Source organism: Stenotrophomonas acidaminiphila (assembly GCF_014109845.1).
GTDB classification, from domain to species: Bacteria; Pseudomonadota; Gammaproteobacteria; order Xanthomonadales; family Xanthomonadaceae; genus Stenotrophomonas; species Stenotrophomonas acidaminiphila.
In genome coordinates this window covers 1,528,325-1,642,060 of sequence record NZ_CP043567.1, presented here as the reverse complement: position 1 = coordinate 1,642,060, position 113,736 = coordinate 1,528,325, and the positions used below count along the sequence as shown (strand labels likewise).

The window sequence follows — 113,736 nt, the reverse complement described above, 5'->3', positions numbered from 1 at the left end:
TGGCGTATGACTTGGCTTGTTTCACGTCCCTTAGACGGCGAAGGCGGACCGAGGTTCCCGGCCCGCCATTCGCGTACCAGCGGCAGACTCAACTACCGCCGGGTACTGCAGGCTTACTTGGTGATCTTGGCGACGACGCCGGCGCCGACGGTGCGGCCGCCTTCGCGGATGGCGAAGCGCAGGCCTTCGTCCATCGCCACCGGGTTGATCAGCGTGACCGACATCTTCACGTTGTCGCCCGGCATCACCATCTCGACGCCCTCCGGCAGCTGCACGGCGCCGGTGATGTCGGTGGTACGGAAGTAGAACTGCGGACGGTAGCCCTTGAAGAACGGGGTGTGACGGCCACCTTCGTCCTTGGACAGCACGTACACCTCGGCTTCGAACTCGGTGTGCGGGGTGATCGAACCCGGCTTGGCCAGCACCTGGCCGCGCTCCACGTCGTCACGCTTGGTGCCGCGCAGCAGCAGGCCAGCGTTGTCGCCCGCCTGACCCTGGTCCAGCAGCTTGCGGAACATTTCCACGCCGGTCACGGTGGTCTTCTGGGTCGGACGGATACCGACGATTTCGATTTCCTCGCCCACCTTGATCACGCCGCGCTCGATACGGCCGGTCACCACGGTGCCGCGGCCCGAGATCGAGAACACGTCTTCCACCGGCATCAGGAACGGCTTGTCGACGTCACGCTCCGGGGTCGGGATCCAGCTGTCCAGCGCATCGACCAGCCTCAGGATCGCCGGCACGCCGATCTCGCTCTGGTCGCCTTCCAGCGCCAGGCGGGCCGAACCGTGCACGATCGGGGTGTCGTCGCCCGGGAAGTCGTACTTGCTCAGCAGCTCGCGCACTTCCATCTCGACCAGCTCGAGCAGCTCGGCGTCGTCCACCATGTCGGCCTTGTTCAGGAACACGACGATGTACGGCACGCCAACCTGACGCGACAGCAGGATGTGCTCGCGGGTCTGCGGCATCGGGCCGTCAGCGGCCGAGCACACCAGGATCGCGCCGTCCATCTGCGCCGCACCCGTGATCATGTTCTTCACGTAGTCGGCGTGGCCCGGGCAGTCCACGTGGGCGTAGTGGCGGGTCGCGGATTCATACTCGACGTGCGCGGTCGAGATCGTGATGCCACGCGCCTTCTCTTCCGGCGCGGCGTCGATCGAGGAGTAGTCCTTGAACTCGCCACCGAAACGCTCGGCACCGATCTTGGTCAGCGCGGCGGTCAGCGTGGTCTTGCCATGGTCGACGTGGCCGATGGTGCCGACGTTGACGTGCGGCTTGGTACGTTCGAACTTACCCTTGGACATGGCTGCTTCTTCTCGGTAACAGGTTGGTTATGGCGCTTTGAGCAAGATGGTGCTCACGAAAGGAATCGAACCTTCGACCTCCTCCTTACCAAGGAGGTGCTCTACCGACTGAGCTACGTGAGCGAGTTTTGTATTATGACATGTTTTCAATTTCGTTCAATGGAGCGGGAGACGGGAATCGAACCCGCACCATCAGCTTGGAAGGCTGAGGTTCTACCATTGAACTACTCCCGCACCGGAAAAACCGCCACAACATGAAACTGGTGGAGGGAGGTGGATTCGAACCACCGAAGGCGTAAGCCAGCAGATTTACAGTCTGCCCCCGTTGGCCGCTTGGGTATCCCTCCGCTCCACCCCTTTTTGATGACCTTGGCCTAACCGGTCAGGGGTGGGAGAGCCCGCTATTCTGGTGATGACACACGATGCTGTCAACAGAAATTTTCACATTCCGCGAAATTTCCATTGCCGGCATCGGCGCCCGCTCACTCGCCCGGCATCTTCAGCTTTTCGTCGGCGAAAATCGCCACGTGCGGCACGCCGTCGGCACCAATCCAGCCGCGGTACATGCCCTCGGTGTTGAACGGCGTCGCCGCCTTGCCGTCGGCCGACAGCACGATGGCCCCGCCGTCGCCGCCCATCGCCGGCAGGCGCTTGACGATGACCTCGTCGCCGGCCTGCGCCGGGGTCTCGCCGAGGTACTTCATGCGCGAGCAGATCTCATGGGCCGCGGCCAGGCGGATGTAGAACTCGCCCCAGCCGGTACCCGACACCGCGCAGTTGTCGCTGGCATAGGTGCCGGCGCCGATGATCGGGGAATCGCCCACCCGCCCGTAGCGCTTGTTGGTCATGCCGCCGGTGGAGGTGCCCGCGGCCAGCTTGCCCTGCGCGTCGAGCGCCACCGCGCCGACGGTACCGAAGTGCTTGGCCGTCTCCAGGTCGGCGTGCGCCTGCCCGGCCGCCTCTTCCTTCAGCGCGCGCTGCAGCTGCTGCCAGCGCTTCTCGGTGCGGAAATACGACGGATCCACCTGCTCGATCTTCTGCTCGGCGGCGAACATCTCCGCCCCCTGCCCGATCATCATCACGTGCGGGGAGTGCTCCATCACCGCCCGCGCCAGCAGGATCGGGTTCTTGATGGTATGCACGCCCGCCACCGCACCGGCGCGCAGCGTGGCGCCATCCATCAGCGAGGCATCGAGCTCGTTCTTGCCGTCATGGGTGAACACCGCGCCACGGCCTGCGTTGAAGGTCGGGTCGTTTTCCAGCACGGTAATCGCGGCGGTCACTGCGTCCATGGCCGGCTTGCCGGCCGCAAGCGCCTCGTGGCCCTTGCGCAGCGCCGCTTCCAGCGCGGCGCGCGCGGCGCGCAGCTCTTCCGGATTGAGGTCCTGGCGCTCCACGCCGGCCCCGCCATGGATCACCAGCAGGGGGGAGGCAGGCGCGGCCACCGCCGCCACGGAAGACAACGACGCCAGGCCCAGCAACACCGCGGAAGTCAGCTTCATGTTTCTTCACTCAGGAAAGGTGCCCGATTCTAGGCACGCCTTCACTGCTCTGAACAGTCGCTGTCGGCACGGATCCACCCGTCGATGCGACTGAAAAGCAGAAAGGGGCCGAAGCCCCTTCCGCGCCCACCTGTGGATGCAGCTGCCCGGATCACTCCGGCTGCAGCTCCAGTTCGCCATCCACCACGTTGGCCACGGCGGTGAACGCCGGGTTGTCGACCGTGAAACCGTCCAGGTGCAGGCGGCTGCCGGCACCGACTCCGGTCACCGGAATGGAGGTGAATTCCAGCGATTCGCCGCTGCTCAGGCGGTCGGCGGTCCGGTGCGGCATCACCAGCCACGCGTAGCCGTCGTCGAGCGAGTAGACGCGGCCGCGGCCATCGGCCTCGACGCACAGCGCGGTGTCTTCGTCCACGCCGATGCCGACGATGTCGTCCTGCCCCTTTTCCTGGGCGGCGCGGGCGACGAACACGATCAGCCGGCCCAGGCGTTCGCGCTTGGCGAAATGGGTGTCGGTGACCACGTTGGACAGATAGGGCATGGTCAGGAAGTCCTGGTCCATCGTGACCTTGCTGCCCATCGGGTCGCTCAGCGCGGCCGGCGAATTGACGCTGCCGCCGTCCAGCGCGCCGTAGCTGTAGCCTCCCAGGATCGCCAGGCCGGCGCTGGTACCGCCGATCGGCTTGCCCGCGGCGACGTGTTCGTTGAGGACCTGGTTCAGTTCGGTCCCCTTCCAGAAGCGGATGTAGCGGGACTGGTCGCCGCCGGCGATGAAGATGGCATCGGCGCCGCGCACCACCCGCAGCACGGCCGGGTCATCGGCGGCCTTGCGGCTGTCGAACACCAGGGTCTGCACCGAGGTCACCCCGCCGATGTCGTAGTACAGCTCGTTCTGCAGGTTGTCGTCGCCGGAGGCGCGCAGGATCACCACGCGGCCGTTGCCCGCGCGCTCGACCCACCACTGGAAGGCTTCCGGAACCCAGTCACCGCCCCCCATCAGCATCATCGCCGCCTGGGTCTGGCCCGGGCGCGCGGCGTCCAGGTCGCCCACTTCGTAATAGCGGTAGCCCGGATCCGACAGCCCCCTGCTCCCCGCCGCGACCGCGCCGCCCGCCACGCCAAGCGCCGCCAGCACCAGGGCCAACCGCCCGAATCGGGACACCATCCGCCTCATACCGCCCTCCAGGACATCATGTAATCGCTTCCATAGCGTAATGCCAGACTTTCCGGCAGTGGTCAAGCGTGTAAAAAAGGTGTTAGATGATCACGCCCCATTCACGTTTGCCGGGGCTCCCGGTGCTTGCGCGGGCCGGCCAGACACTTTCCGGAACACTTTCAGCAGAGACCTGATTCATGCGCAAACACGCAATGGTGTGTTCGATCCAGTTGGCCCTGCTTGGCATGGCCGCCTCCGCAACGGCCTTGGCCCAGAGCACCGACAACGATCAAACCAAGCAACTGGATACGGTGCAGGTCACCGGTTCGCGCATCCCGCGCGCACAGGTGGAAGGCCCCGCGCCGGTCACCGTGGTGACCGCCGAGCAGATCCAATCGGCCGGTTTCACCTCCGTCCCCGACGTCCTGCGCTCGCTCAGCCAGAACAGCGGCACCGTGCAGGGCCAGCAGAACACCACCGGCGCGCAGTCGACTCCCGGCGCACAGGCGGTGGACCTGCGCGGCCTGGGCCCCAACCACACCCTGGTGCTGATCAACGGCCGCCGCATCGCCGATTTCCCGCTGCCGCTCAACGGCCGGAGCAACTTCACCGACGTCGGCAACATCCCGCTGGGCATGATCGACCGCATCGAGGTCCTGACCGGCAGCGCATCGGCGGTCTATGGCTCGGACGCGATGGCCGGCGTGATCAACTTCATCCTCAAGAAGTCCACCGACGGCACCACCATCGACTACCGCTACGGCGACACCAGCCGCGGCGGTGGCGAATCGCACGACCTGACCCTGACGACCGGCTTCGAGCAGGGCAACTTCAGCGGCATCGTCGGCATGGAGCTGCTCAACAAGCGCCCGCTGTGGGGCACCCAGCGCAACGTGCAGGATTCCACCCTCGACGCCCCGACCGAACGCCGCCGCCTGCCGCGCCTGATCGCCCAGATCACCAACTGGGAAGACGACGTCAACATCGCGCCCGCCGATGGCTGCAAGGCGCTTTCGGGCCTGAACGACGGCACCACCCACCTGGCCGAGGACCGCTTCGGCGAGCCCTACTGCGGCAGTGAGCGCGCCATCGCGTACCGCACCATCCAGAACGAGCGCAAGGGCATCAACGCCTACGGCTCGTTCGAATACCGCTTCAACGACGAACTGTCCTGGTTCGCCGACATGCAGATGGGCCACCAGACGGTGCGCCTGCTGACCGGCAGCAACGGCAACGACGTCGTCAGCGACGTCATGGGCTGGGAGTTCCACGACCCGGCGTCGACCAACAACTACCGCAACAAGGTGTTCTACAACGCCGCCACCGACAGCCGCGAGATCTGGTCGCGGCAGTTCTCGCCGGAAGAGATCGGCGGTCTGCGCAACCGCATGAACACCACCACCCAGAAGACGCTGGCGGTGACCACCGGCCTCAAGGGCATCTTCGCCGACGCGTGGAACTGGGAAGCGGCCTGGAACCACTCGCAGTACAAGGCCGACGTGGAGATGCCGCGGATCAACGCCGACGCCGCCAACCGCTTCTTCCTGGGCGAGCGGCTGGGCTACACCGACAGCGGCTACGCGATCTACAACCCCGATCCGACGCGCCTGTTCACCCCGCTGACGCCGGCCGAGTTCGCCTCCATCGCGGCCATGTCCACGTTCCGCCCGGTGGCCAAGAACGACAACGTCAGCTTCACCACCGACAACACCGCGCTGTTCTCGCTGCCGGCCGGCGACGTGGGCTTTGCCGGTGCGATCGAGTACGGCCGCCAGTCCTACCGCATCAATCCCGATCCGCTGGCCCTGACCGAGGATGCCTACACCGGTCCGCGCTACGGCGACGGCAGCGGCAGCCGCAACCACTGGAGCGCCGCGGGCGAACTGCGCATACCGGTGCTGTCCACGCTGCAGGCCAGCCTGGCCGGCCGCTACGACCGCTACAGCTACGGCGGCAAGCACCCGGGCAAGTTCACCTACAGCGCGGGCCTGGAATGGCGCCCGCTGGACACGCTGCTGGTGCGCAGCTCCTATGGCACCGGCTTCCGCGCGCCGGACATGCACTACCTGTTCGCCGGCGACGACTACTACCGCACCCGCTACGCCACCGACTACTACCAGTGCCGCAGCGAGGAGCCGGGCTTCAGCGACGGTGACTGCTACGACGACGGCAGCTGGGACGTGAGCACCTTCGACGTCTACAAGGGCAACATCGAGCTGGGCGTGGAAACCAGCAAGTCGTTCTCGGCCGGCTTCGTCTGGTCGCCGCTGGACGGCCTCGACCTGGCGGTGGACTACTACCAGATCAAGGTCATGAACCAGGTCCAGGTGCAGGACCGCGAGCGCCTGCGCATCACCGAAGCCAACTGCCGCCTCGGCAAGACCGACACCGGCGTGGCCGTGGACATCAATTCGCCGACCTGCCAGGACGCGCTTGCCCGCGTGATCCGCGATGCCGATGGCGACATCAGCAGCGTGCGCTTCGCGCCGATCAACATCGCCAAGGAGGAAACCTCCGGCATCGACGTCGCCGCCAGCTACCGGCTGCAGACCCGGGCCGGCGATTTCCGCGTCAACGGCAACTACACCTGGGTGCGCGACCACACCTTCCAGCGCTACCCGGGCGATGCGTCCGAGGACATGCTGCACTACGAGACCTTCAGCCCCGCCCTGCCGCGGGCCAAGGCGAACGTGGGCGTGAACTGGGACAAGGGAGCCTGGGGCGCCAGCCTGTTCGGCAACTATCTCGGCCGCGTTCCGAACTACGACGACGACGCCTGGACCCAGGCCACCTGGCGCTTCAACGCCGGTGCGCGCTATGACATCAGCGACCATCTGCGGGTGTCGCTGTCGGTCAACAACCTGTTCGACAAGATGCCGCCGAAGGACCCGACCTGGGCCAACTACCCGTACTACGACACCGCCTGGTTCGACAGCATGGGACGCAGCTACTTCGTGCAGGTCACCTGGAAGCTGGGCGGCAAGCCGCTGTAATACGCCCTCTTCCACGCAACAACGACAAGGCCCGCATCGCGGGCCTTGTCGTTTTCTGCGCCGGGACAACCGGCCCCGTCGATGCCGCCCGGGCCCTGCCGGGTTCTCCACAGCGCATGTGCGGAAGGCAGGGAAAAGCCTGTGGAAAACCCCGGCGCGCAGCGGCGCTGCAGGGGCGGCGCGCACTCTGGCGTGTTTTTGTCCAGGGCGGCAGGCGCCGTGGCAACGCCCACCGCCGGCCGCATATGCGAAGGCCCCTCATTGCGGGGCCTTCGTGCTCCGGGCGACGTGCCGCGGGTCAGACGTTGAAGCGGAAATGCAGGACGTCGCCTTCCTTGACGATGTAGTCCTTGCCTTCCAGGCGCAGCCGGCCGGCTTCCTTGGCGCCCTGCTCGCCCTTGAGGTTGATGAAGTCGTCGTAGCCGATGGTCTCGGCACGGATGAAGCCGCGCTCGAAATCGGTATGGATCACGCCTGCGGCCTGCGGCGCGGTGGAACCGGCGCGCAGCTGCCAGGCGCGGACTTCCTTCACGCCCGCGGTGAAATAGGTCTGCAGGCCCAACAGCCTGTAGCCGGCGCGGATGACCCGGTTCAGGCCGGGCTCGTCCAGCCCCAGGTCCTTGAGGAACTCGTCGCGGTCGGCGTCGTCCAGCTGCGCCAGTTCTTCCTCGATCGCCGCGCATACCGGCACCACCTCGGCGCCTTCGGCCTCGGCGCGGGCGCGCACCGCGTCCAGGTGCGGGTTGTTCTCGAACCCGTCCTCGGCGACGTTGGCGATGTACATCAGCGGCTTGAGCGTGATCAGGAACATGTCGCGGACCAGCGCCTTCTCTTCCGCATCGAGCCCGGCCGAGCGCGCCGAGCGGCCCTGGTCGAGCACCGCGGCGAGCTTCTCGAGCACCGGCTTGCGCGCCAGCGCGTCCTTGTCGTTGGCCTTGGCCGCGCGGTTGGCGCGATCCAGCGCCTTCAGCACCGACTCCAGGTCGGCCAGCGCCAGCTCGGTATCGATGGTTTCGATGTCGGCGATCGGGTCGACCTTGTTGGCGACATGGATGACGTTGCCGTCCTCGAAGCAGCGCACGACATGGGCGATGGCGTCGGTCTCGCGGATGTGCGCCAGGAACTTGTTGCCCAGGCCCTCGCCCTTGGACGCGCCGGCGACCAGGCCGGCGATGTCCACGAACTCCATGGTGGTGGGGATCACCCGCTCCGGCTTGACGATGGCCGCCAGCGCCTCGAGCCGCGGATCCGGCACCGGCACGATGCCGGTGTTCGGCTCGATCGTGCAGAACGGGAAATTGGCCGCGGCGATGCCCGCCTTGGTCAGCGCATTGAACAGGGTCGACTTGCCGACGTTGGGCAGGCCGACGATGCCGCATTTGATACCCATGCAACAAACTCCAGGATTCGGGATTCCGGCCTGCGCTCTCCACGGACGCCGTCGTCCGCGAAAGCGCAGGCCGCAATCACGGCTTGCCCGTGTGCAGGCGTTTCATGGCCTCGTTGAAATCACCGGCGACCGCCAGCGGCAGCACGTCGATGGCATCGTCGATGGCGCGCGCGATCAGCACCTCGTCGTCCTTCGACGGACGGCCCAGCACCCACGGCACCACGCGGTCCTTGTGGCCGGGATGGCCGATGCCGATGCGCAGGCGGTGGAACCTGCCATGCCCGAGCAGGCGGATGGTGTCGCGCAGGCCATTCTGGCCGCCGTGGCCGCCATCGAACTTCAGGCGCGCCGTGCCCGGCGGCAGGTCCAGCTCGTCGTGCGCGAGCAGGGTCTGTTCCGGCTCGATCTTCCAGAACCGCTGCGCGGCGGTCACCGACTTGCCGGACAGGTTCATGAAGGTGGCGGGCTTGAGCAGCCATACCGGCTGGCCGCCGACATCGACCCTGGCGACTTCGCCGAACAGCTTGGCGTCGAGCGCCCAGCGCGCGCCCGCCCGTTCGGCCAGGGCCTCAACGAAATGAAACCCGGCATTGTGCCGGGTCCGGGCGTGTTCGGTTCCGGGATTGCCCAGACCGACGATCAAGCGCAAGCCAGTCATGCGTCCACCGTTGGCTGCGTCCGCCCGGCAGGGGCGGACGCAACCGGCCGATTACTCGGCGGCTTCCTCGGCAGCGCTCGGCGCCTTGGCGATGACCACGGCATCGTCGTGGTCCTTGCCCAGCTTCAGCGCCGGGATTTCCACGCCCGCCGGCAGCTTCAGCTGCGACAGGTAGATGATGTCGCCGGCGGTCAGGCTGGCCAGGTCGACTTCGATCGACTGCGGCAGGTCCTTCGGCAGGCAGGCGATGTGCACTTCCTTCAGTTCGTGGGTGACCAGCACGTCGGCGGTCTTGCCGGCCGGGGAGGTCTCCTCGTTGATGAAGTGCAGCGGCACGGTGGCGTTGAGGACTTCGTTCTCGTTCACGCGCTGGAAGTCCAGGTGCATGACCAGCTGCTTGTACGGGTGGCGCTGCATGTCGCGCAGCAGCACCTTGTAGATGCTGCCATCGAGGTTCAGGTCGATGATCGAGGAGTAGAACCACTCGTTCTGCTGGGCCAGCCAGATTTCGTTGTGGTTGAACTCGACCATCGCCGGCTCGCGGTCACCGCCATAGACGATGCCCGGCACCAGGCCGGCGTGACGCAGGCGGCGGCTCGCACCCTTGCCCTGCACGTCGCGACGGGCGACTTTGATTTCGTGGGACTTTGCCATTGTTGACTACTCTTGGTTGTTGCACCGCATGCGGTGCGTGATGAAGGCATCCCCGCGACCAGGGATGCCGCTGCCGGTCCCGGCACGGCGCCGGGAACCGGGATTCTTCAATCCACGTACATCGAGCTGACCGATTCGCCGAAGGCGATGCGGCGCATCGTCTCGGCCAGCATCTCGGCCACGCTGATCTGGCGGATCTTGGTGCAGACACGGGCCACGTCGGACAACGGGATGGTGTCGGTCACCACCAGCTCGTCGAGCTGGGAGTTGTTCAGGTTGTCCACCGCCGGGCCCGAGAGCACGGCGTGGGTGCAGTACGCGGCGACCTTGACCGCCCCGCGCGCCTTCAGCGCGGCGGCGGCGGCGCACAGGGTGCCGGCGGTGTCGACGATGTCGTCGACCATCACGCAGGTCTTGCCCTCGACGTCGCCGATGATGTTCATCACCGTGGCGACGTTGGCGCGCGGCCGGCGCTTGTCGATGATCGCCAGGTCGGCGTCGTCCAGGCGCTTGGCCACCGCACGGGCGCGCACCACGCCGCCCACGTCCGGGCTGACCACGATCAGGTTGTCGGTGCCGTAGGCGCGCCAGATGTCGGCCAGCAGCAGCGGCGAGGCGTACACGTTGTCCACGGGCATGTCGAAGAAGCCCTGGATCTGGTCGGCATGCAGGTCGACCGTGAGGATCTGGTCGGTATGCACGGCCGAGAACATCTTGGCGGCGACCTTGGCGGTGATCGGCACGCGCGATGAGCGCATGCGGCGATCCTGGCGGGCGTAGCCGAAGTACGGCACCACCGCGGTGACGGAGGCGGCGCTCGCGCGCTTGAGCGCGTCGATGATCACCAGCAGCTCCATCAGGTTCTCCGCGCTCGGCGCGCAGGTCGGCTGCACCACGAACACGTCCTGCTTGCGCACGTTCTCCTGGATCTCGACCTGCACTTCACCGTCGGAGAACTTGGAGACCAGGGCCTTGCCCGGCTGCACGCCCAGTTCCTTGCAGATGCTCTGCGCAAGGGGTTTGTTGGCATTGCCGGAAAAAACCAGCAGGTTCTGGGCGTCTTGCATGTGGGCTTTCTCGGGCGGCGGCGAAAGAGCGGAGCGGGGGAACATCCTGTGGCGGCAGCGTCCGGCATCCGCGGCCAGCGCTTTGCTTCCCCGCACGGGAACGTGCGGGCTGCCACGGGAAAACCCGGGCAGTGGCAGGGGCGGTAGGATTCGAACCTACGAATGCCAGGATCAAAACCTGGTGCCTTGGGCCTCTTGGCGACGCCCCTGCATCAATCCTTCACTGCTTTGTTTCCAGTGCATCGAGCAATGGCGAGCGCGCTGCGCCCGCAACCACCCATGCCCGCAGCTGGCCCGGCAATTCCGCCATGGCGTGCTCAGCGGCAGCGCGCGTGGCGAATTCGACGAAACAACCGCTTCCCGACCCCGTGAGCCGTGCCCGGCCGACGCGCGAAAGCGCCTGGAACACCGCTTCGACGGCGGGTTCCCGGCATCGCAGCACCGGCTCGAACGCATTCCCGAGGACGGTCCCGGAAGCGAAGTCCGCTATTTTCGCGGGCGCGGCATCCCGCGTCAAATCCGGTGAACGGAACAGGTCGGCGGTGGGCACGTGCACGCCCGGATCGACCAGCAGATACCAGGCCGGCGGCAGGTCCAGCGGCTGCAGCCGCTCGCCGACGCCTTCGGCCCAGGCATTGCGCCCACGCACGAACACCGGCACGTCCGCGCCCAGGCCCAGCCCCAGCGCCGCCAGCGCCTCCTCGCCCAGGCCGGTGCCCCACAGCGCGTTGAGCGCGGCCAGCACGGTCGCCGCGTCGGACGAGCCACCGCCGAAACCGCCACCGGCCGGGATGTGCTTTTCGACGCGGATATCAACACCTTGCGCGCAATTGACAGCTTTTTTTAGCGCAATCGCTGCACGAACCACCAGATCATCGGCCTCGGCAACGCCGGGAACGGAGCCTCCCTCGCGGCGGACCTGGCCGTCGCCGCGCAGGCGCAGGCCGATGCGATCGCCCCAGTCCAGCAGGCGGAACACGGTCTGCAGTTCGTGGTAGCCATCCGGCCGCCGGCCGGTGATCCGCAGGAACAGGTTCAGCTTGGCCGGCGCCGGCCAGTACGACCAGCCGGCCGCGTCCACGACAGTGTTCATTGCCCGCCCATGCTCCATTCATCGACGATCAGCCGCACCTTGGCGTCGCCGTTGACCGCCTCGATGCGACGCGGCAGGGCCGGCCGCTGGGCGTCCTGCGGGTACCAGTCCAGGTAATCGATCCGCCAGCCGTCCTGTTCCAGGACCCGCGGCAAGCCGGTGATGTCATAGCCCTGGTAGGCCGGCGCGGCCGCGTCTGCGGCGCGCCTGCCGCGTACCCAGGCGGCCAGCTGCGCCACCGGAATGTCCCAGCCGGTGGCCTGCAGCAGCAGCTCCCCGGCATCGGCGCCGCTGCGCGGACCGCCCTCCAGCCCCTCAAGCCGCACCGCCTGCCCGGCACCGCCGCTCAACTGCCAGCTCTGCCGCGTCACCGGCGCGGCCAGGCTGACCTGGTAGGCATCGCCGCGCTGCTGCCAGTCGATGCGCCCGTTGCCGCCGTTGCGCCCCTTGCTGATCGCGACCCGGCCCTGGAACGACCAAGCCGGCACGGTATCGAGCACGGCCAGCCGCGCCGTTTCGACGGCCGGCTCGGTGGTCGAATGCACCGGCGTGGACGGCGACGCCTGACGCGTCGCCAGCGACCCGCACCCCGCCAGCGCGCCGGCCAGCGACAGCGCCGCCATGTACCGCCACAGCATTGCCGTCATACGCCGAGCGCCTCGATCGCACGCTGCAGCGCGCGGTTGTCCGGTTCCAGTTTGCGCGCCTCGTCGAAGAAGCGGCGCGCCTCGTCCTTCTGGCCGAGCATCCACAGCACCTCGCCGACATGCGCGGCGATCTCCGGATCCTTGTTCAGGCTCCACGCCCGCCGCAGTTGCACCAGCGCCTCCTGGGTGCGCCCCAGCCGGTACAGGACCCAGCCATAACTGTCGACGATGGCCGCGTTGTCCGGCTCGGCCACGCGCGCGCGGTCGATCAGCTCCAGCGCCTCCTGGTAGCGTCCGGTGCGGTCGGCCAGGGTGTAGCCCAGCGCATTGAGCGCGGCCACGTTCTCCGGCTCGGCCACCAGGATCTTGCGCAGGTCGGCCTCGGCGCGCGGGATGTCGTCGCGCCGCTCCCAGGCCAGCGCGCGCGCATACAGCAGCGCGCCGTCGTCCGGATAGGCGGCCAGTCCGCGGGTAAGGATGCCGACCTCGGCATCGTTGCGCGCGTCGCGCTGCTGCAGCTCGGCCTCCAGCAGATAGGCATCGCGGCGCACGTCATCGTCCACCGAGGCATCGGCCTGGATCGCATGGACCTCCTCGGCCGCCTGCGCCTTTTCGCCCAGTTCGTGCAGTGCGTTGACCGCGCGCAGCCGCGCCTCGCTGCGCTGCGGGCCGCCGGGTACGCCGTGGTACCAGTCCACAGCTTCGCGGTAGCGCTTGAGGTATTCGGCGATCCGGCCCAGCAGCAGGCGCTGGTCCGGATCGGGCTTGCCGGCCCCGGCCGAGATGTCCTGGTACAGCGCCAGCAGCCCGGCGTCGTCCTTCTGCTTGGCCAGCAGCGAGGCGCGCATGCCCCAGGTCTGCACGTCCTGGGTGCCGACCGCGAGCATGCGCTCGGCCGCGCCGGGTTCGCCGAAGGCGTCATAGGCGAAGGCCAGCGCGTTGCGCAGCTCCTCGTCGCCCGCGGCCCTGGGTTCGATGCCCTTCAGCAGGGCCAGCGCCTCGTCCTTCCTGCCGGCCTGGTTGAGCTGCGAGGCATGCAGCAGGGCCACCCGCGGTTCATCGGGGAAGCGCCTGACCACCTCACCGACCATGCGCCGCGCCAGCTCCGGGCGCTCCATCCGCAGCGCCAGGCGACCGAACTCCTGCCAGGCCTCCAGGTCGTTGGGGATCGCGTTGGCGTCGACCAGTTCGTCCAGCACCTTCGCCGGTGCCGCCGGATCGCGGCCGCCGGTGGCCAGCGCCAGTACCGCGTAGCGCCAGGCCCGCGGCTCGCGCGAGCGCAGTACCGCCAGCAGTTCCCTGCGGGCCAGCCGGGTGTCCCCCTGGCGCAGCGCCAGCGAGGCACGGGTACCGCGCACCGCCAGCGAACCGGGGGCACGCTGCGCCCACAGCGCCAGCGCTTCGGCAGCGCCGGCCTCGTCGTCGGCGAGCATGGCGATGCGGGTGGCGCGCTCGGCCAGGCCGACATCGCCGGCGTCTTCACGCGCGGCCTGCAGGTACCAGCGCGCGGCGTCGGCCAGCTTGCCCGCCTGCAGGGAAAACTCCCCCGCCAGCACCGGCGTCAGCGACGCGGCCTGGCCGGTGTCCGCCGGCGGCGGGGCCGCCAGCAGCGGGGCCGACGACAGGAGCAGCAGCGCAACGCTGCCTATACGGATGAGCCGGGTTGGTCTGGAAATGGGCATCTGCGGCAATCGGGCCGTAAAATGGCGGCCATCAACAGCCAGCAGCTTATCGCAAGCAACTGAACAGAATGACCCTGTGGGTGCTCGGACTGAACCATCAGACCGCGCCGGTGGAACTGCGCGAACGCGCGGCCTTCGGCGGCGATGCGCTGTCGCGCGCGATGGACTCGCTGCGGCAGTCGCCGCAGCTGGCCGAAGCCGTGCTGCTGTCCACCTGCAACCGCACCGAACTGTATGCCGTGGCCGAGGACGGCCAGCACCTGTCGCGCTGGCTGGAAAACCATGCCGGCGACCTGCAGGGGTATCTGTACGAGCACCGCGACGACGCTGCGGTGCGCCACCTGTTCCGCGTCGCCACCGGGCTGGACTCGATGGTGCTGGGCGAGCCGCAGATCCTGGGCCAGGTCAAGGACGCCTGGGCGCTGGCGCGCGACAACGGCGCCATCGGCCAGCACCTGGACCGGCTGTTCCAGCAGACGTTCTCGGTGGCCAAGCGCGCCCGCACCGACACCCGTGTCGGCGCCAACCCGATCTCGGTGGCCTCGACCGCGGTGCGGCTGGCGCAGGATTCGTTCGCGCGGCTGGAAGATTCGGCCGTGCTGCTGGTCGGCGCCGGCGAGACCATCGAGCTGGCCGCCAAACACCTGGGCGAGGCCCGGGTGAAGCGGCTGCTGATCGCCAACCGCACCCTCGCCCACGCGCAGGACCTGGCCAGCCGCCACGGTGGCGTGGCGCTGCCGCTGACCGAACTGGAACGCCACCTGGCCGAGGCCGACGTGGTGTTTTCGGCCACCGCCGCGCGCGAACCGGTGATCCTGCAGCGGCAGGTCGCCGCCGCGCTGCGCGCACGCCGGCACAAGCCGATGCTGCTGTTCGACCTGGCGGTGCCGCGCGACATCGAGCCGGGCGTGGGCGAACTGGCCGACGCCTACCTGTACACGGTGGACGACATGGAGCGCGCCGTGGAGGAAAACCGGCGCAGCCGCCGCGAGGCCGCCGCCGAAGCCGAGGCCATCATCGACCTGCAGGTCTCGCGCTACATGGAGAACCTGCGCGCCACCCACCTGCAGGCGCCGCTCAAGCAGCTGCGCGCGTTCGGCGAGGCTACCCGCGCCGAACTGCTGGACAAGGCGCGGCAGCAGCTGGCCCACGGCAAGTCCGCCGACGAGGTGCTCGAACAGCTCGCCCACGGCCTGACCAACCGCCTGCTGCACCCCCCTACCGCCGCGCTGCGGCAGGCCGCGCTGGAAGGCGATGCCGACCTGACCCGCGCCGCCGAGCGCCTGTTCCCGGCCGCGCCCGGGTATCGACACCCCGTTGCGAGGACCGATGACGCCGACCCTGCGCCGTAAGCTGCTGGCCCTGGCCGAGCGCCGCGAAGAACTGGAACGCCTGCTTGCCGACCCGGACGTGGTCGCCGACAACGCACGCTTCCGCGATTTTTCCCGCGAATTCGCCCAGCTCGAGCCGGTCGCCAGCGCGCTGGCCGCCGAAACCCGCGCCCGCGAGGATCTCGCCGCCGCCGAGGCGATGCGCGCCGATCCGGAACTGCGCGAACTGGCCAACGAGGAGATCGCCGCGGCACAGGCGCGCCTGCAGGCGCTGGACGAGGAACTGGCGCTGCTACTGGTGCCCAAGGACCCGCGCGACGAGGGCAACCTGTTCCTGGAAGTGCGCGCCGGCACCGGCGGCGACGAGGCGGCGATCTTCGCCGGCGACCTGTTCCGGATGTACGCACGCTATGCCGAACGCCAGGGCTGGAAGGTCGAGATCGAATCGGACAACCCCGGCGAGCATGGCGGCTACAAGGAGGTCGTGGCGCGCGTGGTCGGCCGCGGCGCGTACTCCAGGCTGAAGTTCGAGTCGGGCACCCACCGCGTGCAGCGCGTGCCGGCCACCGAGTCGCAGGGGCGCATCCATACCTCGGCCGCCACCGTGGCGATCATTCCAGAGGCCGACGACGTCGAGGACATCGCCATCAACCCGGCCGACCTGAAGGTGGACACGTTCCGCTCTTCCGGCGCCGGCGGCCAGCACGTCAACAAGACCGAATCGGCCATCCGCATCACCCACGTGCCCACCGGGGTGGTGGTCGAGTGCCAGACCGAGCGCAGCCAGCACGCCAACCGCGACAAGGCGATGAAGCGGCTCAAGGCGCAGCTGCTCGACGCCGAACGCAGCCGCCAGGCGGCCGCGCAGGCCGAGTCGCGGCGCCTGCAGGTCGGCAGCGGCGACCGCAGCCAGCGCATCCGTACCTACAACTTCCCGCAAGGCCGGATCACCGACCACCGGGTCGAGGGCCTGACCCTGTACGACCTGCCCAACGTGATCGAAGGCGACCTGGACGCCCTGGTCGGCCGCCTGCTGCACGAGCACCAGGTGGATGAACTGGCGCGCCTGTCCGAAGGCACCTGAGGCGCGCGCGTCGCCGCCGCGGACCCGGCCCCCGGCAAATGCACGGCAACGCCCGCACAATCGGCACATCGCAAGAGGGTCCAGCCAGCGCATGAATGTCCCGTACGACGAACGCCAGCACCTGCGCACCGCGGTGCAGCGCCAGCCCGCCGACTTCATCGCCTGGGTGATGCTGGCCGACGCCGAGCTGGGCGCAGGCGACCTGGATGCCGGCGAACGGGCCGCGCAGCGGGCGCTGCAACTGCGCCGCGACCACCCTGAAGCACTGGCGCGGCTGGGACGTGCGCGCTGGATGCAGGGCCGCCACGAGGAGGCCGCCAACCTGCTGCGCCACGCCTCGCGACAGGTCCCCCAGCACCCCGGCATCGCGCTGTGGCTGGGCCATGCGCTGGAGGATGCCGGCCAGCCCGAGGCCGCCGCCGATGCCTATCGCCGTGCGCATGCGCTGCTCCCGGACGAAGCCTATGTGGCCGCGCAGCGCCTGAACTGGCAACGGCGGCTGTGCGACTGGCGCGGGCTGGAGGCGTTGTCGCAGCAGGTCCGCGGCGCGGTGGCGCAGGGCAATCCGGCGGTGGAGCCGTTCGCCTTCCTCAGCGAGGACGCCAGCGCCGCCGAGCAACTGGCCTGCGCCCGCCAGCGTGCGCAGGTGATCGCCGCCTCGACCCCGCGGCTGCCTCCGCCGACGCCGCGTCCGCAAGGGCCGCTGCGGGTCGGCTTCCTGTCCAACGGGTTCGGCGCCCATCCCACCGGGCTGCTGACGGTGGCGCTGTTCGAGCAGCTGCGCGCCCACGCCGGGCTGCAGGTGCATCTGTTCGCACTCAATGGCGACGACGGCAGCCGCATCCGCCAGCGCCTGCAGGCCGCGGCGCATGCGCTGCATGCGGTGGCGGGAATGCCGCACGCGGCCATCGCCCGGCGCATCCGCGAGGCCGGCATCGACATCCTGTTCGACCTGCGCGGCTGGGGCGGTGGCGGCACCCCTGAGGTGCTGGCGATGCGGCCGGCACCGCTGCAGGTCAACTGGCTGGCCTACCCCGGCACGTCGGGCGCGCCATGGATCGACTACGTGCTGGCCGATGCGTTCGTGTTGCCGCCGGCGCTGGAACCGGCATTCAGCGAGACCGTGCTGCGGCTGCCACGCGCGTTCCAGCCCTCGGACAACACCCGCGTGGTCGAGGCGCCACCGGCGCGCGGCGAATGCGGCCTGCCCGGGTGCGACGGAAACGGCGGCGGCGTGGTGTTCTGCTGCTTCAACAACAGCTACAAGCTCAACCCGCGCAGCGTCGCGCGCATGCTCGAGGTGCTGCGTGGCGTGCCCGGCAGCGTGCTGTGGCTGCTGTCCGGGCCGGGCCTGGCCGACGCGCGCCTGCGCGAGGTCGCGCGTTCGCAGGGCATCGATCCGTCGCGCCTGGTGTTCATGCCCAAGCTGCCGCACCCGCAGTACCTGGCGCGCTACCGGCATGCCGACCTGTTCCTCGACACCCATCCCTACAACGCCCACACCACCGCCTCGGATGCGCTGTGGGCCGGTTGCCCGGTGCTGACCACGCCCGGCCGCAGCTTCGCCGCGCGCGTGGCCGGCAGCCTCAACCACCACCTCGGGCTGGACGAAATGAACGTCGCCGACGATGCGGCCTTCATCGCCACCGCGGTCCGGCTCGGCAACGACCCGGCCGCACGGGCCGCGCTGCGGGCGCGGCTGGCCAGCGCCCGCGACACGGCGGGCGTGTTCGACATGGCCGGCTTCGCCCGCGACTTCGCCGCCCTGGTGCAGGACCTGGCAGGCCGCCAGGCGCACGCCGCCCAGCACTAGCGCAGGCGCGTGACCCGTCGCCGGTAGTCGCCCACGTTGTCGCCGTCGATGCGGCGCTGCTGGGTGCCCTTCACCTCGCCGACCTTGCGGTCCGAGCCGGTCACCGGTTTGGCCACGATCTCGGTCTCGTGCTCGAAGCCATGCGACTTGTCGGTATTGCGGTAGTACCGGTACAGCGCCCAGTACAGCGCTGCCGCGCCGGCCGGGCCCGCGGCCAGCAACCAGAGTCCACTGTCTTCGCTCATGAGGCAGCCACCAGGAATGCGATTGCGAGGGCTTCGATGACCGTGCCGGCGGTGAGCGCGGCCAGCAGCAGTTTCCACTGCTGCACCGGCACGCTGCCCATGGTCTCGCCGGTGCGGCCGTTGACCGCGATGTAGTGCAGCATGCCGCCGTTGCTGCCGGGCTGGTGGTAGGAGTACAGCCACACCGGCAGGTACATCGATACCCAGCGGGTGCCGTGGACCTCCAGCTGCTCCTGCTCCCAGCGTACGCCACGGTCGTAGCGCGATACCGAGCGATGCACCTGCGAACGGGCGATCGACAGCAGCTGGTCCTCCAGCCGCGGGCGCAGCTTCTCGACGTCGAGATCGCGCTTTTCCGAGGTGTAGCCGGCCAGGTAGGAGGCATTCCACTTCAGCGCGTTCTTGGTGTCGAACGGCAGGATGGCGTTGATGATGTTGTTGGTGTTGGCGCGGGTGTCGAGGTTGCCGCGCCCGGCCGACGACTCCAGCGGCAGGTCGTCGACGGTGAAATCCACCTGTCGCTCCACCTGGTACACGTCGGCGTCGTAGTAGGTCTGCCGGTTCTTCTCGGTGCCGCGGGTGTATTCGCGGGTCTTGATCTCGCCCCTGCCGGCCACCGCCGCGCTGGCATTGCCGTCGACGATCATGTACGGCAGGTAGACGCCGACCACGTTCTCCGGGGTGAACTGCTCCTTGAACGCCTTGAGCGCGAACAGGCGGCGCTTGTCCACGAACTGGCGGATGCGCGCGACCGCATCGTCCTTCCGTATGTGGAACGGCAGCACCGCGTCGGGCACCGCGCCGTTGGCGACCTGCTCGTTGACGCCGAACACATGCCGGCACCAGTGGCAGCGCGCGGTCATGGTGCTTTCGGTGTTGACCGTGACCTCGGCGCCGCAGCCGCTGCACTTGAAGCTCATCAGGCTGGAGGTATCGGCATCGATGTCGCGCGCGCCGGAGGCGATGACCGTGCCACGCAGCTGGTCGATGGCCTCGCCCAGCCCGAACGCCTCTTCCACCCGCGCGCCGTGCCATTCGTGGCGGCAGTACAGGCACACCAGCACGTCGCTGCCGGCCCGCGGACGGATGTCGGTGGCACCGCATTTCGGGCAGCGGTTGAGGCCGTCCTTCAGCTCGGTGGCCGAGGTGTCGAGGGCGACCGGGTCGGGCGCCTGGATCTCGTCGCGGATGGCCTCGGGCAGATCGGCGGTCTCCAGCGGGAAACTGCCGGGCGGGGGCGGGACATCGCGCGGCGAACCCGGTCCGTCCAGCACCGCCGCCGGCAAGGGCGGCGGCGGAGTGGATCCGGGCAGTGGCGGCGGGCCGTTTCGGGGATCGGACATGGAGGTCGTGCGTCCCGCCGGTTACAGGCCCAGCGCCTTGGCTTTCAGCGCGTCGTAGTCGGCCTGGGTGATCAGCCCCAGGTCCAGCATTTCCTTGGCCTTCTTCAGCCTGGCGACCGGGTCGTCCGCGGCCGCTGCCACCGGCTGCTGCATGCCGCCGACGCCGAACATGCCCGAGGCCATGCCCACGCCGACCAGGCCGGCCGCACCGCCGTTCTCGCCGGCGGACTGGATGCCCTGAGCGACACTGGCCTGCAGGTTGGAATTGCCGCGCGCGCCGGACAGCGCGTCGGCGCGCTGCACGGTCTTGAGCAGTTCGCGGGTGTTGGCGTCGTACTCGATCGAGACGATGGCGGTCTTGACGATGGCCAGGCCGCGATCGGACTTCCACTGGTAGGCCTGCTCGACCGCATCGGACAGGCTCCTGGCGAAGCCGACCGAGTCCTGCTGGATCCTGGTGATGCGGTTGCCCTTGGCCGGGTCGTTCGTGTACAGGCTGAACGCCGGGGCGAGCGAGCCGACCACTTCGTTGAACAGCTGGCTGGCGGCGGCGTTGTCCAGGTCGGTGAAATCGAACACCTGGCCGGGGCGCAGGTAACTGGCCGGCACGAAGTTCTTCACGAACAGGATCGGGTCGACGATCTTCAGCGTGTACGTGCCGCGCGTGACCGCGCCGACCTGGGTGTTGAGGAAGCCATCGTCCCAGTAGATCTCGGACTGGGTGCCGAAGCGGTTGTCCGGCAGCTCCTTCAGCGAGACGAAGAACGCCGCCTGCTGCGCACCGGGCTGGCCACCGAACTTGAAGCGCTCCCAGCTCTGCCGGATGAAGGTGCTGACCAGGCCGTCGCCGGCGAAGATCGACTGCGAGTTCGGATCGTCCGAACGCCACTCGTAGCCACCCGGCTCGGCGACGAAACCGGTGATGGCGCCGTCCTGGAACAACAGCAGGCCGTAGCCCTCGGGCACGACGATCTTCGAGCCGTTGCTGATGATGTTGGACGAGGCGCTGGTGTTGGACCCACGGCCGGCGTTGCTCCCGCGCGGCACCGCGGCGAACAGCGCCGCCGTCGCCGGCAAGCCGTCCGGCACCGTGAAGAAGTCCTTCCACTGGTCGGCAAGCACGCCGCCGATCGCACCCTTTGCTGCCTGGACAAGCCCCATCGCACCGCTCCTGATCCATTGCCGGGCACCGCGCCCGACGCTCCGGCAAAACTACATGAAAACCGCTGCCCGGGTAAAAGCCGGGCGACGGCCGGGAAGGCGCCGGGCACTGCGCCGCGGATCCGCCAACCCACCGCTGCGGCGACGGCGCCGCGCAGCGCTGGTTCCCGGCTCCCCGGCTGCGCTAGGCTCGTGCTTCCGGACAGGGAGACCGCCATGGACAAGCTCAAGCGCAAACAGTACGAGCAGTTGCTGGAGCCCATGCAACTGGAACTGACCGCGATGGCGCGCTGGGTCCAGCACTCGGGCCAGCGCCTGCTGGTGCTGTTCGAGGGCCGCGATACCGCCGGCAAGGGCGGCGCCATCCTGGACATCGCCCGCCACCTGAATCCCCGCCAGTGCCGCGTCGTCGCCCTGCCCAAGCCGACCGACCGCGAGTGCACGCAGTGGTACTTCCAGCGCCATGTCGCGCACCTGCCGGCAGCCGGCGAGATCGTGCTGATGGACCGCAGCTGGTACAACCGCGCCGGCGTGGAAAAGGTGATGGGGTTCTGCACCGACGCCCAGTACCACGCGTTCCTGGCCCAGGCGCCGGTGTTCGAGCGGCTGCTGGTGGATGACGGCATCCTGCTGTTCAAATACTGGCTGTGCGTGGACCAGGAGCAGCAGGAAAAGCGCTTCGCCGAGCGCCGCCAGAATCCGCTCAAGGGCTGGAAGCTGTCGCCGGTCGACCTCAGGTCACGCGTGGAATACAACGCTTACACCCATGCGCGCGAAGCCATGCTGGAAGCGACCCACAGCCACCATGCGCCGTGGACGCTGGTGGATTTCAACGACCAGAAGCGCGGCCGCCTGACCCTGATCCGCGACCTGCTCGACCGCCTGCCGGAAACACGCCTGGACGAGGCGCTGATCGACCTGCCGCCCTTGCCGGACGCGCCGAAGAAGGAAAAGTACGGCATGGTGAAGCCACTGCCGCCGTTCGCACCCGGCTGAGCGCCACCCCGCGCGGAGCGGCGCCCTTGCCGATGGCCGCTGGCCAATGGACCGGGGCGGGCGCCGCCGCGATCAGCCCACCTTGCCGCCGGCCGCGACGATGGCCTGCTCGATCTTGCCGGCATCGACCGGGCCGAGGAACTGGTGGGCGACCTTGCCATCGGGCCCGATCAGGTAGGTCATCGGCAGGCCGCGCGGTGTGGCGAAGTCCTTCGGCGGGTCGTACGGGTCGAGGATGACGATCGGATAGGCCACGGGGTGCTTTTCCAGGAAGGCGCGCATGTCGTCCGGCTCGATGTCCTCGTAGGCCAGGCCGACCACCTCGACGTTGTCGCGCATGGCGTGCAGTGCCGACAGTTCCGGCATTTCCTGCAGGCATGGCCCGCACCAGGTCGCCCAGAAATTGACCACCACCCATTTCCCGCGGTGGCCGGCCAGGTCGTAGTCCTCCCCGGCCACGGTCCTGGCCTGCAGCCGCGGCATGGCCGCGGTCTCCGCCACCACGCCCGGGTTGGCGCCGGCGGCAGGCGCCTCGGCCGGATTCGACTCAGGGACGGCCGCGGACGGGAGCGGGGTCCCGGCCACGGTGGCGGGCGCGCCGGCGTCGGGCGCGCTGCAGCCGGCCAGTGCCAGCACCAGCAGCGCGAAGGGAAGCAATCGGGGGGTCATCGTTCGTCTCCGGTAATGGCATAGATGTCGCCCACGCGGCGCTTGAGCAGCTCGCGCAGCGGCACGCGCAGTTCGTCCAGCGCGCGGCAGGCCGCCTGGCCCAGCGCATCCTCGCGGAACGGCAGGTATTCCTCGGCGATCGGAATGCGCAGCTGCGAGCTCTCGTACAGTTCGCGCAGGGTGATGCTGTCCAGGTCGCGCGCCAGCAGCCACTGCCCGCGTTCATCGCGCCGCAGCAGGTTGATCGCCTCCATCTGGCACAGCAGTTCCTGCAGCAGCGAATCGGTGAGCATCGGCTCCAGCGCCAGCAGTTCCTCTTCGTCCAGCCCGCGCCCCTGTTCGCGCGCCTCGCGGAAGCGCCCGAGCAGGCGCAGCAGGCCATACAGCTCGCAGCCCTGCGGCAGGCGCAGCGCAACCGGCTGGTAGCGGAACGCGGCGATCGACGACGCCAGCGAGGCGCCGAGCAGCACCGACACCCATCCCAGGTAGATCCACAGCAGCAGGATCGGCACGAAGGCCACCGTGCCGTACAGCTTCTGGTAGGACTGGAAGCTGCCCAGGTACAGGCCCATGCCCCACTTGACCAGCTCCAGCATCACCACCGCCAGCAGGGCGCCGGGAATGGCGTGGCGCCACTTCACGGCGTGGTGCGGCACCACCCGGTAGACCAGCATGACGCAGGCGAATTCGATCAGCACCGGCGCCAGGCGCAGCGCCAGGTCGGCCAGCCAGCGGCCCTCGACGGTACCGAACAGGGGCAGCGCGAACACCTTGGCCGACACCGCCAGCGAAGCGGCGGCCAGCATCGCGCCCAGGGTCAGCACGGTCCAGTACACCAGGAAACGGGTCAGCCGCGGCCGCGCCGAGGCCACCCGCCAGATGCGGTTGAAGATCTGTTCGATGCTGTTGAGGGTGATCAGCAGCGACGCCACAAGCGCGATGAAGCCGGCGGCGGTGAGCTGGCCGACGCTGGCCGAGAACTGCCGCAGGTAGCCTTCCGCCGCGCGCGCGGCCGAGGGCACGAAGTTGGAGAACACGTAGTCGCTGAGCGCCTCGCTCCAGCGGTCGAACATCGGGAACGCAGACAGCACCCCGAACACCACGATCGCCAGCGGCACCAGCGCGAACACGGTGGTGTAGGCCAGCGCGCCCGCCGCCTCGAACAGGCGGTCGTCGAGGAAACGGTGCCACAGGAAACGGGCGAAACTGGCCCGGCGCCCGCTGTCACGGACCCGTTCCATCCATAGATTGAGCGAATCCAGGGGTTCCATCCGGCAAGGGTACCCGATGCAAAGCGTGGCCCGCATCGCCGATACTGCCGCCTCCCGTGTGATGAGTGGATGGTGCGATGGCGGAAATCCTGGTGCTGTACTACAGCCGCGGCGGCTCGGTGGCGCGGTTGGCGCGGCAGATCGCCCGCGGCATCGGCGAGGTGCCGGGCATGAGCGCGCGCCTGCGCACGGTGCCACCGGTCGCCGCGGTCACCCAGACCAGCGCCCCGCCGGTGCCCGAGGATGGCGCGCCCTACGTCGAGGTCGCCGACCTGGAGCAGTGCGACGGCATCGTGCTCGGCAGCCCGACCCGCTTCGGCAACATGGCCGCCCCGGTCAAGCATTTCCTCGACGGGCTCGGCGCGCAGTGGGTCAACGGCACCCTGTCCGGCAAGCCGGCGGCGGTGTTCACCTCCACCGCGTCGATGCATGGCGGGCAGGAATCGACCCTGCTGTCGATGCAGCTGCCGCTGCTGCACCATGGCTGCCTGATCGTCGGCATCCCGTTCACCGAACCGGCGCTGAGCCACACCACCGGCGGCGGCACGCCCTATGGCGCCAGCCACGTGGCCGGCGCCCAGGACGACCCCCAGCCCAGCGACGACGAAGCGCACCTGGCGCGCGTGCTGGGCCGGCGCGTGGCCGACATCGCGCGGAGGCTGGCGCAATGAGCACGGCGACGCGACGGCACCCGACCCTGCTGCTGGCGCTGATCGCGCTGGCCGCGCTCTACACCTGGTGGTTCCTGCACGACAAGCACTGGCTGGCCACGCAGCTGGTGTTCACCGGGCCGCCGCTGCTGCTGGCCATCGCCCTGCGCCTGGGTTGGCGGCTGGCGCCGTTCTGGTCGGGCGTATGCGCGCTGGGCTGGTTCAGCCATGGCGTGATGAGCGCCTGGAGCCACCCGGAAACCGCGCCGCTGGCCTGGGTGGAGATCGCGCTGTCGCTGCTGGTGATCGTGCTGGCGAGCCTGCCGGGCCTGCGCGCGCGCTTCGGCAGGAAATCCCCGTAACCGCTGGCGCTGCCCGGCGCATGCGCGGCACAGCCCGCGCCTGCGCCGCCGCGCACCGCCGTTTATCATTGCACCAACACCGTTTGGACCCAGCGCCATGATGGAAGAGCTCCTGATCGTCACCACCGGTGGCACGATCGACAAGATCTATTTCGACGACAAGTCCGACTACCAGATCGGCGACCCGCAGATCGGCATGATCCTGCGCGAACTGGGCGTGACCTTCCGCTTCAACGTAATCCCGATCCTGCGCAAGGATTCGCTGCACATCACCGACGACGACCGCGAGCTGATCCGCGCCACGATCGCCGCGCAGCCCACCCGCCACGTACTGGTCACCCACGGCACCGACTCCATGGTGGCCACCGGCAAGGTGCTCAAGACCATCCCCGGCAAGACCATCGTGATGACCGGCGCGCTCAGCCCGGCACGCTTCCGCGGCTCGGACGCCGAGTTCAACATCGGCTGCGCGATCGGCGCGGTGCAGTCGCTGGCCGAGGGCGTCTACATCGCCATGAACGGCCGCGTGTGGAATCCGGACAAGGTGCGCAAGAACGTCGAGGCCAACCGCTTCGAGCCGCTCTGAGGTGGCCCGCGGCACCCGCGCCACCGCCGCGCTGGACAAGGCCGGGGTCGGCCACGGGCTGCATGCCTACGACTACGCCACCGAGGTGGACAGCAAGGGCATGGCCGCCGCGCAGGCGCTGGGCATCGACCCGGCGCGGGTGTTCAAGACGCTGATGGCATGGGTGGACAAGCAGCCGGTGGTCGCGGTGATCCCGTGCGACCAGCGGCTGTCGCTGAAGAAACTTGCCACCGCCTGCGACGGCAAGCATGCGCAGATGATGGAAATCGCCGAGGCCGAGCGCCGCAGCGGCTACAGGGTCGGGGGCATCAGCCCGTTCGCGCAGCAGCGCCCGGCCAGCGTGCTGTTCGCCAGCGCGGCGCGGCAGCACGCACGCATCTGGATCAACGCCGGCCAGCGCGGCCTGCTGCTGGACATCGCCCCGGCCGATGCGCTGGGCTTCCTGCAGGCGCGCTGCGCGGACCTGTGCGAGTAACCCGGCGCCGCGCGGGCGCACCCACGGCGCGGACCGCCGCATCACGGGTAGCGCATCGCGCGCGCCCATGGTGCCCCGCAAACGCAGAAGCCCCGCCGGAGCGGGGCTTCGTTGCGACCCACAGGCCAGGGGTCAGGCGTCCAGCCGCACCAGCCAGCCGTGGCGGTCCGGCAGGCGACCGTACTGGATGTCGGTCAGCTCCTTGCGCAGCGACATGGTGACCTCGCCGGCCGGCGCGTCCAGGTTGCCGACCGTGAAGCCTTCGCCCTTGAGCTGGCCGATCGGGGTGATGACCGCGGCGGTGCCGCAGGCGAACACCTCGGTGATATCGCCCGACGCCACGCCCTGCTTCCACTCGTCGATGGACACCTTGCGCTCCTCCACGGTCATGCCACGGTCGCGCGCCAGCTGCAGGATCGATTCGCGGGTGATGCCTTCCAGGATCGAGCCCGACAGCGCCGGGGTGACCAGGGTGTTGCGCTTGCCGTAGACCAGGAACACGTTCATGCCGCCCAGTTCCTCCAGGTACTTGCCCTCGACCGGGTCGAGGAACAGCACCTGCGAGCAGCCCTGCGCCTGCGCCTGCTGCTGCGGCAGCAGCGACGCGGCATAGTTGCCGCCGCACTTGGCCGCGCCGGTGCCGCCCTTGGCCGCACGTGCGTAGTCGGTGGACAGCCAGATCGCGACCGGCGCCACGCCCTTGGCGAAGTACGGGCCGGCCGGGCTGGCGATCACGTAGTAGCTGGCCTTGTGCGCGCCGCGCACGCCGAGGAACGCCTCGTCGCCGATCATGAACGGACGGAAGTACAGGCTGGCCTCGTCGGCGCCGGACACCCAGTCCTTGTCCACCGCGATCATCTGCTTCAGCGACTCGACGAAGATCTCCACCGGCAGCCCGGGCAGCGCCAGGCGCGCGGCCGAACGCTGCAGGCGGCGGCCATTGGCCTCCGGGCGGAAGGTCCACACCGAGCCGTCGGCGTGGCGGTAGGCCTTGATGCCCTCGAAGATCTCCTGGCCGTAGTGCAGCACGGCGGCGGCCGGGTCCAGCGCGATCGGGCCATACGGCATCACTGCCGCGTCATGCCAGCCGGTGTCTTTGTCCCAGCGCACGGCCACCATGTGGTCGGTGAAGTGCAGGCCGAAACCCGGCTTCTCCAGGATCTTGGCGCGCTCGGCGGCGCTGCGCGGATGGTCCGAACGGGTGACGTGGAAGCTCAGAGACTGGGACACCGGATGTTTCCTTCCAGATTGCGGGTTTTGAAGCCGGCCCGCACCCGGGCCAGCGCGTTGGACACCTTACAGCATGCCCGTTTCGAGCCGTGCCGCCTCGGACATCATGTGCTTGCCCCACGGCGGGTCGAACACCAGCTCGACGTCGGCGGCGGCCACGGTCGGGATCATTTCCAGCTTGCTGCGCACGTCGTCGACCAGGATCTCGCCCATGCCGCAGCCGGGCGCGGTCAGGGTCATGCGCACGTCCACTTCGCGCCGGCCATCGTCCAGGTGCTTGATGTCGACCTCGTAGATGAGTCCGAGATCGACGATGTTGAACGGGATTTCCGGGTCGAAGCAGGTACGCAGCTGCTCCCAGACCAGTTTTTCCACGTCCTCGTCGCCAGCGCCCTCGGGCAGCTCCAGCCCGGGCGGCGGCTCCTTGCCGATGGCGTCGCCGTCCTTGCCGGCGATGCGGAACAGGTTGCCTTCGACGAACACGGTATAGCTGCCACCCAGCGCCTGGGTGATATAGCCGTAGCTGCCGGCAGGCAGGGTCACGCTGTCGCCCTGGGGCACCATGACGGCCGGGCAATCGCGTTCGAAATGGACGGGTTCGCTGCTGCGGGAGTACATGTGGATCGATATGGGGACGCGGACGCTACCCGCAAGAAGGCCATTTTAGCCGACTGGGCGCACCGACCGCTGAAAGGCTATGCTGCTTGACCTTTTCGGGAATGCCCATGCCACCTGCCCCACGCCCGGCCAGCCGCCCCCAGCATTGGCTCTGGCCCCTGCTGTTGCTGCTGGGAAGCATCACCCTGGCCATCGCCTGGCTGATGGTCGCGCTGGCCACCGGCTCGCAGGCCGGCTGGATGGCGATCGCCGCGGCGGCGGAGGCGGCATGGATGCTGCGCCTGGGCACGCTGGCCGCTGGCAGGACCCGGATCGCCGTGGCGATGCTGGCCACGCTGCTGATCGCGCTGGCCGCCAACTGGGGCATCGCCGCGGCCTACATCGGCGGCCCGATGGGCCTGGCGCCGTGGGAATCGGCGCTGCGCCTGGGCCCGCACCTGGCCTGGACCCTGATCGGGCTGGCCAACGGCACCGCCGAGATCCTGTGGCTGCTGGCCGGGCTGGCGGTGGCGTGGTGGCTGGCGCGGTAACGCGCAGGGCGGGCGACGACGCCCGCGTTGCGCTCAGTGCCCGCCGTCCAGCGCCTTCAGTTCGCTGACCAGCGCGCTCGCCGCCTCGGCACCGTCGCCATACAGCATGCGGGTGTTGTCGGCGTAGAACAGCGCATTCTCGATGCCGGCGAAGCCGGTGCCCTTGCCGCGCTTGATGACGATGGTGTTCCTGGAATTGACCACGTCCAGGATCGGCATGCCGTAGATCGGGCTGGACGGGTCGGTCTTCGCCACCGGGTTGACCACGTCGTTGGCGCCGATCACCAGCGATACGTCGGTGGTGGCGAACTCGGGGTTGATGTCGTCCATGTCGGCGATCAGGTCATAGGGCACGCCGGCCTCGGCCAGCAGCACGTTCATGTGCCCGGGCATGCGCCCGGCGACCGGGTGGATGGCGAACTTCACCTTCACCCCGCGCTCGATCAGCCGCTGCGCCAGCTCCCAGATCTTGTGCTGGGCCTGCGCCACGGCCATGCCGTAGCCGGGCACGATCACCACGCGCTCGGCGAAGGCCATCATCGCCGCCACGTCGGCGGCCTCGATCGGTTTCTGGCTGCCGCTGATTTCCGCCGCGCCCTGCCCGCCGCCGCCGAAATGGGAGAACAGCACGCCGCTGATCGGCCGGTTCATCGCCTTGGCCATCAGCCGCGTCAGCAGGATGCCGGCCGCACCGACCATCATGCCGGCGATGATCAGCGCCTCGTTGCCCAGCACGTAGCCTTCGAACGACACCGCCAGGCCGGTGAAGGCGTTGTACAGCGAGATCACCACCGGCATGTCGGCGCCGCCGATGGGCAGGGTCATCAGTACGCCCAGCGCCAGCGCCGCCACGAAGAAAGCGATGATCGCCAGCGGCTGCAGGCTCAGCGCCGCCCACACCCCCAGCGCCACCATCGCCACGGCCACCAGCAGGTTGAACGCCTGCTGCCCGGGGAAGGTGACGCGCTTGTCCAGGCGGCCATCGAGCTTGGCCCAGGCGATGACCGAACCGGACAGCGACACCGCGCCGATGGCCGAACCGATGATCGCCAGCGCCAGCACCGTGGCCGATGGCTGCCGCGCCGCGAGTGCGGCAATGGCTTCGGCGCTCCAGTGGCTGGTGTCGCGGCCGGCGACGTCGGCGAAGCGCAGCAGTTCCACCGCACCGATGGCCGCGGCCGAGCCGCCGCCCATGCCGTTGTACAGCGCCACCATCTGCGGCATGTCGGTGATGGCGACCTTCTTTGCCGACACCCAGGCCAGGCCGGTGCCCAGCGCCAGCGCCACCAGGATCAGCGCGATGTTGTGCAGTCCCGGCAGGAAGAACGTGGCCACGGTGGCGATCAGCATGCCCGCGCCCGCCCAGTGGATGCCGCTGCGCGCGGTCCTGGGCGAGGCCATGCGCTGCAGGCCCAGCAGGAACAAGGTGGCGGCCACCAGGTAGCTCGCCTTCACCAGCAACGTCATGCTCATGCCGCTCCCTCCCGAACCGTGGTTTTCGCGATGCCGGCGTGGCGGTCGCGGCGATGGTGCTCGCGCATCTCGATCGCCGTCTTCAGCAGCCCGATCATGCCCATCCCGAACGCCACCAGGCCCAGCGACAGCTGCGACAACGCCGCCGTTTCGGCCAGCGCCGCGCCCACCAGCCCCAGCACGATCGGCAGCAGCGCCTCGGCGGTCAGCAGCCATAGCATCCAGCCGCCCTTGCGCGGGTCCTCCCAGACCCTGCGCGAGATCCGGTTCTGGGTCCGGGTCGGGTCCTGCAGCGAAGACATGCCGATGCCGACGCCGGCGTACAGCAGGGCGTTGTTGAGGGCATCGAGCAGGCCGTCCATGCCCCTGAACAGGGGCAGCGCGGCATAGCCGAACGCGACCAGCAGGGCCGGATACTGCAGGTAGCTGAGCCACTGGAACAGCTGCCGCACCTCGATCCGCCGCGCCGCTGCCGGGGCTGCCGGTGCGCTCATTTGCCCTGCCCTTCCGGCTTCCTGGAGCTCTTGAACATCTCCAGCATGCGTTCGGTGACGACGTAGCCGCCGGCCGCGTTGCCCGCGCCCAGGGCGACGGCGATGAAACCGATGGCCTTCTCCAGCGTGGTGTCGGCATGGCCCAGCACCACCATCGCCCCGATCAGGACGATGCCGTGGATGAAGTTGGAACCGGACATCAACGGCGTGTGCAGGATCACCGGCACCCGCGAGATGATCACGTGGCCGGCGATCGCCGCCAGCATGAAGATGTACAACGCCACGAACCCGTCGCTCATTGCTGCCCTCTCCGAGGCCGGAACTGCCCGTCCCGCATCATAACCACGCGATGAACGCCGGCGCGACCATTGCCGTGTCAACCGATCCGGCGGCCGCGCGTTATCGCTGTCAGGACCTGCCGGAACGCTACCCTGTGCTGGTGACAAGCCCACCCCTGACGCCCGTTGCCGCCCCCGCCTCGCTGGACGCCTTCCTGGCCGGCGTCGGGCCGCGTGCGTTCCGCTTCGCCGAGGCCGGCCTGCGCCAGCGCGACGATGCGCTGGACGCGGTGCAGGACGCGATGGAGCGGATGCTCGGTTACCGCGAGCACCCGGCCGAAGAATGGACGCCGCTGTTCTGGAGCATCCTGCGCCGGCGCATCATCGACCTGCAGCGGCGGCGCGGCTTCCGGCTGAAGTTCTGGGCACCGGCGCAGGACGGGGACGGCCCGATCGACTGGGCCGACGACAGCCCCGGCCCGGCACGGCAGCACGAGCAGCGCGAGGAGTACGCGCGGCTGGTGCAGGCGTTGCGGCGGCTGCCGGCACGCCAGCGCGAGGCGTTCAGCCTGCGCGTGCTGCAGGAACTGGACGTGGCCACCACGGCACGGATCATGGGCTGCTCGGAAGGTTCGGTGAAAACCCACCTGTCGCGTGCGCGCGACGCATTGCAGAAACAACTGGAGGTCTCGCGGTGAACCGCCTGCCCACATCCCGGAACGAAGACTTCGACCGCTCGCTGCGGCAGCTGCAACAGCATGCCGAAGGCGCGGTTTCCCCGGCCGCGCTGGCGCGCCTGCGCCAGGCCCGCCAGCAGGCCACTGCCGGCGCTGGCGCCTCGCCATGGCGCCGCCGTGGCTGGTGGCTGGCCACCGCCTGCTCGGCGGTACTGGCGGTCACCGTGGCGGTGCAGTTCAACCGCACGCCACCGGTACTGCCGCCCAGCGTGGCGGCCGACGCCGCCGCCGAACTGTCCGACGACGCCCTGCTGTTCGATGAAAGCCCCGAGCTGTACCTGTGGCTGGGTTCGGACACGGTGGCGATGGAGTGAAAGCCATGACGATCCGCCTTTCCCTGTTGTCGCTGCCGCTGCTGCTGGCCTGCACCGCGCCGGCATATGCCCAGCAGCCGCCCCTGCCCGGATGGGACCAGCTCACCCCGGCCCAGCGCGAAACCCTGATCGCGCCGATGCGCGACCGCTGGAACGCCTCGCCCGAACACCGCCAGCGGATGTACGACCATGCCCGCGGCTGGCAGCAGATGAGCCCGGAGCAGCGCATGCAGGCACGCCGCGGCATGCATCGCTTCCAGGGCATGTCGCCGCAGCAGCAGCGCGAGGCCCGCGCCCTGTTCGCGAAGATGCGCGGCATGGACAAGGCCCAGCGCGAACAGCTGCGCGAGCAGTGGCACCGGATGACGCCGGAGCAGCGCCGGCAGTGGCTGGAGGCCAATCCGGCCGATTGAAGGGGGCGGCAAGCCCCACGGCCGGCGCCCCTGCGGTTACCGGTGCGCTCCCATCCGGACAGGTTTGCGGCATGCCATGGTGCTTGACGGAGCGCGCGGACAGGGCCGAGCGCTACACGGCCCGGCACCGTGGAAATCCGCAGGGCAATGTCGGGCTTTCTTGTTCGGCCCAACCCGCGTGCCATCATTCATCTGACAGAGGCGGCAGCCGTGTCACCCCGGATACCGACTCGGCATGCAGCAGGACGCGGTTGTCCAGACAGCATTGCGGCGGCGCCTGGGGCCGCCACTCGAACACGCCCGGAACCGTGGCCGCCGCCCGCCGCGCCCGCAACACCTCACGCGTGCCGAACGGCTCTTCCAGAATCATGGGGGGCCTGCCAGCGTAATGATCCGCACATGCGGATCATCACAGTCATACAGATAGGCTCCCTGGTGCATGGCCGTCGCGACACAGGCCGCCACCCGCGCATGCCTGCCCGCATGTTTTTCCGGGCTTTCAGCCAGGTGCTGGCAGGCAACCCGTAACGGCTCGTCGGCGAAGGCAGGCCCACTACCCGGGCCGCCTGCCGCCAACCACGCGACGACAGCCCCGACATGCACCTTCACACCGGCGGGATCTCCCCCGCGGCCGGGCGCTCCGGCCACACCGTCTTCGCCAGCAGTTCGTCGTTCCAGTCGAAGGCCAGCGCGCCGTCCTTGAGGAACAGCGATACGAAGTTGAGCACGTTGCGCGCGTACATCTCGCTGGCGTGGATGGCACCCATGCTGGCCAGGTCGAGCGGACCGGCCACGGTGACCCCGCCCACGTCGAGGGTTTCGCCCGGCCGCGTCGCCTCGCAGTTGCCGCCGGTCTCGGCGGCCAGGTCGACGATCACGCTGCCCGGGCGCATGCCCGCGACCATCGCCGCGGTGACGATCTTGGGTGCCGGACGGCCGGGCACCGCGGCGGTGCAGATCACCACGTCCACGCCCTTCAGGTGCTCGGCCAGGCGCCGCTGCTGCTCGGCGCGCTCGGCGTCGGTGAGCTGGCGCGCATACCCGCCCTCGCCGGCGGCACTGACCCCCAGGTCGAGGAACCTGCCCCCCAGCGATTCGATCTGTTCGCGGGTCTCGGGGCGCACGTCGAAGCCTTCCACCTGCGCGCCCAGGCGCTTGGCGGTGGCGATCGCCTGCAGGCCGGCCACGCCGGCGCCAACCACCAGCACCTTCGACGGGCGGATGGTGCCGGCAGCGGTGGTCAGCATCGGGAAGAAGCGCGGCGCCAGCTGCGCGGCGATCAGGGTGGCCTTGTAGCCGGCCATGCCGGCCTGCGAGCTGAGTATGTCCATGGCCTGCGCGCGGGTGGTGCGCGGCAGCCGCTCCAGCGGGAAGGTCACCAGTTGCCGCGCCTGCAGCGCGGCGGCGCGGGCCGCGTCCGCCTGCGGGTGCAGCGCGCCCACCAGCACCGCACCGGGCTTGAACCGCGCGACCAGCGCCGGCGGTGGCGCCTGCACGCACAGCACCAGGTCGGCAGCGTCCACGGCATCGTCGATCTGCGCGCCGGCTTCGCGGTAGGCCTGGTCGGTGAACCCGGCCGCAAGGCCGGCACCGGCCTGCACCCGCACCCTGGCCCCGGCCGCCAGCAGCTTCTTCACCGTCTCCGGCGTGGCCGCCACGCGCCGCTCGCCCGCCGCGGCTTCCTTCAACACCCGTACCTCAACGGCCATGCCCGTCCCCGATGCGCAGTGGAATACGCCAAGGATCGTAGCAAAGCAGGTCGGTCCTCAGTGCACCGTGGACGTCTGCGGGTCGAGCCGGTCGATCACGCCCTGCATGGCGCTGTCGAACGCGCCGTCGTCGACGTGGGGGCGCAGGCGGCCGAGCCGCTCCATCACCACCAGCTCCTCCGGCGAGGCCACGCAGAAGCGGATGCCACGGCGGTTGACGAACAGCAGGCGCGAGGAAATCGGGCTGACCCAGGACAGCTTGCCGGCCTGCACCTTGCCGTCCTTGTCGATGAAATCCAGCCAGGTACCGATGTCCATGGCGCGGTAGCGGGCGGCATCGGCATGGTCGACGTTCTCCGGGCGCGCCCCGGCACCCAGGTCCAGCGCCGCCGATTCCTGCGCGGGCGGCGTCGGCAGGCTGACCTGCGGCAGCTCGGGCAGTGCCCGTTCCAGCTCCGGGCGCGCCTCGGCGATGGCCTGCAGCGTGTCGTGCAGCGCGTCGATCGCGCCGACACTGCCCTCGCCATGCAGGCCGACGCTGGCGAATACCTTGCGCAGCCCCGGCTGGATGGACTGCAGCCACGGCTTGCCGACCACGTGCCGGCGCGCCTCGGCCACTTCCTCGAGCAGCACGTCGGCCAGTGCCAGCGCTTCGCCGACCGACTCGCCGTCGTCGCCTTCGCGCAGCAGGCTCATGGTCAGGTGGTGATTCCAGGGCTGGCGCAGGAAGCCCTCGATCGCCGCCGGCAGCGGCGCGCCCTGCAGCCGCCGCTCCAGTTCGGCCAGGGCACGGCTGCGCGCCAGCTCCAGCTTCTCCTGGCCGCGCTGGGTCTCGGTCGCGCGGCGCTCGGCGATCTCGATGCGGCGCCGATGCTGGGCGAGGAACTCGCGGAACTCCTCTTCCAGGGTCAGGAAGATCGCCAGGTTCTCGTTGAACTCGGCGATCAGCCGGTCGATGATCTCCTCGACCTTGCCCATCAGCGCGCGCTCGGCCTGGCTTTCGCCGGCGTTGCCCTCGCAGGCCTCGGCCAGCGAGTTGAGCAGGCGCCGTGCCGGGTGGGTCTTCTGCACGAACATGCGCCGGTCCAGCAGCGCGACCTTGACGAAGGGCACCACCAGGCGGCCGATCAGTTCGCGCGAGCGGCCTTCCAGCTCGCGCTCGTCCAGCATCACGTCGAACAGCATGCCGACCAGGTCGATGGCGTCCTCGTCCTGCGGGTCCAGCCGCGCCTGCCCCGGATCGACGCCGAGGCGGGTGGCGCCGGAAATCACTTCGTTCTTGAGCCGTTGCGCCAGCGACTCGCTCTGGTCGCCCACCGCCGCGCGCAGGGTCGCCGTGGGCGTGGCCTGCAGCAGCGAGAGCACCGACATCATTTCGTGCTGGCTGAGCGGACGTTGCTGGCCGACCGCCACCTGCGCGGCGGCAGTGGCGTCCTCGCGCACGTGGCGGGTCTGCGCCAGCAGTTCGTGCAGCGCCTCCAGGATCATGTTCTGGCCGCTCGCCGACGGGGTGCCGTCATAGCCTGCCGGGTTGCCGGCCTGCAGTTCGCTGCGGTGCCGCGCCCAGCGCTCGGTGAAGCGGCGCGCCCAGGCCGGGGCGTGCTGCGGATCGGACAGGTCCTCGTCGTCGCCATGCGGCATGCCGGCATCGGCATCGGCCGGCCGCGCCGGGCGCGGCGCGGCGGCAGGCCGCTGCGGCGGCTGTGAGATGGCCGGCATCACCCCGGCCTGTGCCAGGCGTTCGTCGACATCGCGGTAGATGCGCCCCACCTGCACGGCGAACTCGCGTTCGCACAGCTTGATCAGCACCAGCCGCACCTCGGCGGCCAGGTCGCACACGCCGAACGCCTCGTGCACCGCCACGCCGATGTGTTCCGGACCGATCGGATTGAGGTCGATGTCGAGCCCGTCCACGCCACTGATCCAGGCCAGGCGGCGATCCAGCCGTGCCAGTACCGGCTTCCATTCGCGCAGCACCACCGCGGCGAAATTGCGTACCGCCAGGCGCGACTCCAGGTCGTGCTCGGACACCAGGCTCAGCCCGGCGTCGCCCTGCCCGGCCTGCGCCAGCGCGGCCTCGGCCGACAGCGGTGCGGCGGCCTCGAGCGCGGCCCAGGCCTGCCGCAGGTGGGCGCCGAAGCGCGCGGTGATGTCGTCGCGGCGCCGGCGCAGCTCGCGCATGCCGTCAAGGAAGACCAGCTGCGACGCGCCCGCGGTCTCGGCACGGTCGAACAGGGCGTCGTCGAATCCGGCCAGTACCCGGGCGAAGGTGGCCGACAACGGGGGCAGCGCGGCTTCGCGCGCCAGCGCCAGCAGGTCCGGGTTATGGCCGGGGCGCTCTGGAAGATGCGGCTGGGACATCATGCGCAGTGGCTCCGCACCTTCGCAGGCGCTGCTCCTGTAAGGATCGTATGGAAGAAAGCGGACAGCCCCCCGGTCTCCGCCCACGCATGGTAGGGGGAGAAGCTGAACAGGGCCAGTGATGCAGTCCGCACTTTGTACCTCGCCACCGGCAACCCGGCATGTCGCGTCATGCTAAGCGTACCGCTGTGAATTGGCGAGAAATCCGCCAGCGGGCGCCCGCGACGGAGTGCTCAGATTCGTCCTGCCCGTGGCCGGCGGGGCGTCCGCACCCCGGCGTCTATAATCCATGGCCGTCTTTCCCGCGAATGTCCCATGTCCGATTCCTGCTTCCTGCAAGCGCTGGACCAGCGCCGCTCGGTCCCGTCCCTGCAACTGGCCGAACCGGGCCCGGACGACGCCACCGTGCTGGCCATGCTGGCGGCCGCGGTGCGTGTCCCCGACCACGGCAAGCTGGTGCCGTTCCGCGTGCTCCGCCTGCGCGGCGATGCCCGCCACGCGCTGGGCGATTACCTGGCCCGGCGCAGCCGCGAACGCACCCCGGATGCCTCGCCGGCGGCGGTCGAGAAGGACCGCCAGCGCTTTTCGCACGCGCCGCTGGTGCTGACGGTGGTCGCGCGCCTGCAGGACAACCCCAAGGTGCCCGAACAGGAACAGCTGCTGACCGCCGGCTGCGTGTGCTTCGCCCTGCTGCAGGCCGCGCAGGGCTTCGGCTTCGGCGCGCAGTGGTTGACCGCGTGGATGGCCTACGACGAAGGCGTGGCCCGCCACCTGGGGCTGGCCGCGAACGAGCGCATCGTCGGCTTCATCCATGTCGGCACACCCAGGCTGCGGGCGCCGGAGCGCGCGCGGCCGGACCCGGCCAGCCTGCTGCAGGACTGGCAGCCGTGACCGGCATCCAGGCCAGGCAGCCGCTCTACCTGGTCGACGCCAGCCTGTACGTGTTCCGCGCCTGGCACTCGATGCCCGACAGCTTCCAGGACGCGCAGGGCTGGCCCACCAACGCCGTGCACGGTTTCGCCCGTTTCCTGCTGGACCTGCTGGAGCGCGAGCGCCCGGCGCACATCGCCGTGGCCTTCGACGAAGCACTGGACAGCTGCTTCCGGCACCGCCTGTACCCGGCCTACAAGGCCAACCGCGAGCCGGCGCCGGAGGCCCTGCGCCGCCAGTTCGCGCACTGCAAGGCGCTGTGCGCGGCGCTGGGGCTGGAAGTGCTGGCCGACCGCGACTACGAGGCCGACGACCTGATCGGCAGCGCGTTGCATGCCGGCCGCGACCATGCGCTGCGCGGGGTGATCGTCTCGGCGGACAAGGACCTGTCGCAACTGCTGCTCGAACACGACGAGCAGTGGGACTACGCGCGCAACCAGCGCTGGGGCGCGGGCGGGGTCAAGGCGCGCCACGGCGTGCATGCCCACCAGATCGCCGACTACCTGGCGCTGTGCGGCGACGCGGTGGACAACATCCCCGGCATCAGCGGCATCGGCGCCAAGTCGGCGGCAGTGCTGCTGGCCCACTTCGGCAGCCTCGACGCGCTGCTCGAGCGGATCGACGAGATCCCGTTCCTGCGCCTGCGAGGCGCCGCGCAGATGGCCACGCGCCTGCGCCAGCAGCGCGAACTGGCGCTGCTGTTCCGGCAGCTGACCACCATCGCCGTGGATGCGCCGCTGGCCCCGGCCACGCCCGCCTTCACCCGCGCCGCGGCCGATGCCGACATGCTCGACGGCCTGTGCGGATCGCTGCGCTTCGGCCCGCTCACCCGGCGCCGGCTGCTGGCCGCCGCCGGCCTGGAAACCGCCTCCCCTTCCACCCACGAATCCGCATGAGCCAGAACACCGCAGCCCCCCGCGTCGTCTACGAAGGCCGCTACCAGCGCATGGTGGTGCGCGGCACCTGGGAATACAGCGAACGCACCCACGCCGGCGGCCTGGCCGCGATCATCATCGCCGTCACCCCGGACGACGAGGTGCTGTTCGTCGAGCAGTTCCGGGTGCCCCTGCAGGCACGCACGATCGAAATGCCGGCCGGGCTGGTCGGCGACATCACCGCCGGCGAATCGATCGAGGCCTCGGCGATCCGCGAACTGGAGGAGGAAACCGGCTGGACCGCCGACCACGCCGAGGTGCTGATGATCGGCCCGACCTCCTCCGGCGCCAGCAGCGAGAAGATCGCCTTCGTGCGCGCCACCGGCCTGCGCCGGGTCGGCGAGGGCGGCGGCGACGACAGCGAGGACATCACCGTGCACAGCATCGCGCGCGATCGCGCCGCGGCCTGGCTGGTGGAGAAAATGGGCCAGGGCTACGAGCTCGACGCCAAGCTCTGGGCCGGGCTGTGGATGATCGAACACCACCTGGACGGCCGGCCACGATGAGCCGGCTCGACAACCCCGCCGAGCTCCTGGCCCCGCCGCTGCTGGGCCCGCAGGACCCGCCGCCGTTCACCGTGCACAACCCGTACGGCCGCTCGCCGTTCCTGCTGCTGGCCGACCACGCCGGGCAACGGGTTCCGGCCGCGCTGGGCGACCTCGGCCTGGCGCCGGCGGAACTGGACCGGCACATCGGCTGGGACATCGGCATCGCCGGCACCACCCGGGCACTGGCGCGGCAACTGGACGCCTTCGCCATCGAGCAGACCTATTCGCGGCTGGTGATCGACTGCAACCGGCCGCTGGCCTCGCCGACGCTGATGCCGGAGACCAGCGACGGCACCGCCATCCCGGGCAATGCCGGGTTGGGCCGCGCGCAACGGCAGCAGCGCATCGGCGCCATCCACGCGCCCTACCACGCGCGCATCGCCGACGAACTGGACCGGCGCCGCGATGCCGGCGTGCCGACGCTGCTGGTGATGATGCACAGCTTCACCCCGGTGATGGACGGCGCTGCCCGCCCCTGGCATGCCGGGGTGCTCTACCACCGCGACGCGCGGTTCGCGCAGGCGCTGCTGCAGGCGCTGCGCGGGGAGGGCGACCTGGTGGTCGGCGACAACCAGCCGTATTCGGTCAGCAGCACCAGCGACTACGCGGTGCCGGTGCATGGCGAAGCCCGCGGGCTGGTGCATGTGGAACTGGAGATCCGCCAGGACCTGATCGCCGATGCCGCCGGGCAACAGGCCTGGGCGGCGCGGCTGGCGCGGGTCTTCACCGCGTTGCAGCCGCGGCTGCTGCAGCTCCGGTAGCGCCGGCTGCCACCAGCGCACCGCCGGCGCCTCCAGCCTCGAGCAGGGCCTGCAGGACGTCAGCGCACTGGCACGCCGACGGCGGCGAAGGCGCGGCCCCACCCGACGCATGCGCACGCCTCGTCGTCATCGTGGCAGGCGGCAAGCACCCCGCAGCACCTGGTGGGGTCGAGCAGCCCGGTCATGCGTCGTTGGCCAGGCATCCGCGGGCCGCACGGTCTGGCGGCGCCACGCGCAGGCCCAGGGCGATGACCACGCCGAGCAGCGCGAACAACGCCGCGCCGTACTCGGCGCGCACCAGGCCGGCCAGCGCGCCCGGCGAACCGGCCGGGCCGGCACCGGCGTTGGCGACCATCACCAGCACCGCCAGGCCCAGCGCGCCACCGATCTGCTGCGCGGTCGCGGCCATGCCCGAGGCGACGCCCTGCTGCGCGGCCGGCACGCCCTGCCCGGCCACGATCCACATCGAAGTCCAGGTCATGCCCTGGCCGATGCTCAGCACCACCACCCCGGGCAGCAACGGCCAGAAGTACGCGCCATGCGGCAGCATCGCCGCCACCCAGGCGATGCCCAGGGCGCCGGCCAGCTGCCCCACGACCAGCACCGTGCGCGCGCGCCAGCGCCGCAGCGTCCACTCGGCCAGCCGGATGCCGACCGTGCACACCGCGGTGGCCGGCAGGAAGGCCAGTCCGGCCTGCAGCGGACTCCAGCCGTAGCCATCCTGGAAATACAGCGCCATGAAGTAGTACTGCACGCCATAGCTGCTCATGAAGGCGAAGGTCAGGCCCAGTGCGGCACGCAGGCCGGGCAGGCGCAGCAGCGCGAACTGCATCAGCGGATCGCGGCTGCGCCGTTCGATCCACACGAATACGACCAGCAGCAGCGCCGACAGCAGCAGGCAGCCCAGCGTGGCCGGCGCCGCCCAGCCCCATTCCGGCCCCTGCACCAGGGTGGTCACCAGCAGGCTGCCGCCCAGGGTCACGGCGATGCAGCCGGCAAGGTCGAACGAACGGCCCCGCGCACGCGGGCCATCGGCCGGCAGCCATGCGCCGGCGGCGACGGCGCATGCCGTGGCCAGCGGCACGATCACCGCCAGCACCGCCGGCCAGCCGAAAGCCTGGGTCAGTACGCCGCCGAGCAGCGTGCCCAGCGCCAGACCGACCGCGCTGGCCATGCTCCAGATCGCCAGCGCGCGGTTGCGCGCCGGGCCTTCGGCGTACAGCGTGTTGATCAGTGCCAGGGTGGCCGGGAACAGCAATGCGGCGCCGATGCCCTGCGCGGCGCGCGCGAGGATCAGCAGCGTGGCATCCGGCGCCCATGCACCCAGCAGCGAGGCCAGGGCGAACAGCAGCATGCCCAGCCGGTAGAACCGGCGGCGCCCGATCAGGTCGGCGGCACGGCCGCCCAGCAGCAGGCTGCCACCGAAAGCCACCGTATAGGCACTGACCACCCACTGCAGCTGCTGCGCGTTGATCTGCAGCGCGCGGCCCATGTCATGCAGGGCGACGAAGATGATGGTGGCATCCAGGGCGATGATCAGCTGCGCGGTGGCCAGCAGGGCCAGTGCCCGGCGTGGGTATTTCAGGGAAGGCATCGGCGATGGCACGTCGAGGGGGGAGCGCAGTCTCTTTGATGCAGCTCGATCAATAAACCCATGAATGACCATATCTGCGATGATCAAGCGCATGAATGGATCCGCGATGGACCTCAATGCCGTGCGCATGCTGGTACAGGTGGCCGAGGCGCGCAGCTTCACCGTGGCGGCCGGCCAGCTTGGCCTGAGCCAACCCGGGCTCTCGCGCGCGATCAGCCGGCTGGAGGCCGCACTGGGAGTGAAGCTGCTGCAGCGGAACACCCGCAACGTGGCGCTGACCCCGGACGGCCGCCAGTTCGTCGAACAGGTCGCCCCCCTGCTGTGCGGCCTGGAGGATGCCGAGCGGCAGCTGGCGGACCGCCCGTGCACGCCGTCGGGCACGCTGAAGATCAGCGCACCGTCGATGTTCGGGCGCAAAGTGCTGGTGCCGCTGCTGGCGCCCTTGCTGGAGCGGCATCCGCAGCTGCAGGTGGAAGCGGTGCTGAGCGACCGCCTGGTCGACCTGGTCGAGGAAGGCTTCGACGCCGCGCTGCGGACCGGCGTCATCGCCGACCAGCGCATCGTGGCCCGCCCGCTGCGGCCGCTGCGCTGGGTGACGGTGGCCAGCCCGGACTACCTCGCCCGGCACGGCAGGCCGGCCGATGTGCAGGCGCTGCGCGCGCATGCCTGCCTGGCGGTGCGCAACCTGCGCAGCGGCCGGCTGGTGGACTGGCAGTTCCTGCAGGAGGGGCAGCTGGGCGAGTTCACGCCGCCGGCGCGGATGGTGTTCGACAGCGGCGACCCGTTGGTGGAAGCGGCCATCGCCGGCATCGGCATCGTGCAGGTGATGGACTTTGCCGTGGCCGACGCCCTGGCCGAGGGTCGCCTGCAGCGCGTGCTGCAGCCATTCGAGGGCCGCAGCCGCGAACTGTCGCTGATCTACCCGCCGTCGCGCCAGCGTTCGCCCAAGCTCCAGGCACTGGCCGAGGCCCTGCTGGCCGCGCGCTGGTAGTGCCGGCCGCCGGCCGGCACCGCCGGGCCACCGCCGTGGCGGTGGCGGCCGCGATCAACCCGCGAAGCTGTCGGTGGCGCGCACCAGCGCGTCCACGTTCTCCACTTCGAACGCCGAATGCCCCGAGGCCGGGGTGATGTGCAGCTGCGCTTTCGGCCAGGCCTTGTGCAGGTCCCAGGCGTTGGCCAGCGGGCACACCACGTCATAGCGGCCATGCACGATCACCCCGGGGATGTCGGCGATGCGGTGCGCGTCGCGCAGCAGCTGGTCCTCGACCTCGAAGAAGCCGCCGTTGACGAAGTAGTGGTTCTCGATGCGGGCGAAGGCCAGCGCGAACTGCGGGTCCTCGTGGCTGTTGATGAAGTCGTCGTCCACGTGCAGGAAGCTGGTGGCGCCTTCCCATACGCTCCATGCCCTGGCCGCGGCCAGCCGGGTGGCTTCGTCATCGCTGGTCAGGCGACGGTGGAAGGCGGAGATCAGGTCGTGCCGCTCCACCGCCGGGATCGCGTTGACGTAGTGGTCCCAGGCATCGGGGAACAGGCGGCTGGCGCCTTCCTGGTAGAACCATTCCAGCTCCCAGCGGCGCAGCATGAAGATGCCGCGCAGGACCAGCTCGGTCACGCGCTGCGGATGGGCCTGCGCATAGGCCAGCGCCAGGGTCGAGCCCCAGCTGCCGCCGAACACCTGCCAGCGGTCGACCGCAAGGTGCCCGCGCAGCGTCTCGATGTCGGCCACCAGGTCCCAGGTGGTGTTGTCCACCAGGTCGGCGTGCGGCGTGGAACGGCCCGCGCCACGCTGGTCGAACAGGATGATCCGGTACTTCGCCGAGTCGTGGAACTGGCGCATCTTCGCCGTGCAGCCGCCACCGGGCCCGCCATGCAGCATCACCACCGGCTTGCCGTCGGGGTTGCCGCACTGTTCGTAGTACAGCGTGTGGCGCTCGTCGACCTTGAGCGTACCGGTGTCGTAGGGCGTGATGGCGGGATAAAGCGTGCGCATGCGCGGACTCGCTGGCTGGGAGAACACCCGATTGTAGAGCGCCGCGCCCACCGCCGGGCCGCAGCGGGCGCTGCCCGCTACGCGGCACAGACCCGGTTGCGGCCCTCGCGCTTGGCGCGGTAGAGCTGGCGGTCGGCGGCGGCCAGCAGCGTGCGCGGGGATTCCTGCCCCGGGCGGCACTCGGCCACGCCGATGCTGGCGGTGACCACCAGCCCCGGATCCACCTCGTCAATGCGCGCGCGGGCCAGTGCCAGCCGCAGCGCCTGCAGCCGCTGCAGCGCCTGCTCCAGGGTCAGGCCGCGCAGCACCGCCAGGAATTCCTCGCCGCCGTGCCGCGACACGAACTGCTCGCCGTCCAGCTGCTGGCGCAGCAGTTCGGCCACCTCGCGCAGTACCCGGTCGCCGCCGTGGTGGCCGTGGCGGTCGTTGATCTGCTTGAAATGGTCGATGTCGATCAGCGCCACGCACAGCGGTTCGCCGCGATCGCCGGCGCGTTCCAGCGCCTGGCGCAGGTGCAGCTCGGCCGCACGCCGGTTGGGCAGGCCGGTCAGCACGTCGTGCGTGGCCTGGTGTTCCAGCCGCTGCAGCAGCCGGTCGCGCTCGGCGCCGGCCAGCTCCAGCGCGCGGTTCTTGTCGCTCAGCTCCTCGGTGCGCGCCGCGATCACCCGGCTGAGCCGGTACTGGCTGCGCCGGTAGCTGGCGGTGCGCAGCCAGAACCCCAGCACCACGGCCGCCACCAATGCCAGGCCGAGCAGCACGCGCGAGGACGTGCGCTTCCAGAGCGGCGGCACGACCTCCAGCGCCATCTCCGCCGTCCCCACTTCGGACTGCCGCGCCCAGTCCAGCGGCAGCGCCATGGCCTGCACTTCCAGCCGGTACTGGCCGGGCGGCAGGTTGGTGTAGACCGCCTCGGTGCCCTTGCCCGCCTCCACCCAGGCGGCATCGAAGCCGTGCAGGCGGTAGCGGTAGCGCATCTTGTCCGGCGCGCGGAAATTGAGCGCGGTGTAGGCCACCGCCAGCCGCCGCGCGTCCGGCTCGAGCCGCAGCAGCGCCGCCGGCGCCTGCGCCACGCCATCCACCGATACCGCCTCGAACACCACCGGCGACGCCTTGCCGTCGTAACGGCCGGCGATCCGCGGGTCGATCAGGCCCAGCCCGGCCGACGTCGGGAATGCCAGCGCGCCGTTGCTGACGCGCCATCCGGCCGGCATCGAGGCACCGTTGCCCTGGCTGCCGGGCATGCCGTCGCTGCGGTCCAGCACGTGTACGGCCAGCTGCCGGCGGGTACCGGCGTCGATCTCGTCCAGTTCCGCACGGGCGATGCGGAACACACCGATGTTGCTGGGCAGCCACAGGTTCCCGGCCTGGTCGTCGATGATCCGGAACAGCTTGTCGCGCGGCAGGCCATGGCGATGGTCGTAGACCCGGAAGGTACCGTTGCGCATGCGCAGCAGGCCGCGATCACTGGCGATCCACAGGTCGCCGCCCGGGTCCCGCAGGAAGTCGAACACGTATTGCGCGGGCACGTCGCTTTCCGCGCTCCAGGTGCGCAACGCGTCGTCGGGCCCGAGCGCGGCCATGCCCCCGGTGGTGCCGATCCACAGCGTGCCGTCGGGGTCGCGGTACAGCGCCTGCACCGCCGCCGCGGGTTGCTCCCTGCTGTCCAGGCGCAACCGCAGGCGCCCATCGCGATAGTGGCTCAGGCCGTGGGTACCCCCGATCCACAGGCCGCCGTCGGGGTCGGCCAGCAGCGCCCGCACGATCGGCTCGCGCGGGCCGCCGAAGCGGATCCGCTGTTTCACCCGGCCCTGCGCATCCAGCGCGAACACCCCCTGGTCGTAGGTACCCGCCCACAGCGTGCCGTCGCGCCAGGCCAGCGCCAGCACCGAGGGGTCGCGGCCGCTTCCCTCGCCCAGCCCTATCCGCTGCATGCGCCGCTGGTGCCAGCGGTCCAGGCCTTCGGCGTGGCCGATCCACAGCGCCCGGTCCTCGCTCTGCAGCACCACCCGGACATAGTCGCTGCCCAGCCCGTCCCTGCGGCTGAAACCGACCGCGGCGACCTCGGCCACGCGGTGCAGGCCGTCGGTGCTGCCGATCCAGATCAGCCCCTCGCGGTCGGCGAGCAGGGCCGCACTGACCGGGCCGGCGATATCCAGGCGTTCGTCGCCATCGCCGGCATGGCGCAGCAGTTCGCCGCTGGACAGGCTCATCCAGATCGCGCCGATGGCATCGCGCAGGACCGCCTCGACGCGGTCGCCGGCGTGCAGATGCTCGACCGTGCCGGCGCGGTCGCGCCAGAACACGCCATTGTCGGTGGCCAGCAGCCAGCCGCCGGCACCGTCGCCGGCAATGCCGCGCACCGGATCGGTACCCGCCCAGTCCGCCCAGGGCATGGCGCGCCCGTCCTGCAGCCGATAGGCGCCGGCATCGGTGGCGACCAGCACCGCGCCGTCGCCGCCGTCGGCCAGAGCATTGACCCGCACGCCGGGCAGGCCGGCGTCGGCACCGGCGTCGTGGATGCGCCCGCGCGCATCCATCCGCAGCAGGCGGTTGGCCGAGGCGATCCACAGTTCGCCGCCGGCGCCACGCAGCAGCGCGGTGACCGGCAGGCGGCGGGCGCCGGCCTCGCCCAGGCGTTGCCAGCGCCCGCGGTAATGGCGGAACACGCCATCGGCCGCGGTACCGAACAGGACGCCGCCGTCGGGCTCGGCGAGGATGCTGAACACCCCCGACAGTTCCGCGCCGGGGGTGTTCTGGCGGTCGAAAACGGTGAAATGGCGGCCATTGAAACGGACCACGCCTTCCCAGGTCCCGGCCCAGATGAAGCCATCGCGGTCCTGCGCCAGCGCATGCACCAGGTTGTGCGGCAGGCCGTCGTCCATGGTCCAGCCGCTGACCATGTAGTGGCGGCCATCCGCGGCGCGCGCCGCTGGCAGCCAGGCCAGGCAGGCCAGCACCAGCACCACGCATCCATACCAGGACGCCAGCCATGCGCTGCACGCGCCTGCATCCCTGTGCCGGACGATCTGGATGCTACGGACCAACAGAACCGTCTCCCCTCGCGGTTTGGCGCGGCCGGCCACCCTGGCCGGCCGCGCCGCTCAAATCTACCACCGCAAAGTTACGGACATCCGCCGGCAGGCCGCGGCGGATGCGCCGTTCAGCTCGCCGCCTCGTCCGGCCGCACCCGGAACCAGGCCGCGTACAGCGCCGGCAGGAACACCAGGGTCAGCACCGTGCCGACGATCAGCCCGCCCATGATCGAGATCGCCATCGAGCCGTAGAACGCGCTGCGCGAGAGCGGGATCATCGCCAGCACCGCGGCCAGCGCGGTCAGCACGATCGGGCGGAAGCGGCGCACGGTGGCGTCGATGATCGCGTGCCAGCGGTCGTGCCCGGCATCGATGTCCTGCTGGATCTGGTCCACCAGGATCACCGAGTTGCGCATGATCATGCCCGCCAGCGCGATGGTGCCCAGCAGCGCCACGAAGCCGAACGGCACCCGGAAGATCAGCAGGAACAGGGTCGCGCCGATGATGCCCAGCGGCGCGGTGACCAGCACCATCGCCGCGCGCGAGAAGCTGCGCAGCTGCAGCATCAGCAGGGTCACCACCACGACCAGGAACAGCGGCATGCCGGCCTTGATCGAGTTCTGGCCGCGCGCCGAATCCTCCACCGTGCCGCCGACTTCCAGCAGGTAGCCGTCCGGCAAGGCGGCGCGGATGCCGTCCAGCGCCGGCAGGATCTGCCCGGTGACCTCCGGCGGCAGCAGGCCGTCGGCGATATCGGCACGCACGGTGACGGTGGGCAGGCGGTTGCGGTGCCAGATGATGCCATCCTCGAACACGTACTCGAGCCGGGCCACCTGCGACAGCGGCACCGCGGTGCCGCTGGGCGTGGGGATGGCCAGGCTGGCGAGCATGTCGAGCCGCGCGCGCTCGTCGTCCGGGCCGCGCAGCAGCATGCCGATCTGGCGGTTGCCCTCGCGGTAGGTGCTCACCTGCATGCCCGACAGCGAACTGCTCAGGAAGTGCGCGATCTGCGCGCTGCTCACGCCCAGCGCGCGAGCGCGCTCCTGGTCCACCACCAGCCGTACCACCTTGCTCGGTTCGGACCAGTTGAGGTTGACGTTGGCCACGTGCGGGTTCTGCCGCACCTTGTCGGCGACCTGGCGGGCGATGGCCTGCACCCGGTCGATGTGCTCGCCGGACACGCGGAACTGCACCGGGTAGCCCACCGGCGGCCCGTTCTCCAGCCGGGTCACGCGCAGCTGCACGTCGGTGAACCGCGGCACCACCTCCTTCAGCAGCCAGTCGCGCACCGCCTCGCGGGCGTGGATGTCCTGCGCGAGCACCACGAACTGGGCGAAATTGGTCGCCGGCAGCTGCTGGTCCAGCGGCAGGTAGAAGCGCGGCGAGCCGCTGCCCACGTAACCGACGTAGTTGGCGATGTCCTGGCGCTGCTTCAGCAGCGCCTCCAGCTTGTGCGCCTGCGCCTGGGTGGCGGCCAGCGACGCGCCTTCGGCCAGCTCGATGTCCACCATCAGCTCCGGCCGGGTCGAGTCCGGGAAGAACTGCTGCGGCACGAAGCGGAACATCGCCAGCGAAAACACGAACAGGCCGATGGTGGCGAAGATCACCAGCCAGCGGCGTCGCAGGCAGGCATCGAGGAAACGCCGGAAGCGCTGGTAGAACGCGCTCTTGTACGGGTCGTGGTCGTGTTCCAGCTGCCTGGGCCGGACCAGGTTGGCGAGCGCCGGATTGCGGTCGGCCCAGCGCAGGCGCAGCGCATGCCAGCGTGCGGCCAGGCTGCCCGGCCGCGGCGGCTGCGGGTTGTGCAGGTCCGGCAGCATCTTGTCGCCCAGGTACGGGATGAACAGCACCGCGGCGATCCACGACACCACCAGGGCAATGGTCACCACCTGGAACAGCGAGCGGGTGTACTCGCCGGTGCTGGAGGCGGCGGTGGCGATGGGCAGGAAGCCGGCGGCGGTGATCAGCGTGCCGGTCAGCATCGGGAACGCGGTCGACTCCCAGGCGAAGCTCGCCGCGCGCAGGCGGTCGTAGCCCTGCTCCATCTTGGTGGCCATCATCTCCACCGCGATGATCGCGTCGTCCACCAGCAGTCCCAGCGCCAATACCAGCGCGCCCAGCGAGATCTTGTGCAGGCCGATGTCGAACTGGTGCATGACGAAGAAGGTCATCGCCAGCACCAGCGGGATCGATACCGCCACCACCAGCCCGGTGCGCCAGCCCAGCGAGAAGAAGCTCACCAGCAGCACGATCACCACCGCCTCGGTCAGCACCTTGACGAACTCGCCGACCGAATCCTTCACCGCATGCGGCTGGTCGGAGACCTTGCGCAGCTGCATGCCCGCCGGCAGCGTCTTCTGCAGCCGCGCGAACTCGTCGTCCAGCGCCTTGCCGAGCTTGAGGATGTCGCCGCCGTTCTTCATCGCCACCGCGATGCCGATGGCGTCCTCGCCCATGAAACGCATCTTCGGCGACGCCGGGTCGGCGAAGCCGCGCCTGACCTGGGCGATGTCGCCCAGGCGCACGCTACGGTCGCCGGCGCGGATCGGGAACGCGGCGATCTCCTCGACCGAATTGAACTGCCCGGTCACCCGCATCTGCACGCGGTCGCTGCCGGTCTCGAACCAGCTGGCGGGGGTGACCGCGTTCTGGTCGGCCAGCGCCTGCTGCACCTGCTGCAGCGACACCCCCAGCGTGGCCAGCTTGGTGTTGGACAGCTCGATCCACACCTTTTCGTCCTGCAGGCCGAGCAGGTCGACCTTGCCGACGTCGGCCACGCGCTGCAGCTCCAGCTGGATGCGGTCGGCGTAGTCGCGCATCAGCGCGTAGTCGAAGCCCTTGCCGGTCAACGCGTAGATGTTGCCGAAGGTGTCGCCGAATTCGTCGTTGAAGAACGGCCCGACCACCTCGGCCGGCAGCTGCGAACGGATGTCGCCGACCTTCTTGCGCACCTGGTAGAACAGCTCGGGCACGTCCTTGGAGCGCATCGAGTCGCGCGCCATGAAGATCACCTGCGATTCCCCCGGCCGCGAGTACGACTGGATGAACTCGAACTGCCCGGTGTTCATCAGCGCCTTCTCGATCGGCTCGGTCACCTGCCGCGAGACCTGCTCGGCGGTGGCCCCGGGCCATGCCGCCTGCACCACCATCGCCTTGAACGTGAACGGCGGATCCTCGGACTGGCCGAGGTGCTTGTAGGACCACGTGCCGATGACCGCCAGCGCGATCATCATGAACAGCACCAGCGCGCGGTTGCCCAGTGCCCACTCGGAAAGATTGAAGCGGCGCACGCCTCAGTCCTCCTTCCGGGCCGCAGCGGGTGCGGCCAGGACCGGCTTGTTGGCCCGGTCCACCGCCGTCACCGGCTGGCCCTCGCGCAGCAGGTGGCCACCGGCGGCCACCACCCAGTCGCCGGCGGCCAGCCCGGACAGCACCGGCACGCGCTCGGCGCCGTAGGCGCCAAGCGTCACCTGGCGCAGGTGCAGCGTGCCCTTGGCCGGATCCACCACCCATACCCCGGCCTGCTGCCGGGTCCGGCCCGGCTGCACCGCCGCCAGCGGCACGCTCAGCGCGCCGCCCTTGCCGTGGGCCACGTAGACGCGTGCGCTCTGCCCCAGCTCCACCGCATCCAGCGCTTCGGCCGCCAGGCTCACGCGCGTGGCATAGGTGCGCGCCTGGGCGTCGGCGGCCGGCGCGATCTCGCGGATCGTGCCCGGCCAGCGCTTGCCGGGCCGGTTCCACAACTCCACTTCCACCGCCTGGCCCACCGCGAATTCGCGGATGCCGCTCTCCGGCAGGGCGATGGCGACCTCGCGGGCGCCGTCGGCGGCCAGCGTGTAGATGGCCTGGCCGGCGGCGACCACCTGCCCGGCCTCGGCCTGGCGGCTGGCGATCACCCCGTCCGCCGGCGCGCGCAACTGCGCGTAGGCGGCCTGGTTGCGGGCCACGTCCAGGTTGGACCGGGCCGCGTCGGCCTGGCCCTGCGCCACCTTCAGCGCGGCGGTCTGCGCATCCAGCGCGGAGCGGCTGACCAGTTGCTGGGCGGCCAGTGCGGTGTAGCGCCGGTGTTCGTCGCGGGCGCGCACCAGGTCGGCCTCGGCGGCGGCGTACTGCGCCTGCGCCGCACGCGCCTGCAGCGCGTAATCGGCCACGTCCAGCTCGGCCAGCAACTGGCCCTTGCGCACCCGCTCGCCGGCATTGACCTCGCGCCGCAGCAGGTTGCCGCCCACCCGGAACGACAACACCGTTTCCTCGCGCGCCCGTATTTCGCCGGGGTATGCGGTGATGGCCTGGCCACTGTCCTGGGGGTGTACGACCAGAACCGGTACGGCATGTGCGGGAGCAGGCTCGGACTTGCCGCAGGCGGCCAACAGGGCCACCAGCAGGGAACCGCCAATCCATGGGGCAATGTTCATGGGTAAGGATCGCTGGGAGATGAAAGGGGGAGGGATGGCGGTTCACCGCCATTACTGAACGAGGCGGTATAGTATAAATATCGAACCAGCTGGTCTAGTATTGTCAGATGTCTTCGCATCATCCTTCCCACCCCACCGGCAAGCCGACCCCGCGCGGCGCCGGTCCCGGCCGCCCCAAGGACCTGGGCAAGCGTGCCGCGATCCTGGAAACGGCCAAGGAAATGTTCATCGAACAGGGTTTCAACGGCGTGAGCATGGACGGCATCGCCGCCGGCGCCGGCGTTTCCAAACTCACCGTCTACAGCCATTTCGGCGACAAGGAGACCCTGTTTTTCGAGGCGATCCAGGCCAAGTGCGTGGAGATGATGCCCGACGACCTGTTCGTGACCGACAGCGAAGGCCCGCTGCGCGAGCAGCTGCGCGGGATCGGCCATGCGTTCTTCGCGCTGATCAGCAGCGACGAGGCCATCGCCACCCAGCGCATGATGATGACCCCGGAAACCGACGACCGGATCCGCGAGATGTTCTGGCAGGCCGGGCCCAAGCGCACCGAAAGCGCATTGGCCGAGTTCCTGGAGGCCCGCGCGGCCCGCGGCGAACTGGCGATCGACGACCCGCGCCTGGCCGCGCGCCAGTTCTTCTGCCTGATCAAGGGGGAACTGCACGCGCATATGATGTGCGGGCTGTGCGCGGCCCCGGAGCAGCCCGACGCCGAGGCCCACATCGCCACCACGGTCGACTTCTTCATCCGCGCCTATGCGCCCCGCCCCTAACCTGAACGAACCGGAGGTCGTGGTGACTTCCGGCACTGCGGGCCTGCCGCGGGCACGGCGATGCTTGCCCCGCACTGCCCGCGCCAACCGGTAAAATGGCCGGCCCACTGCGCCGGATTGACGAGACACCATGACGATCGATTACTCCCACGCCCGCGAAATGATGGTCGAACAGCAGGTACGTCCCTGGGACGTGCTGGACCTGCGCGTGCTGGACGTCCTGGCGCGGTTGCCGCGCGAAGCCTTCGTGGCCGAGTCGCACAAGGCGCTGGCCTATGCCGACATCGAACTGCCGCTGGGCCATGGCCAGAAGATGATGAAGCCGGTGCTCGAAGGCCGCATGCTGCAGGCGCTGGACCTGCAGCCGGGCGACGAAGTGCTGGAGATCGGCACCGGCAGCGGCTTCATCAGCGCCTGCCTGGGCGAACTGGCCCGTGAAGTGCTGAGCCTGGAAATCCAGCCGGAGCTGGCCGCGCGCGCACGCGACAACCTGGATGCCGCCAAGCTCGGCTCCAACGTGCGCATCGAGGTCGCCGACGCGCTGCACTGGCAGACCCAGCGCCACTTCGACGCCATCTGCATCACCGGCGCGGTGGATACCGTGCCGGCGCACATCCTGAAGTGGCTGCGCCCCGGTGGCCGCCTGTTCGTCATCCAGGGCCGCTCGCCGGTGATGGAAGCGGCGCTGATCAAGGCCGACGGCAGCGTGCAGTCCCTGTTCGAAACCGATATCGACTATCTGCTGGGTGCCGCGCCGGCCCCGCAGTTCCAACTCTGATCCGCTACATCCAAGGAAGCCGCAATGATCCGCCGATCCCTCGCCCTTGCGCTGGCTGTCGCCCTCTCGCCGCTGGCGGCCAATGCCGCCGACCTGATGCAGGTCTATGAAATGGCCCGCAACGGCGACCCGCAGCTGGCCTCCGCAGAGTCCAACCGGCTGTACACCAAGGAAGGCCAGGTGCAGGCCCGCGCGGCGCTGCTGCCGTCGCTGGGCGGCTCGGCGTCGCTGAACCGCACCCGCTCCTCGCAGGACGGCGTCAGTGGCTCGAGCACCACCACCTCGCGCAAGTACGGCATCTCCGGTGAGCAGACCCTGTTCAACTGGACCCAGTTCGCCAACCTGCGGACCCAGCGCGAAATCAGCAAGGCAGCCGACTTCGACCTGGAATCGGCGAACGACGACCTGATCGTGCGCACCGCCACCACCTACTTCAACGTGCTGGTGGCGATCGAATCGCTCAGCGCCGCGCAGACCAACGAAGCGGCCGCCAAGAAGCAGTTCGACTACGCCGACAAGCGCCTGGAAGTCGGCCTGGCACCGATCACCGACGTGCACGAAGCCCGCGCCCAGTACGACCAGGCGCGCGCCAACACCATCCTCGCCCGCAACACCCTGGCCGATGCCTACCAGGCGCTGAGCGAACTGACCGGGCAGCCGGTGCAGGGCCTGCGCAGCCTGCCGGAGGACTTCCGTCCGGAACTGCCGGCCAACCGCGGCGACGTCGACAAGCTGGTGGCCGATGCGATCACCCAGAACCCGGCGCTGAAGGCGCAGGAACTGAAGGTCAACGCCGCCGAATCCGGTGTCTCGGCCGCCCGCGGCGGCCACTACCCGACCCTGTCGCTGGGCGGCAGCTGGGGCAAGAGCGCCAATTGGGGCGACAGCGTCGGCGGCTCCTCGTTCGGCCCGGACGCGACCACCAACTCGATCGGCCTGACCCTGAACGTGCCGATCTTCTCCGGTGGCGCCACCCAGTCCTACGTGCGCCAGGCCCTGGCCCAGCGCGACATCGCCCAGGACGGCTACGAGCAGCAGAAGCGCGCGCTGGACCGCAACACCCGCAATGCCTACCAGGCCGTGGTGGCGGGTATCAGCGAGGTCGAGGCACGGCGCCTGGCCGTGGTGTCGGCGCAGAGCGCGTACGACGCCTCGCAGGTCGGCCTGGAAGTCGGTACCCGTACCGTGCTGGACGTGGTGCAGAACCAGCGCACCCTGTTCCAGGCCAAGCTGGACTACGCGCAGGCCCGCTACACCTTCCTGCTCAGCCGGCTGCAGCTCAGCCAGGCCATCGGCGCGCTGGACGTGGCCGAGGTGCAGGACATCAACCGCCTGTTGACCCAGGATGCCGAGGCGCAGCTGGCGGCGGGCAGCATGCAGTAAGCCCCGTCGCTTCACCGGCGTGGACATGCGAAAGGCGGGCCTGGGCCCGCCTTTCGCGTATGCGCCATCATGCGGCGCGGGAACCCGGCAAGCGCGCCCCCTACTCCGGTGCCGGCAGCCGCGGCCCGATCAGTTCCAGGGTCCGCTCGAGCGCGCCGCGGCCATTGGCCACCAGCTGGGCGCCGGCCTGGACCCTCTGCCGGCGCGCCGGCGCATCCCCCAGCAGGCGCAGCAGTTCGTCGCCGAGCTGGGCAGCGTCGCCGCAGATGCTCAGCGCCCCGGCTTCGCTCATCCGCCGCGAGATCTCGGCGAAGTTGTGCAGGTGCGGGCCGGTGATCACCGCCGTGCCCATCGCCGCCGGCTCCAGCAGGTTGTGCCCGCCGATGGCCTGCAGGCTGCCGCCGACGAAGGCCACCTGCGCGCAGGCGAAGAACGGCATCAGCTCGCCCAGCGTGTTGAGCACGAACACCTGGGTGTCGGCGCCCGGCCACTGCTCGGCGCTGCGCGTGGCCACGCGCCAGCCCTGGGCCCGGACCGACGCCTCGACCTTGGCGAACCGCTCCGGATGCCGCGGCGCCCACAGCAGCAGCGCATCGGGATACCGCTCCAGCACGCGCGCATGCAGGTCGATGACCGCCTGCTCTTCGCCTTCGTGGGTGCTGGCGGCGATCCAGGTCACGCGCCCGGCCGGCACATGCGCATGGAACGCGGCGAGCAGCGGCGCCGGATCCGGCGGGTGGATATCGAACTTCAGGTTGCCCAGTGCGCAGACCTGCTCCTGGCGTGCGCCGAGCACGACGAAGCGGCACGCGTCCTCGCTCGACTGCGCGGCCACGCAGGTCACCGTGCGCAGCGCGCGCCCGACCAGCGGCCGCAGCAGGCGATACCCCTTCAGCGAGCGTGCCGACAGCCGCGCATTGAGGATGTAGACCGGGATCCGGCGATCGCGGCAGCCGAACAACAGGTTCGGCCACAACTCGGTTTCCAGGATCAACGCCAGGCTCGGGCGGAAATGATCGAGGAAACGGCCGGCGCTGCCCGGCACGTCGTAGGGCAGATAGACGTGGTCCACCGCGTCGCCCCACAACGCGCGCACCCGCTGGGAACCGGTGGGGGTGATGGTGGTGATGACCCAGCGGATGTCCGGGCGCTGCCTGCGCAGCGCATCCACCACCGGCGCGGCGGCATTGACCTCGCCCACCGATACCGCGTGCAGCCACACGCAGGGCCGGCGCCCGCTTTCCGGATACGACGCATAGCGTTCGTCCCAGCGCTTGAAGTACTCGCGCACGCGGAAGCCGCGCCATACCAGGTGATAGACGGTGATGGGCAGCAGCAGGTACAGCAAGGCCGAGTACAGGCCCCGCAGCAGCAGTTCGACGGGATCCTTGCGCATCCGGCGAGGATACCTATGCGCGGCGAACTAGTGGATAGGAAACCGGCGGGGCAGGCATGCGCGGCCATCGCCCCGGCCGCGTCCGGGTGCCCATCCGCGGGTTCCTCATTAGAATCCCCCCATGTCCGACACCCCCACCTCCGCCACCCGCCCGTCACTGTGGCAGCCACGCCATTGGCCGACGTTCGCCTGGCTGGCGCTGGCCATGCTGGGCGCACGCCTGCCTTGGATGCTGCAGCGCGCGATCGGCCGCGGCATCGGCTGGCTGGCCCTGCACCTGGCCGGTACCCGCCGGCATGCCGCCGAAGTGAACATCCGCCTGTGCTTTCCCGAGCAGGACGAGGCCGGGCGGCGGCAACTGCTGCGCGACAGTTTCGATGCGCTCGGCGTGGGCATCTTCGAGTTCGCCCGCGCCTGGTGGGGCGGCATCGACGCGATCCGCCCGCGGGTGGAGATCCAGGGCCTTGAGCACCTGCAGGCACTGCAGGCGCAGGGCCGCGGCGTGTTGCTGGTATCGGGGCACTTCATGACCCTGGAGATGTGCGGGCGGCTGCTGTGCGACCACGTGCCGCTGGCCGGCATGTACCGGCGCTACCGCAACCCGGTGATGGAATGGGCGGTCAAGCACGGCCGCCTGCGCTACGCCAGCGCGATGTTCGCCAACGAGGACATCCGCGCCACCGTGCGCCACCTGAAGAAGGGCGGCCTGCTCTGGTACGCGCCCGACCAGGACATGCGCGGCAAGGATTCGGTGTTCGTGCCGTTCTTCGGGGTCCCGGCCTCCACCATCACCGCCACCCACCAGTTCGCACGGCTGACCGGCTGTGCCGTGGTGCCCTTCTTCCACCGCCGCGAAGGCGGGCGCTACCTGCTCAGGATCGCGCCGCCGCTGCCGGACTTCCCCACCGAGGATGCGGTCGCCGACACCGCGCGCGTCAATGCCGCGATCGAGCAGATGGTGCGCGAAGCGCCGGCCCAGTACCTGTGGATCCACCGCCGTTTCAAGCGGCAGCCGCAAGGGCGCAGCCGCTTCTATCAGCGCGATTGATCGCCGCCGGCCGGTGCCGGCGACGGATGGGCGAGCAGGGCGCCGGCGAACAGCGCGGCCAGCAGCAGGGTCGCGCCGCCCCAGAACGCCGAGTAGAACGCCAGGTGGGTGTTGAAGGGGAACACCGTCACCGCCAGCGCCAGCGTCGCCGGGCGCGCCTGTGCCCGCGCCTCCTCGTCCGCGTAACGCCACGCGCGCCACGCCATGGCCGCGCCGGCCAGCCACAGCAGCAGGCCCAGGAGGCCGGTTTCGGACAGGATCTCGAGCACCAGCTGGTGGGCATGCAGCGCCGGCCCGGTGCCCCAGGCGGCGTACTGCCCGTGCGCCGGATCGCACTGCGGGAAGGCGTTGCGGAACTCGCGCGCCCCCACCCCGTTGAGCGGATGCGCACGCACCATGCACAGCGCCGCACTCCAGATCTGGCTGCGCCCGGACAGCGCCGCATCCACCCCCGCCGCATCGCCGGTCAACGCCATCGCGGTGCGGGTCACCCGCTCGCGCACCTGGGGCGACAGCCCGGCCAGCAGCACCGCGCCAAGCACGCCGGAGAGCAGCACCAGGGCCATGCCCTTCCTGCCCAGCAGGCGCCAGCCGGAGAACAGCATCACCACGGCATAGGTGATCCAGGACGCGCGCGAACCGGCGAGCACGATCACCACCCCGGTCGGCACCGCCGCCAGCAGCCAGCCCCAGCGTCCCCAGCGCGCGGCGGCGGCGAACAGCAGGAACGGCGTGAGGCTGGCGAGCACCTGCCCGAACTTGAGGTTGCATGGCCCGAACACGCCACTGAGCCGGTCCGCCTGCGCCGCTTCCCCGGCGCTGCACAGGCCGTGCCCGCTGATCAGCCATTTCACCTGGTCCATCGACCAGAACAGCGGGCTGCTGCCGGCCAGCGCCTGTGCCAGCGCGTCGGCCACCCACAGCGCGACGACCACGCCCAATCCGGTGAACGTGACCCGGCGCCGGGCGTCGCTCGCCACGGCGATGGCCACCAGCCACATGAAAGGCAGGTGGCGCAGCCCGGCCGCGACCCGGCCCCAGGCCCGGCCGGGATCGTCCGCGTCCACTGCCGAAACCAGCTGCGGCAGCCAATAGGCAAGGAACAGCGTGCTGGTCAGCGCCCACGCCGGGACGCTGAGCAGACGGCGGCCGTCGCCGGTGAAGCGCCGCCACGCCAGGTAGCCCAGCGTCGCCAGCGCACCCAGCGCCAGCAACGCCTCGGCGATGCCCGGCGCCGGCCACGCCGCGACGCAGGCGATCACCCAGGCCGGGGCCCACTTCAACGGCAGCGCCGGCGACGCCACGGGGGATTCAACCGACGAGTTCGCCATAAACGTCCAGCGTCGCGCGCTGCATGGCCCGCAGGGTGAAGGGGATGCGCCGCGGCAGCGATGGCGGTTGCCGCAGCAGGTCCAGCGCACGCGCCGCCAATGCCGCGGCGTCGCCCGGCGGCACCGCGCCGGAAGGCTGCAGCTGCGCCAGCAGTTCGCCGACCCCACCATGGCCCCAGCCCAGCACCGGGCGGCCTACCGCCAGCGCCTCGAGCACGGTGCGGCCGAATGCCTCGGGCTTGTCCGACAGCTGCAGGACCAGGTCGCTGGCCGCATAGGCCTGCGCGATCCGGGCGGTGGGTTCGGTGATGGCGACCGCGTCGGCGATGCCCAGCGTCGCGGCCTGCTGTTCCAGGTCGCGCACGTACGCCTCGCGTCCCGGCTCGCGCGCGCCCGGCATCCACAGCCGTGCCGGCACGCCATGTCCGCGCAGCGCCGCCAGCAGGCGCAGCGCATGCGCATGCCCCTTGAGGCGGGTGCCGCGACCGGGCAACAGCAACAGCGGCCCGGCGCCGGCCAACGCCGGATGCAGCGCTTCGACCGCCAGTCGCGGGCGCCGGTCGGCCGGCGCCACGTGCGGGAACTGCGCCAGGTCCACACCACGCGGGATCACCCGCAGGCGCTGCGGATCGGTGCCCGGGTAATGCGCGAGCAGGTAGTCGCGCACGCTGCGGGACACGCAGATCACGCGCTCGCCACTGGCCATGATGCCGCTGTAGCGGCCCGGCGAATTGAGCCCATGCATGGTCGTGACCCAGTGTGGGCGCCGTTCCCGCGGCATGCCGCGCAGCGCGTGCCAGCCCAGCCAGGCCGGCAGCCGCGAACGCGCGTGCACGATATCGGCGCCGGTTTCGGCGAACAGCCTGCGCAGCGCCACCACGTGGCGCAGGGTCAGCAGCGACTTGCGGCCGATGTCCAGCGCCAGGTGTTCGGCACCGCTGTCCAGCAGCGGCGCCACCAGGCGGCCACCGGCCGAGACCACGATGGCGCGATGCCCGGCCTCCGCCAGCGCCTGGGCGATCTCCAGCGTCGAGCGCTCGACGCCGCCGGAGTGCAGCGCCGGCAGCAGCTGCACCACGGTCAGGCGGCGCATGCGGGCGTTCAGTCGACCAGCACGAACACCGCGCCGCAGTACGGGCAGGCGGCTTCGCCGTTGGGCTCGTTCTCGATCGGCAGGTAAACCCGCGGATGCGAATTCCACAGCGCCATCTCCGGCGTCGGGCAGCTCAACGGCAGGTCGGCACGATGCACGTTGTAGCGCTTCTCGGCGTTGGCGGGCGCGGCGGCGGTATGGCTCATGGCGTCATTCACACAGGAAAACCGGGACCGGGCAATTCTAGCAGCGCCGGCAGGACATGGACTTCGCCGGACATAACCCGGTGCCATGCCCGTCGCCACTTTTTTCAATGGCCGCCCCCCTGCCGCCGTCCTATGGTGGCCCGGCACCCACCGCGCCGCCCGGGGAACCGCCTTGCCGCCCATCGTCCGCCTCGCCGCCGCCCTCGTCGTGCTGTCCTCATGCGCCGGCGCACAGGCTTCGGCACCGCAGGCGGCCGACCTGCTGATCACCGGCGGGGAGATCCACGACGGCAGCGGCGCCCCCGGTATGGTCGGCGACGTGGTCATCGCCGGCGACCGCGTGGTCGCGGTCGGGTCCGGTGCTGGCCGGCCCTATGCGCCGGCACGCACCATCGACGCCACCGGCAGGATCGTCGCGCCCGGCTTCATCGACCCGCACACCCACCCCTACACGTACATCCGCTCGGACGATCCGCGGGTGCGTCGCAACGCGCCGTGGCAGTACCAGGGCGTGACCACCATCGCCCATGGCGTCGACGGCGGCGGCAGCGCGGATGTCGGCCGCGACGGCGAGGCGTTCACCCGCGCCGGCGTCGGCACCAACCTGGTGCCCTACGTCGGCTTCGGACCGGTGCGGCGCGCCGTGCTTGGCGACGCCGCGCGCGCGCCGACGCCAGCGGAACTGCGGCGCATGCGCGCGCTGGTGGCGCAGGGCATGTGCGAAGGCGCGGCCGGCTTTTCCACCGGCCTGTTCTACGCGCCGCAGAGCTTTTCCAGCCGTGCCGAGGTGGTGGCGCTGGCGCGCGAGGCGGCGATCCGCGGCGGGATCTACGACACCCACCAGCGCGACGAGTCGTCCTACGACATCGGCCTGCTCGCTTCCACCCGCGAAGCCCTGTCGATCGGCCGCGAAGCCGGGCTGCCGGTGCACATCGCGCACCTCAAGGCGCTGGGCAAGGACGTGCACGGCATGGCGCCGGCACTGGTGCGGCTGGTGGAGCGGGCGCGGGCGCGCGGGCAACGGGTCAGCGCCGACCAGTACCCGTGGCTGGCCTCGGGCACCAGCATCACCGCCGCACTGCTGCCACGCTGGGCCGTGGACGGCGGCAACGACGCCCTGCGGGAACGGCTGCAGGACCCGCCGCGGCGCGAGCGCATCCGCGCCGCGATGCGCGGCAACCTGCAGCGCCGCGGCGGCGCCGACGCCCTGCTGCTGATCTCCGCGGACCAGCCATGGACCGGCAGGACGCTGGCGGCGATGGCCGCGGCATGGAAGCTGGATCCGGTCGATGCGGCGCTGCGCATCATCGGGCACGGCATCGACCACCCCGACCGCGATGGCGGTTCGGTGGCCTCGTTCAACATGGACGAGGACGACGTGCGCCTGCTGATGCGGCAGCCATGGATGGTGACCAGTTCGGACGGCAACGACGGGCATCCCCGCCAATACGCCAGCTTCCCGCTGAAGTACCAGCGCTACGTGCGCGAGCTCGGGGTCCTGCGCCTGGAGGAGTTCATCCACCGCTCCACCGCGCTGACCGCACGCATCCTGGGAGTGCAGCAGCGTGGCGAGCTGCGCCCCGGGTTCTTCGCCGACGTGGTGGTGTTCGATCCGCAGCGGTTCATGCCGCATGCCGATTACCTCGACCCGCGCGCGCTGTCCTCGGGCATCGCCCTGCTGGTGGTCAATGGCCGCATCGCCATCGAGGACGACGTACAGACCGATGTCCTGGCCGGCCGCGTGCTGCGGCATTCGCCACCGGCCGGTACCTGCCCGTGACCCCGGCACCGGCGGCGATGCGCCTGCTGCGTGCCGGCGGCCTGCAACGGCCGGCACCGGCAGGCGCCTGGTTCAGGCCAGGATGCCCAGCAACCCGCCCACGCCGATGCCGACGACGGCACCGACAAAGAGACCGGCCAGGAACTGCATCCGCAGCGAATCGGAGACGCCGCGCCTGGCGTCGTGGTCCGAAATCTTCTTGAACATGCCCCATCTCCCGATATGAAAGAACACGGAGGGGCGCACCGAGCGCGCGCGAAGCGGGACCGCTCCCGCCTGCAACCTCCCTGTTCCCTCCGCATGGCGTTCCACGCCGGCCGGGAGGCCGGGCCCATTTTCCCGTCTCCCGGAGGCACTCCGGCCTCATCGGGATTTCACCCGAGATGCACGTTTCCCGTAACTGTCAGAATTGACAGGTCGCGGCGTTTGCATGCGGCGCCCACGGCGGCCGCCCCGCCAGCTCGATCCAGCAGGCGAAGGTCGGGTGGCCTTCGACCATCACCGGCGGCGCGGCGCGGTGGACATGGAAGCCGGTCCGGCGCAGCAACCGCTCCATCGCCAGCGGCGAGACGGTGATGAGGCGCTTGCCGCCCCGGCGTTCCACGTAGCCGGCGGCCAACTGCAGGATGTCCACCGCCAGTGCCGACGGGCGCTGCGTGGAAACCCCGGCGCGCGCGCCGCGCAGGTCCATCACCGCGAAGCGCGACAGTTCCCACACCTCATCCGAACACGGTGGCGGCAGGCCGTTCAGCAGCTGCGGGAACATCTCACCCAGCAGATACGGGCCGGTGGTCGGCAGCAGGCGCGCGTAGCCGACGATCGCGTGGTGGTCATCGCGGGCGATCAGGTGCACGGTTTCGGGCCGGTCGAACCGGTCGCGCTCGATCCCCGGCGGCGTATCCATCTGCCAGCCCAGCGTTTCGATGAAGACGCGGTGGCGGTAGCGGCCCAGCGCACGATTGAGCGGCGGCGGCAGATCGCCTGCACTGGCGAGGATGAATTCCATGATCCGCTCCCCTGTTGCTGAAGGACGGGGAGGAGTCTTGCAATGCAGCAAAGGCCTGATAACTGTCAGGATTGACAGGTCGGCAGCGTCCAGGCGCGGCAGCGCGTGCGCGCGCCGCGGGCGGCGGGTGCGGCGCGGCCGGGCCGCCTGCCCGGCCGCGCGTCAGCGCAAGCCGATGGCGTCCAGCACCACCGGTTTCCATTCCAGCGCATCGACCAGTTGCCTGAGGCAGCACGCGGTATGGTCCGGGCCGATGTCCCGGCCGCGCTCATCCACCAGCATCACGTTGCTGCGCGGCGCGTCCCGGCAGGCGGCGGAAACGGGCCGGGCCAGGGTATCGATATGCCAGTCCCAGCCGACCGAGACGGCCGGCACCGAGGTGGTGGCCCATTCGGTATACCCGCTGATGTCCGAGTGGGCCGCCCCTGCTGCAGCGCCGCCTTCTTCCTCGTCCAGCCCCGATACCAGGTGCACGAGCCGGATCTGGTCCAGCGCCTGCCGCGATAGGCGGATGTAACCGTCGTCGTCTGTCATTATCATGCAGCCTATGGCAGTGCAGGCAGTGGCAGTGCGCCGCGCCGGGCGATGTGTTTGACCAATCTAGATGCACGTCGCGGGTACTGGAAGCTGTCAGTACTGACAGTGCCACCCGGCCGTGATCACGGTTTCACCGAGGGCGGAAATGGAGGCGTGGCGGGAAGACCAACTCAATGCGCTGCTGGCGCCCGATGGACAGGACGACCTGTTCGGGAGGATCGCCGGGATGGTGCGCGCATTGGGCTTCGAGCACTGCGCCTATGGCGTGCGTGCGCCGCTGCCGCTGGCGCAGCCGGAGATCGTGATGCTCAACGATTACCCGGAGATCTGGCAGAAGCGCTACCAGGACAACAACTACCTGCAGGTCGACCCCACCGTGCGCCAGGGCGCGGCGTCGCTCGACGCCTTCGCCTGGTCCAACGGCGATGACCCACTGGACCCGGCCGCCGCCTTCTGGGAGGACGCGCGCCTGCACGACATCACCTGCGGCGTATCGCTGCCGGCGCTGGCGGCCAACAGCGTGCGCGGCATGCTGACCCTGACCCGCGGCGGTACGCGCCTGGACCCGCTGGAACTGCGCGCCAGGTGGCCGCAGCTGCTGTGGCTGGGCCAGGTCGCCCACCATGGGCTGGCGCGGGAAATGCTTGCGCGCTGGCGCGCGACCTCGCGCGAGGCGCTGAGCGGGCGCGAGGTCGAGATCCTGCGCTGGGTCGCCGAAGGCCATACCAACCGCCAGATCGCCGCCCGCTTCAACATCACCGAGCGCACGGTCAACTTCCACCTCAACAACGCCATGACCAAGCTCGACGTCGGCAACCGCACGGCCGCGGCGGTGCGCGCGGTGGTCCTGGGCATCATCGCCTGACCCGGCGCCGCGCCCGGCAGCAGCCACGAGCACCGGACGATGCGGATACGACAAGGCCGGCATGCGCCGGCCTTGTCGTGGGTACCGTGGCGACGCGGCTCAGGTGCCGCGCTCGGCTTCCATCTGCTTGCGGATCTGCGCATCGACCGCGGCGATGGCGGTCATGTTCAGCACGCGGCGCGAACTGGCGCTGCTGGTGAGGATGTGAACCGGCTTGGAGATGCCCATCAGGATCGGGCCGATCGCCACGCCGTCGGTGAACACCCGCACCAGGTTGTAGGCGATGTTGGCCGCCTCCAGGTTTGGCAGCACGAACAGGTTGGCGCGGCCCTTGAGCGTGCTGTTGGGCAGCAGCTTCTCGCGCAGCGCCTCGTCCCACGCGGTGTCGCCCTGCATCTCGCCGTCCACGTTCAACCGCGGGTTGCGCTTGAGCAGCTGCTCGCGCACCTGGCGCATCTTCAGCGCATCCTTGGAATCATGGCTGCCGAAGTTGGAGTGCGACAGCAGCGCCACCTTCGGTTCGATGCCGAACAGCTTCATGCGGTAGGCGGCCTGCAGCGTGGACTCGACGATCTGCTCCACGCTCGGGTCTTCCTGCACGTGGGTATCGACGAAGAAGAACACGCCCTGCGAGTTGATCACCCCGGTCATCGCCGAGGTCGAGCTGACCCGCGGCTCCAGCGGGATAACGCTGCGCACGTAGCCGAGCTTCTTGTGGAAACGGCCGACCACGCCGCTGAGCATGGCGTCGGCCTCGCCGCGCGCCACCATCACCGCGGCGATCAGGGTCGGGCGCGAGCGCAGCAGGTTCTTGGCCGCGGCCACGGTCACGCCACGACGGCCGGTGAGCCCGTGGTAGTACTGCCAGTAGTCGTTGAAGCGCGGATCGTCGTTGATGTTGGTGACTTCGAAATCCACGCCCGGCTTCATGCGCAGGCCCAGCCGCTCGATGCGCGATTCGATCACGTCCGGGCGGCCGATCAGGATCGGGAAGGCCACGCCTTCGTCGATCACGTTCTGCACCGCGCGCAGCACCACTTCCTCCTCGCCCTCGGCATAGACCACGCGCTGCTTGTCGGCGCGCGCCTGGTCGTAGACCGGCTTCATGAACAGGCTGGTGCGGTAGACGAACTGCGCCAGCTTCTGCCGGTAGGCGGCCATGTCGGCGATCGGGCGCGTGGCCACGCCCGAGTCCATCGCCGCCTGCGCCACCGCCGAGGACAGTTCCACCAGCAGGCGGCGGTCGAACGGGCGCGGGATCAGGTAGTCGCGGCCGAAGCTGGGGGTGTCGCCGCCGTAGGCCGCACCGAGGTCGGACGCCTCCTTGCGCGCCAGCGCGGCGATGGCGCGCACGCAGGCGACCTTCATTTCCTCGTTGATGCCGGTGGCGCCGACGTCGAGCGCGCCGCGGAACAGGTACGGGAAGCACAGCGCGTTGTTGACCTGGTTCGGGTAGTCCGAACGGCCGGTGCCGATGATCGCGTCCGGGCGCGCGGCGCGCGCCACTTCCGGCATGATCTCCGGGGTCGGGTTGGCCAGCGCGAAGATCACCGGGTCCGGCGCCATGGTCTTGACCATCTCGGCGGTGAGGATGCCCGGGGCCGAAAGGCCCAGGAAGATGTCCGCGCCCTCGACGATCTCGGCCAGGGTGCGCTTGTCGGTGTCGCGCGCATAGCGCGCCTTCTCCGGATCCAGCCCTTCGCGGCCGCTGTGGATCACGCCGTCGCGGTCGAACGCCAGCACGTTCTCCGGCTTGACGCCCAGTTCCACCAGCATGTTCACGCAGGAAATGCCGGCCGCGCCCATGCCGGTGGTGGCGACCTTGACCTCGCCGATCTTCTTGCCGGTGATGTCCAGCGCGTTGAGGATGGCCGCACCGACGATGATCGCGGTGCCGTGCTGGTCGTCATGGAACACCGGGATGTTCATGCGCTCGCGCAGCTTGCGCTCGACCACGAAGCACTCCGGCGCCTTGATGTCCTCGAGGTTGATGCCGCCGAAGGTCGGTTCCAGCGAGGCGATGATGTCGACCAGCTTGTCCGGGTCGTTCTCGTCGACCTCGATGTCGAACACGTCGATGCCGGCGAACTTCTGGAACAGCACGCCCTTGCCTTCCATCACCGGCTTGCCGGCCAGCGGGCCGATGTTGCCCAGGCCCAGCACCGCGGTGCCGTTGGAGATCACCGCGACCAGGTTGCCGCGTGCGGTCAGCTCGCTGGCCGCGGCCGGGTCGGCGACGATCGCTTCGCAGGCATAGGCCACGCCCGGCGAGTACGCCAGCGACAGGTCGCGCTGGGTGAGCATCGGCTTGGTGGCGGCGACCCGGATCTTCCCCGGCGGCGACATGCGGTGGTAGTCGAGGGCGGCCTGCTTGAAATCTTCTTTGGACATCGACGGGACTTGCTGTGGCTGAATGCCCGATTCTAGCGACTCGACGACGACATGAACCGTTTCATCGGGGACTGCATTCAGGACCTGGCACCCGATTCGCGATGCTGCTTTGCAACATTTTACGAAAATATTTTTCATGGCGCCGGTTATCTGCTACATAGACCACTCTCCCGCGGGGAACACGGGGACACCATGAAAGTGATCCGGAATGGATAAAAAACAATTTCAAGACGCGCCAGCCGTGCTCCGCGGCAAGGGCCTGGGTGCCAGCGACGCTGCGCTGTCCATCCCCGACGCGGCCCACCAGGGGTGGTCCATCCTGGGCGAGCAGGTCAGCCTGCCGGCCGCGGTCCTGCTGCGTTCGGCGCTGCTGCACAACCTGGAATGGATGCGCCGCTTCGTCGCCGCCTACGGCGTGCAGCTGGCGCCGCATGGCAAGACCACGATGAGCCCGGAGCTGTTCCGCCTGCAGCTCGATGCCGGCGCCTGGGGCATCACCGTGGCCACCGCGCCGCAGGCGCGCGAGGCCTGGCTGGCCGGCGCGCGCCGCATCCTGATCGCCAACCAGCTGGTCGGCCCGGCCAACATGGCGCTCATCGCCGGCCTGCTGGAGACCGGCACCGAGGTGTTCTGCCTGGTCGACTCGGCCGCCAACGCCGACGCGCTGGGCCGCTGGTTCGACGCCCGCGGGCTGTGCCTGGACGTGTTGCTGGAGATCGGCGTCGGCGGCGGCCGCACCGGGGTCCGCGACGACGCCCAGGCGCAGGCGGTGGTCGCGGCGGTCGCACGCTGGCCACGGGCGCTGCGGCTGGCCGGCGTGGAAGTCTACGAGGGCGTGGTGGCCGACGAGGCCGGCGTGCGCGCGGTCCTGCGCCGCAGCGTGGCGACCTTCCAGCGACTGCGCGACGGCGCCGCCATCGGCCGCGTGCCGGCGCTGCTGACCGGTGCCGGCTCGGCCTGGTTCGACGTGGTCGCCGAGGAGTTCGCCGCGTTGTCCGGCGACGCCACGGCCGAGATCGTGCTGCGCCCGGGCTGCTACCTCACCCATGACGTCGGCGCCTACCGCCAGGCCGCCAGCCGCATCCAGGCCGGCAACCCGGTCGCGCGGAAGATGGGCACGAGCCTGCGCCCGGCGCTGCGGCTGTGGGCCTACGTGCAGTCGCGGCCGGAGCCGGAACGGGCCATCGTCGGGCTGGGCAAGCGCGATGCCGCGTTCGACGCAGGCTTCCCGGTGCCGGCGCTGCATTACCGGCCCGGCGATGCCACGCCCGGCGACGCCGCCGCGCACTGGCAGGTGACGGCGATGATGGACCAGCACGCCTTCCTGCAGGTGCGGGCCGAAGACGACCTGCGCGTGGGCGACATGCTGTGCTTCGACATCTCCCACCCGTGCCTGACCTTCGACAAGTGGCGCCACCTGCTGGTGGTCGACGACGACCACAACGTGGTCGATGCCGTCTCCACGCGGTTCTGAGCCGCTGCCGGACCCGCACGCATGAGCCAAGGACACCTGCTGCTGATCTACGCCGTGCTGGCGATCGTCGCGTTGATCGTGCTGATCGCCCGCTACCGGCTCAATCCCTTCATCAGCGTCACCCTGGTCTCGGTGGGGCTGGCGCTGCTGGCCGGCATGCCCGCGCCGGAGATCCTGCCGGCCTACGAACAGGGCGTGGGCAAGACCCTGGGCCACATCGCGCTGATCGTGGCGCTGGGCACCATGCTCGGCAAGATGATGGCCGAGTCCGGCGGCGCCGAACGCATCGCGCGCACGCTGATCGCGCGCTTCGGTCCCGGCAACGTGCACTGGGCGATGATGCTGATCGCCTTCTGCATCGGCCTGCCGATCTTCTTCGAGGTCGGCTTCGTGCTGCTGATCCCGATCGTGCTCAACGTCGCCCGCCGCACCGGCGTGCCGCTGCTGCTGGTTGGGTTGCCGATGGTCGCGGGGTTGTCGGTGGTGCACGGGCTGGTGCCGCCGCACCCGGCGGCGATGCTGGCCGTGCATGCCTATGGCGCGGACGTGGGCCGCACCGTGTTCTATGCGCTGCTGGTGGGGCTGCCGACTGCGGCGCTGGCCGGGCCGGTGTTCGCCAGGGTGGTCGCGCCACGGGTGGCGCTGCCGGCGCACAATCCGATGGAGGCCGCGCTGCTGGACGAGGGCCACGGCCGCATCCCCGACGAGCAGCTGCCGGGCTTCGGCATCACCCTCGCCACCGTGCTGCTGCCGGTGGCGCTGATGCTGCTGGGCGGCTGGGCCGACCAGATCGCCACGCCCGGCTCGCCGCTCAACCACGGCCTGCGCTTCATCGGCCACTCGGTGGTGGCGCTGCTGCTGGCCACGCTGCTGAGCTTCGTCACCCTGGGGCTGATGCGCGGCTTCAACCGCGAGCAGATCCTGAAATTCTCGCAGGAGTGCCTGGCCCCGACCGCCGCCATCACCCTGCTGGTCGGCGCCGGCGGCGGCCTCAACGGCATCCTCGTGCACACCGGCGTGGCCAGCCAGATCATCGACCTGTCCCGCCAGTTCCAGCTGTCGCCGCTGCTGATGGGCTGGACCATGGCCGCGCTGATGCGCATCGCCACCGGCTCGGCGACGGTGGCCATGACCACCGCGTCGGGCATCGTCGCCCCGATCGCCGCCGCGCTGGGCTACCCGCACCCGGAACTGCTGGTGCTGGCCACCGGCGCCGGCTCGGTGGTGCTGTCGCACGTCAATGACGGCGGCTTCTGGCTGGTCAAGGAATACTTCAACATGTCCGTGGCCCAGACCTTCAAGACCTGGACCGTGCTGGAAACCCTCATCTCCGTCACCGCGCTGGCGCTGGTGGCGGCCCTTGCCGCCGTGCTCTGAACCGAAGAACCCACCATGTTCGACATCGTCTACGAACTGCGCCAACGGCTGCACGAATTCAGCCCGGTCGAAGCCCGCATCGCCAACACCATCCTCGCCGACGTCGATGCCGCCGCCCAGTACGGCGTGACCGAGCTGGCCGAGCGCGCCGAGGTCAGCGCCGCGGCGATCTCGCGCTTCGCCAAGACCCTGGGCTGCGAACACGTGCGCGAACTGCGCGCGCGCCTGGCTTCGGCCAGCGCGGTCGGCAAGCGCTTCCTCGAGCAGCAGAACGCGCCACCGGTATCGGCGCTGTTCGCGCAGATCTGCGACGACATCCAGGCCAGCCTGCGCCACAACCTGGCCAACCTGCAGGAAGACGTGGTGCAGCAGCTGGCCGATGCGATCTGCCAGGCGCGGCGCATCCACGTGTTCGGCATCGGCGGCTGTTCCACCGTGTTCTCGCAGGAACTGCAGAACCGGCTGATGCGCTTCGGCCTGCCGATCACCGCCTGCAGCGACGCGGTGGTGATGAAGATGACCGCCGCCATCCTCGGCCCGCAGGACCTGGTGTTGGCGCTGTCGGTCAGCGGCATCACCCCGGAAGTGATCTCGGCAGTAGAGATCGCGCGCACCTACGGCGCGCGGGTCGGCGCCATCACCCGCGCCGGGACGCCGCTGGCCGGGCTGAGCGACTGGCTGCTGCCGATCAGCATCGAGGAAACCGATTTCGTGTTCAAACCCTCCGCCTCGCGCTACGCGATGATGCTGGCCATCGACGTGCTGGCCACCACCACCGCGCTCAACGGCGCCAGCGAGAACCACGAGCACCTGCGTCGCATCAAGCTGGCGCTGGACCGCTACCGGGGCGGCGACTCGCGCCTGCCGCTGGGCGACTGATCGATGCACGACGTACTGATCCGCAACGCGCTGGTGCTCGATGGCAACGACCGCCCCGGCCGCCATGGCGACGTGGCGGTACGCGACGGCCGCATCGTCGCGGTCGGCGCGGTGGATGGCGGCGCCCGCCAGGTCATCGATGCCGGCGGCCGCGCGCTGGCGCCGGGCTTCATCGACGTACACACCCACGACGACCTGGAAGTGCTGCGCAACCCCGGCATGGCCAGCAAGCTGTCGCAGGGCGTGACCACGGTGGTGGTCGGCAACTGCGGCATCAGCGCCAGCCCGGTGCGCATCCGCGGCGAGGTGCCGGACCCGATGAACCTGCTCGGCGAGGCCGGCGATTTCCGCTATGCCGATTTCGCCAGCTACCGCCAGGCCGTGGAAACGGCACGCCCGGCGGTGAACGTGGCCGCCCTGGTCGGGCATACCGCGCTGCGCCAGAACCACATGGACCGGCTGGACCGCGCCGCCACCGCCGGAGAGATCGAGGCGATGCGCGCGCAGCTGCGCGCCAGCCTCGCGCAGGGCGCGCTGGGCCTGAGCAGCGGGCTGGCGTATGGCTCGGCGTTCCATGCGCCGTCGACGGAAGTGGCGGAACTGGCCAGGGAACTACCGCACGGCGGGCTGTACGCCACCCACCTGCGCGATGAATTCGGTGGCATCCTCGCGGCGCTGGACGAGGCGTTCGACGCCGCGCGCGCGCCGCAGGCCGCGGTGCGCGTCTCGCACCTGAAATGCGCGGGCATCGACAACTGGGGCCGCAGCCGCGAAGTACTGCACCGGCTGGACGCCGCCTCCGGCAACCAGGACGTGGCCTGCGACTGCTACCCGTATGCCGCCAGCGCCTCCACCCTGGACCTGAAGCAGGTCACCGATGCCTACGACATCCTGGTCACCTGGTCCGAGCCGGAACCGGCGCAGGGCGGCCGCCTGCTGGCCGCCATCGCCGCGGACTGGGGGGTGACGCTGCTGCAGGCCGCGGCACGCCTGCAGCCGGCCGGGGCGGTCTACCACTGCATGGACGAGAGCGACGTGCGCCGCATCCTCGCGCACCCGCTGACCATGATCGGCTCGGACGGCCTGCCGCGCGATCCGCGTCCGCATCCGCGCCTGTGGGGCACGTTCCCACGCGTGCTCGGCCATTACGCGCGCGACCAGGCATTGTTTCCGCTGCATACCGCCGTGCACAAGATGACCGGGCTACCGGCCTCGCGCTTCGCGCTGGGCGCGCGCGGCGGCATCCACCCCGGCGCCTGCGCCGACCTGGTCCTGTTCGACCCGGCGCGCGTGCGCGACACCGCCAGCTTCCACGATCCGGTGCGCGCGGCCGAGGGCATCGACGCGGTGTGGGTCAACGGACAACTGGCCTACGACGGCAGCGAGGTGGTCGCACGCGCCGGGCGCTTCATCGCGCCGGGCCGCTGATCCGCACCGCCGCCCGGCCCAGCGGCGCCAGACGGCGGGCGCATCCGCGCAACCATCCAGGATCACTGCAACAAGGAGCATTCCATGAGCGACATCAAGCGTTACGGCGCCGAGGGCGGCGTCGGCCAGGGCCGCCAGCACATGCCGTTTTCGCGCGCGGTCGAAGCCGACGGCTGGCTGTACGTTTCCGGCCAGGTACCGATGCGCGACGGCGAACTGGTCGGCGGCACCGTGACCGAGCAGGCGCACGTGGCCATCGGCAACGTGATGGCGATCCTCGCCGAGGCCGGCTACGGCCCCGAGCACGTGGTGCGCTGCGGCGTATGGCTGGACGACGCCCGCGATTTCTACGCGTTCAACAGCGTGTTCAAGCACTATTTCGGCGAGCACCCGCCGGCACGCGCCTGCGTGGAGAACCGCATGGTGGTGGACTGCAAGGTGGAAGTGGACTGCGTCGCCTGGAAGCGCCCGCCGCGCTGAACCCGCGCCCGCCGGGCTCCACTCGGGAGCCGCCGGGCCACGCCATCGGCGCCTGCCGCGCATAACGAGCGGCTATGGCGCCACGCGCTCTTGCGACTGGCGCTGGAGGCGGCTGCACGGCTATTGTGCATGTCGCCGCCCCGCTCCACGCATTGTGCTGCGGCGCAGCAGACCGGCCCGCTCGTCATGGAGATTCCCCATGCCTGCCTGCTTGCGCCCATGCCGGCCGCAGCCATCCCCATCCGCCCCGACTGGCGGAAATGCCGCCTTCGGGCATCGAACCATCTGCCATCCGTCATGCGCACGGGCCGGCTCCGCCGGACTGCCCGTGGCTCCGTCCCCTCCCCCGTGCCACGGAGCCCGGCCACACGCGGCAGTTCTTCCACGGCGGCGCCGGCCCTGCGCCGGACACCGCCCCAGATTCCTGCACTGGCAGGGCACGAGGTACTGATTCGATGATCCAACTTGATGCCGTACAGACGATCGCCTTCGGCGGCCTGACCCTGTTCGCCGGCTATGCGCTGTGCCGCGCGATCCCGGTGCTGCGCCGCTACAACCTGCCCGAACCGGTCGTCGGCGGCCTGCTGGTGGCGTTGCTGGTGTGGGCCGCGCATGCGCGCGACACCACCCTGTTCGAACTGGACACCAGCCTCAAGGTGCCGCTGATGGTGGCCTTCTTCACCACCCTGGGCATCAACGCCAGCCTGCGCCTGCTGCGGGTCAGCGGGCGCCAGGTGATGATCTTCCTGGTGCTGGCCAGCCTGTTCGCGGTGCTGCAGAACCTGGTCGGCATCGGCGTGGCGTGGATGTTCGACCTGCACCCGATGTTCGGCGTGCTCGCCGGCTCGGCCACGCTCACCGGCGGCCCGGCCACCGGCATGGCCTTCGCGCCGCTGTTCGAGGAAGCCGGGCTGCAGGGCGCCGAGACCCTGGCGATCACCGCGGCGATGGCCGGCATCATCTGCGGCGGCCTGATCGGCGGCCCGACCATCACCGTGCTGATGCGGCGGTTCGGCATCAGCGGCCCGGCCGGCAACGGCGCCAGGGCCGCAGGCGGTGCCGCGGACGACGAAAGCGTGCACGTGCACTTCCCCAACGAATCGGCGCGCGAATTCGACGCGCTCAAGAGCATCGTGGTGCTGCTGATGGCGATGTGGCTGGGCGCGTGGGTCAGCCAGGGCTTCGATGGCCTGGGCCTGACCCTGCCGTCCTACATCGGCGCGATGCTGGTGGGTGCGGTGATCCGCAACATCGACGACTACACCGGGCTGATCCGGCTGTCGGTGCCGACCACCGACCTGATCGGCAACATCTGCCTGGCGCTGTTCCTGGCGGTGGCGCTGATGGACCTGAAACTGTGGGAACTGGCCGGCATGGGCCTGCCACTGGTGGTCAACCTGGTCATCCAGGTGGCGCTGGTGGCGCTGTTCGCGGTGCCGATCTACTACGTGATGGGCCGCGACTACGACGCGGCGGTGATGGGCGGCGGCTTCATCGGCTTCATGCTCGGCACCACCGCCAACGCCATGGCGGTGATGCGGCGACTGGTGCAGCGCTACGGCGTGGCGCCGCGCGCGTTCCTGGTGGCCCCGCTGGTGGGCGCGTTCTTCATCGACTTCGTCAATGCGCTGATCATCACCGGCTTCCTCAACTTCTGGCCGCACTGACCGCGCCCGGACGTTGCCGCAGCACGATCCCGCAGGGCCGCCACGATGGCGGCCCTGCTTGTTTCGGGACTACTGCGCGGCTGCGCCGGCGCCCGGCCGGCGGGGATCGGCCGCGCCCTGGACACCGTCCTCGCCGACCAGCAGCGTCTGCGTGCTGCCGATGGTCTCGTCGCTTTCGATGCGGTGGCCCAGGCCACGCAGCAGGCGCAGCGTATCGGGACTGAAGCCCGGTTCGATCTGCAACATGCCGCTGCCCATGTCCTGATGGATGCGCGGGCGGTGGGTGGCCTCGGCGATGTTCATGCCGAAATCGACCACGTCCACGATCGTCTGCATCACCGTGCCGGGGATGGTGTTGCCGCCCGGGCTGCCGGTGACCAGCCACGCCTTGCCATCGCGCAGCACCAGCGTCGGCGACATGCTCGAGACCGGGCGACGGCCGGGCTGCAGCGCGTTGGCGACCACACGCCCCGGCTCCTTGCGCGCGGCAAGCTGCGCGCGCAGCGAGAAATTGCCGATCAGGTTGCCGAGCAGGAAGCCGGTGCCTTCGGCCATCACCCCGGCGCCGAAGTCCGAGCCCAGGGTGAAGGTATTGCTGACCGCGTTGCCGTCGGCGTCGACCACCGAGAAATGCGTGGTCTGCGGGCTTTCATGGGGCAGTGGATCGCCCGCCGCCAGCGCGGTGGCATCGAGCGCGCGGTCCGGCGAGAACTGCCGCCAGCGCACGTCGGCATAGGCCTTGGACACCAGCCCGCCTACCGGCGCGGCGACGAACGCCGGATCGCCGGCGTGGCGTGCGCGGTCGGCCCAGGCAAGCTTGATCGCCTCGGCCATCGCGTGCAGCGCCGCGGCCGAACCGGCCCCGTGCGCGGCCAGGTCCTCGTGCTCGAGCAGGTTGAGCATTTCCAGCACGCTGGCGCCGCCGCCACTGGACGGCGGCATGCTCACCACCGGGTGCCCGCGGTAGGTGGTGCGCAGCGGTTCGCGTTCGATGGCGCGGTAGCCGGCCAGGTCGTCGCGGCCGATCAGCCCGCCATGGCGCTGCATGGCCGCCACCAGCCGCTGCGCGATCGGCCCGCGGTAGAACGCGTCCTCGCCGTCGCGCGCGATCAGCCGCAGCGACCACGCCAGGTCGGCCTGGCGCAGGCGTTCGCCCGCGCGCAGCGCGCTGCCGTCGGCATGCAGGAACACGCTGGCGCCGGCCGGGCTGCGCGCCAGCCGGTCGCGTCCCCAGTCCAGCGCGAACGCTTCGTCACGGCTGAGCACCACGCCGTTGTCGGCCAGTTCGATCGCCGGCTGCAGCAGCCGTGCCCACGGCAGGCGCCCGTGGCGGCGATGCGCCAGCGCCAGCCCGGCCACCGTGCCCGGCACCCCGGCGGCCTTCCACCCGGCGGTTTCGCCGTCGATCCCGCCGTCGGCGCCGATGAAGCGCTCCAGCGTGGCCGCCGCCGGTGCCATCGAGCGGTAATCGATGGCGACGCTGCGGTTCTCGCCGGCCAGGTGCAGCAGCATGTAGCCGTCGCCGCCGATGTTGCCCGCGCGCGGCAACAGCACCGCCAGCGCGAATGCGGTGGCCACCGCTGCGTCCACCGCGTTGCCGCCATCGCGCAGCACCTGCGCGCCGATCTCGCTGGCGCGCTGGTTCTGGCTGACCACCATGCCACGGTCGCCGTGCTCGGGCTTCTGGATCGCCTGGTAGTTGAGCAGTTCGCGCGCGCCGGCCGGCGGCGCCAGGGCCAGCAGGGCACCCAACAGCAGCGCCATGCCACGGCCGGGAAGGGATACGAGGGGTCGCAGGGTCATGCCAGTCTCCGGTTTGCGGTTCGCGGGCGCATTGCCGGCCGTCCACCCGCGGCAGTACCGAGATGGCGGCAGTCGCACTGGCCCATTCCGGAGCATGGCCGGCACCGGCGTGCCTGTCGCCCATCATTCATGGCAGGCGGTATAGCTGGCGCGCATGGAAGCGCGCGGCAGCCGCCGCGTGGCGGATCCCCGGCCGCGGCATGCCATAGCTGCCGGTTAACACCTGCACCGCGATTGTGATCCCCGCCGTGCCGGGCCCGACGGTAATCTGCCGGCCATGCACACGCACGCCCGCCACACGCCCTCCCCCACGGCCGGTGCGTCCGCCGTTGCGCTGCGCTGGCGCCGCCTCGGCGTGCCCCTGCTGCTGTGCCTGGCGGTGGCCGCGTGCGGCACCGCGCCGGACACGCGTGCGCCGGCAACCGCCGCCCCTGCCGCACCGCCCTCGCCGGCCATCGTCGTCGCCGCGCACCCGCTGGCCGCGCGCGCCGGCGCCGAGGTGCTCGAACGCGGCGGCAGCTCGATGGACGCGGCCATGGCGGTGCAGCTGATGCTGGGACTGGTGGAACCGCAGAGTTCGGGCATCGGCGGTGGCACGGTGCTGCTGGCCTACGACGCCGGCAGTGGCCAGGTCAGCGGCTACATCGGCCGCGAACAGGCGCCGGCCGCAGCCGCTGCCGGCTGGTTCGACGACGTCGACGGACACCCGCTGGCACGTGCCGACGCCATGCTCTCCGGGCGTGCCACCGGCGTACCCGGCACCATCGCCACCTTCGCCCTGGCGCTGCGCGAGCATGGCCGGCTGCCATGGGCGCGTCTGTTCGACGGCACCATCGCCACCGCCGAGCAGGGCTTCACCATCACCGAGCGGCTGCAGCGGCACATCCACGGCCCGTTCCCGCAGGCGGCGACGGACGACGTGCGGCGGTTGTTCGATGACGGCCACGGCGGACGCCTGCGCGCCGGCGACACGCTGCGCAATCCGGCCTACGCGGCGACGCTGCGCACGCTGGCCGCCGGCGGTGCGCAGGCGTTCTACCACGGTGCGCTGGCGCGGGCGATCGTCGCCCGCACCGCCGATGCGCCGCGTCCGGGGGCCATGACCCTGGATGACCTGGCCGGCTACCGTGCCGAGAAAGTGGCCCCGCTGTGCCGCCCGCTGCGCGGCTACCGGCTGTGCTCGCTGCCGCCGCCGGCCAGTGGCGTCGGCCTGCTGCAGCTGATGGCGCTGCTGGACGGTACCGATATCGACCGTCGCGATGCCGGCGACCCGCAGGCGTGGCTGCTGTTCGCCGAGGCCAGCCGGCTGATGTACGCCGACCGCGACCACTACGTCGGCGATCCGCGTTTCGTCGACGTTCCGGTCGATGGCCTGCTGGCGGCCGACTACGTGGACGCGCGCCGCGCCCTGATCGGCACCCGGGCCGCGCCGCGGCCGCCGCGGCCGGGGGTCCCGGCCGGCGCTCCGGCCATCGCCGCCGACGCCACCGACGAGCCCGGCGGCACCAGCCATTTCGTGGTCGTGGACGGCCACGGCAATGCCGTCTCGGTGACCACCACCGTGGAGTCGTTCTTCGGCTCCGGGCGCATGGTCGGCGGCTTCTTCCTCAACAACCAGCTCACCGATTTCGCCTGGGACCGCACCGACGGCCGCCCCGGCATGGCCAATGCCATCGCCGCCGGCAAGCGCCCGCGCTCGTCGATGGCGCCGCTGCTGATGCTCGACGGCGACGGCCGCCTGGCCGGCGCGCTGGGATCGCCCGGCGGCTCGGCCATTCCCGCCTACATCGGCAAGACCCTGGTCGGGCTGCTCTATTGGCGCCTGCCGCTGGACCAGGCCGTGGCACTGCCCAACCTGGTCGCGCGCGGCGAACGTTTCGATGGCGAGGCCGGCCGCTTCCCGGCACCGGTGCGCACCGCGCTGCGCGAGCACGGCGTGGACATCCGCAGCGGTGCCGGCGAGGATTCCGGCCTGCATGGCGTGTTCCTGCGCGACGGGCGTTGGCAGTGGGCCGCCGACCCACGCCGCGACGGCACCGCCGCCTTTCCTGCCCACCGGACCCCCGATGCATCCCGTTGAACCTCGCGGCGAACCCGCACGCGCCGATCTCGTCGTCCTCGGCGCTGGCGTCGTCGGCCTCGCCACCGCCTATGCCGCCGCGCGCCGCGGCCTGTCCGTGCTGCTGCTGGACCGCGCCGACGGCCCGGTGCAGGGCACATCGTTCGCCAACGGTGCGCAGCTGAGCTACGCCTACACCGACGCCATGGCCGGCCCGTCCACCTGGCGCCAGTTGCCGGCGATGCTGTTCGGACGCAACGGCCCGTTCCGCACGCGCTGGTCGGCCGACCCGGATTTCTGGCGCTGGGGCCTGGCGTTCCTGCGCCAGACCGGCAGCGCACGGCTGCGCGCCAACACCCTGGCGACGCTGCAGCTGGCGCTGGAATCGCGCAGCGCGCTGCACGCGCTGCTGCAGCGCCACCCCATCGCTTTCGACCACGCCGTCTCGGGCAAGCTGCACGTCTACCACGACGCCGCGGCGCTGCATGGCGCGGCGTCGATGATCGCGCTCAAGCAGCCATTCGGGGTCGAGCAGCACCTGCTCGACGCGCGCCAGGCCATTGCCGCCGAACCGGCGCTGGCGGCGATGCCGGGCCTGGCCGGCGCGGTGCATTCGCCGCAGGAGGAAGCCGGCGATCCGTTCCGCTTCGGCGTCGGCCTGCTGCAGGTGCTGCAGCAGCAGTACGGCCTGCAGGCGCGCTTCGGCGTCGATATCCGGCGCGTGGTGCGGCAGGACGACGGCTGGTGCCTGCAGCCGCATGCCGGCGCGGCGCTGCAGGCGCGGCGGCTGGTGGTGTGCAACGGCATCGACGGCACGGCGCTGCTGCGGCCGCTGGGCGTGCGCATGCCGCTGATGGCGATCAAGGGCTATTCGTTCACCGCGCCGTGTGGCCCGCGCGCGCCCACCGCGAGCATCACCGACACCTCGCGCAAACTGGTGTTCTGCCGCCTCGGCGAGCGCATGCGCGTGGCCGGGCTGGCCGACCTCAACCACTGGGATCCCCGCCCGCACCCGGAGCGCATGGCGCAGCTGGTGGCGATGGCGCGGGCCTCGATGCCCGAGGCGGTGGATTACGCGCACATCGAAAGCGACTGGGCCGGCCTGCGCCCGGTCACGCCCTGGTCCTCGCCCGAGATCCGCGCCATCGGCGCCGGGCTGGTGTGCAACCTCGGCCACGGCATGCTCGGCTGGACCCTGGCGATGGGCAGCGGCGAGCGCGCGGTGGCGCTGGCGATGGCGCAGTGATGGCGGCGCCGCGAACGGTCGCCGGCAACGCCCGCATCGACTAGGATCGGGCCATGCGCCTGCGCCAGATTGAAGTCTTCCACGCGGTCTACACCACCGGCTCGATCAGTGCCGCGGCACGCTCGCTGCACGTCTCCCAGCCGTCGGTCAGCAAGGTCCTGCACCACACCCAGTACCAGCTGGGCTTCGAGCTGTTCAAGCTGGTGCGCGGGCGGCTGGTCGCCACCGACGAGGCGCACGCGCTGTTCGTCGAGGTCAAGGACATCTACGACCGCCTGCTGTCGCTGCAGAAGGCGGTCACCCACATCCGCGACATCGGCGGCGGGCATATCCGCCTGGCGGTGGTGCCCTCGCTCGGCCAGCACGTGGTGCCGGCGGCGATCACCCAGTACCGGCGCCAGCACCCGGAAGTCACGTTCGACGTGCAGACCCTGCACCACGGCGACCTGTTCCAGGCGCTGTACGAGCGCGAATGCGACATCGCCATCGCCTACAACCCGCCGCAACACCCGCGCATGCAGCGCCGCGTGCTCGGGCAGGGGCAGCTGATGCTGCTGTTCGACGCCGCGCAATGGCCCGACCCGCCGGCGGCGATCCCGCTGCGCTGGCTGCAGGACCGCGACATGGTCGGCCTGGCCAGCAGCGGCCCCATCGGCGACCTGTTCACCAACGAGCTCAAGCGCCAGGGCGTGAGCATGCGCGAGGTCGTGTCCAACCAGACCTATTCGCTGGCCGCGGCGCTGACCCGCTGCGGCGCCGGCATGAGCGTGCTGGACGAATTCACCGCCTGCGCCAATGCCGGCGGCAACCTGCTGGCGCGCCCGCTGGAACCGGAAATCGGCTTCCGCGTCGAGTGCGTGTACCTGGAGGACCGGCCGCCGTCCAAGGCCGCCACCGAGTTCGTGCGGCAGTTCCAGCGCAGCCTGGCCGAAACCCGCGGCGTGCCGCCCGCAGCGTAGCCGCGCCCCTAGCGGGTGCGCGGGAACTTCGGGTTCAACGCGCCCCAGACGCTGTACTGGTCGGCCAGGATGACCCCGGTCCAGGCCTCGATTTCGGCCTGGGTGATCTGCTCCCCACCCTGGCGCCCGAACAGCACCACCTCGTCGCCGGCCTGCACGCCGGGGATGTCGGTGACGTCCACCATCGTGGTGTTCATGGTCACGCGGCCGAGCACCGGCGCGCGCCGGCCACGGACCAGCACGCTGCCCTTGTTGGAATAGGCGCGGCGGTAGCCGTCGGAATAACCGACCGGGAGATTGGCCAGCAGCGAATCGCGGCGCAGGGTGAAGGTGCGGTCGTAGCTCACCGTGTCGCCGGCGGGAAACGCCTGCACCGACGCGACCCGGGTCTTGAACGCGGCCACGTGCGCGAACGGCGGCTTCGGCGTGCCACCGTATCCGTACAGCGCACCGCCCGGGCGCACCATGTCCAGCCGCGATTCGGGAACATGCTGCAATGCGAACGAGTTGGCCGCATGCAGCTGCACGTCGCCGCGCCGCAGCGCGGTGTTGGCGAACAGCCAGTCGGCCTGCTCGCGGAACGTATCCACGCCGGCGCGCACGTCGGCCGGGTCCTCGCTGGGGAAGTGGGTCATCAACCCGACCACGCGCAGGCCTTCGGCCGCCACCAGCGCCACCGCGTCGTGCCGTCCCTGCCCGGTGGCCAGCTCCAGTCCGTTGCGGCCCATGCCGGCCGAATTCAGCGCCAGGTGCACCGGCAGCGCGTGCCGGCGGCGCCGTGCCAGCGCGGCCAGCATCTGCCCCACGGCCAGGTTGCCCACCAGTTCTTCGACCCGGTACGGCCAGGCGGCCTCCACCTCGCCCAGCGTCGCCGCGCGCACCCGCAGTACCCGCCCGCGATAGCCGCAGGCGCGCACCATGCGCGCCTCCTCGGTGCTGGCGATGCCGACGCAGCCGACGCCCGCGGCGACCAGGCGCGGGATCACCCGGTCGATGCCGGTGCCGTAGGCATCGGCCTTGAGCACCGCGCACAGCTGCGCGTCGCCGGCCAGTGCGCGCACGCGCCGCAGGTTGGCGTCGAACACGTCCAGGTCGATCTCCAGCCAGGCGTTGGCCGCGGCCAGGCGCGCGGTGCCCGGCACGCCCAGCAGCGGCGCGGCGCGCGCGTCGAGCGAGGCAGCCAGTGCCGTGCCCAGGGCCGCGGTGATGAAGCCGCGGCGGCCGCCGGAGGCGATGTCCGTATCCGTCATGGTGGGTCCCGGTGCCGCCGGTTGCCCGGCGGCGTTGTTGGCAGGATCAGTTGAAGCGGTACTCGACCTGCAGGTTGAACGAACGCCCGCGCGGATCGGCCACGCGCGGCTCCCAGGCCGCGCCGGAGGCGAAATCGACCTGGTGCGCGGTGAACGGCGGATCGGTGTCGAGCAGGTTGCGCACCGCCAGGGTCAGCCGCGTGTTCTCCATCCCGGTCCAGGTCAGGCTGTAGTTGTAGGTGATGTAGTCATCGACGTCCGGGTTCCAGTTGGCCGGCGTGTAGAAGCCGCCCTCGACGCTGACCGGCTCCTCGTCCTTGTAGCCGGAGCGGTAGACCTGGGTGAGCATGTGCGCCCAGTCGCCACGGGCCCAGCTGACGCCCAGCGTGTGCTTCCACTTCAGCGGCAGGTTGTAGAAGCGCACGTACTCGCCGACCTTGTTGTCGCCATACGGCTCGTTGGCCAGCGACTTTTCCTTGAAGGTGTCGATGTAGCTGCCGTTGAGGTTGACGTGCCAGCGCCCGCCGGCCAGGTCGCCGCTCAGGTTGGCGTCCAGCTCCACGCCGCGGGTCAGGGTGCCGCCGGAGTTGATGTAGCGCTGGTCGATCGCGGTGACCTTGCCGCTGCTGTCGCGGATCCAGTTCTCGGCGAACAGCGCGTAGTTGGCGGTCAGCGTCGCCAGGTTGGGCACGCGGATGGTGTTGGTGCGCTCGATCTCCCACCAGTCCAGGCTCAGGTTGAAGTTGTCGGTCGGCGAGAACACGAAGCCGATGCTCCTCTGCGAGGATTCCTCCGGCTGCAGGTCGGTCTTGCCGCCGGTGATGATCACCGGCTGGATCAGGTCGCACCCCGGTATCGACGAGTTGACCGAGCCGCTTGGGCAGCTGGCCGGGTCGACCAGGTCGCGGCCGAAGTAGTCCAGGCGGTTGACGCCGGCGAACAGCTTGGTGAACTCGGGCACCTTGAAGCCGGTGCTGTAGGCGCCGCGGAACGCCAGCGATTCGATCGGCTGCCACTTGAACGAGTACTTCGGGTTGGTGGTGCCGCCGAAGGTGTCGTAGCGGTCGTGGCGCACCGCCACGGTCACGTCGAGGGTGTCGATGATCGGCAGGTACATCTCGGCGTATACCGCGTTGACGTCGCGACGCACCTTGGGCAGGTCGCTGGTCTCGTCGAACGGCGCCTGGTAGATGGTGGTGTAGTTCAACGGCACGCCGTCGAGCACCTGCACGCCGCCGAACTCGAACTCCTCGCGCCGCGCCTCGACGCCGGTGGCCAGCTGCGCCTCGCTGCCCCACAGGCTGAAGCCGAGCCCGCCGCTGAAGCTGGCGTCGGCCGTGGTGACGGTGGATTCACCGCCGTACAGGTGCACGCCGCTGGCCGAGGCGCTCTGCAGCGCGGCCATGGCCGCCTCGCTCTGCTGCTGCCCCGGCATCAGGAACGGGTTGAGCAGGCCGCTGCCGAGCGCGGCGCGCAGGCCGCTGGAGAAGTAGTAGCCGCCGCGCAGGACCGATTCGGCCTTGTTCGAGGCGCGCGACAGGCCGATGTCGTAGTCCCAGCTGCCGATGCTGCCTTCCAGGCCGGCCAGCAGGCGGTAGGACTTGGTGGTGGTCTCGATCTGGCGCGGCCCGCAGGCCATGCAGCGCCAGCGGTAGGGAATGGGGTTGCCGTAGGTGAGGTTGGCGGTGCCGAAGTACGCGGCCAGCGCGTTGTACACCTTGTCGTAGGTGTCCTTGGTGTTGGGGTTGAGCGGATACCAGGTGCCGGGGCCCATCACCGAGGTGAGCGATGCGCTGGAGGTGAGCTGCAGCGGCTCGTACTCGCGCTCGGACTTCACCCGCGAACCCATCGCCTCGGCGTAGAAGCGGTGGTTGTCGCCGATGCGGAGGGTGGCCCGGCCCAGGAACTGCAGGCTGTCCTGCGGCTGCTGCAGCGCCTGTGCGGCCGGGTAGTCCCACGCGCAGGCGTACTTGGAGCTGCCGCTGTCCCACAGCCGGTAGTCGTAGGGCCCCATCGCCGGGCCGCCGTTCTCGCAGCCGGCGCCGCCGGGCAGGTTGAGGATGTTGACGTAGTTCTGCTTGCTGCCGCCATCGGGGTCGATGAGCGAGCCGTTGATGATGCCGCCGCTGGCATTGGTCACGGTGGCGAACGGGGTGCCGCGCGTGTCCGGCGACACCCCGCGGTCGGGCTGGAAGCTGTTGGCGAAGTCGCGCTGGTAGCTGCGCAGGAACTCGCTGCGCCGCCAGTTGATCGTGCCCCACACGTTCCAGCGGTCGGCATCCAGATCGCCGGTACCGCCCAGCAGGCTGTAGTTGTAGATGTTGCCGCCGCCGTGCTGGGTCACGTCGAAACCGGCGTTGACGGCGATGCCCTGGTAGTCGGTGCGGGTGATGAAGTTGATCACGCCGCCGATGGCGTCGGTGCCGTACATGGCCGAGGCGCCATCGCGCAGCACTTCCACCCGGTCGATCGCCGCGAACGGGATCGAGTTCAGGTCCACCGCCTGCCCGCGCAGGCCATGGGTGGCGACACGGCGGCCATTGAGCAGCACCAGCGTGGCGTCGCTGCCCTGCCCGCGCAGGTTGGCGCCGGACACGCCGGCGGTGCCGCGCAGTTCACCCAGGTCCATGTCCACCGACGCCGAGACCATGCCGTCGGCACCATTGCCGGCGATGTTGAGGAAGGACAGCAGCTGCTCGGCCGAGGTGATGCCCTGCGCCTCGATCTCGGCCTTCTGCACGATGGTGACCGGCAGCGCGGCCTCCACGTCCACGCGCTTGATGCGCGAGCCGGTGACGTTGACCTTGTCCAGGGTGGTGGCCGCCGGGGCGGCTTCCTGCGCCATGGCCGGCACGGCCATGGCCGCCAGCAGCGCAATGCACAGGAGGTTGAATCGGGGGTCTGGCTGGCTACGCATGATTTCTCCAGGGGGAACGACGGGGACGGACAACCCAGCAGGTACAGCGGCGGAGCGGGCAGCGCGGTCAGGGCCGCGCCGGTGGAATCTCGTCGAGGAACAGTGCGCCGATCGCCTGCGCGGTCGCATACGGCGTCGGGTCGTTGCGGTTGCTCAGCAGCACCACGGTGAGGTGCTGCTGCGGCCAGCGCACCAGGGTGTTGCGGAACCCGATGCTCTCGCCGTTGTGCCATTGCCGGCCCTCGGCGATACGCCAGCCGAAGCCGTACCAGGTCGCTTCCGGCGCGGTGTCCACCGGGACCTGGCGGCCGAGCGCCAGCGCGCGCGTGGCGTCATCGAACAGGCGGCCGTCGTACCAGGCCGCATCCCAGCGCGCCAGGTCGTCGATGCTCGAATAGATGCCGCCATCGCCAAGCACGGCGCTGTAGATGTTCTGGTCGGTGCGCTCCCAGCCCTGCGCGGCCTGGCTGTAGCCCCAGGCGCGATGCGGCACGTCGCGGCCGCCGGCGACGTAGGCCAGGCTGTCGCGCATGCCCAGCGGGGCGAAGATGCGGGCGTGCAGGAACGCGGGGAAGTCCATCCCCGAGGCGCGCTCGACCACCAGCGCCAGCAGCGCATAGCCGCTGTTGCTGTAGCGGTAGGTGGTGCCGGGCGGGAAGTACAGCCGGTTCTCGCGCTCCAGCAGCGCCAGCACGCCCGCGTCGCGGATCTGCCCCTGCCAGGACGTCCCCATCAGGTCCTCGTAATCGAGTACGCCGGAGGTGTGCGCCAGCAACTGGCGCAGGCTGATGGCGTCGGCCACGGCCGGCAGCGAAGGCAGCCAGCGCTTGACCGGGTCGTCGATGGACAGCGCGCCGTCCTGCGCCAGCAGCAGGATCGCCGCGGCGGTGAACTGCTTGCTCACCGAGGCCAGCCGGTAGTTGGTGTCGGTGCCGGCGGCGATGCCGCGCTCCAGGTCGGCGCGCCCGTAACCGCGCCGGACCAGCGCCCTGCCGTCCTTGAGCACCAGCAGCGAGGCACCGGGAACGTCGCCGTCATACGGCTGCATCAGGCGGTCGATCGCGGCCTGGCGGTCGGCGGCGTCGGCCGCGCTTGCCAGCAACGGCAGCGCCAGCATCAGCAGCAGTGCCGGTCGCCACACCATGGCGATCGACCGCAGGCAAAAAACGGTTGCGCATGCGTCCCCCGGACGAAGAAGGCAGGAAATGATGGGATGCCACCGATGGCGGGCCAGCGGGCCGGCGGACCGGAACCCCGGCATGCCTGCCTTCCGCCTCCCTGCGTCTGCGCCGGTTCCCCCGGTCCGGCCTCCCCGCCGTACCGCCCGTCGCGTCTTCACCTTGGCGCGTGGCGACCCGCAGCGTCAACGCCGTCCGCAGCCGCCGTCGATGGCCTGCGCCCACGCCCGCAGGCGCTGCCGCAGGCCTGCTTGCCGGCCGCCCGGGCGCGCGCCGTTCCCGGCAAAAACACCTGTCGAATCCGCGGCTTGGCGATGACCACCGACGCTCGCACGATGGCACCGGCGAGCACCGCGCCATGCCCGTGCGCAGCCCCGGTCCATAGCCTGCGGCTGTGGTTCACGCAACCAATGCGAGGGCCAGGCCGTTGCATTGGCAACCAATACCTGCGCGCTCGCGCTACTCGCCGATGCGGTCCATGCGGATGCGGTTGGCGAACAGCGAGAACGCCAGGGTGCCGGCCAGCCGGTTGGCGCGCTGCAGCCAGGGCGGCAACCAGCGCGGCGGCGCCAGCACCCCGCTCTCGAACAACGGCGCCAGCGCCTGCGCGTCGCCCAGCGTCATCTTGCCGGCGAACAGCCAGTGGCAGTAACGCAGCTTCTCGTCGCGCAGCATCTGCCGGAAGAAGGTGTGCACCGACACCAGCCCGCGCAGGTACACGGTGTCCTTGGTGAAGGCGCCGCCGCCGCTCACCGGCACCCCGCGGAACACCCGCTGGGCCGAGGCGAAACTCTCCTCCGCGGCCTGCCCGGCATCGCGGAAATAGCGGAACACCTCGATGAAATCGGCTCCACCGCGCGCCATCGCGATCGCCTCGATGCGCAGGCTGATGCGCTTGAGCCGCTGGATGTCGATGCTGCCGGTGATCTGCTCGGCGAACGTCGCCAGCCCCTCCTGGGTGGCGGTGACGCGCGGCGACGACAGCGCCAGGCTCGGCAACAGCGCCTGCCGGCGTCCGTTGAGTGCGGTCAGCGAATGCACCAGCGCTTCGTGGTGGAACAGCTGCGCGCGGTCGTAGACGCTGAAACAGGCGCCGCTGCGCAGGCGGATCTGGGTGGCGCCGGCGGCCGCCTTGGCGATCAGGTCCGGGTCCAGCACCACGTTGATCACGCGCGACTCGAAGAAGCCGTCCAGGTCGTTCTGCAGCTGCAGTTGCAGCGCGGTGGCCGACACCGGCACCTGTTCCTCGGGCGCCAGCAGCTCGTGGTCCAGTTCGTTGGCGATCTGGATGAAGTGCCGCGCCGCCTCGCGCACCGTCGGGCCGTGGCCGGGCATGGGCTGTTCCGGCGTACCGAACAACTGCGCCGACAGCGCATCCACCTCGCGCGTGCCCAGCGCTTCCAGCAGGCGCGCGGCCAGGTCCCAGCTGGCGACCGAATCACGCAGGTAGCGGCCCAGCGGGTGCGCCGGGTCGGCGGCGGTGGCGATCACCGCCAGTTCGCGCCGCGCCGCGCTGAAATCGTGCCGCGGGTAGGCCACCTGCGGCAGCTGCGGCGCACCGCGGGCCACGCTGTCCAGGAACGGCGCCCGCGTCGACGCCGGCCAGCTGGCCAGGGTCAGCAGGCGGATGCCACGTACCGCCGCGACCAGCCGCGCATCGAGCGCGGCGTGGTGGGCGATGGCCGGATCGGAAGCGGCGCTGGACAGGCTCATGCGGACACCATAGCAACCCGCTGCGGCCGCGCCGTCACGCGCCCGATCACCGCCGCTTCGGCTTCCCCGCCGGCCGCCACTGCGCGCCGCGGCCGCTGCTCCTGCGTTCGGTGGCCTGCTCGGCCTGGCGCTGGGCCAGCTTGGCTGCGGCCGCGGCAACTTCCTCGCGCAGCTTGAGGTAGTTGAGCAGCCGGCTTTCGTCGATCTCGCCGCGTTCGATCGCCTCGCGCACCGCACAGCCGGGCTCGTGCTGGTGCGAACAGTCGCGGAAGCGGCACTGCGTGGTCAGCGCCTCGATGTCGGCGAAGCCGCCCTCGGCCAGGGTTTCCTCGCCGGTGGGCTTGAGCTCACGCATGCCCGGCGTATCGATCAGGCAGGCGCCGCCGGGCAGCGGCAGCAGGGCGCGGTGGGTGGTGGTGTGGCGGCCGCGCGAATCGCTGTCGCGCACGGCGCCGGTCTTCATCCGGTCCTCGCCCAGCAGCGTGTTGGTGAGCGTGGACTTGCCGGCGCCGGAGGAGCCGACCAGCACCACGGTGCGGCCCGGCCCCAGCCACGGCGCCAGCGCGGCAACGCTGGCCGGGTCCTTGCCGTTGATCGCCAGCAGCGGGATGTCCTGCGCGGCCAGGTCTTCCAGCACCGCCAGCGCGTCGGCGCCGTACTCGGTCTGGTCGGCCTTGGTCAGCACCACCACCGGCGCCGCGCCACCGCTGCCGGCCAGCATCAGGTAGCGCTCGATCCGGCGCGGATTGAAGTCCGCGTCCAGCCCGCAGACGATGAACACCGTATCGATGTTGGCGGCGATCACCTGCTGGTGGTAGTGCTCGCCGGCCGCGCCGCGCTTGATCGAGGTCCGCCGCGGCAGCAGCGCGACGATGCGCGCCTCCTCCAGCAGCACCCAGTCGCCGACCGCCGCGCGCTCGTGGCTGGGGAAGCGCGGCCGCTGCCACTCCGGCAGCGACTCGGCCTTGAGCGCGGCGTCGGGCGCATCGGCCACCACGTAGCCGGAACGGTGCTGCTCGATCACCCGCGCCGGGCGCGCCAGCGGATGTGCGGCGAAGGCGGCCTGCCATGCCGGGGCTTCGGGCGGGCCCGGCCAGGGCCAGCCGATGGGGCGCAGCGCGCCGAAATCGATGGTGTCGGTCATCGGCCAATTCTAAGCGGCAGCGTGCCGCCGGCCGGCCCCGCCAGTGGATTTCGGTTCCGCCCGGAACCATCGCCCCGCATCGCAGCAATTCCGCTACCATGCGGTTTCCCGCCCATGATGGCCCCACGCATGTCAAGCCCTGCCAAGCCGCTGCCCACCCGCGAACGCCTGTCCGAAGTGCGCTACGAGATCCGTGGCGAACTGGCCCGGCGAGCCCGCGAGCTGGAGGCCCAGGGCCGCAAGCTGATCAAGCTCAACATCGGCAACCCGGGCAACTTCGGCTTCCGCGCGCCCGAGCACCTGCAGCGCGCCATCGCCGACGACATGGGCCGCACCGACCCCTATACCCACCAGCAGGGGCTGCCGGTGGCGCGCGAGGCCATTGCCGCGGCATATGCGCGGCGCGGCGCGCCCGATGCCCATGCCGACCGCGTGTTCCTCGGCAATGGCGTGTCCGAACTGATCGACCTGTCGCTACGCGCGCTGCTCAACCCCGGCGACGAGGTGCTGGTGCCCTCGCCCGATTACCCGCTGTGGTCGGCGGCCACCATCCTCAACGACGGCCGCCCGGTGTATTACCGCTGCCGGCCGGAGAACGGCTTCCAGCCCGACCCGGTGGAGATCGAGACGCTGGTGTCCTCGCGGACCCGCGCCATCGTGCTGATCAACCCGAACAATCCCAGCGGCGCCAGCTACCCGCGCGAGCTGCTGGAGAAGATCGTCGCCGTGGCCCGCAGGCACAACCTGCTGCTGCTGGTGGACGAGATCTACGACCAGATCCTCTATGACGGCGCACAGTTCCAGCCGGTCGCGCCGCTGGCCGGGGATCACCCGTGCCTGACCTTCAGCGGCCTGAGCAAGGTGCACCGCGCCTGCGGCTGGCGCGTGGGCTGGATGCTGCTGTCCGGCGACGCCGCGCGGCTGGTCGAGTTCCGTGCCGCGCTGGACCTGCTCAGCGCGCTGCGGCTGTGCGCCAACGTGCCCGGCCAGTACGCCATCGAGGCCGCGGTCAACGGCCCGGACACCATTTCCGCGCTGTGCGCGCCCGGTGGCCGCCTGTACGAAACCCGGCGTGCGGTGATCGAGGCCTGCGCCGCCAGCGAGCACCTGCAGCTGGTGGCGCCGGCCGGTGCGCTGTACGCCTTCCCGGCCGTGGTGGGCCCGGCCGCGCAGGGGTTCGACGACCACGAGTTCGCGCTGGAACTGATGAACGAGGAAGGCGTGCTGGTGGTGCCCGGCTCGAGCTTCAACGTGCCCTACCGCCACCACTTCCGGGTGACCCTGCTGCCCGAGGCCGGGGTCATGCGCGAAGTGTTCGGCCGCATCGACCGGGTGCTGGCGCGCCGCGCCGAGCGGATCACCAAGGTGGTGCCGCTGAAAACGCGCAGCGCGGTGGCCTGAGGCGCGCCGATGGGCAGCAGCGAACCGGCCATGGCCAGCAGCGCGCGCTACCTGGCGCTGGGCGATTCCTACACCATCGGCGAAGGCGTGCCCGCCGACGGCACCTGGCCGTTCCAGCTGGCCGCGGCGCTGCGCGCGCGCGGCATCGCGCTGGCCGACCCGCAGGTCATCGCCACCACCGGCTGGACCACCGACGAACTGGCCGCCGCCATCGACGCGGCCGCGCCACGCGGGCCGTACGCGCTGGCGAGCCTGCTGATCGGCGTCAACAACCAGTACCGCGGGCGGCCGCTCGCCGAGTACCGCCAGCAGTTCGAACAACTGCTGCAGCGGGCGCTCGCGCTGGCCGCCGAGGATCCACGGCGGGTGCTGGTGCTGTCCATTCCCGACTGGGGGGTGACCCCGTACGCGGCCGCGCATGGCCGCGACGCCGCCGTCGTCGCGCGCGAGATAGACGACTTCAATGCCGCCGCCCGCGCCTGCTGCGGCGACTATGGCGTGGCCTTCGTCGACATCACCCCGGCCAGCCGCGCGCACGGCGCCGAAGCGGCGATGCTGGTGGACGACGGCCTGCACCCTTCCGCGGCGATGTACCGGCTGTGGATGGAACAGGCGCTGCCGGTGGCGGCGGACCTGCTGACCGACCCGACCGCCGCGTGAGCAGGCCGTCCGGGACCGCGGCCATGGCGGCCCACGATGCCCGGGCCATCGCCCGCGCGTTCGCCCCGCGCCATCCGCTGGGCAACCGCTGGGACTACTGCTACGTGCTGTCCAAGCTGCGCAGCGATCCGCTCTATCCCGGCGTGCTCGAGGCGCTGCGCGGCAGCCAGGCGCCGCTGCTGGACATGGGCTGCGGGCTGGGCCTGCTGGCGCATGCGCTGCGCCACGACGGCCAACGGCAGCCCTACCGCGGAGTGGACAACGATGCCGCCAAGATCCGCCGCGCCGATGGCGTCGCCCACCGCGCCGGCCTGGCCGCCAGCCATTTCGAGGTGATGGACCTGGCCACCACCCTGCCCGAGCACCGCGGCAGCGTGGCCATCCTCGATGTCCTCCAGTACCTGCCGGCCGAGGCGCAATCGGCGCTGCTGCGGCGCGCGGCGGCCATGCTCGAGGGCGATGGCCGGCTGGTGCTGCGCATGGCCCTGGCCGACGACAGCCGCCGCGGCCGCATCTCGCGCATCGGCGACCGCGCCGCCAACTGGATCGGCTGGATGCAGTTCCGCCCGCGCCACTACCCCGGTGCCGCCAGCCTGCGCGCGCTGCTCGAGCAGGCCGGCCTGCGGGTCAGCCTCGCCCCGCTGTACGGCAACACGCCATTCAACAACTGGCTGCTGGTCGCTCACCGCGCCTGAACCACGGCGGCGCCGTTTGCGCGGATAATCGTGGCATTGCGCCGCCCGTCCCGGGCCGGCACCCTGACGAGAGTCCCGTGAGAAGAACCTACCGCCTCGATATCGAAGGCAAGCATCCCGACCGCCTGCTGGAAGCCAGCAAGCACGACATCCGCAAGTACATCAAGCGCGAGCGCGGCAAGGCCCTGCCGGCCGGCGCCGACTTCTGGGATTTCGACAGCAAGGCCGGGGTCGACGAGGCCAGCGCGCAGGCCGTGCCGTTCCCCGAGTTGATCCGCGCGGTGGATGCGCTGGTGGCCGCCGGCAACCGCCAGTTCTACGTGGAAGTACTGCGCAAGCCCGGCAAGCGCACGCCGCGCCCGGCCGCGGCCGCCGACGTACCGGCGGAAAGCGACTTCGAGGATTGAGCGCGCCTTCCGGTGCCGGGCCATGCCCGGCGCCGGCCGCGGTTCAACCGGCCGGCGTGCCCGCCGCCGCGGCGCGCAGCCGGTCCTTCCGGCTCGGCCGGCGCCCCTTGATGCCGCCGTTGCCATCGCCTGCCGGCGCTGCGGCCGGCACCGCCCCGGTCGGCTCGAAACCCGGCACCACCTCCGGCTCCAGGCGCAGGCCATGGCGCCTGCAGATCAACCGCCAGTGCGCCAGCGCCGCGGCCTCGACCAGGCTCACCGCCAGTCCGGGGCTGCCGGCACGGCCGGTGCGGCCGATGCGGTGCAGGTAGTCGGCCGGCGAACGCGGCAACGCATGGTTCACCACAACCGGCAGGCCGGCGATGTCGATGCCGCGCGCGGCCACGTCGGTCGCCACCAGCACCTGCAGCTGGCCCTCCTTGAACGCCTGCAGGGTGCGCACGCGGCGGCCCTGCGACAGGTCGCCATGCAGCGCCTGCGCGGCGATGCCCTGCCCGCGCAGCGCGCCGGCCAGGCGGTCGCCCTCACGGATGCTGGCGACGAACACCAGCACCTGCCGCCAGCGCGGATCGCCCAGCAGCGACAGCAGCAGTTCGACGCGGCGCTCGCCATCGACCCGCAGCGCGCGCTGCTCGATCTGCGCGGGCGCCTGCGCATCGACCTGCAGGCGCGCGGGCGCGCGCAGGCCGGCCGCCGCCAATGCCTCGATCTGGTCGGGGAAGGTGGCCGAGAACAACGCCGTCTGCCGCTGCGCGGGCAGTCCGGCAAGGATCCGCCGCACCTCGTCGCCGAAGCCCAGCTCCAGCAGCCGGTCGGCCTCGTCCAGCACCAGCAGCTGCACCTGGCGCAGCGACAACGCGTTGTGCGCCAGCAGATCGAGCAGGCGCCCGGGCGTGGCCACCACCACGTCGGCCCCACCGCGCAGCGCCATCATCTGCGGATTGATCGACACCCCGCCCACCGCGCACACCACCCGCGGTTGCCGCGGCAGCTCCCGGCCGAGCGTGGCGAACACGTCGGCCACCTGCAGCGCCAGCTCGCGCGTGGGCACCAGTACCAGCTGCCGCAGCTCCCGCGGCCTGCGCGCCGTGGCCATGGCGAACCGCTGCAGCGCAGGTAGCACGTAGGCGGCGGTCTTGCCCGAACCGGTCGGGGCCAGCGCCACCACGTCCCGGCCCTGCAGCAGCACCGGCACCGCCTGCTGCTGGATCGGCGTGGGGGCGCCGTAGCCGGCCTGCCGCAGCGCGCGCGCCAGCGCGGGCAGTACGTAGGGAGACAGGCCGAGTCGGGAAAAGGGCATGCTGTGGTTCCAGGCGCCGCCGGCGTGGCGGGCGGCGAGTCTAAGCGGTTTCCGGCGGCAGGCGCGCCTGCAGCCCGCGGGCCTGCAGTTGCCGCAGCACCGATTCCATGATGGCGACATTGTGGCCGTGCGCCGCACCTTCATGCAGCAGTACCACCGCGCCCGGCACCAGGTCGCGGGCGATGCGCGCCACCACCGTGTCCGGCTGGCAGCGCACGCCGTCGAAGCCGCGCGCGCTCCAGCCGACCCGCGCCAGGCCATGCCGGCGCAGCGCCGCGGCGACGAACGGGTTGGTCATGCCGACCACCGAGCGGTACCAGTGTGGCGGCGTCCCGGCGATCTCCGTCAACACCTGCTGGCAACGGCCGATCTCGGCGGCCATCCGCCGTGGCCCGAGGCGCCAGAACCAGGCCTGCGGATGCGAATGGCTGTGGTTGCCCAGCCCATGGCCGCGGCGCAGCACCTCGCGCACCAGCTCCGGCCGCGCCGCCGCGCGCTGCCCGACCATGAAAAAGGTGGCGCGGGCGTCGTGGCGGTCGAGCAGGTCGAGGATCGCCAGGGTGTCGTCGGACGGGCCATCGTCGATGGTCAGCCATACCGCCGGGCCGGGCAGCGACGACAGTACCGGCGCGTAGAAGCGGCTGTTGGGCAGGAACACCGGCACCACGAACAGCGCATGGCTGGCCAGCAGCAGCGGCAGGCCGGTCGCCCAGCCCAGCCCTCCCCAGGCCAGCGCCACCAGCGCCTGCGACAGCAGCAGCCAGCCGACCCAGCGCCAGGGATGGCGCGGCGTGCGATGCAGGGTTCCCGTGGCGGTCATGTCCCATGATGCCATGCGGCGTAGAATCGGCCCTGTCTTCGACCAACCTCACGAGTTCATGATGTCCCTGGATCCCGCCGTGCGCGAACGCATCGAATCCCTCCTCGGCGCCAACCGCGTCGTCCTGTTCATGAAGGGCCAGCCGTCCATGCCGCAGTGCGGCTTCTCGGCCAAGGCCGTCGGCGCGCTGCAGGACCTCGGCGTGGATTTCGCCCACGTCAACGTGCTGGCCGACGGGGAAATCCGCGAGGGCATCAAGGCCTATGGCGACTGGCCGACCATCCCGCAGCTGTACGTGGACGGCGAACTGGTCGGTGGCAGCGACATCATCCTGCAGATGGCCAACAGCGGCGAACTCAGCACGCTGCTCGGGGTGGCGCCGCCGGACCGCACCCCGCCCTCGATCACCATCACCCCGGCTGCGGTGGAAATGCTCAAGGGCGCGCTGGCCGACGCCCCGGGCGCCGCGCTGCAGCTGAGCATCGACGCGCGCTTCCAGCCGAACTTCCAGCTGGCGCCGCTGGACGCCAACGCCATCGCCGCCGAATCCAACGGCCTGCGCGTGCAGTTCGACGCGGCCAGCGCGCGTCGCGCCAACGGCATCACCATCGACTGGGTGGACGACATCCGCGGCCAGGGCCTGGCCATCGACAACCCCAACGCGCCCCGGCCGGTGCAGGAACTGGACGTGCGCGGCGCCGACGACCAGCTGCGTGCCGGCACCCTGACCGTGGTGGACGTGCGCCCGGCCGACGAACGCGCCATCGCCGCGATCAATGCCCCGTTCGAGACCTTCGACGGCGACAACCGCGCCCGCCTCGAGGCGCTGCCCAAGGACACCGCGCTGGCCTTCCTGTGCCACCGCGGCGGACGCAGCGCGCAGGCGGCCGAGCAGTTCCGCGCGCTGGGCTTCACCCGCGTCTACAACGTCACCGGCGGCATCGATGCCTGGGCGCAGGACGTGGACAACAGCGTGCCGCGCTACTGACCGGGCAGCCCGCACCGCAACCGCATGGACAGGACACCGGCCCCAGGCCGGTGTCTTCATCTGGGCAGCCGCCAAGCGCACACGGCGGCACGTTGCCGCGCCGGCCCGCCGCCGTCAGCCGGCGAAACCGCCCTCGGCCAGGAAGTGCAGCTCCTCCGGCGTGGGAATCCGGCCCAGCACGGCGTTGCGGTGCGGGAACCGGCCGAAGCGGCGGATGATGTCGCGGTGCAGCTCGGCGAAACGCAGGTACTCCAGGTCGCCGAGCACCTCGAACATCGCCACCGAGCGCTCCTGGTCCTGCGGATCTTCCGAGTGCTCGAACGGCAGGTAGATGAAGGCGCGCAGCTGCGGCGTCAGTTCGCGATCCAGTCCTTCCTCGATGGTGCGCATGGCGTAGTGCCGCGCCAGTCCATCGGTCGCGAAGGAATGGGCGGTGCCGCGGAAGCAGTTGCGCGGAAACTGGTCGAGCAGGATCTGCAGCGCCAGCGCGCCATCGGCGCTGTGCAGCCACTCCTCGCAGCCGCGGCGCGCGGCCAGGTAGTGCAGGTCCAGGAAGCGCCGGCGGAACTCCTCGTCGAAGGCGTCGTCGCGCGCGAACCACCGCCGCGGCCCCGCCGAACGCCAGAAATCCACCACTGTCTGTACTGCTTCCATCACTCCAGTCCCTGATCGTTCGGCCGCCCGGGGGCGACGCCGGCCCGCGACGGTGCAGCTTAAGCGGCCGGCACCTGTCTGGATACCACCGCGGCCGCGGCGCCCGATCGCGCCTGCAACCCCGCCAGTCCATGCACTTGGCAAATCCCGGGGCCACGGCTAGCGTGCGGGCACCTTCCACGCCGCCTATGGAGAACCCATGCGACACCGACTGCTGGCCGGGCTCGGCCTGGCGCTGGCCTGCGCGCATCCCGCGCCCGCCGACGCCACCTCGCGCTTCGTGCAGGACCCCTACCCCAGCACCTATCGCCCGCTGCCCGCCGCGCCGGTGCTGATCAGCCACGCCACCGTGCTCGACGGCACCGGGCGCCGCCTGGACGACGCCGACGTGCTGCTGGCCGACGGCCGCGTGGTCGCGGTCGGCAACGCGTTGCAGGCACCGGCCGACGCGGTGCACGTGGACGGCCGCGGCAAGTGGGTCACGCCGGGCATCATCGACGTGCATTCGCACCTGGGCGTGTACCCCAGCCCGGGCGTGCAGGCGCATGGCGACGGCAACGAGATGACCGCGCCGGTGACCGCCAACGTCTGGGCCGAGCATTCGGTGTGGCCGCAGGATCCGGGCTTCGCCGCGGCACTGGCCGGCGGCGTGACCGCGATGCAGGTGCTGCCCGGTTCGGCCAACCTAGTCGGCGGCCGCGGGGTGACGCTGAAGAACCTGCCGGCCACCACCTACCAGGCGATGAAATTCCCCGACGCGCCGTGGGGCCTGAAGATGGCCTGCGGCGAGAACCCCAAGCGCGTATACGGCGGCAAGGGCACCGCGCCGGCCACGCGCATGGGCAACGTCGCCGGCTACCGCGCGGCCTTCATCGACGCCAGCGAGTACATCGCCAAGAACAGCGCCGCGCCGGTCAAGCGCAAGCGCCGCTTCGGCGGCGGCGACAACGGCGACAGCTCCGGCGACAGCGGCGGCAAGCGCGACCTCAAGCTGGACACGCTCGCCGGTGCCATCCAGGGCGACATCCGCGTGCACATCCACTGCTACCGCGCCGATGAGATGGCGACCATGCTCGACCTCGCCAGGGAATTCGGCTTCAAGGTCGCCGCCTTCCACCACGGCGTGGAGGCCTACAAACTTGCCGACCGGCTCGCCGCCGAAGGCGTGTGCGGCGCGCTGTGGGCCGACTGGTGGGGCTTCAAGATGGAAGCCTTCGACGGCATCCAGGAGAACATCGCGCTGGTCGACCGCCCGGCCAACAGCTGCGCCATCGTCCATTCCGATTCCCCCGAAGGCATCCAGCGCCTGAACCAGGAAGCGGCCAAGGTCATCGCCAGCGCACGCCGCGCCGGCATGGGCGAGATCGCGCCGGAACACGCCATCCGCTGGCTCACCGCCAATGCGGCACGCGCACTGGGCATCGAACAGCGCACCGGCACCCTGGAGGCGGGCAAGATGGCCGACGTGGTGGTATGGAACGGCAATCCCTTCAGTTCCTACGCGCTGGCCGAGAAGGTCTACGTCGATGGCTTCCAGGCCTATGACCGCGGCAACCGCGCGCAGCAGCCACTGAGTGATTTCATGCTCGGCCAGGAGGTGCGGCCATGAGCGCGTCCATCGTGTTCCTGCGCCGCCTGGCGTTGCTGGCCGCGGCCCTGCCGGGCATCGCCTGCGCCCAGGACGTACTGGTCCGCAACGCCACCGTGCACACCGCCACCGCGCGCGGCACGCTCACCGCCAACGACGTGCTGGTGCAGGGCGGGGTGATCCGCGCCATCGGCCCGGCGCTGGCCGCGCCGGCCGGGGTCGAAGTGATCGATGCCGGCGGCCGCCCGCTGACCCCGGCGCTGTTCGGCGGCATCACCGACATCGGCGTGGAGGAGGTCTCCGGCGAGGCCGCGACCGTGGACAGCGCGGTGAAGCTGGAAGACCAGCCGCAACGCCCCGAGTTCGACGTCACCCTGGCCTACAACCCCGACTCGGTGCTGGTGCCGGTGGCGCGCGTGGAAGGCATCGGCTTCACCGCGCTGGGCGCCAACAGCGGCGGCGGCTTCATCGCCGGCCAGGGCGGCGTACTGCGCCTGGACGGCAGCGCCGACCCCATCGGCCCGCGCATGCTGTTCGTGCGCATGGGCGCGGCCGGCTCGGAACTGTCCGGCAGCTCGCGCGCCGCGCAATGGATGCTGCTCGACCAGATGGTGGCCGAGGCCCGCGGCCGCATCGCCGCCGACTCGCCGCATGCCTTGCTGACCCCGGCCGGGCGCGCGGTACTGGCGCGCTACCTGGGCGGCAGCGGGCGCATCGTGGTGCGGGTGGACCGTGCCGCCGACATCCGCCAGCTGCTGCGCTGGGCCGGGCGCGAGCAGGTGCGCGTGGCCATCGCCGGCGGCGCCGAGGCCTGGCGCCTGGCACCGCAGCTGGCCGAAGCCGGCGTGCCGGTGTTCGTCGACGCGCTGTCCAACCTGCCGGCCAGCTTCGACCAGATCGGCGCCACCCTGGAGAACGCCGCGCGCCTGCACGCGGCCGGCGTGCCGGTGGCCTTCAGCCAGGACGGCGACGCCTCGCACAACGCCCGCAAGATCCGCCAGCTGGCCGGCAACGCGGTCGCCCACGGCCTGCCCTGGGACGCGGCGCTGGCCGGGCTGACCCGGGTGCCGGCGCAGGCGTTCGGGGTGGCCGACCGCATCGGCAGCATCGCGGTGGGCCAGCAGGCCGACCTGGTGCTGTGGGAAGGCGACCCGCTGGACGTGGGCCACTATGCCGAGCGCATGTGGCTGGGCGGACGCGCGGTACCGATGCGCTCGCGCCAGACCGAACTGCGCGACCGCTACCTGCGCGGCAGCGCGACCCCGCCGGCCTACCGCCGCTGATTTCCCCCCCGCTCCCGGCGCCACGGCCGGGAGCGGGCACCGCCCGGCGCGGCGATGCGCCACCTGCCGCGGCGACCGTTTTGGGTTAGTGTGATCGCAGGCACGCAACGTACCGGGGGGTTCGACCATGCGCATCGGGATCGTCGTGGATTCGGCCTGCGACCTGCCGGCCGACTTCATCCGCGAACACAAGCTGGTGCTGCTGCCGATCACCGTGCGCATCGGCGAAGCGGTGCTTGCCGACCACCGCGAGGAAGACGCCACGCTGAACTTCCTCGACACCCACGTCGCCGAACGCGGCGCCGAGGCCGAGACCATCCCGTTCAGCGTCAACCAGATCCGCGACCTGTTCCTGCAGCACCTGGTGATCGACTACGACCACGTGTTCTGCCTGACCATCACCAAGACCCGCAGCCCGATCCACGACAACGCGCTGCAGGCCAGTTTCGCCATCCTCAACGAGTACCGGCCGATCCGCCAGGCCGCCGGGCACAACTCGCCGTTCGCCCTGCGCGTGCTCGACAGCCAGAACCTGTTCGCCGCGCAGGCGGTGACCGCGGTGGAGGCGGTACGGCTGCGCGATGCCGGCGTCGGCGTGGCGCAGATGCGCGAGCAGCTGGAACAGCTGGCCGGCAACGTGCACGGCTACATGATCACCCGCGACCTGTACTACATGCGCGCGCGCGCGCGCCACAAGGGCGACCGCAGCGTCGGCCTGTTCACCGCCGCGCTGGGCAGCGCGCTGGACATCAAGCCGGTGCTGCACGGCTACCGCGGCGAGACCGCGCCGGTGGCCAAGATCAAGGGCTTCGACAACGCGGTGCAGCGGCTGTTCGGTTTCGTCGGCCAGCGCGTGGTGAACGGCCTGCTGACCCCGGTGGTCTGCGTGAGCTACGGCGGCCCGCTCGATGAACTGCGCGCCCTGCCCGGCTACGCCACCCTGCGCGAGACCTGCCAGGCGCACGGCGTGAGCCTGCTCGAGACGGTGATGAGCCTGACCGGCATGGTCAACGTCGGCAAGGGCGCGGTGACGGTCGGCTTCGCCGACCAGCCGCACGCGTTCGACAGCTGATCCGCGCCGGCGTGTACACGGGCACCACGCCCGCTGCGCCACACTCACCCCCACCCAAGGAGACCCCCGCATGCCCGTGCACTATTCGATTTCGTTGCCCGATCCCTCCGCCGCGCGCGGCAGCGATCCGCGCCTGTCGTTCACCGCCAACGGCGCCGACACGTTCGCCGAGCAGCTGCAGGACGCCCTGCGCACGCCGGCGCTGTTCGAGCGCTGGCGCGCCACCCAGGAGGATCCCGACGATGTCGACCCGAGCTGGGGCGTGACCGATCCCGGGGCGACGGTAAGCGGCAGGCAATCGGACCTGCGCATCGACCTGGTCGCCATCACCCGCATTCCCGGCGACGTCCTCAAGCAGCGCCTGCGCTGGCTGGCCGGCAGCCACTGGGAACTGCGCGACGTCCGCTGAGTGGCCACCCCGGTCCTGCTTTCCTGGAGCGGCGGCAAGGATGCCGCCTGGGCGCTGCACGCCCTGCGCCAGCGCCAGGACGTCGAAGTCGTCGCACTGCTGAGCACCCTCACCGAAGGCTACGAGCGCGCCTCGATGCAGGGCGTGCGCGAGGAAGTGCTGCGCCTGCAGGCGCATGCCGCCGGCCTGCCGCTGCTGCGCGCATGGATTCCGCAGGACTGCGACAATGCCGGCTACCTGCAGCGCATGGGCCAGGCGCTTGAAGCCGCCCGCCTGCGCTGGCCGGCACTGCGCACCCTGGCCTTCGGCGACCTGCTGCTGGAGGACATCCGCCACTGGCGCCAGCAGCAGTACGCCGCGCTGGACTGGGACTGCCTGTTCCCGCTGTTCGGTCGCGATACCGCCACCCTGGCGCGGCAGATGATCGACGGTGGCCTGCGCGCGCGGCTGTGCTGCGTGGATACCCGGGTGCTGGACGCGGCCTTCGCCGGCCGCGCCTTCGACCACGACCTGCTCGATGCGCTGCCGGCCGGCATCGATGCCTGCGGCGAGAACGGCGAGTTCCACACCTGCGTCAGCGCCGGCCCGATGTTCGGCGTGCCGCTGCGCTTGCAGCAGGGCGATACCGTATTGCGCGATGCGCGCTACGCCTACACCGACTTCGCGGTGGACGAGGGACCGTCATGATCCCGGCCACCGCCATGATGTTGCATATCCACTGCCCCTGGTCCGGCCGCATCCCGCCAGCCCGACCGGAATCTCGGCGCAGACACCCATGTGACGGATCGCCGGCTTTACCCGGGAGCCCTGGCTCCTGGCGGGGATCCGGGGGTGCCCCACCTGCGCGGCTCGTTGCACCAGGCACGACGTATCCATCCGTGCCGGGCCGTGTCCGCGTATACGGCATGGCCAATACTGCCGCCTGCTTCGTGGTCATGCCCATCCAGGGCGGCGTCAGCATGGCCCATGGGCACGGAGCGGGAGAACCACTCGCCTACCGCCTGCACCCGGCCTGCACCCGGCCTGCGGCCCGGGACACGCGCCGGAGCGCGCGCAGCCGATCGCGCAGACCGCGGCCGGAGCGACCTGGACATGCGCCGGTCAACCCACGCTGGCTGCCGTTGCCGGCCCCCGGCCGGCGTCTTCCCATACCTCAACGCGGTTGCGGCCGGAGCGCTTGGCCGCGTACAGCGCCGCATCCGCGCCAGCCAGCAACACCTCCGGCGCGTGCAGCAACGGCGCGCCCGTGCCCGCCACGCCAACGCTGATGGTCACCATCTGCGGCAGCACGTCGCCCGGGATGGCCTGTATCGCGGCGCGCAGGCGTTCGCCCAGTTCCCGCGCGCTGTCCGGATGCGTGGCCGGCGCCACCACCGCGAACTCCTCGCCACCGTAGCGGGCCACCAGGTCGCCACCCCGCGCCGCGGTCGCCTGCAGGACCGCCGCCACCTGCTGCAGGCAACGATCCCCCGCCGGGTGCCCATGGCGGTCGTTGAACCACTTGAAATGGTCGATGTCGATCAGCAGCAGCGACAGCGCACTGCCCTGCCGGCAGGCGCGGTTCCATTCGGTCTGCAGCACCGCGTCGAACTGGCGGCGGTTGGCGACGCCGGTCAGCCCGTCCAGGCGCGACAACGCGTCCAGCGCCGCCTGCCGCTCCAGCAACCCGATCTGCAGCAGCATGCTGCGCAGTCCGAAGCCCATGATCGCTGCCACGAAGCCGGCCAGTGCCCAGTCGCGCGCGTGGTCCACGACCAGGGCGGCCACCACCAGCAGCAGCAACGGCAGGATCATCGGCCCGCCCGCCTGCACGGCATGCCGCAACCCGCTGCGTTCGACGGCCGGCATCGATTCGTGCGCGCGCGGCGCCAGCACCGCCAGCACCAGGAAGGGCAGATCGATCAACAGGTCGGCGTACTGGCCGAACGGGCTGTACTCGGCAAAATGGTTGATGTAGCCGGCCACCAGCAGATAAGCCAGCGCGTAGATCGCCAATACGCGGAAGAACGCGCGCCGGTCCGGCAGGTCCATGCTGGCCCAGCGCAGCAATGCGAACGCCGCGATGCAGGCATTCTGGATATCGAACAGCAGGCGCACGCTGTTCATGCCCGCCTCGCCGGCATTGGCGTGGAAACGGGTATGCAGGAAGAACAGCACGCCCAGCAGGGCCGCCAGCAGGGCATCGATCAGGCTGATCGCCCAGCGCTCGCGGCGTGCGCGTGCGAGCACGAACACCAGCGGCACACCGTAGACCACGTACAGCAGCAGGCTGATCTGCGGCGTCTCCGTGGCATCACCGCCCCGCACCGTATCGATCATGTTCAGGGCCATGCCACCGGCCCACAGCAGCATGGCCAGCGCAGTCGCGCGCCAGCCCAGCGCCGCCCGCCGCTGCCGTGCCTGCCGCAGGCAGGCCGCAGCGGCCAGCAGCGGCGCGGCGATGAGGAAACAGAACGAGGCGACACTAGCTGATCCCGGCAGCAACGCCAGCGCCAGGCCATGGCACAACACGAACAGGACCGCCAGCATCACCGGCATGTGTCGCCCCCTTGTCGGCGCCGATGGCCGGACGATAGCAGGGGGTGGTGTGCAAGGCGCGACAATGCCGGCGCGCGTCCCCGGACCCGCGGCCGCTCAGGCCAGCGCGCGGGCGTGGTGGGCGATGTGCTCGCCGATGAAGCTGGCGATGAAGTAGTAGCTGTGGTCGTAACCGGGCTGCATCCGCAGCTGCAGCGGATGGCCGGCGGCGGCGCAGGCGTCGCGCAGCAGCTGTGGGCGCAGCTGCGGCTCGAGGAATTCGTCGGCATCGCCCTGGTCGACCAGCAGCGGCAGGCGCTCGCCGGCTCCGGCCACCAGCGCGGTGGCGTCGTACTGCAGCCAGGCATCGCGGTCCTGGCCGAGATAGGCGGCAAACGCCTTCTCGCCCCACGGCACCTGCGACGGCGCCACGATCGGCGAGAACGCCGACACGCTGCGGTAGCGGCCCGGATTGCGCAGCGCGATCACCAGCGCGCCATGCCCCCCCATCGAATGGCCGCTGATCGCGCGCGCGTCGCTGGCCGGGAACTGCGCCTCCACCAGCGCCGGCAGTTCGCTCACGATGTAGTCGTACATGCGGTAGTGCGGCGCCCACGGCGCCTGCGTGGCATTGAGGTAGAACCCCGCGCCCTTGCCCAGGTCGTAGCCTTCGGCATCGGCCACGTCGTCGCCGCGCGGGCTGGTGTCGGGCGCCACCAGGATAATGCCGTGCTCGGCGGCGTAGCGCTGGGCGCCGGCCTTGGTGATGAAGTTCTGCTCGGTGCAGGTCAGCCCCGACAGCCAGTACAGCACCGGCAGCCGGCCCCCGTCCTGCGCCTGCGGCGGCAGGTAGACGCCCAGCGTCATGTCGCAGTCCAGCACCTGGGAGCGGTGCCGGTACACATCCTGCCAGCCGCCGAAACAGGCGCGGTGTTCGATTCGTTGCATGGTTCTCTCCAGTGGCGCGGACGCATGGCCGGGGCACGCACCCCGGCCGGTCGTCAGAAGTGGACGACGCTGCGGATCGACTTGCCTTCGTGCATCAGCTCGAAGGCATCGTTGATCTGCTCCAGGCCCATGGTGTGGGTGACGAACGGCGCCAGCTCGATGTCGCCCTTCATCGCGTCCTCGACCATGCCCGGCAGCTGGCTGCGGCCCTTCACCCCACCGAAGGCGGTGCCCATCCACCGGCGCCCGGTGACCAGTTGGAACGGGCGGGTGGAAATCTCCTGGCCGGCGCCGGCCACGCCGATGATCACGCTCTGGCCCCAGCCGCGGTGCGCGCACTCCAGCGCCGCGCGCATCACGTTGACGTTGCCGATGCACTCGAAGCTGTGGTCCACGCCCCAGCCGGTCATCTCCACGATCACCTGCTGGATCGGCGCGTCGTGCTCCTTGGGGTTGACGCAGTCGGTGGCACCGAACTGCCGGGCCAGCTCGAATTTCGAGGGATTGGTGTCGATGGCGATGATGCGCCCGGCCTTGGCCTGGCGCGCGCCCTGGATCACCGCCAGGCCGATGCCGCCGAGGCCGAACACGGCCACGCTGTCGCCTTCGGCCACCTTGGCGGTGTTGTGCACGGCACCGATGCCGGTGGTGACGCCGCAGCCCAGCAGGCACACGTGCTCCGGGTTGGCCTCCGGGTTGACCTTGGCCAGCGACACCTCGGCCACCACGGTGTACTCGGAGAAGGTCGAGCAGCCCATGTAGTGGTAGATCGGCTCGCCGTTGTAGGAGAAGCGGCTGGTGCCGTCCGGCATCACGCCCTTGCCCTGGGTGGCGCGCACGGCGGTGCACAGGTTGGTCTTGCCGCTCTTGCAGAACAGGCACTGGCCGCACTCGGCGGTGTACAGCGGGATGACGTGGTCGCCCGGCTTCACCGAGGTCACGCCCTCGCCGACCTCGACCACGATGCCCGCGCCTTCATGGCCGAGCACGCACGGGAACAGGCCTTCCGGGTCATCGCCGGACAGGGTGAATGCATCGGTATGGCAGACGCCGGTGTGGGTGATCCGGACCAGCACCTCGCCCTGCTTCGGCGGGGCGACGTCGATCTCGACGATCTGCAGCGGCTGGCCGGGGCCGAAAGCGACGGCGGCACGTGACTTCATGGTTGTCTCCTGTAGCGGTTGTTCGGGTTCGGCGGATTCGAAGCGGGCTGGCGGGAACGATGCGGTGCTTCGATCCATGGCGGGCGGCTGCCAGCGGACGGGGGCACAGGCGCGGCCATCGCGACCGGCATCGCGCCTACTTCAGGTAGGAACGGATCAGGCCGGACATTTCGGCCACGCGCGCGGCACGCTGCGCCGGCGACTGCGCCGGCTGGCCGAACTCCTCGCGCAGGTGCGCTTCCATCACTTCGGACATCAGCCCGTTGACGGCACCGCGGATGGCCGCGATCTGCTGCAGCACCGGCCCGCAGTCGGCGCCGGCTTCCAGCGCGCGCTCCAGCGCATCGCATTGGCCGCGGATGCGCCGCACCCGCGCCAGCACCTTCTTCTTTTCCTCGGGTGAATGCGGCACGCGCCCGCTCCTATCCTGTACTGGGGGACAGTATATTTGACGGATGCCGGGCTGTCAGCGCTCCCGGGCGCGGGACCGGACAGGCATGGAACGTGCCTCACGCACGGGCCATGACTGATTGCGACTGCATGGACCACGGCCGGCTCCGGCCCTCGCGCCCGGAGGCCTGGACTGGAGCTCCAGGCTCCTGCGGCAAGCACCACGGCGCCGCAGTATCCATGGGTTGCATCGATCCATTGATCCGGCTGCCAGAACCGGGCGTCCGCACTATCCGCTTCAAGCCAGGCCACCAGCTGGTGCCGCGTTGAATGCGCGGTCCCTGGCTCTCCATCCGCTTCGCGGGTGACGCACAGCGAGGGGCTCACCGGGCCAGACCACCGGGCCGCAATGCGCTTTTGAAGATCCGCGCTCCCGATGACACCCGCATGTCCGCGTCCGCACACCATCAGGCGATGCGCCAGGCGCCCGATCAACCAGGAAGAGGACGTTCTCCATGCCAATGCTCCGCCCGCCCGAGCTTTTGGCAAATACAATTGTGATTTACATCACAAATCAATCCCACCGTCCGAAATCGGGTGATGCCATCAGGCCGCTTTTCACGGTTAGAAAGTAGGCCGGTCGCGTTCCCAGCAAGCGTTCTCAAAATCACCAACGGATACCACGCTGATGCCTTCCAATGGCAGCCACACCCCGATTCGCGTCCCCCGCTTCCCCCCCCTGCGCTGCACCGTACTGGCCGCCGCATTGGCGTCCGTCCTCAGCCCCTGCGCGTTCGCGCAGGATGCCGCGCCCACCACGACGGTCGCCACCGTGCATGTCGCCCGCATCGCGGTCGAAGGCGTCGGCGAACACCCGTCCAGCGGCATCGGCCGCGCGACCATCGATGCGGTCGCCAACCAGGCCCTGCGCGATATCAGCCCCACGCTGCCGGCGGCGCTGAACTTCGAGCAGATCAAACAGATCACCGCACGCATCACCCAGGCCTACCGCGACGCCGGCTTCCTGGTCTCGGTGGCCTACGTGCCGCCGCAGCAGATCGACGACAGCCAGACGCTGACCCTGAAGGTGATGGAAGGCCGGGTCGGGCGGGTGCTGGTGCAAGGCAGCCGGCGCTATCGCGACGACCAGCTCGGCGCCAGCAGCCTGGGCCTGATCGGCCGCCCGCTGCGCCAGACCGAGCTGGAGCGCGCCCTTCTCTACGCGCGCGACCTGCCCGGGGTGTCAGTCACCTCGGTGCTGCAGCCGGGCCAGAACGAAGGCGAGACCGACATCATCCTGGTCGCCCGGGACAGTGATCGCCCCTACGAAATCACCGCCGGCCTGAGCAACCACGGCACCGACAGCACCGGCCGGTATCGCGCCGAGCTTGGCGTGAGTGCCTTCAATGCGCTGGGCATGGGCGACGTGCTCGCCGCCAGCGTCGGCTACGGGCTGGACCCGGCCGACAGCTGGCAGGCAGCGTTGTCACTGAGCGCGCCCCTGGCAAAGGTCGATGGACTGAGCGCCATTGCCGGCGTCAGCCGCAGCGAGATCGAGCTCAACTCCGGGCCGTTCGCCGCCATCGGCATCAAGGGCCCGACCACGCTCTACTACGCAGGCAGCGACTGGAAGTTCATCCAGCGCCCGGACCTGCAGGTCCAGGCTTCGATGCGCTGGGTGCATGAGGAATCCAGGCTCGAAGGGCTGGATATCGAGCTCTCACGCCACACCTTCGACGTGATCGATGCCGGCGTGAGCCTGCGCCACACCGATCGCCGCTGGCGGGGCATGAACCTGGCGCAGCTGTCGGTGCGCAAATCCATCAACGATGACTCCCCGCCCTTCAACTGGCTGTATGCCGCGCACGAGTCCTACTTCTGGGTGAGCCGGCTGTCGCTGGCACGCCTGCAGGCCCTGCCCGGCAACCAGCGCCTGCTGCTGCGCGGCAGTGCCCAGTTCACCGATGACGCCCTTACCCCGGTGGAGCAGTTCAGCATCGGCGGGCCGACCAGCGTGCGCGCCTATCCGCTGTCAACGGCACTGGGTGACCGAGGCGTGCAGGCGACCTTCGAGTACCAGGTCAGCGCGCCGGGCTTTGCCGACACGCCCTCGCCGTTCAATGGCCGCCGCTGGGGCGACCTGGTCGAACTGACCCTGTTCTACGACTGGGGCCGCACTTCCCCGGCACCGGACAACCGCCGTATCGGCTTCCAGCCCACGACGCTGGAAGGCGCCGGCGTTGCCATCGGCCTGCGGCTGCCGTGGAGCCCGGACCTGCGGCTGGACGTGAGCGGCGCCAGGCCTGCTGGCAGCTATCGCGCCGCCGATGGACGCAGCACCCAGTACTGGGCGCGCATCAGCACCACTTTCTGAGGACACCGGCCATGAACCGCATCTATCGTCTTGTGTTCAACCACGCCCTGGGCCAGGTCCAGGTGGCCTCCGAGCTCGGCGCCTCGCCCGGCGCAAAGACCGGTGCCACGCGCCGCCTGCCGGCAGGCGTGCGCCTGACCCCGCTGGCGCTGGGCCTGCTGCTGTCCGTCGGCAGCTTCGGCGTGATGGCCCAGTCACTGCCGGGCGGCGGCAGCATCGCTTCCGGCAGTGGCCAGATCGGCGCACCCGGCGGCAACCAGCTGATCATCAACCAGGCCAGCGACAAACTGGCGATCAACTGGCAGAGCTTCAATATCGGTGCCGGGCAGAAAGTCACCTTCAACCAGCCCGGCGCGAACTCGATTGCGCTCAACCGGGTACTCGGTGTCGATGGTTCCGTGATCATGGGCCAGCTGGACGCCAATGGCCGGGTGTTCCTGGTCAACCCCAACGGCATACTGTTCGGTGCCAGCGCCCAGGTGAACGTCGGCGGCCTGGTCGCCTCCACCCTGGGTATCAGCGACGCCGATTTCGTGGCCGGCAACTACCGTTTCAAGGGCGATGGCAGCAACGCCGCGGTGATCAACCACGGCTCGCTCAACACCAGCGCCGGCGGCACCATTGCGCTGCTCGGCGGCAGGGTCAGCAACCACGGCGTGATCGTCGCCAACCAGGGCAGCGTGGCGCTGGCCGCCGGCGACGCCATGACCCTGGATTTTGCCGGCAACGGCCTGCTCAACCTGCGGGTCGATGAGGGCATGGTCGATGCGCTGGTGGAAAACCACCAGCTGATCAGGGCCGATGGCGGCCAGGTGCTGCTCACCGCCCACGCCGGCGATGCGCTGCTCAGGACCGTGGTCAACAACACCGGGGTGATCGAAGCCCGCACCCTGGGTGAGAAGGACGGCAGGATCCTGCTGCTGGGCGATTTCGACGGCGGCGTGGTGAACGTCGCCGGTACCCTTGATGCCAGCGCCCCGGACGGTGGCAACGGCGGTTTCATCGAGACCAGCGGCGCCCACGTGCGGATCGCCGACGACGTCAAGGTCACCACCCTGGCCGAGCCTGGCAGGGGCAGGACCGGCGAATGGCTGATCGACCCCTACAACGTGACCATTTCCAATGCCGGCAGCACCGGCATGGGCGGGTTCAACGGCAGCGCCAACGACAGCGTGCTCAACGTCCACACCCTGACCAATGCCCTGGCCAGCACCGGGGTGACGGTGACCACCGGCGTCGGCGGCAGCCAGGCCGGCAACATCACCGTGGATGCGCCCATCAACTGGAGCGCCGACACCACCCTGACGCTGAACGCCGCCGGCAGCGTCATCATCAACAAGGACATCACCGCCACCGGCACCAATGCAGGGCTCTCGCTGGTCTACGGCAACGGCTACCGGCTGGGCAGCGGCGCCCGCGTCACCCTGTCGGGCAGCAACGCCAGCCTCAGCCTGGGGGGCACCAGCTACACCCTGATCCATGACCTCGCCGGCCTGCAGGGCGTCGGCGCCAGCGGCAACTACGCCCTCGCCACCGACCTGGACGCCAGCGCCACGCGCACCTGGAACGGCGGTCGGGGCTTCGCGCCGCTGCAGGGGTTCAGCGGCACCTTCACCGGCCTCGGTCACGCCGTGGATGGCCTGACCATCGCCCGTGGCACCGAGAACAACGTGGGCCTGTTCCAGGCCGTCAGCGGGCAGGTGCGCGACCTGACCCTGTCCAACGCCGCCATCACCGGCAACATCACCGTCGGCGCCATCACCGGCTCCCTCAGCGGCTCGCTGTCGGGCATCCACGTCACCGGCGCGGTGCTGGGCAACGGCTCCAACGTCGGCGGCCTGGTCGGCCAGCTCACCAATGGCACGCTGCAGGGTGCATCCTCGAGCGCCAGCGTGACGGGCCTGAGCAACGTTGGCGGCCTGGCCGGCACCGTGCAGAACGGCACCCTGGCCGATGCCTATTCCACGGGGTCGGTGACCGGCACCATCAGCAACAGCAGCGCGTTCGCCGGCGGGCTGGTGGGCAATGTCTTCGACTCGGCGACCCTGACCAACACCTATGCCAGCGGCCGGGTCCGGGGCTACACCGCCACCGGCGGACTGATCGGCGGCACCTTCCTGTCCACCATCAGCTTCGCCAACAGCTACTGGGACGTGAACAGCACCGGGCAGGTCAGCAGCGCCAGCGGTGGCATCGCCATCACCTCGGCCAACGCCCGCAGCCAGGCCACCTATGGCGGCTTCGACTTCGCCAACACCTGGGTGATGTTCGAGGGTGACACCCGGCCGATGCTGCGCAGCGAGTACTCCACCACGGTGTACACCCCCCACGCCCTGCAACTGATCGGCATGAACCTGGCCGGCAACTACCGGCTCGGCACCTCCCTCGATCTCGGCGCCGCGCTCGCCACCAATGGCAACGGCTACTACAGCGATGTCTGGGGCGCATCGGGCTTCAGGCCCCTGGGCAGCGACTCCGCCGCCTTCACCGGCAGCTTCAATGGACAGGGCTTCGGCCTGATCGGCCTGGCCATCAACCGGGCCAGCACCAACTACGTCGGCCTGTTCGGCTATACCTCCGGTGCGACCCTGGCCAACCTCAAGCTGGTCGGCGGCAGTGTCACCGGCAGCGACGGCGTAGGTGCACTGGTCGGCTACATGACGGGCGGCACCCTTGGCAGCGCATCGGCCAGCACCACGGTGAGCGGCACCAGCACTGGCGAAGCCAATACCGGCGGGCTGGTGGGCGCCAACGACGGCGGCGCCATCGCCGATGCCTCCGCCAGTGGCAACGTCACCGGCGCCGGCTACCAGGTCGGCGGCCTGGTCGGCTCCAATTTCAACGGCGGCAGCATCACCCGCGCCCATGCCACCGGCAAGGTGACCGGCACCAACCCGAACGCCGGCCTCGGCTATGTCGGCGGGCTGGTCGGCGCCAACGGCTACAGCGGCAACGGCGGTTCCATCAGCCAGTCCTACGCCACCGGCACGGTGACGGCGGCGGCGGGCCCCATCGGCGGCCTGGTCGGCCATAACGAAGGCAGCATCACCGACTCCTACGCCACCGGCGCGGTGATCGGCCAGGGCTCGGCCAGCAACATCGGCGGCTTCGCCGGGGTCAACTTCGTCAACGGCACCATCAGCAACAGCTATTCCACCGGCTACGTCGCCGGCGGCAGCCAGCGAGGTGGCTTCGTCGGCTACAACAACGCTGGCAACAGCGCCATCAGCAACGTCTACTGGGACATCCAGACCAGCGGCCAGGCACTGGGCGCCGCTGGCGGGTTGAGCACTGGAATCACCGGGCGCACCACCGCCCAGCTGCAGGGCAGCCTGCCCGCCGGTTTCGCCTCCTCGATCTGGGGCATCGGCACCAACCTCTATCCGTATCTGCAATGGCGCTACAGCACCACGCCCCATGCCGTGAGCGGCCGTGTGTTCAGCGGCGCCGGCAGCACCGCATTGGCCGGTGCCACCGTCAGTGCCGTGTCCGCTGGCCAGCTGATCGGCAGCGCCTCCACCGGGGCGAACGGCTACTACTACGTCCTCGGCGAAGCCAGCCGGTTCGACGGCAATGGCGCGCTCACCTACCTGGAGGGTGGTTCCAGCCAGGGTGCCGCGTTCAGTGACCGGGTCGGCTACCTCGGTATCCAGGGCCTGGACATCTATGCCTCGGCCATGCGCCTGGTGACCGGACAGGGCAGCCTCACGGCAACCCGCAGCCGCTACCTGGCCACCCGGGGCAGCTACACCGACAACGACCTGGGCTTCCTCGCGCCCTACGACTTCGGCGCCCTCACCGATACCGGCCATGGCCTCTACCTGAGCGCCAGCTCCGCCAGCTACAGCCTGGACACGGACCTCGGTTCCGGCGGCCTGCTGTCCCTGGACGGCGGCGGCCAGTTCAGCCTCAGCGGCAACCGCCAGCTGTCGGCCGGCGGCAACCTCGACGTCGGCGACCGCCTGACCTGGAACGACAACGCCGCGCTGACCCTCAGCACCAGCAACGGCGGCAACATCGTGCTGGGGGATGGCATCGGCGCCGCCAACGGCAGCCTGACCCTGTCCGCCGCCGGCAGCGTGACCAGCAATGGCGCCGTCAACCTGGGCGTGCTGGATCTCGCCAACGGCAGCTGGACCCAGGTGGCGGCCAGCCTGCCCGGCTTCAACGTCACCGACTTCCGCCTCGGCCCCGGCGCCGCCTTCGTGCGGGCCCTGGGCGGCGACGGCAGCGCCGCCACGCCATACCGCATCGCCGATGTCTATGGCCTGCAGGGCCTGGCCTCCAGCAGCCTGGCGGGCAGCCGCTTCGTCCTGGCCGGTGACATCGACGCCTCCGGCAGCGCGCTGTGGAACAGCGGCGCAGGCTTCCTCTCCATCGGCAGCCTGGCCACCCCCTTCACCGGCCGGCTCGACGGACAGGGGCACCGCATCAGTGGCCTGGCCATCAACCGGGCCGGCAGCACCTACAGCGGCCTGTTCGGCTACAACGCTGGCTACGTCGGCAACCTCAACCTGGTGGGCGGCAGCGTGGCCGGCGGCACCTACGCCGGTGCCCTGGTGGGCTACAACGCCGCCTCCGGGGTGGTCGAGCGGGTCAGCAGCGACACCAACGTCACCGGCACGGGCAATGTCGGCGCCCTGGTCGGCAGCAACGCCGGGACCCTCAGCGAGTCCCTGGCCACAGGCAGTGCCAGCGGCGGCCTCAATGGCGGCGGCCTGGCGGGCAGCAACACCAGTACCGGCACCATCCGCGACAGCTACGCCACCGGCAGCGCCCAGGGCGGTGCCGCCGTCGGCGGACTGGTCGGATTCAACGAAGGCAGTCTGCAGCGCGTCTATGCCACGGGCAACGCCACCTCCAGCGTCGGCGCGACCGGCGGCCTGGTCGGCAGCAATGCCGGCACCGCCACCGGCAGCTTCTGGAACACCACCAGCAGCGGCCTGGCCCAGGGCGTCGGGGCCGGCAACGCCTCCGGCGTATCGGGGCAGACGAGCGCACAGCTCAGCCGCCTGGCGCCCTTCATTGCGGCCGGCTGGAACATCGACGCCGCCGGCGGCACGGGTACCACCTGGCGGATGTACGAGGGCCACAGCGCACCGTTGCTGCGCAGCTTCATGACGCCCCTCAGCGTCGATGTCGGCAACGCCAGCAAGACCTACGACGGCAGTGCCACCAGCAGCGCCGGCGCCCTGTTGTTCCCAAGCGGCTATGACCCGAGCCTGGTTTCCGGCAGTGCGGTCTACACCGCCAACAGCGCCAACGCCGGCACCTACAGCGGTGCCAGCCTGAGCGTGGGCGGGCTGTATTCGAGCCAGTTCGGTTATGACATCAAGACCCTCGCCGGCACCCTGACCATCGGCAAGGCCGGCCTGACCATCACCGCCAACAATGGCAGCAAGACCTATGGCCAGACGGGCGGCGTCAACGGCTTCACTGCCAGCGGCCTGGTCAATGGCGACACGGTGTCCTCGGTCGCGCTGGCCTCGGCCGGTACCGCCGCCACCGCCAACGTCGGCAACTACACCATCACCGCTGCCAACGCCGGTGGCACGGGTCTGTCCAACTACGACATCACCTACGTCAACGGCACCCTGACCATCGGCAAGGCCGGCCTGACCATCACCGCCAACAATGGCAGCAAGACCTATGGCCAGACCGGAGGCACCAACGGCTTCACCGCCAGCGGCCTGGTCGACGGCGACACGGTGTCCTCGGTCGCGCTGGCCTCGGCCGGTACCGCCGCCACCGCCAACGTCGGTGACTACACCATCACCGCCGCCAACGCCGATGGCACGGGCCTGTCCAACTACGACATCACCTACGTCAACGGCACCCTGACCATCGGCAAGGCCGGCCTGACCATCACCGCCAACAACAACAGCAAGACCTATGGCCAGACGGGAGGCGCCAACGGCTTCACTGCCAGCGGTCTGGTCAATGGCGACACGGTGACCACGGTCGATCTGGCCTCGGCCGGTACCGGCGCCACCGCCAACGTCGGCGACTACACCATCACCGCCGCCAACGCCGATGGCACCGGACTGTCCAACTACGACATCACCTACGTCGACGGCACCCTGACCATCGGCAAGGCCGGCCTGACCATCACCGCCAACAATGGCAACAAGACCTATGGCCAGACGGGCGGCACCAACGGCTTCAGCGCCAGCGGCCTGGTCAACGGCGACACGGTAACCGCGGTCGCGCTGGCCTCGGCCGGTACCGCCGCCACCGCCAACGTCGGCGACTACACCATCACCGCCGCCAACGCCGATGGCACGGGTCTGTCCAACTACGACATCACCTACGTCAACGGCATCCTGACCATCGGCAAGGCCGGCCTGACCATCACCGCCAACAACGCCAGCAAGACCATCGGCCAGCTCTCAGCACTCAACGGCTACACCGCGGAGGGGCTGGTCAACGGGGACACCATCGATGCGGTCAGGCTGTTCAGCGACGGCAGTGGCGTGAACGCCCAACCTGGCAGCTATGCCATCCTCGCCAGCGATGCGCAGGGTGCACGGCTGGGCAACTACGACATCACCTATCGCGAAGGAACGCTGGAGGTCACCGGCATATCCGTCGCGCAGACCGTGCAGGTTGGCCGCGAAGTGGCAGCCAATCTGCGCACGCCCACATCCGGCTCGCCCATCCGTTCGTCCGACCCAGCGTTGTACCGCCTGACCGGCTCGGCCATCGCACCGGCCAGCGATGCCTGTACTTCCCTGGAGGAGGTCCGCTGCCCCATTCGCCAGCCCGAATGACTGCCGGGCGATGAATGGAAAAGGCGCATCTCCCGATGCGCCTTTTCCTTGTCAAGCGCAGTATCGCTGCCGCTCGACAGCTGAAACATGCTGGCCAACGAGGCTGGATCGACCCGCAATGAGCAACCCGCAGGCGGGACCGGCCTTGCGGCGGGTGCATCCATGGCATCGGACTGTTCGCCATACCAACTGGATTCCAGCGCATCTGCCTGATGCACGCCTGCAACGCACGCAGGTTCATGGGAGTGCCTGCATCCATGCCTCTCCCCACGCGCGGGCGCCCACGCCCGGGGATGAGGACGGGGACTGATTCAGCCGCCGCAACCGCCGCAGCACTCGGATGGCACCCGCTCCAGCTGCGCGGCGCTGATCACCAACCCGCCCCGCCCCAGCGCCGGCAACAGGGTGGGCTCGTCGAGCAGGGTGGAGATCCGCAGCACCCGGCTGAGCGGCTCGATATCCAGCAGTACGGAAGGATCGGCGTCCTGCAGCGCGTCTTCCAGCACCCGCAGGTCCGGCGCCGGGCCGGACAATGAAATCCTGAATTGCGTCATCGACATACTCCCGGGGCGCAGCACGCGACCGGCGACCCGCCCCGCGGCCGGCCCGGCGGCGGGCGACCGTGCCCGCCCGCCGAATACTGCGTGCCCGCGGCGCTGGCCGCCCTGACCGGGGTCAAGCCGCGGTGCGACCGCCGCCGCTCACTGCGGCGGCAGCAGCGCGTCGTCCAGCGCCGCGGCGCGCTGCCATGCCGGGCGCGCGCACAGCCGCTCACCGTAGCCGGCGAACGCCGCCCGTTCGGGCAGAGTCTTGAACATCGTGCCCCACAGCACCTGGCTGCCCAGGTAGACGTCGGCGGCGCTGAAGCGCTCGCCCAGCAGCCAGGGCGCGGCGCCGGCAGCGGCCTTCTCCAGCGTGTCGGCCATCTGCTCGAAAGTACCGTAGCCGACCATGCCCGCCTTCTCCGGCGGCGCCAGCAGGCCGAACGCCTTGGCGCTGACCGCGGCCTCCACCGGCCCGGCGGCGAAGAACAGCCAGCGGAAGTAACTGCCGCGCAGCGGGTCGGCCGGCGCCGGCGCCAGCCCGGCCTGCGGGAACGCATCGGCCAGGTAGCTGCAGATGGCCGCGGCCTCGGTCACCACCACCCCGCGGTGGACGATGGCCGGCACCTTGCCCATCGGGTTGATCGCCAGGTAGGCCGGCGACTTCATGCTCTCGCCGTAACCCAGCACTTCGGTGCGGTACGGTTGCCCGACTTCCTCGAGCATCCAGCGCACGATGCGGCCGCGCGATTGCGGGTGGGTGTAGAAGACGATCTCGTCCGTCGTGTTGCCCATGCGCCTGCCTCCGTCAAGGAAGCCGGCAGTCTAGCAACGCGCCCGGGTGCCGGATCAGTAGGCGAACTCGCGGAACACCGGGTCGACGCTGCCGTTCCATGCCCCATGGAACAGGTCCAGCTTGCGTTCGGCGGCGGTCTTGCCCGAGTCCACGATCTCCTGCAGCACGTCGAGGAAACGGGTCTCGTCCTGGCCGTCGCCGTTGAGCGCGGCGCGGCGGCGCAGGCCCTCGCGCGAGATCTCCAGCGCGCGCAGCGCCAGGTCGCGCACGCTGCCCCCGCGGAACGGCAGGTGCAGCGCCTGCC

At 70.3% G+C, this 113,736-nt stretch carries 97 protein-coding genes and 5 tRNA genes (2 of these 102 only partly in view); 45 read left to right on the top strand and 57 right to left on the bottom strand.

What is annotated here, in order from left to right; genetic code table 11:
• From F0P95_RS07445 to F0P95_RS07415, 7 genes are all read right to left on the bottom strand, one after another.
• A tRNA-Trp gene (locus F0P95_RS07445) sits at positions 1-6 on the bottom strand (it extends 70 nt beyond the left edge of the window).
• 107 nt (positions 7-113) lie between these two features.
• Entirely contained in the window at positions 114-1,304 is a 1,191-nt protein-coding gene (gene tuf / locus F0P95_RS07440) for an elongation factor Tu (protein WP_182336326.1), read from the bottom strand.
• Positions 1,305-1,351: 47 nt separating this feature from the next.
• Positions 1,352-1,427 (bottom strand) — tRNA-Thr (locus tag F0P95_RS07435).
• A gap of 37 nt (positions 1,428-1,464) precedes the next feature.
• Positions 1,465-1,538 (bottom strand) — tRNA-Gly (locus F0P95_RS07430).
• 27 nt (positions 1,539-1,565) lie between these two features.
• A tRNA-Tyr gene (locus F0P95_RS07425) sits at positions 1,566-1,651 on the bottom strand.
• A gap of 135 nt (positions 1,652-1,786) precedes the next feature.
• Positions 1,787-2,806, bottom strand: a complete 1,020-nt coding sequence (locus F0P95_RS07420) for an isoaspartyl peptidase/L-asparaginase family protein (RefSeq protein ID WP_056931951.1) — start codon at positions 2,804-2,806, stop codon at positions 1,787-1,789.
• Between the two features lie 151 nt (positions 2,807-2,957).
• Complete coding sequence (locus F0P95_RS07415; RefSeq protein ID WP_182336325.1) at positions 2,958-3,971, bottom strand: cyanophycinase; 1,014 nt, start codon at positions 3,969-3,971, stop codon at positions 2,958-2,960.
• Positions 3,972-4,159: 188 nt separating this feature from the next.
• On the opposite strand from F0P95_RS07415, the gene F0P95_RS07410 reads away from it, so the two are divergent.
• Complete coding sequence (locus F0P95_RS07410) at positions 4,160-6,955, top strand: TonB-dependent receptor plug domain-containing protein (protein ID WP_182336324.1); 2,796 nt, start codon at positions 4,160-4,162, stop codon at positions 6,953-6,955.
• A gap of 298 nt (positions 6,956-7,253) precedes the next feature.
• Here the strand turns inward: F0P95_RS07410 and ychF are convergent, their stop codons facing one another.
• The 8 genes from ychF to F0P95_RS07370 form a co-directional block, all read right to left on the bottom strand.
• Positions 7,254-8,345: a redox-regulated ATPase YchF gene (gene ychF / locus F0P95_RS07405; RefSeq protein WP_182336323.1), complete on the bottom strand. Its 1,092-nt coding sequence runs from the start codon at positions 8,343-8,345 to the stop codon at positions 7,254-7,256.
• Between the two features lie 76 nt (positions 8,346-8,421).
• Positions 8,422-9,003, bottom strand: coding sequence for an aminoacyl-tRNA hydrolase (gene pth, locus F0P95_RS07400; protein WP_182336322.1), 582 nt, complete (start codon positions 9,001-9,003; stop codon positions 8,422-8,424).
• Between the two features lie 51 nt (positions 9,004-9,054).
• Entirely contained in the window at positions 9,055-9,657 is a 603-nt protein-coding gene (locus tag F0P95_RS07395) for a 50S ribosomal protein L25/general stress protein Ctc (protein WP_054663257.1), read from the bottom strand.
• A 107-nt stretch (positions 9,658-9,764) separates the two neighbouring features.
• Positions 9,765-10,724, bottom strand: a complete 960-nt coding sequence (locus F0P95_RS07390) for a ribose-phosphate diphosphokinase (protein ID WP_056931954.1) — start codon at positions 10,722-10,724, stop codon at positions 9,765-9,767.
• 132 nt (positions 10,725-10,856) lie between these two features.
• Positions 10,857-10,933 (bottom strand) — tRNA-Gln (locus F0P95_RS07385).
• A gap of 11 nt (positions 10,934-10,944) precedes the next feature.
• Entirely contained in the window at positions 10,945-11,817 is an 873-nt protein-coding gene (gene ispE, locus F0P95_RS07380) for a 4-(cytidine 5'-diphospho)-2-C-methyl-D-erythritol kinase (RefSeq protein WP_182336321.1), read from the bottom strand.
• Positions 11,814-12,464, bottom strand: coding sequence for a lipoprotein insertase outer membrane protein LolB (lolB, locus tag F0P95_RS07375; protein ID WP_182336320.1), 651 nt, complete (start codon positions 12,462-12,464; stop codon positions 11,814-11,816). The genes ispE and lolB overlap by 4 nt, the downstream gene beginning before the upstream one ends.
• On the bottom strand, positions 12,461-14,146 hold the full coding sequence (locus F0P95_RS07370; RefSeq protein ID WP_182336319.1) for a tetratricopeptide repeat protein: 1,686 nt from the start codon (positions 14,144-14,146) through the stop codon (positions 12,461-12,463). Before F0P95_RS07370 ends, lolB begins: the two co-directional genes overlap by 4 nt.
• Positions 14,147-14,214: 68 nt before the next feature.
• Between F0P95_RS07370 and hemA the strand changes: the two genes are divergently transcribed.
• From hemA to F0P95_RS07355, 3 genes are all read left to right on the top strand, one after another.
• Positions 14,215-15,498: a glutamyl-tRNA reductase gene (gene hemA / locus F0P95_RS07365; RefSeq protein ID WP_182336318.1), complete on the top strand. Its 1,284-nt coding sequence runs from the start codon at positions 14,215-14,217 to the stop codon at positions 15,496-15,498.
• Positions 15,476-16,561, top strand: coding sequence for a peptide chain release factor 1 (gene prfA / locus F0P95_RS07360; protein WP_182336317.1), 1,086 nt, complete (start codon positions 15,476-15,478; stop codon positions 16,559-16,561). The genes hemA and prfA overlap by 23 nt, the downstream gene beginning before the upstream one ends.
• Positions 16,562-16,652: 91 nt before the next feature.
• Positions 16,653-18,374, top strand: coding sequence for an O-linked N-acetylglucosamine transferase, SPINDLY family protein (locus F0P95_RS07355; RefSeq protein ID WP_182336316.1), 1,722 nt, complete (start codon positions 16,653-16,655; stop codon positions 18,372-18,374).
• Here F0P95_RS07355 and F0P95_RS07350 read toward each other — a convergent pair.
• The 3 genes from F0P95_RS07350 to F0P95_RS07340 are packed head-to-tail and all read right to left on the bottom strand — an operon-like array spanning position 18,371 to position 21,123.
• A complete protein-coding gene (locus F0P95_RS07350; RefSeq protein WP_054663234.1) occupies positions 18,371-18,619 on the bottom strand; it encodes a hypothetical protein in 249 nt (82 codons plus the stop codon). The two genes, F0P95_RS07355 and F0P95_RS07350, sit on opposite strands and share 4 nt — an antisense overlap.
• The gene (locus F0P95_RS07345; protein WP_182336315.1) at positions 18,616-19,962 is read right to left on the bottom strand and encodes a TFIIB-type zinc ribbon-containing protein; all 1,347 of its coding nucleotides are present in this window, start codon (positions 19,960-19,962) and stop codon (positions 18,616-18,618) included. Before F0P95_RS07345 ends, F0P95_RS07350 begins: the two co-directional genes overlap by 4 nt.
• A gap of 21 nt (positions 19,963-19,983) precedes the next feature.
• On the bottom strand, positions 19,984-21,123 hold the full coding sequence (locus F0P95_RS07340) for an SPFH domain-containing protein (protein WP_182336314.1): 1,140 nt from the start codon (positions 21,121-21,123) through the stop codon (positions 19,984-19,986).
• Between the two features lie 216 nt (positions 21,124-21,339).
• Between F0P95_RS07340 and ppk2 the strand changes: the two genes are divergently transcribed.
• The gene (ppk2, locus tag F0P95_RS07335; protein WP_182336313.1) at positions 21,340-22,119 is read left to right on the top strand and encodes a polyphosphate kinase 2; all 780 of its coding nucleotides are present in this window, start codon (positions 21,340-21,342) and stop codon (positions 22,117-22,119) included.
• 72 nt (positions 22,120-22,191) lie between these two features.
• Here the strand turns inward: ppk2 and F0P95_RS07330 are convergent, their stop codons facing one another.
• Positions 22,192-22,788, bottom strand: coding sequence for a TlpA family protein disulfide reductase (locus F0P95_RS07330; protein ID WP_182336312.1), 597 nt, complete (start codon positions 22,786-22,788; stop codon positions 22,192-22,194).
• Complete coding sequence (locus tag F0P95_RS07325) at positions 22,785-24,059, bottom strand: YihY family inner membrane protein (protein ID WP_054663219.1); 1,275 nt, start codon at positions 24,057-24,059, stop codon at positions 22,785-22,787. The genes F0P95_RS07330 and F0P95_RS07325 overlap by 4 nt, the downstream gene beginning before the upstream one ends.
• A 77-nt stretch (positions 24,060-24,136) precedes the next feature.
• Here F0P95_RS07325 and wrbA point away from each other — a divergent pair, with 77 nt between their 5' ends.
• The 4 genes from wrbA to ybaK all read left to right on the top strand — a co-directional run bounded on the left by wrbA (position 24,137) and on the right by ybaK (position 26,132).
• A complete protein-coding gene (wrbA, locus tag F0P95_RS07320) occupies positions 24,137-24,730 on the top strand; it encodes an NAD(P)H:quinone oxidoreductase (protein WP_182336311.1) in 594 nt (197 codons plus the stop codon).
• Positions 24,727-25,071, top strand: a complete 345-nt coding sequence (locus tag F0P95_RS07315; protein ID WP_182336310.1) for a DUF2069 domain-containing protein — start codon at positions 24,727-24,729, stop codon at positions 25,069-25,071. Before wrbA ends, F0P95_RS07315 begins: the two co-directional genes overlap by 4 nt.
• A gap of 100 nt (positions 25,072-25,171) precedes the next feature.
• Positions 25,172-25,657: an asparaginase domain-containing protein gene (locus F0P95_RS07310; protein WP_182336867.1), complete on the top strand. Its 486-nt coding sequence runs from the start codon at positions 25,172-25,174 to the stop codon at positions 25,655-25,657.
• Between the two features lies 1 nt (position 25,658).
• On the top strand, positions 25,659-26,132 hold the full coding sequence (gene ybaK, locus F0P95_RS07305) for a Cys-tRNA(Pro) deacylase (RefSeq protein WP_182336309.1): 474 nt from the start codon (positions 25,659-25,661) through the stop codon (positions 26,130-26,132).
• 132 nt (positions 26,133-26,264) lie between these two features.
• Here ybaK and F0P95_RS07300 read toward each other — a convergent pair whose 3' ends face one another.
• Positions 26,265-27,362: a branched-chain amino acid aminotransferase gene (locus F0P95_RS07300; RefSeq protein ID WP_182336308.1), complete on the bottom strand. Its 1,098-nt coding sequence runs from the start codon at positions 27,360-27,362 to the stop codon at positions 26,265-26,267.
• A gap of 66 nt (positions 27,363-27,428) precedes the next feature.
• Entirely contained in the window at positions 27,429-27,980 is a 552-nt protein-coding gene (sufT, locus tag F0P95_RS07295) for a putative Fe-S cluster assembly protein SufT (protein WP_056931967.1), read from the bottom strand.
• Between the two features lie 107 nt (positions 27,981-28,087).
• Between sufT and F0P95_RS07290 the strand changes: the two genes are divergently transcribed.
• Positions 28,088-28,510, top strand: coding sequence for a hypothetical protein (locus F0P95_RS07290; RefSeq protein ID WP_182336307.1), 423 nt, complete (start codon positions 28,088-28,090; stop codon positions 28,508-28,510).
• 33 nt (positions 28,511-28,543) lie between these two features.
• Here the strand turns inward: F0P95_RS07290 and F0P95_RS07285 are convergent, their stop codons facing one another.
• The 3 genes from F0P95_RS07285 to F0P95_RS07275 are packed head-to-tail and all read right to left on the bottom strand — an operon-like array spanning position 28,544 to position 30,776.
• Positions 28,544-29,983, bottom strand: coding sequence for an NAD(P)(+) transhydrogenase (Re/Si-specific) subunit beta (locus tag F0P95_RS07285; protein ID WP_182336306.1), 1,440 nt, complete (start codon positions 29,981-29,983; stop codon positions 28,544-28,546).
• Complete coding sequence (locus F0P95_RS07280) at positions 29,980-30,477, bottom strand: hypothetical protein (protein WP_182336305.1); 498 nt, start codon at positions 30,475-30,477, stop codon at positions 29,980-29,982. The genes F0P95_RS07285 and F0P95_RS07280 overlap by 4 nt, the downstream gene beginning before the upstream one ends.
• A complete protein-coding gene (locus F0P95_RS07275) occupies positions 30,474-30,776 on the bottom strand; it encodes an NAD(P) transhydrogenase subunit alpha part 2 (RefSeq protein ID WP_182336304.1) in 303 nt (100 codons plus the stop codon). Before F0P95_RS07275 ends, F0P95_RS07280 begins: the two co-directional genes overlap by 4 nt.
• Before the next feature lie 134 nt (positions 30,777-30,910).
• Between F0P95_RS07275 and F0P95_RS07270 the strand changes: the two genes are divergently transcribed.
• Genes F0P95_RS07270 through F0P95_RS07260 form a run of 3 tightly spaced genes read left to right on the top strand, consistent with a single transcriptional unit; the run spans position 30,911 to position 32,219 of the window.
• The gene (locus tag F0P95_RS07270) at positions 30,911-31,453 is read left to right on the top strand and encodes an RNA polymerase sigma factor (protein WP_232528925.1); all 543 of its coding nucleotides are present in this window, start codon (positions 30,911-30,913) and stop codon (positions 31,451-31,453) included.
• The gene (locus F0P95_RS07265; protein ID WP_232528923.1) at positions 31,450-31,806 is read left to right on the top strand and encodes a hypothetical protein; all 357 of its coding nucleotides are present in this window, start codon (positions 31,450-31,452) and stop codon (positions 31,804-31,806) included. The genes F0P95_RS07270 and F0P95_RS07265 overlap by 4 nt, the downstream gene beginning before the upstream one ends.
• 5 nt (positions 31,807-31,811) lie before the next feature.
• Complete coding sequence (locus tag F0P95_RS07260; RefSeq protein ID WP_182336302.1) at positions 31,812-32,219, top strand: DUF3106 domain-containing protein; 408 nt, start codon at positions 31,812-31,814, stop codon at positions 32,217-32,219.
• 184 nt (positions 32,220-32,403) lie between these two features.
• Here F0P95_RS07260 and F0P95_RS07255 read toward each other — a convergent pair whose 3' ends face one another.
• From F0P95_RS07255 to F0P95_RS07245, 3 genes are all read right to left on the bottom strand, one after another.
• On the bottom strand, positions 32,404-32,589 hold the full coding sequence (locus F0P95_RS07255; RefSeq protein ID WP_182336301.1) for a hypothetical protein: 186 nt from the start codon (positions 32,587-32,589) through the stop codon (positions 32,404-32,406).
• Between the two features lie 235 nt (positions 32,590-32,824).
• Positions 32,825-33,928, bottom strand: a complete 1,104-nt coding sequence (locus tag F0P95_RS07250; RefSeq protein WP_182336300.1) for an NAD(P) transhydrogenase subunit alpha — start codon at positions 33,926-33,928, stop codon at positions 32,825-32,827.
• 57 nt (positions 33,929-33,985) lie between these two features.
• Positions 33,986-36,292 carry a DUF1631 domain-containing protein gene (locus F0P95_RS07245; RefSeq protein WP_182336299.1) on the bottom strand — a complete coding sequence of 769 codons (2,307 nt, stop codon included), beginning with the start codon at positions 36,290-36,292 and terminating at the stop codon, positions 33,986-33,988.
• A gap of 312 nt (positions 36,293-36,604) precedes the next feature.
• Between F0P95_RS07245 and F0P95_RS17500 the strand changes: the two genes are divergently transcribed.
• Genes F0P95_RS17500 through F0P95_RS07230 form a run of 4 tightly spaced genes read left to right on the top strand, consistent with a single transcriptional unit; the run spans position 36,605 to position 39,463 of the window.
• The gene (locus tag F0P95_RS17500) at positions 36,605-37,180 is read left to right on the top strand and encodes a nitroreductase family protein (RefSeq protein ID WP_232528916.1); all 576 of its coding nucleotides are present in this window, start codon (positions 36,605-36,607) and stop codon (positions 37,178-37,180) included.
• Positions 37,168-38,115: a 5'-3' exonuclease gene (locus F0P95_RS07240; protein WP_232529046.1), complete on the top strand. Its 948-nt coding sequence runs from the start codon at positions 37,168-37,170 to the stop codon at positions 38,113-38,115. Before F0P95_RS17500 ends, F0P95_RS07240 begins: the two co-directional genes overlap by 13 nt.
• Positions 38,112-38,660 carry an NUDIX hydrolase gene (locus F0P95_RS07235; protein ID WP_054663184.1) on the top strand — a complete coding sequence of 183 codons (549 nt, stop codon included), beginning with the start codon at positions 38,112-38,114 and terminating at the stop codon, positions 38,658-38,660. Before F0P95_RS07240 ends, F0P95_RS07235 begins: the two co-directional genes overlap by 4 nt.
• Positions 38,657-39,463 (top strand): N-formylglutamate amidohydrolase, encoded by an 807-nt coding sequence (locus tag F0P95_RS07230; protein WP_182336297.1) that lies wholly within the window; start codon positions 38,657-38,659, stop codon positions 39,461-39,463. Before F0P95_RS07235 ends, F0P95_RS07230 begins: the two co-directional genes overlap by 4 nt.
• Positions 39,464-39,644: 181 nt before the next feature.
• Here F0P95_RS07230 and F0P95_RS07225 read toward each other — a convergent pair whose 3' ends face one another.
• A complete protein-coding gene (locus F0P95_RS07225) occupies positions 39,645-41,057 on the bottom strand; it encodes an MFS transporter (protein ID WP_182336296.1) in 1,413 nt (470 codons plus the stop codon).
• A gap of 106 nt (positions 41,058-41,163) precedes the next feature.
• Between F0P95_RS07225 and F0P95_RS07220 the strand changes: the two genes are divergently transcribed.
• Positions 41,164-42,048 carry a LysR family transcriptional regulator gene (locus tag F0P95_RS07220; protein ID WP_182336863.1) on the top strand — a complete coding sequence of 295 codons (885 nt, stop codon included), beginning with the start codon at positions 41,164-41,166 and terminating at the stop codon, positions 42,046-42,048.
• Positions 42,049-42,102: 54 nt separating this feature from the next.
• On the opposite strand, the gene pip is transcribed toward F0P95_RS07220, so the two are convergent.
• From pip to F0P95_RS07200, 4 genes are all read right to left on the bottom strand, one after another.
• A complete protein-coding gene (gene pip, locus F0P95_RS07215; protein ID WP_182336295.1) occupies positions 42,103-43,047 on the bottom strand; it encodes a prolyl aminopeptidase in 945 nt (314 codons plus the stop codon).
• 77 nt (positions 43,048-43,124) lie between these two features.
• The gene (locus tag F0P95_RS07210; protein WP_232528914.1) at positions 43,125-46,013 is read right to left on the bottom strand and encodes a ligand-binding sensor domain-containing protein; all 2,889 of its coding nucleotides are present in this window, start codon (positions 46,011-46,013) and stop codon (positions 43,125-43,127) included.
• A gap of 194 nt (positions 46,014-46,207) precedes the next feature.
• Positions 46,208-49,369 carry an efflux RND transporter permease subunit gene (locus tag F0P95_RS07205; RefSeq protein WP_182336294.1) on the bottom strand — a complete coding sequence of 1,054 codons (3,162 nt, stop codon included), beginning with the start codon at positions 49,367-49,369 and terminating at the stop codon, positions 46,208-46,210.
• A gap of 3 nt (positions 49,370-49,372) precedes the next feature.
• Positions 49,373-50,494 carry an efflux RND transporter periplasmic adaptor subunit gene (locus tag F0P95_RS07200; protein WP_182336293.1) on the bottom strand — a complete coding sequence of 374 codons (1,122 nt, stop codon included), beginning with the start codon at positions 50,492-50,494 and terminating at the stop codon, positions 49,373-49,375.
• A gap of 107 nt (positions 50,495-50,601) precedes the next feature.
• Here F0P95_RS07200 and F0P95_RS07195 point away from each other — a divergent pair, with 107 nt between their 5' ends.
• From F0P95_RS07195 to F0P95_RS07185, 3 genes are all read left to right on the top strand, one after another.
• Positions 50,602-51,267, top strand: coding sequence for a TetR/AcrR family transcriptional regulator (locus F0P95_RS07195; RefSeq protein WP_182336292.1), 666 nt, complete (start codon positions 50,602-50,604; stop codon positions 51,265-51,267).
• Positions 51,268-51,397: 130 nt separating this feature from the next.
• A complete protein-coding gene (locus F0P95_RS07190; protein WP_182336291.1) occupies positions 51,398-52,045 on the top strand; it encodes a protein-L-isoaspartate O-methyltransferase family protein in 648 nt (215 codons plus the stop codon).
• 24 nt (positions 52,046-52,069) lie between these two features.
• On the top strand, positions 52,070-53,428 hold the full coding sequence (locus tag F0P95_RS07185) for a TolC family outer membrane protein (protein WP_182336290.1): 1,359 nt from the start codon (positions 52,070-52,072) through the stop codon (positions 53,426-53,428).
• 100 nt (positions 53,429-53,528) lie between these two features.
• On the opposite strand, the gene waaA is transcribed toward F0P95_RS07185, so the two are convergent.
• Entirely contained in the window at positions 53,529-54,824 is a 1,296-nt protein-coding gene (gene waaA / locus F0P95_RS07180; protein ID WP_182336289.1) for a lipid IV(A) 3-deoxy-D-manno-octulosonic acid transferase, read from the bottom strand.
• Between the two features lie 121 nt (positions 54,825-54,945).
• On the opposite strand from waaA, the gene F0P95_RS07175 reads away from it, so the two are divergent.
• Positions 54,946-55,872 carry an LpxL/LpxP family Kdo(2)-lipid IV(A) lauroyl/palmitoleoyl acyltransferase gene (locus tag F0P95_RS07175; protein ID WP_182336288.1) on the top strand — a complete coding sequence of 309 codons (927 nt, stop codon included), beginning with the start codon at positions 54,946-54,948 and terminating at the stop codon, positions 55,870-55,872.
• Here F0P95_RS07175 and F0P95_RS07170 read toward each other — a convergent pair.
• From F0P95_RS07170 to F0P95_RS07160, 3 genes are read right to left on the bottom strand one after another with little or no spacing between them, the layout of a single operon-like run.
• Positions 55,860-57,203: an O-antigen ligase family protein gene (locus F0P95_RS07170; RefSeq protein WP_182336287.1), complete on the bottom strand. Its 1,344-nt coding sequence runs from the start codon at positions 57,201-57,203 to the stop codon at positions 55,860-55,862. The two genes, F0P95_RS07175 and F0P95_RS07170, sit on opposite strands and share 13 nt — an antisense overlap.
• The gene (locus F0P95_RS07165; protein WP_182336286.1) at positions 57,184-58,296 is read right to left on the bottom strand and encodes a glycosyltransferase; all 1,113 of its coding nucleotides are present in this window, start codon (positions 58,294-58,296) and stop codon (positions 57,184-57,186) included. The genes F0P95_RS07170 and F0P95_RS07165 overlap by 20 nt, the downstream gene beginning before the upstream one ends.
• Before the next feature lie 8 nt (positions 58,297-58,304).
• On the bottom strand, positions 58,305-58,502 hold the full coding sequence (locus F0P95_RS07160) for a zinc-finger domain-containing protein (protein ID WP_054663138.1): 198 nt from the start codon (positions 58,500-58,502) through the stop codon (positions 58,305-58,307).
• A gap of 172 nt (positions 58,503-58,674) precedes the next feature.
• Between F0P95_RS07160 and F0P95_RS07155 the strand changes: the two genes are divergently transcribed.
• Positions 58,675-60,282 carry an N-acyl-D-amino-acid deacylase family protein gene (locus F0P95_RS07155; RefSeq protein ID WP_198422030.1) on the top strand — a complete coding sequence of 536 codons (1,608 nt, stop codon included), beginning with the start codon at positions 58,675-58,677 and terminating at the stop codon, positions 60,280-60,282.
• A 72-nt stretch (positions 60,283-60,354) separates the two neighbouring features.
• Here F0P95_RS07155 and F0P95_RS17670 read toward each other — a convergent pair whose 3' ends face one another.
• From F0P95_RS17670 to F0P95_RS07145, 3 genes are all read right to left on the bottom strand, one after another.
• Complete coding sequence (locus F0P95_RS17670; protein WP_269150865.1) at positions 60,355-60,489, bottom strand: hypothetical protein; 135 nt, start codon at positions 60,487-60,489, stop codon at positions 60,355-60,357.
• A gap of 196 nt (positions 60,490-60,685) precedes the next feature.
• Entirely contained in the window at positions 60,686-61,288 is a 603-nt protein-coding gene (locus tag F0P95_RS07150) for an acyl-homoserine-lactone synthase (protein WP_182336284.1), read from the bottom strand.
• A 162-nt stretch (positions 61,289-61,450) separates the two neighbouring features.
• Positions 61,451-61,822: a DUF4902 domain-containing protein gene (locus tag F0P95_RS07145; RefSeq protein ID WP_182336283.1), complete on the bottom strand. Its 372-nt coding sequence runs from the start codon at positions 61,820-61,822 to the stop codon at positions 61,451-61,453.
• A gap of 148 nt (positions 61,823-61,970) precedes the next feature.
• On the opposite strand from F0P95_RS07145, the gene F0P95_RS07140 reads away from it, so the two are divergent.
• Positions 61,971-62,690, top strand: coding sequence for a LuxR family transcriptional regulator (locus F0P95_RS07140; RefSeq protein ID WP_182336282.1), 720 nt, complete (start codon positions 61,971-61,973; stop codon positions 62,688-62,690).
• Positions 62,691-62,789: 99 nt separating this feature from the next.
• Here the strand turns inward: F0P95_RS07140 and F0P95_RS07135 are convergent, their stop codons facing one another.
• Positions 62,790-65,081, bottom strand: a complete 2,292-nt coding sequence (locus F0P95_RS07135) for an NADP-dependent malic enzyme (RefSeq protein ID WP_054663125.1) — start codon at positions 65,079-65,081, stop codon at positions 62,790-62,792.
• Positions 65,082-65,322: 241 nt separating this feature from the next.
• On the opposite strand from F0P95_RS07135, the gene F0P95_RS07130 reads away from it, so the two are divergent.
• The 6 genes from F0P95_RS07130 (at position 65,323) to gltS (ending at position 72,386) form a co-directional block, all read left to right on the top strand.
• Complete coding sequence (locus tag F0P95_RS07130; protein ID WP_198422029.1) at positions 65,323-66,555, top strand: alanine racemase; 1,233 nt, start codon at positions 65,323-65,325, stop codon at positions 66,553-66,555.
• Positions 66,556-66,576: 21 nt separating this feature from the next.
• Complete coding sequence (locus tag F0P95_RS07125) at positions 66,577-67,932, top strand: GntT/GntP/DsdX family permease (protein WP_182336280.1); 1,356 nt, start codon at positions 66,577-66,579, stop codon at positions 67,930-67,932.
• A 15-nt stretch (positions 67,933-67,947) separates the two neighbouring features.
• Positions 67,948-68,811 carry a MurR/RpiR family transcriptional regulator gene (locus F0P95_RS07120; protein ID WP_182336279.1) on the top strand — a complete coding sequence of 288 codons (864 nt, stop codon included), beginning with the start codon at positions 67,948-67,950 and terminating at the stop codon, positions 68,809-68,811.
• A 3-nt stretch (positions 68,812-68,814) separates the two neighbouring features.
• A complete protein-coding gene (locus F0P95_RS07115) occupies positions 68,815-70,239 on the top strand; it encodes an N-acyl-D-amino-acid deacylase family protein (RefSeq protein ID WP_182336278.1) in 1,425 nt (474 codons plus the stop codon).
• A gap of 84 nt (positions 70,240-70,323) precedes the next feature.
• Positions 70,324-70,719 (top strand): RidA family protein, encoded by a 396-nt coding sequence (locus F0P95_RS07110; RefSeq protein WP_054663108.1) that lies wholly within the window; start codon positions 70,324-70,326, stop codon positions 70,717-70,719.
• Between the two features lie 455 nt (positions 70,720-71,174).
• Positions 71,175-72,386, top strand: a complete 1,212-nt coding sequence (gltS, locus tag F0P95_RS07105; RefSeq protein ID WP_182336277.1) for a sodium/glutamate symporter — start codon at positions 71,175-71,177, stop codon at positions 72,384-72,386.
• Between the two features lie 69 nt (positions 72,387-72,455).
• Here gltS and ggt read toward each other — a convergent pair whose 3' ends face one another.
• Complete coding sequence (gene ggt / locus F0P95_RS07100) at positions 72,456-74,189, bottom strand: gamma-glutamyltransferase (RefSeq protein ID WP_182336276.1); 1,734 nt, start codon at positions 74,187-74,189, stop codon at positions 72,456-72,458.
• A gap of 277 nt (positions 74,190-74,466) precedes the next feature.
• Here ggt and F0P95_RS07095 point away from each other — a divergent pair, with 277 nt between their 5' ends.
• From F0P95_RS07095 to F0P95_RS07085, 3 genes are read left to right on the top strand one after another with little or no spacing between them, the layout of a single operon-like run.
• Positions 74,467-76,269, top strand: a complete 1,803-nt coding sequence (locus F0P95_RS07095; RefSeq protein WP_182336275.1) for a gamma-glutamyltransferase family protein — start codon at positions 74,467-74,469, stop codon at positions 76,267-76,269.
• Positions 76,256-77,494 carry an FAD-dependent oxidoreductase gene (locus F0P95_RS07090; RefSeq protein ID WP_182336274.1) on the top strand — a complete coding sequence of 413 codons (1,239 nt, stop codon included), beginning with the start codon at positions 76,256-76,258 and terminating at the stop codon, positions 77,492-77,494. The genes F0P95_RS07095 and F0P95_RS07090 overlap by 14 nt, the downstream gene beginning before the upstream one ends.
• Positions 77,495-77,547: 53 nt before the next feature.
• Positions 77,548-78,453, top strand: a complete 906-nt coding sequence (locus F0P95_RS07085; RefSeq protein WP_056931993.1) for a LysR family transcriptional regulator — start codon at positions 77,548-77,550, stop codon at positions 78,451-78,453.
• A gap of 8 nt (positions 78,454-78,461) precedes the next feature.
• On the opposite strand, the gene alr is transcribed toward F0P95_RS07085, so the two are convergent.
• The 5 genes from alr to rsgA form a co-directional block, all read right to left on the bottom strand.
• Complete coding sequence (gene alr / locus F0P95_RS07080) at positions 78,462-79,703, bottom strand: alanine racemase (protein ID WP_182336273.1); 1,242 nt, start codon at positions 79,701-79,703, stop codon at positions 78,462-78,464.
• A 46-nt stretch (positions 79,704-79,749) separates the two neighbouring features.
• Entirely contained in the window at positions 79,750-82,620 is a 2,871-nt protein-coding gene (locus F0P95_RS07075; RefSeq protein ID WP_182336272.1) for a TonB-dependent receptor domain-containing protein, read from the bottom strand.
• 67 nt (positions 82,621-82,687) lie between these two features.
• Positions 82,688-83,764 carry a serine hydrolase domain-containing protein gene (locus tag F0P95_RS07070; RefSeq protein WP_232528892.1) on the bottom strand — a complete coding sequence of 359 codons (1,077 nt, stop codon included), beginning with the start codon at positions 83,762-83,764 and terminating at the stop codon, positions 82,688-82,690.
• Between the two features lie 493 nt (positions 83,765-84,257).
• Positions 84,258-85,511 carry a flavohemoglobin expression-modulating QEGLA motif protein gene (locus tag F0P95_RS07065; protein WP_182336271.1) on the bottom strand — a complete coding sequence of 418 codons (1,254 nt, stop codon included), beginning with the start codon at positions 85,509-85,511 and terminating at the stop codon, positions 84,258-84,260.
• A 46-nt stretch (positions 85,512-85,557) separates the two neighbouring features.
• Complete coding sequence (rsgA, locus tag F0P95_RS07060; protein WP_182336270.1) at positions 85,558-86,655, bottom strand: ribosome small subunit-dependent GTPase A; 1,098 nt, start codon at positions 86,653-86,655, stop codon at positions 85,558-85,560.
• Positions 86,656-86,784: 129 nt separating this feature from the next.
• Here rsgA and F0P95_RS07055 point away from each other — a divergent pair, with 129 nt between their 5' ends.
• From F0P95_RS07055 to F0P95_RS07040, 4 genes are all read left to right on the top strand, one after another.
• Entirely contained in the window at positions 86,785-88,056 is a 1,272-nt protein-coding gene (locus F0P95_RS07055) for a pyridoxal phosphate-dependent aminotransferase (protein WP_182336269.1), read from the top strand.
• Positions 88,057-88,065: 9 nt separating this feature from the next.
• Positions 88,066-88,716 (top strand): SGNH/GDSL hydrolase family protein, encoded by a 651-nt coding sequence (locus F0P95_RS07050; RefSeq protein ID WP_425515918.1) that lies wholly within the window; start codon positions 88,066-88,068, stop codon positions 88,714-88,716.
• A gap of 23 nt (positions 88,717-88,739) precedes the next feature.
• On the top strand, positions 88,740-89,411 hold the full coding sequence (locus F0P95_RS07045) for a class I SAM-dependent methyltransferase (RefSeq protein ID WP_182336268.1): 672 nt from the start codon (positions 88,740-88,742) through the stop codon (positions 89,409-89,411).
• Between the two features lie 77 nt (positions 89,412-89,488).
• A complete protein-coding gene (locus tag F0P95_RS07040) occupies positions 89,489-89,818 on the top strand; it encodes a DUF6172 family protein (RefSeq protein WP_054663074.1) in 330 nt (109 codons plus the stop codon).
• 43 nt (positions 89,819-89,861) lie between these two features.
• On the opposite strand, the gene F0P95_RS07035 is transcribed toward F0P95_RS07040, so the two are convergent.
• Both F0P95_RS07035 and F0P95_RS07030 read right to left on the bottom strand, forming a co-directional pair.
• Positions 89,862-91,118 (bottom strand): DEAD/DEAH box helicase, encoded by a 1,257-nt coding sequence (locus tag F0P95_RS07035; protein ID WP_182336267.1) that lies wholly within the window; start codon positions 91,116-91,118, stop codon positions 89,862-89,864.
• Between the two features lie 40 nt (positions 91,119-91,158).
• The gene (locus F0P95_RS07030; RefSeq protein WP_182336266.1) at positions 91,159-91,953 is read right to left on the bottom strand and encodes a polysaccharide deacetylase family protein; all 795 of its coding nucleotides are present in this window, start codon (positions 91,951-91,953) and stop codon (positions 91,159-91,161) included.
• A gap of 46 nt (positions 91,954-91,999) precedes the next feature.
• Here F0P95_RS07030 and grxD point away from each other — a divergent pair, with 46 nt between their 5' ends.
• The gene (grxD, locus tag F0P95_RS07025; RefSeq protein ID WP_182336265.1) at positions 92,000-92,926 is read left to right on the top strand and encodes a Grx4 family monothiol glutaredoxin; all 927 of its coding nucleotides are present in this window, start codon (positions 92,000-92,002) and stop codon (positions 92,924-92,926) included.
• Positions 92,927-93,040: 114 nt separating this feature from the next.
• Here grxD and F0P95_RS07020 read toward each other — a convergent pair whose 3' ends face one another.
• A complete protein-coding gene (locus F0P95_RS07020) occupies positions 93,041-93,580 on the bottom strand; it encodes a DUF924 family protein (RefSeq protein WP_056931999.1) in 540 nt (179 codons plus the stop codon).
• Between the two features lie 199 nt (positions 93,581-93,779).
• Here F0P95_RS07020 and F0P95_RS07015 point away from each other — a divergent pair, with 199 nt between their 5' ends.
• The 5 genes from F0P95_RS07015 to F0P95_RS06995 all read left to right on the top strand — a co-directional run bounded on the left by F0P95_RS07015 (position 93,780) and on the right by F0P95_RS06995 (position 98,619).
• Positions 93,780-95,189 (top strand): amidohydrolase, encoded by a 1,410-nt coding sequence (locus F0P95_RS07015; protein WP_182336264.1) that lies wholly within the window; start codon positions 93,780-93,782, stop codon positions 95,187-95,189.
• Positions 95,186-96,451, top strand: a complete 1,266-nt coding sequence (locus F0P95_RS07010; protein ID WP_182336263.1) for an amidohydrolase family protein — start codon at positions 95,186-95,188, stop codon at positions 96,449-96,451. Before F0P95_RS07015 ends, F0P95_RS07010 begins: the two co-directional genes overlap by 4 nt.
• Positions 96,452-96,578: 127 nt before the next feature.
• The gene (locus tag F0P95_RS07005; protein ID WP_182336262.1) at positions 96,579-97,523 is read left to right on the top strand and encodes a DegV family protein; all 945 of its coding nucleotides are present in this window, start codon (positions 96,579-96,581) and stop codon (positions 97,521-97,523) included.
• A gap of 70 nt (positions 97,524-97,593) precedes the next feature.
• Complete coding sequence (locus tag F0P95_RS07000) at positions 97,594-97,932, top strand: hypothetical protein (protein WP_054663054.1); 339 nt, start codon at positions 97,594-97,596, stop codon at positions 97,930-97,932.
• The gene (locus F0P95_RS06995; RefSeq protein ID WP_182336261.1) at positions 97,933-98,619 is read left to right on the top strand and encodes an adenine nucleotide alpha hydrolase; all 687 of its coding nucleotides are present in this window, start codon (positions 97,933-97,935) and stop codon (positions 98,617-98,619) included.
• A gap of 414 nt (positions 98,620-99,033) precedes the next feature.
• Here F0P95_RS06995 and F0P95_RS06990 read toward each other — a convergent pair whose 3' ends face one another.
• From F0P95_RS06990 to F0P95_RS06975, 4 genes are all read right to left on the bottom strand, one after another.
• Positions 99,034-100,470, bottom strand: coding sequence for a GGDEF domain-containing protein (locus tag F0P95_RS06990; protein WP_182336260.1), 1,437 nt, complete (start codon positions 100,468-100,470; stop codon positions 99,034-99,036).
• A 96-nt stretch (positions 100,471-100,566) separates the two neighbouring features.
• Positions 100,567-101,397 carry an S-formylglutathione hydrolase gene (fghA, locus tag F0P95_RS06985; protein WP_182336259.1) on the bottom strand — a complete coding sequence of 277 codons (831 nt, stop codon included), beginning with the start codon at positions 101,395-101,397 and terminating at the stop codon, positions 100,567-100,569.
• Between the two features lie 53 nt (positions 101,398-101,450).
• Positions 101,451-102,560, bottom strand: coding sequence for an S-(hydroxymethyl)glutathione dehydrogenase/class III alcohol dehydrogenase (locus F0P95_RS06980; protein ID WP_182336258.1), 1,110 nt, complete (start codon positions 102,558-102,560; stop codon positions 101,451-101,453).
• Between the two features lie 136 nt (positions 102,561-102,696).
• Positions 102,697-102,972, bottom strand: a complete 276-nt coding sequence (locus tag F0P95_RS06975) for a metal/formaldehyde-sensitive transcriptional repressor (protein ID WP_054663039.1) — start codon at positions 102,970-102,972, stop codon at positions 102,697-102,699.
• A 744-nt stretch (positions 102,973-103,716) separates the two neighbouring features.
• On the opposite strand from F0P95_RS06975, the gene F0P95_RS06970 reads away from it, so the two are divergent.
• The gene (locus F0P95_RS06970) at positions 103,717-105,324 is read left to right on the top strand and encodes a ShlB/FhaC/HecB family hemolysin secretion/activation protein (protein WP_232528885.1); all 1,608 of its coding nucleotides are present in this window, start codon (positions 103,717-103,719) and stop codon (positions 105,322-105,324) included.
• A gap of 11 nt (positions 105,325-105,335) precedes the next feature.
• The gene (locus tag F0P95_RS06965) at positions 105,336-112,094 is read left to right on the top strand and encodes an MBG domain-containing protein (protein WP_182336257.1); all 6,759 of its coding nucleotides are present in this window, start codon (positions 105,336-105,338) and stop codon (positions 112,092-112,094) included.
• Positions 112,095-112,405: 311 nt separating this feature from the next.
• Here the strand turns inward: F0P95_RS06965 and F0P95_RS06960 are convergent, their stop codons facing one another.
• The 3 genes from F0P95_RS06960 to F0P95_RS06950 form a co-directional block, all read right to left on the bottom strand.
• Positions 112,406-112,648: a hypothetical protein gene (locus F0P95_RS06960; protein ID WP_162486360.1), complete on the bottom strand. Its 243-nt coding sequence runs from the start codon at positions 112,646-112,648 to the stop codon at positions 112,406-112,408.
• Between the two features lie 147 nt (positions 112,649-112,795).
• Positions 112,796-113,431: a glutathione S-transferase family protein gene (locus tag F0P95_RS06955; RefSeq protein ID WP_182336256.1), complete on the bottom strand. Its 636-nt coding sequence runs from the start codon at positions 113,429-113,431 to the stop codon at positions 112,796-112,798.
• A gap of 54 nt (positions 113,432-113,485) precedes the next feature.
• On the bottom strand, positions 113,486-113,736 hold the final stretch of the coding sequence (locus tag F0P95_RS06950; protein WP_182336255.1) for a glutamate--cysteine ligase. The gene runs 1,129 nt beyond the window's last position; 251 of the gene's 1,380 nt are visible here — the last part of the coding sequence; the start codon falls outside the window, past its right edge; its stop codon occupies positions 113,486-113,488.

Coding starts and splice junctions, on each gene's coding strand:
- tuf (WP_182336326.1), bottom strand. CDS start 1,304: ATGTCCAAGGGTAAGTTCGAACGTACCAAGCCGCACGTCAACGTCGGC.
- F0P95_RS07420 (WP_056931951.1), bottom strand. CDS start 2,806: ATGAAGCTGACTTCCGCGGTGTTGCTGGGCCTGGCGTCGTTGTCTTCC.
- F0P95_RS07415 (WP_182336325.1), bottom strand. CDS start 3,971: ATGGTGTCCCGATTCGGGCGGTTGGCCCTGGTGCTGGCGGCGCTTGGC.
- F0P95_RS07410 (WP_182336324.1), top strand. CDS start 4,160: ATGCGCAAACACGCAATGGTGTGTTCGATCCAGTTGGCCCTGCTTGGC.
- ychF (WP_182336323.1), bottom strand. CDS start 8,345: ATGGGTATCAAATGCGGCATCGTCGGCCTGCCCAACGTCGGCAAGTCG.
- pth (WP_182336322.1), bottom strand. CDS start 9,003: ATGACTGGCTTGCGCTTGATCGTCGGTCTGGGCAATCCCGGAACCGAA.
- F0P95_RS07395 (WP_054663257.1), bottom strand. CDS start 9,657: ATGGCAAAGTCCCACGAAATCAAAGTCGCCCGTCGCGACGTGCAGGGC.
- F0P95_RS07390 (WP_056931954.1), bottom strand. CDS start 10,724: ATGCAAGACGCCCAGAACCTGCTGGTTTTTTCCGGCAATGCCAACAAA.
- ispE (WP_182336321.1), bottom strand. CDS start 11,817: ATGAACACTGTCGTGGACGCGGCCGGCTGGTCGTACTGGCCGGCGCCG.
- lolB (WP_182336320.1), bottom strand. CDS start 12,464: ATGACGGCAATGCTGTGGCGGTACATGGCGGCGCTGTCGCTGGCCGGC.
- F0P95_RS07370 (WP_182336319.1), bottom strand. CDS start 14,146: ATGCCCATTTCCAGACCAACCCGGCTCATCCGTATAGGCAGCGTTGCG.
- hemA (WP_182336318.1), top strand. CDS start 14,215: ATGACCCTGTGGGTGCTCGGACTGAACCATCAGACCGCGCCGGTGGAA.
- prfA (WP_182336317.1), top strand. CDS start 15,476: ATGACGCCGACCCTGCGCCGTAAGCTGCTGGCCCTGGCCGAGCGCCGC.
- F0P95_RS07355 (WP_182336316.1), top strand. CDS start 16,653: ATGAATGTCCCGTACGACGAACGCCAGCACCTGCGCACCGCGGTGCAG.
- F0P95_RS07350 (WP_054663234.1), bottom strand. CDS start 18,619: ATGAGCGAAGACAGTGGACTCTGGTTGCTGGCCGCGGGCCCGGCCGGC.
- F0P95_RS07345 (WP_182336315.1), bottom strand. CDS start 19,962: ATGTCCGATCCCCGAAACGGCCCGCCGCCACTGCCCGGATCCACTCCG.
- F0P95_RS07340 (WP_182336314.1), bottom strand. CDS start 21,123: ATGGGGCTTGTCCAGGCAGCAAAGGGTGCGATCGGCGGCGTGCTTGCC.
- ppk2 (WP_182336313.1), top strand. CDS start 21,340: ATGGACAAGCTCAAGCGCAAACAGTACGAGCAGTTGCTGGAGCCCATG.
- F0P95_RS07330 (WP_182336312.1), bottom strand. CDS start 22,788: ATGACCCCCCGATTGCTTCCCTTCGCGCTGCTGGTGCTGGCACTGGCC.
- F0P95_RS07325 (WP_054663219.1), bottom strand. CDS start 24,059: ATGGAACCCCTGGATTCGCTCAATCTATGGATGGAACGGGTCCGTGAC.
- wrbA (WP_182336311.1), top strand. CDS start 24,137: ATGGCGGAAATCCTGGTGCTGTACTACAGCCGCGGCGGCTCGGTGGCG.
- F0P95_RS07315 (WP_182336310.1), top strand. CDS start 24,727: ATGAGCACGGCGACGCGACGGCACCCGACCCTGCTGCTGGCGCTGATC.
- F0P95_RS07310 (WP_182336867.1), top strand. CDS start 25,172: ATGGAAGAGCTCCTGATCGTCACCACCGGTGGCACGATCGACAAGATC.
- sufT (WP_056931967.1), bottom strand. CDS start 27,980: ATGTACTCCCGCAGCAGCGAACCCGTCCATTTCGAACGCGATTGCCCG.
- F0P95_RS07290 (WP_182336307.1), top strand. CDS start 28,088: ATGCCACCTGCCCCACGCCCGGCCAGCCGCCCCCAGCATTGGCTCTGG.
- F0P95_RS07285 (WP_182336306.1), bottom strand. CDS start 29,983: ATGAGCATGACGTTGCTGGTGAAGGCGAGCTACCTGGTGGCCGCCACC.
- F0P95_RS07280 (WP_182336305.1), bottom strand. CDS start 30,477: ATGAGCGCACCGGCAGCCCCGGCAGCGGCGCGGCGGATCGAGGTGCGG.
- F0P95_RS07275 (WP_182336304.1), bottom strand. CDS start 30,776: ATGAGCGACGGGTTCGTGGCGTTGTACATCTTCATGCTGGCGGCGATC.
- F0P95_RS07260 (WP_182336302.1), top strand. CDS start 31,812: ATGACGATCCGCCTTTCCCTGTTGTCGCTGCCGCTGCTGCTGGCCTGC.
- F0P95_RS07255 (WP_182336301.1), bottom strand. CDS start 32,589: ATGATTCTGGAAGAGCCGTTCGGCACGCGTGAGGTGTTGCGGGCGCGG.
- F0P95_RS07250 (WP_182336300.1), bottom strand. CDS start 33,928: ATGGCCGTTGAGGTACGGGTGTTGAAGGAAGCCGCGGCGGGCGAGCGG.
- F0P95_RS07245 (WP_182336299.1), bottom strand. CDS start 36,292: ATGATGTCCCAGCCGCATCTTCCAGAGCGCCCCGGCCATAACCCGGAC.
- F0P95_RS17500 (WP_232528916.1), top strand. CDS start 36,605: ATGTCCGATTCCTGCTTCCTGCAAGCGCTGGACCAGCGCCGCTCGGTC.
- F0P95_RS07235 (WP_054663184.1), top strand. CDS start 38,112: ATGAGCCAGAACACCGCAGCCCCCCGCGTCGTCTACGAAGGCCGCTAC.
- F0P95_RS07230 (WP_182336297.1), top strand. CDS start 38,657: ATGAGCCGGCTCGACAACCCCGCCGAGCTCCTGGCCCCGCCGCTGCTG.
- F0P95_RS07225 (WP_182336296.1), bottom strand. CDS start 41,057: ATGCCTTCCCTGAAATACCCACGCCGGGCACTGGCCCTGCTGGCCACC.
- F0P95_RS07220 (WP_182336863.1), top strand. CDS start 41,164: ATGGACCTCAATGCCGTGCGCATGCTGGTACAGGTGGCCGAGGCGCGC.
- pip (WP_182336295.1), bottom strand. CDS start 43,047: ATGCGCACGCTTTATCCCGCCATCACGCCCTACGACACCGGTACGCTC.
- F0P95_RS07200 (WP_182336293.1), bottom strand. CDS start 50,494: ATGAACATTGCCCCATGGATTGGCGGTTCCCTGCTGGTGGCCCTGTTG.
- F0P95_RS07195 (WP_182336292.1), top strand. CDS start 50,602: ATGTCTTCGCATCATCCTTCCCACCCCACCGGCAAGCCGACCCCGCGC.
- F0P95_RS07190 (WP_182336291.1), top strand. CDS start 51,398: ATGACGATCGATTACTCCCACGCCCGCGAAATGATGGTCGAACAGCAG.
- F0P95_RS07185 (WP_182336290.1), top strand. CDS start 52,070: ATGATCCGCCGATCCCTCGCCCTTGCGCTGGCTGTCGCCCTCTCGCCG.
- waaA (WP_182336289.1), bottom strand. CDS start 54,824: ATGCGCAAGGATCCCGTCGAACTGCTGCTGCGGGGCCTGTACTCGGCC.
- F0P95_RS07175 (WP_182336288.1), top strand. CDS start 54,946: ATGTCCGACACCCCCACCTCCGCCACCCGCCCGTCACTGTGGCAGCCA.
- F0P95_RS07170 (WP_182336287.1), bottom strand. CDS start 57,203: ATGGCGAACTCGTCGGTTGAATCCCCCGTGGCGTCGCCGGCGCTGCCG.
- F0P95_RS07165 (WP_182336286.1), bottom strand. CDS start 58,296: ATGCGCCGCCTGACCGTGGTGCAGCTGCTGCCGGCGCTGCACTCCGGC.
- F0P95_RS07160 (WP_054663138.1), bottom strand. CDS start 58,502: ATGAGCCATACCGCCGCCGCGCCCGCCAACGCCGAGAAGCGCTACAAC.
- F0P95_RS17670 (WP_269150865.1), bottom strand. CDS start 60,489: ATGTTCAAGAAGATTTCGGACCACGACGCCAGGCGCGGCGTCTCCGAT.
- F0P95_RS07150 (WP_182336284.1), bottom strand. CDS start 61,288: ATGGAATTCATCCTCGCCAGTGCAGGCGATCTGCCGCCGCCGCTCAAT.
- F0P95_RS07145 (WP_182336283.1), bottom strand. CDS start 61,822: ATGACAGACGACGACGGTTACATCCGCCTATCGCGGCAGGCGCTGGAC.
- F0P95_RS07140 (WP_182336282.1), top strand. CDS start 61,971: ATGGAGGCGTGGCGGGAAGACCAACTCAATGCGCTGCTGGCGCCCGAT.
- F0P95_RS07135 (WP_054663125.1), bottom strand. CDS start 65,081: ATGTCCAAAGAAGATTTCAAGCAGGCCGCCCTCGACTACCACCGCATG.
- F0P95_RS07125 (WP_182336280.1), top strand. CDS start 66,577: ATGAGCCAAGGACACCTGCTGCTGATCTACGCCGTGCTGGCGATCGTC.
- F0P95_RS07120 (WP_182336279.1), top strand. CDS start 67,948: ATGTTCGACATCGTCTACGAACTGCGCCAACGGCTGCACGAATTCAGC.
- F0P95_RS07115 (WP_182336278.1), top strand. CDS start 68,815: ATGCACGACGTACTGATCCGCAACGCGCTGGTGCTCGATGGCAACGAC.
- F0P95_RS07110 (WP_054663108.1), top strand. CDS start 70,324: ATGAGCGACATCAAGCGTTACGGCGCCGAGGGCGGCGTCGGCCAGGGC.
- gltS (WP_182336277.1), top strand. CDS start 71,175: ATGATCCAACTTGATGCCGTACAGACGATCGCCTTCGGCGGCCTGACC.
- ggt (WP_182336276.1), bottom strand. CDS start 74,189: ATGACCCTGCGACCCCTCGTATCCCTTCCCGGCCGTGGCATGGCGCTG.
- F0P95_RS07095 (WP_182336275.1), top strand. CDS start 74,467: ATGCACACGCACGCCCGCCACACGCCCTCCCCCACGGCCGGTGCGTCC.
- F0P95_RS07090 (WP_182336274.1), top strand. CDS start 76,256: ATGCATCCCGTTGAACCTCGCGGCGAACCCGCACGCGCCGATCTCGTC.
- F0P95_RS07085 (WP_056931993.1), top strand. CDS start 77,548: ATGCGCCTGCGCCAGATTGAAGTCTTCCACGCGGTCTACACCACCGGC.
- alr (WP_182336273.1), bottom strand. CDS start 79,703: ATGACGGATACGGACATCGCCTCCGGCGGCCGCCGCGGCTTCATCACC.
- F0P95_RS07075 (WP_182336272.1), bottom strand. CDS start 82,620: ATGCGTAGCCAGCCAGACCCCCGATTCAACCTCCTGTGCATTGCGCTG.
- F0P95_RS07070 (WP_232528892.1), bottom strand. CDS start 83,764: ATGGTGTGGCGACCGGCACTGCTGCTGATGCTGGCGCTGCCGTTGCTG.
- F0P95_RS07065 (WP_182336271.1), bottom strand. CDS start 85,511: ATGAGCCTGTCCAGCGCCGCTTCCGATCCGGCCATCGCCCACCACGCC.
- rsgA (WP_182336270.1), bottom strand. CDS start 86,655: ATGACCGACACCATCGATTTCGGCGCGCTGCGCCCCATCGGCTGGCCC.
- F0P95_RS07055 (WP_182336269.1), top strand. CDS start 86,785: ATGTCAAGCCCTGCCAAGCCGCTGCCCACCCGCGAACGCCTGTCCGAA.
- F0P95_RS07050 (WP_425515918.1), top strand. CDS start 88,066: ATGGGCAGCAGCGAACCGGCCATGGCCAGCAGCGCGCGCTACCTGGCG.
- F0P95_RS07045 (WP_182336268.1), top strand. CDS start 88,740: ATGGCGGCCCACGATGCCCGGGCCATCGCCCGCGCGTTCGCCCCGCGC.
- F0P95_RS07035 (WP_182336267.1), bottom strand. CDS start 91,118: ATGCCCTTTTCCCGACTCGGCCTGTCTCCCTACGTACTGCCCGCGCTG.
- F0P95_RS07030 (WP_182336266.1), bottom strand. CDS start 91,953: ATGGCATCATGGGACATGACCGCCACGGGAACCCTGCATCGCACGCCG.
- grxD (WP_182336265.1), top strand. CDS start 92,000: ATGTCCCTGGATCCCGCCGTGCGCGAACGCATCGAATCCCTCCTCGGC.
- F0P95_RS07020 (WP_056931999.1), bottom strand. CDS start 93,580: ATGGAAGCAGTACAGACAGTGGTGGATTTCTGGCGTTCGGCGGGGCCG.
- F0P95_RS07015 (WP_182336264.1), top strand. CDS start 93,780: ATGCGACACCGACTGCTGGCCGGGCTCGGCCTGGCGCTGGCCTGCGCG.
- F0P95_RS07010 (WP_182336263.1), top strand. CDS start 95,186: ATGAGCGCGTCCATCGTGTTCCTGCGCCGCCTGGCGTTGCTGGCCGCG.
- F0P95_RS07005 (WP_182336262.1), top strand. CDS start 96,579: ATGCGCATCGGGATCGTCGTGGATTCGGCCTGCGACCTGCCGGCCGAC.
- F0P95_RS07000 (WP_054663054.1), top strand. CDS start 97,594: ATGCCCGTGCACTATTCGATTTCGTTGCCCGATCCCTCCGCCGCGCGC.
- F0P95_RS06990 (WP_182336260.1), bottom strand. CDS start 100,470: ATGCCGGTGATGCTGGCGGTCCTGTTCGTGTTGTGCCATGGCCTGGCG.
- fghA (WP_182336259.1), bottom strand. CDS start 101,397: ATGCAACGAATCGAACACCGCGCCTGTTTCGGCGGCTGGCAGGATGTG.
- F0P95_RS06980 (WP_182336258.1), bottom strand. CDS start 102,560: ATGAAGTCACGTGCCGCCGTCGCTTTCGGCCCCGGCCAGCCGCTGCAG.
- F0P95_RS06965 (WP_182336257.1), top strand. CDS start 105,336: ATGAACCGCATCTATCGTCTTGTGTTCAACCACGCCCTGGGCCAGGTC.
- F0P95_RS06960 (WP_162486360.1), bottom strand. CDS start 112,648: ATGACGCAATTCAGGATTTCATTGTCCGGCCCGGCGCCGGACCTGCGG.
- F0P95_RS06955 (WP_182336256.1), bottom strand. CDS start 113,431: ATGGGCAACACGACGGACGAGATCGTCTTCTACACCCACCCGCAATCG.